Annotated in this window: 85 protein-coding genes and 3 tRNA genes (1 of these 88 running past the window's edge); 45 read left to right on the top strand and 43 right to left on the bottom strand. The window is 67.6% G+C overall.

Features of this window, described 5'->3' with window-relative positions:
• From A3M1_RS0100445 to A3M1_RS0100430, 4 genes are all read left to right on the top strand, one after another.
• Window positions 1–917 carry the 3' portion of a tripartite tricarboxylate transporter permease gene (locus A3M1_RS0100445; RefSeq protein ID WP_018386975.1) on the top strand. It extends 583 nt beyond the left edge of the window, so 917 of the gene's 1,500 nt are visible here — the last part of the coding sequence; its start codon lies off the left edge, out of view; its stop codon occupies window positions 915–917.
• A 120-nt stretch (window positions 918–1,037) separates the two neighbouring features.
• Window positions 1,038–1,113: transfer RNA gene (locus A3M1_RS0100440), tRNA-Lys, on the top strand.
• 227 nt (window positions 1,114–1,340) lie between these two features.
• Complete coding sequence (locus tag A3M1_RS0100435; protein ID WP_018386974.1) at window positions 1,341–1,553, top strand: hypothetical protein; 213 nt, start codon at window positions 1,341–1,343, stop codon at window positions 1,551–1,553.
• A gap of 417 nt (window positions 1,554–1,970) precedes the next feature.
• The gene (locus A3M1_RS0100430; protein ID WP_026221063.1) at window positions 1,971–2,867 is read left to right on the top strand and encodes a transglutaminase family protein; all 897 of its coding nucleotides are present in this window, start codon (window positions 1,971–1,973) and stop codon (window positions 2,865–2,867) included.
• A gap of 69 nt (window positions 2,868–2,936) precedes the next feature.
• Here A3M1_RS0100430 and A3M1_RS0100425 read toward each other — a convergent pair whose 3' ends face one another.
• On the bottom strand, window positions 2,937–4,034 hold the full coding sequence (locus tag A3M1_RS0100425) for an alkene reductase (protein ID WP_018386972.1): 1,098 nt from the start codon (window positions 4,032–4,034) through the stop codon (window positions 2,937–2,939).
• A gap of 199 nt (window positions 4,035–4,233) precedes the next feature.
• On the opposite strand from A3M1_RS0100425, the gene pncB reads away from it, so the two are divergent.
• The 7 genes from pncB (at window position 4,234) to A3M1_RS0100390 (ending at window position 15,663) form a co-directional block, all read left to right on the top strand.
• A complete protein-coding gene (gene pncB, locus A3M1_RS0100420) occupies window positions 4,234–5,526 on the top strand; it encodes a nicotinate phosphoribosyltransferase (RefSeq protein WP_018386971.1) in 1,293 nt (430 codons plus the stop codon).
• Between the two features lie 379 nt (window positions 5,527–5,905).
• Window positions 5,906–7,138, top strand: a complete 1,233-nt coding sequence (locus tag A3M1_RS0100415; protein ID WP_018386970.1) for an SH3 domain-containing protein — start codon at window positions 5,906–5,908, stop codon at window positions 7,136–7,138.
• Between the two features lie 132 nt (window positions 7,139–7,270).
• On the top strand, window positions 7,271–8,278 hold the full coding sequence (locus A3M1_RS0100410) for a Gfo/Idh/MocA family protein (protein WP_018386969.1): 1,008 nt from the start codon (window positions 7,271–7,273) through the stop codon (window positions 8,276–8,278).
• Between the two features lie 11 nt (window positions 8,279–8,289).
• Entirely contained in the window at window positions 8,290–9,444 is a 1,155-nt protein-coding gene (locus tag A3M1_RS0100405) for a DegT/DnrJ/EryC1/StrS aminotransferase family protein (RefSeq protein WP_018386968.1), read from the top strand.
• A 97-nt stretch (window positions 9,445–9,541) separates the two neighbouring features.
• A complete protein-coding gene (murJ, locus tag A3M1_RS0100400; protein WP_018386967.1) occupies window positions 9,542–11,092 on the top strand; it encodes a murein biosynthesis integral membrane protein MurJ in 1,551 nt (516 codons plus the stop codon).
• A 136-nt stretch (window positions 11,093–11,228) separates the two neighbouring features.
• The gene (locus A3M1_RS0100395; protein ID WP_018386966.1) at window positions 11,229–12,473 is read left to right on the top strand and encodes an efflux RND transporter periplasmic adaptor subunit; all 1,245 of its coding nucleotides are present in this window, start codon (window positions 11,229–11,231) and stop codon (window positions 12,471–12,473) included.
• Window positions 12,474–12,489: 16 nt separating this feature from the next.
• Entirely contained in the window at window positions 12,490–15,663 is a 3,174-nt protein-coding gene (locus tag A3M1_RS0100390; RefSeq protein ID WP_018386965.1) for an efflux RND transporter permease subunit, read from the top strand.
• A gap of 505 nt (window positions 15,664–16,168) precedes the next feature.
• On the opposite strand, the gene A3M1_RS0100385 is transcribed toward A3M1_RS0100390, so the two are convergent.
• A complete protein-coding gene (locus A3M1_RS0100385) occupies window positions 16,169–21,916 on the bottom strand; it encodes a hypothetical protein (protein ID WP_018386964.1) in 5,748 nt (1,915 codons plus the stop codon).
• A 400-nt stretch (window positions 21,917–22,316) separates the two neighbouring features.
• Between A3M1_RS0100385 and A3M1_RS0100380 the strand changes: the two genes are divergently transcribed.
• Window positions 22,317–22,637, top strand: a complete 321-nt coding sequence (locus A3M1_RS0100380) for a 2Fe-2S iron-sulfur cluster-binding protein (RefSeq protein WP_018386963.1) — start codon at window positions 22,317–22,319, stop codon at window positions 22,635–22,637.
• On the opposite strand, the gene A3M1_RS0100375 is transcribed toward A3M1_RS0100380, so the two are convergent.
• Genes A3M1_RS0100375 through A3M1_RS0100365 form a run of 3 tightly spaced genes read right to left on the bottom strand, consistent with a single transcriptional unit; the run spans window position 22,628 to window position 25,683 of the window.
• Window positions 22,628–23,677: a YcjF family protein gene (locus A3M1_RS0100375; RefSeq protein ID WP_018386962.1), complete on the bottom strand. Its 1,050-nt coding sequence runs from the start codon at window positions 23,675–23,677 to the stop codon at window positions 22,628–22,630. The two genes, A3M1_RS0100380 and A3M1_RS0100375, sit on opposite strands and share 10 nt — an antisense overlap.
• Window positions 23,678–23,698: 21 nt before the next feature.
• Window positions 23,699–25,162, bottom strand: a complete 1,464-nt coding sequence (locus A3M1_RS0100370; protein ID WP_018386961.1) for a YcjX family protein — start codon at window positions 25,160–25,162, stop codon at window positions 23,699–23,701.
• 2 nt (window positions 25,163–25,164) lie between these two features.
• Window positions 25,165–25,683, bottom strand: a complete 519-nt coding sequence (locus tag A3M1_RS0100365; RefSeq protein WP_018386960.1) for a histidine phosphatase family protein — start codon at window positions 25,681–25,683, stop codon at window positions 25,165–25,167.
• A gap of 180 nt (window positions 25,684–25,863) precedes the next feature.
• On the opposite strand from A3M1_RS0100365, the gene A3M1_RS0100360 reads away from it, so the two are divergent.
• Window positions 25,864–26,730 carry a MipA/OmpV family protein gene (locus A3M1_RS0100360; protein ID WP_018386959.1) on the top strand — a complete coding sequence of 289 codons (867 nt, stop codon included), beginning with the start codon at window positions 25,864–25,866 and terminating at the stop codon, window positions 26,728–26,730.
• Window positions 26,731–26,951: 221 nt separating this feature from the next.
• On the top strand, window positions 26,952–27,368 hold the full coding sequence (dksA, locus tag A3M1_RS0100355) for an RNA polymerase-binding protein DksA (protein WP_018386958.1): 417 nt from the start codon (window positions 26,952–26,954) through the stop codon (window positions 27,366–27,368).
• Window positions 27,369–27,539: 171 nt separating this feature from the next.
• Here the strand turns inward: dksA and A3M1_RS25590 are convergent, their stop codons facing one another.
• Complete coding sequence (locus A3M1_RS25590; RefSeq protein ID WP_198291117.1) at window positions 27,540–28,937, bottom strand: flagellar biosynthetic protein FliO; 1,398 nt, start codon at window positions 28,935–28,937, stop codon at window positions 27,540–27,542.
• Window positions 28,938–29,197: 260 nt separating this feature from the next.
• On the opposite strand from A3M1_RS25590, the gene cckA reads away from it, so the two are divergent.
• The 3 genes from cckA (at window position 29,198) to A3M1_RS0100330 (ending at window position 35,148) form a co-directional block, all read left to right on the top strand.
• Complete coding sequence (gene cckA / locus A3M1_RS0100340) at window positions 29,198–31,726, top strand: cell cycle histidine kinase CckA (protein ID WP_018386955.1); 2,529 nt, start codon at window positions 29,198–29,200, stop codon at window positions 31,724–31,726.
• 31 nt (window positions 31,727–31,757) lie between these two features.
• Window positions 31,758–33,401 carry a glucose-6-phosphate isomerase gene (pgi, locus tag A3M1_RS0100335; RefSeq protein WP_018386954.1) on the top strand — a complete coding sequence of 548 codons (1,644 nt, stop codon included), beginning with the start codon at window positions 31,758–31,760 and terminating at the stop codon, window positions 33,399–33,401.
• Window positions 33,402–33,519: 118 nt separating this feature from the next.
• On the top strand, window positions 33,520–35,148 hold the full coding sequence (locus A3M1_RS0100330; RefSeq protein ID WP_018386953.1) for an alpha-D-glucose phosphate-specific phosphoglucomutase: 1,629 nt from the start codon (window positions 33,520–33,522) through the stop codon (window positions 35,146–35,148).
• A 65-nt stretch (window positions 35,149–35,213) separates the two neighbouring features.
• Here the strand turns inward: A3M1_RS0100330 and A3M1_RS0100325 are convergent, their stop codons facing one another.
• The 7 genes from A3M1_RS0100325 to A3M1_RS0100295 form a co-directional block, all read right to left on the bottom strand.
• Window positions 35,214–35,696 (bottom strand): MarR family winged helix-turn-helix transcriptional regulator, encoded by a 483-nt coding sequence (locus A3M1_RS0100325; RefSeq protein ID WP_018386952.1) that lies wholly within the window; start codon window positions 35,694–35,696, stop codon window positions 35,214–35,216.
• A 317-nt stretch (window positions 35,697–36,013) separates the two neighbouring features.
• Window positions 36,014–36,517 (bottom strand): DNA starvation/stationary phase protection protein Dps, encoded by a 504-nt coding sequence (gene dps / locus A3M1_RS0100320; protein ID WP_256379647.1) that lies wholly within the window; start codon window positions 36,515–36,517, stop codon window positions 36,014–36,016.
• Between the two features lie 78 nt (window positions 36,518–36,595).
• On the bottom strand, window positions 36,596–37,552 hold the full coding sequence (speB, locus tag A3M1_RS0100315; RefSeq protein ID WP_018386950.1) for an agmatinase: 957 nt from the start codon (window positions 37,550–37,552) through the stop codon (window positions 36,596–36,598).
• Window positions 37,552–38,508 (bottom strand): agmatinase, encoded by a 957-nt coding sequence (speB, locus tag A3M1_RS0100310; protein ID WP_018386949.1) that lies wholly within the window; start codon window positions 38,506–38,508, stop codon window positions 37,552–37,554. Before speB (A3M1_RS0100310) ends, speB (A3M1_RS0100315) begins: the two co-directional genes overlap by 1 nt.
• Window positions 38,509–38,713: 205 nt before the next feature.
• Window positions 38,714–39,490 carry a creatininase gene (locus A3M1_RS0100305; protein WP_018386948.1) on the bottom strand — a complete coding sequence of 259 codons (777 nt, stop codon included), beginning with the start codon at window positions 39,488–39,490 and terminating at the stop codon, window positions 38,714–38,716.
• A 32-nt stretch (window positions 39,491–39,522) separates the two neighbouring features.
• Entirely contained in the window at window positions 39,523–40,263 is a 741-nt protein-coding gene (locus tag A3M1_RS0100300; RefSeq protein WP_018386947.1) for an SDR family NAD(P)-dependent oxidoreductase, read from the bottom strand.
• Entirely contained in the window at window positions 40,257–41,015 is a 759-nt protein-coding gene (locus A3M1_RS0100295; protein ID WP_018386946.1) for an SDR family NAD(P)-dependent oxidoreductase, read from the bottom strand. Before A3M1_RS0100295 ends, A3M1_RS0100300 begins: the two co-directional genes overlap by 7 nt.
• Before the next feature lie 198 nt (window positions 41,016–41,213).
• Between A3M1_RS0100295 and A3M1_RS0100290 the strand changes: the two genes are divergently transcribed.
• Window positions 41,214–42,134, top strand: coding sequence for a LysR family transcriptional regulator (locus A3M1_RS0100290; RefSeq protein ID WP_018386945.1), 921 nt, complete (start codon window positions 41,214–41,216; stop codon window positions 42,132–42,134).
• Here the strand turns inward: A3M1_RS0100290 and A3M1_RS0100285 are convergent.
• From A3M1_RS0100285 to A3M1_RS0100265, 5 genes are all read right to left on the bottom strand, one after another.
• The gene (locus A3M1_RS0100285; RefSeq protein WP_018386944.1) at window positions 42,131–43,204 is read right to left on the bottom strand and encodes a serine/threonine protein kinase; all 1,074 of its coding nucleotides are present in this window, start codon (window positions 43,202–43,204) and stop codon (window positions 42,131–42,133) included. The two genes, A3M1_RS0100290 and A3M1_RS0100285, sit on opposite strands and share 4 nt — an antisense overlap.
• Window positions 43,201–44,634, bottom strand: a complete 1,434-nt coding sequence (gene trmFO, locus A3M1_RS0100280; protein WP_018386943.1) for a methylenetetrahydrofolate--tRNA-(uracil(54)-C(5))-methyltransferase (FADH(2)-oxidizing) TrmFO — start codon at window positions 44,632–44,634, stop codon at window positions 43,201–43,203. The genes A3M1_RS0100285 and trmFO overlap by 4 nt, the downstream gene beginning before the upstream one ends.
• 150 nt (window positions 44,635–44,784) lie before the next feature.
• A complete protein-coding gene (locus A3M1_RS25585; RefSeq protein WP_018386942.1) occupies window positions 44,785–44,946 on the bottom strand; it encodes a DUF1127 domain-containing protein in 162 nt (53 codons plus the stop codon).
• Between the two features lie 205 nt (window positions 44,947–45,151).
• Window positions 45,152–46,444 (bottom strand): O-acetylhomoserine aminocarboxypropyltransferase, encoded by a 1,293-nt coding sequence (locus A3M1_RS0100270; protein ID WP_018386941.1) that lies wholly within the window; start codon window positions 46,442–46,444, stop codon window positions 45,152–45,154.
• Between the two features lie 294 nt (window positions 46,445–46,738).
• Window positions 46,739–47,638 (bottom strand): LytTR family DNA-binding domain-containing protein, encoded by a 900-nt coding sequence (locus A3M1_RS0100265; RefSeq protein ID WP_018386940.1) that lies wholly within the window; start codon window positions 47,636–47,638, stop codon window positions 46,739–46,741.
• 156 nt (window positions 47,639–47,794) lie between these two features.
• On the opposite strand from A3M1_RS0100265, the gene A3M1_RS0100260 reads away from it, so the two are divergent.
• Complete coding sequence (locus A3M1_RS0100260; protein WP_018386939.1) at window positions 47,795–48,637, top strand: MipA/OmpV family protein; 843 nt, start codon at window positions 47,795–47,797, stop codon at window positions 48,635–48,637.
• On the opposite strand, the gene A3M1_RS0100255 is transcribed toward A3M1_RS0100260, so the two are convergent.
• Window positions 48,625–49,077, bottom strand: coding sequence for a CoA-binding protein (locus tag A3M1_RS0100255; RefSeq protein ID WP_018386938.1), 453 nt, complete (start codon window positions 49,075–49,077; stop codon window positions 48,625–48,627). The two genes, A3M1_RS0100260 and A3M1_RS0100255, sit on opposite strands and share 13 nt — an antisense overlap.
• A gap of 289 nt (window positions 49,078–49,366) precedes the next feature.
• On the opposite strand from A3M1_RS0100255, the gene rplM reads away from it, so the two are divergent.
• On the top strand, window positions 49,367–49,828 hold the full coding sequence (gene rplM / locus A3M1_RS0100250) for a 50S ribosomal protein L13 (RefSeq protein WP_018963936.1): 462 nt from the start codon (window positions 49,367–49,369) through the stop codon (window positions 49,826–49,828).
• A gap of 2 nt (window positions 49,829–49,830) precedes the next feature.
• Window positions 49,831–50,307, top strand: coding sequence for a 30S ribosomal protein S9 (gene rpsI / locus A3M1_RS0100245; RefSeq protein ID WP_018386936.1), 477 nt, complete (start codon window positions 49,831–49,833; stop codon window positions 50,305–50,307).
• Window positions 50,308–50,507: 200 nt separating this feature from the next.
• On the opposite strand, the gene A3M1_RS0100240 is transcribed toward rpsI, so the two are convergent.
• From A3M1_RS0100240 to A3M1_RS0100230, 3 genes are all read right to left on the bottom strand, one after another.
• On the bottom strand, window positions 50,508–52,118 hold the full coding sequence (locus A3M1_RS0100240; RefSeq protein WP_018386935.1) for an autotransporter outer membrane beta-barrel domain-containing protein: 1,611 nt from the start codon (window positions 52,116–52,118) through the stop codon (window positions 50,508–50,510).
• A 164-nt stretch (window positions 52,119–52,282) separates the two neighbouring features.
• Window positions 52,283–53,692, bottom strand: a complete 1,410-nt coding sequence (gene glnA, locus A3M1_RS0100235; protein WP_018386934.1) for a type I glutamate--ammonia ligase — start codon at window positions 53,690–53,692, stop codon at window positions 52,283–52,285.
• Window positions 53,693–53,824: 132 nt separating this feature from the next.
• Window positions 53,825–54,163 carry a P-II family nitrogen regulator gene (locus tag A3M1_RS0100230; protein ID WP_018386933.1) on the bottom strand — a complete coding sequence of 113 codons (339 nt, stop codon included), beginning with the start codon at window positions 54,161–54,163 and terminating at the stop codon, window positions 53,825–53,827.
• Window positions 54,164–54,515: 352 nt separating this feature from the next.
• On the opposite strand from A3M1_RS0100230, the gene A3M1_RS0100225 reads away from it, so the two are divergent.
• The 7 genes from A3M1_RS0100225 to A3M1_RS0100195 all read left to right on the top strand — a co-directional run bounded on the left by A3M1_RS0100225 (window position 54,516) and on the right by A3M1_RS0100195 (window position 63,566).
• Window positions 54,516–56,003 carry a bifunctional ADP-dependent NAD(P)H-hydrate dehydratase/NAD(P)H-hydrate epimerase gene (locus tag A3M1_RS0100225; protein ID WP_018386932.1) on the top strand — a complete coding sequence of 496 codons (1,488 nt, stop codon included), beginning with the start codon at window positions 54,516–54,518 and terminating at the stop codon, window positions 56,001–56,003.
• 146 nt (window positions 56,004–56,149) lie between these two features.
• Window positions 56,150–56,234, top strand: a tRNA-Leu gene (locus A3M1_RS0100220).
• Window positions 56,235–56,364: 130 nt separating this feature from the next.
• Window positions 56,365–57,720: a trigger factor gene (tig, locus tag A3M1_RS0100215; protein WP_018386931.1), complete on the top strand. Its 1,356-nt coding sequence runs from the start codon at window positions 56,365–56,367 to the stop codon at window positions 57,718–57,720.
• Between the two features lie 152 nt (window positions 57,721–57,872).
• Window positions 57,873–58,505, top strand: coding sequence for an ATP-dependent Clp protease proteolytic subunit (locus A3M1_RS0100210; protein WP_018386930.1), 633 nt, complete (start codon window positions 57,873–57,875; stop codon window positions 58,503–58,505).
• Between the two features lie 376 nt (window positions 58,506–58,881).
• Window positions 58,882–60,153 carry an ATP-dependent Clp protease ATP-binding subunit ClpX gene (clpX, locus tag A3M1_RS0100205; RefSeq protein WP_018386929.1) on the top strand — a complete coding sequence of 424 codons (1,272 nt, stop codon included), beginning with the start codon at window positions 58,882–58,884 and terminating at the stop codon, window positions 60,151–60,153.
• Window positions 60,154–60,405: 252 nt separating this feature from the next.
• Window positions 60,406–62,844 carry an endopeptidase La gene (lon, locus tag A3M1_RS0100200; protein ID WP_018386928.1) on the top strand — a complete coding sequence of 813 codons (2,439 nt, stop codon included), beginning with the start codon at window positions 60,406–60,408 and terminating at the stop codon, window positions 62,842–62,844.
• 443 nt (window positions 62,845–63,287) lie between these two features.
• Window positions 63,288–63,566 carry an HU family DNA-binding protein gene (locus A3M1_RS0100195; protein ID WP_018386927.1) on the top strand — a complete coding sequence of 93 codons (279 nt, stop codon included), beginning with the start codon at window positions 63,288–63,290 and terminating at the stop codon, window positions 63,564–63,566.
• 499 nt (window positions 63,567–64,065) lie between these two features.
• Here the strand turns inward: A3M1_RS0100195 and A3M1_RS0100190 are convergent, their stop codons facing one another.
• Together A3M1_RS0100190 and A3M1_RS0100185 are read right to left on the bottom strand one after the other, a co-directional pair.
• Window positions 64,066–64,998 carry a sugar kinase gene (locus A3M1_RS0100190; RefSeq protein ID WP_018386926.1) on the bottom strand — a complete coding sequence of 311 codons (933 nt, stop codon included), beginning with the start codon at window positions 64,996–64,998 and terminating at the stop codon, window positions 64,066–64,068.
• Window positions 64,995–65,918, bottom strand: coding sequence for a GntR family transcriptional regulator (locus A3M1_RS0100185; RefSeq protein ID WP_018386925.1), 924 nt, complete (start codon window positions 65,916–65,918; stop codon window positions 64,995–64,997). Before A3M1_RS0100185 ends, A3M1_RS0100190 begins: the two co-directional genes overlap by 4 nt.
• A gap of 146 nt (window positions 65,919–66,064) precedes the next feature.
• Between A3M1_RS0100185 and A3M1_RS0100180 the strand changes: the two genes are divergently transcribed.
• On the top strand, window positions 66,065–67,192 hold the full coding sequence (locus tag A3M1_RS0100180) for a hypothetical protein (protein ID WP_018386924.1): 1,128 nt from the start codon (window positions 66,065–66,067) through the stop codon (window positions 67,190–67,192).
• A 75-nt stretch (window positions 67,193–67,267) separates the two neighbouring features.
• On the opposite strand, the gene A3M1_RS0100175 is transcribed toward A3M1_RS0100180, so the two are convergent.
• The 10 genes from A3M1_RS0100175 to A3M1_RS0100130 form a co-directional block, all read right to left on the bottom strand.
• Window positions 67,268–68,560 (bottom strand): L-fuconate dehydratase, encoded by a 1,293-nt coding sequence (locus A3M1_RS0100175; RefSeq protein ID WP_018386923.1) that lies wholly within the window; start codon window positions 68,558–68,560, stop codon window positions 67,268–67,270.
• A 27-nt stretch (window positions 68,561–68,587) separates the two neighbouring features.
• Window positions 68,588–69,433, bottom strand: a complete 846-nt coding sequence (locus A3M1_RS0100170) for a fumarylacetoacetate hydrolase family protein (RefSeq protein WP_018386922.1) — start codon at window positions 69,431–69,433, stop codon at window positions 68,588–68,590.
• Between the two features lie 21 nt (window positions 69,434–69,454).
• A complete protein-coding gene (locus tag A3M1_RS0100165) occupies window positions 69,455–70,186 on the bottom strand; it encodes an SDR family oxidoreductase (protein ID WP_018386921.1) in 732 nt (243 codons plus the stop codon).
• A gap of 24 nt (window positions 70,187–70,210) precedes the next feature.
• On the bottom strand, window positions 70,211–70,540 hold the full coding sequence (locus A3M1_RS0100160) for an L-rhamnose mutarotase (RefSeq protein WP_018386920.1): 330 nt from the start codon (window positions 70,538–70,540) through the stop codon (window positions 70,211–70,213).
• Window positions 70,541–70,571: 31 nt separating this feature from the next.
• Window positions 70,572–71,582, bottom strand: coding sequence for a zinc-binding alcohol dehydrogenase family protein (locus tag A3M1_RS0100155; RefSeq protein WP_018386919.1), 1,011 nt, complete (start codon window positions 71,580–71,582; stop codon window positions 70,572–70,574).
• Between the two features lie 9 nt (window positions 71,583–71,591).
• Window positions 71,592–72,431, bottom strand: a complete 840-nt coding sequence (locus A3M1_RS0100150; protein WP_018386918.1) for an amidohydrolase — start codon at window positions 72,429–72,431, stop codon at window positions 71,592–71,594.
• A gap of 13 nt (window positions 72,432–72,444) precedes the next feature.
• A complete protein-coding gene (locus A3M1_RS0100145; RefSeq protein ID WP_018386917.1) occupies window positions 72,445–73,449 on the bottom strand; it encodes an aldo/keto reductase in 1,005 nt (334 codons plus the stop codon).
• 75 nt (window positions 73,450–73,524) lie between these two features.
• Window positions 73,525–74,478: an ABC transporter substrate-binding protein gene (locus A3M1_RS0100140; protein WP_018386916.1), complete on the bottom strand. Its 954-nt coding sequence runs from the start codon at window positions 74,476–74,478 to the stop codon at window positions 73,525–73,527.
• A gap of 41 nt (window positions 74,479–74,519) precedes the next feature.
• Window positions 74,520–75,551: an ABC transporter permease gene (locus tag A3M1_RS0100135; RefSeq protein ID WP_018386915.1), complete on the bottom strand. Its 1,032-nt coding sequence runs from the start codon at window positions 75,549–75,551 to the stop codon at window positions 74,520–74,522.
• Window positions 75,552–75,562: 11 nt separating this feature from the next.
• Window positions 75,563–77,128, bottom strand: a complete 1,566-nt coding sequence (locus A3M1_RS0100130) for a sugar ABC transporter ATP-binding protein (RefSeq protein ID WP_018386914.1) — start codon at window positions 77,126–77,128, stop codon at window positions 75,563–75,565.
• Between the two features lie 233 nt (window positions 77,129–77,361).
• On the opposite strand from A3M1_RS0100130, the gene A3M1_RS0100125 reads away from it, so the two are divergent.
• The 6 genes from A3M1_RS0100125 (at window position 77,362) to A3M1_RS0100100 (ending at window position 83,505) form a co-directional block, all read left to right on the top strand.
• Window positions 77,362–78,057, top strand: coding sequence for a FadR/GntR family transcriptional regulator (locus A3M1_RS0100125; protein WP_018386913.1), 696 nt, complete (start codon window positions 77,362–77,364; stop codon window positions 78,055–78,057).
• A gap of 143 nt (window positions 78,058–78,200) precedes the next feature.
• Window positions 78,201–79,724 carry a UxaA family hydrolase gene (locus A3M1_RS0100120; RefSeq protein ID WP_018386912.1) on the top strand — a complete coding sequence of 508 codons (1,524 nt, stop codon included), beginning with the start codon at window positions 78,201–78,203 and terminating at the stop codon, window positions 79,722–79,724.
• Window positions 79,725–79,943: 219 nt separating this feature from the next.
• Window positions 79,944–80,019, top strand: a tRNA-Val gene (locus tag A3M1_RS0100115).
• Between the two features lie 171 nt (window positions 80,020–80,190).
• Window positions 80,191–81,891 carry a methyl-accepting chemotaxis protein gene (locus A3M1_RS0100110; protein ID WP_018386911.1) on the top strand — a complete coding sequence of 567 codons (1,701 nt, stop codon included), beginning with the start codon at window positions 80,191–80,193 and terminating at the stop codon, window positions 81,889–81,891.
• A 181-nt stretch (window positions 81,892–82,072) separates the two neighbouring features.
• A complete protein-coding gene (locus A3M1_RS0100105) occupies window positions 82,073–82,744 on the top strand; it encodes an HAD-IA family hydrolase (RefSeq protein ID WP_018386910.1) in 672 nt (223 codons plus the stop codon).
• A complete protein-coding gene (locus A3M1_RS0100100; protein WP_018386909.1) occupies window positions 82,741–83,505 on the top strand; it encodes an ATP12 family protein in 765 nt (254 codons plus the stop codon). The genes A3M1_RS0100105 and A3M1_RS0100100 overlap by 4 nt, the downstream gene beginning before the upstream one ends.
• A 111-nt stretch (window positions 83,506–83,616) precedes the next feature.
• On the opposite strand, the gene A3M1_RS0100095 is transcribed toward A3M1_RS0100100, so the two are convergent.
• The 3 genes from A3M1_RS0100095 to A3M1_RS0100085 all read right to left on the bottom strand — a co-directional run bounded on the left by A3M1_RS0100095 (window position 83,617) and on the right by A3M1_RS0100085 (window position 86,310).
• Entirely contained in the window at window positions 83,617–84,804 is a 1,188-nt protein-coding gene (locus A3M1_RS0100095) for an acetate/propionate family kinase (protein WP_026221058.1), read from the bottom strand.
• Between the two features lie 4 nt (window positions 84,805–84,808).
• On the bottom strand, window positions 84,809–85,777 hold the full coding sequence (locus tag A3M1_RS0100090) for a phosphate acetyltransferase (RefSeq protein WP_018386907.1): 969 nt from the start codon (window positions 85,775–85,777) through the stop codon (window positions 84,809–84,811).
• A 155-nt stretch (window positions 85,778–85,932) separates the two neighbouring features.
• Window positions 85,933–86,310 carry a RidA family protein gene (locus A3M1_RS0100085; protein WP_018386906.1) on the bottom strand — a complete coding sequence of 126 codons (378 nt, stop codon included), beginning with the start codon at window positions 86,308–86,310 and terminating at the stop codon, window positions 85,933–85,935.
• A 189-nt stretch (window positions 86,311–86,499) separates the two neighbouring features.
• Here A3M1_RS0100085 and A3M1_RS0100080 point away from each other — a divergent pair, with 189 nt between their 5' ends.
• On the top strand, window positions 86,500–87,582 hold the full coding sequence (locus A3M1_RS0100080; RefSeq protein ID WP_018386905.1) for an aldose epimerase family protein: 1,083 nt from the start codon (window positions 86,500–86,502) through the stop codon (window positions 87,580–87,582).
• 14 nt (window positions 87,583–87,596) lie between these two features.
• Here the strand turns inward: A3M1_RS0100080 and A3M1_RS0100075 are convergent, their stop codons facing one another.
• Window positions 87,597–89,087, bottom strand: coding sequence for a carboxypeptidase M32 (locus A3M1_RS0100075; RefSeq protein ID WP_018386904.1), 1,491 nt, complete (start codon window positions 89,085–89,087; stop codon window positions 87,597–87,599).
• 160 nt (window positions 89,088–89,247) lie between these two features.
• Window positions 89,248–90,186, bottom strand: coding sequence for a hydrogen peroxide-inducible genes activator (locus A3M1_RS0100070; RefSeq protein WP_018386903.1), 939 nt, complete (start codon window positions 90,184–90,186; stop codon window positions 89,248–89,250).
• Between the two features lie 160 nt (window positions 90,187–90,346).
• Here A3M1_RS0100070 and katG point away from each other — a divergent pair, with 160 nt between their 5' ends.
• The 4 genes from katG to A3M1_RS0100050 all read left to right on the top strand — a co-directional run bounded on the left by katG (window position 90,347) and on the right by A3M1_RS0100050 (window position 96,916).
• Window positions 90,347–92,524, top strand: coding sequence for a catalase/peroxidase HPI (gene katG, locus A3M1_RS0100065; protein ID WP_018386902.1), 2,178 nt, complete (start codon window positions 90,347–90,349; stop codon window positions 92,522–92,524).
• A gap of 139 nt (window positions 92,525–92,663) precedes the next feature.
• Complete coding sequence (locus A3M1_RS0100060; protein ID WP_018386901.1) at window positions 92,664–94,163, top strand: FAD-dependent monooxygenase; 1,500 nt, start codon at window positions 92,664–92,666, stop codon at window positions 94,161–94,163.
• 17 nt (window positions 94,164–94,180) lie between these two features.
• Window positions 94,181–94,660 carry a cupin domain-containing protein gene (locus A3M1_RS0100055; protein ID WP_018386900.1) on the top strand — a complete coding sequence of 160 codons (480 nt, stop codon included), beginning with the start codon at window positions 94,181–94,183 and terminating at the stop codon, window positions 94,658–94,660.
• Between the two features lie 363 nt (window positions 94,661–95,023).
• Complete coding sequence (locus A3M1_RS0100050) at window positions 95,024–96,916, top strand: asparagine synthetase B family protein (protein WP_018386899.1); 1,893 nt, start codon at window positions 95,024–95,026, stop codon at window positions 96,914–96,916.
• A 27-nt stretch (window positions 96,917–96,943) separates the two neighbouring features.
• Here A3M1_RS0100050 and A3M1_RS0100045 read toward each other — a convergent pair whose 3' ends face one another.
• Window positions 96,944–97,750: a sulfotransferase family protein gene (locus A3M1_RS0100045; protein ID WP_018386898.1), complete on the bottom strand. Its 807-nt coding sequence runs from the start codon at window positions 97,748–97,750 to the stop codon at window positions 96,944–96,946.
• Between the two features lie 297 nt (window positions 97,751–98,047).
• Here A3M1_RS0100045 and A3M1_RS0100040 point away from each other — a divergent pair, with 297 nt between their 5' ends.
• From A3M1_RS0100040 to A3M1_RS0100020, 5 genes are all read left to right on the top strand, one after another.
• Window positions 98,048–101,767 (top strand): IPT/TIG domain-containing protein, encoded by a 3,720-nt coding sequence (locus A3M1_RS0100040; RefSeq protein WP_018386897.1) that lies wholly within the window; start codon window positions 98,048–98,050, stop codon window positions 101,765–101,767.
• 99 nt (window positions 101,768–101,866) lie between these two features.
• A complete protein-coding gene (locus A3M1_RS0100035) occupies window positions 101,867–102,481 on the top strand; it encodes a phage tail protein (protein ID WP_018386896.1) in 615 nt (204 codons plus the stop codon).
• Window positions 102,482–102,591: 110 nt separating this feature from the next.
• Window positions 102,592–103,671 carry a recombinase RecA gene (gene recA, locus A3M1_RS0100030; RefSeq protein WP_026221056.1) on the top strand — a complete coding sequence of 360 codons (1,080 nt, stop codon included), beginning with the start codon at window positions 102,592–102,594 and terminating at the stop codon, window positions 103,669–103,671.
• A gap of 365 nt (window positions 103,672–104,036) precedes the next feature.
• Window positions 104,037–106,688 (top strand): alanine--tRNA ligase, encoded by a 2,652-nt coding sequence (alaS, locus tag A3M1_RS0100025; protein WP_018386894.1) that lies wholly within the window; start codon window positions 104,037–104,039, stop codon window positions 106,686–106,688.
• Window positions 106,689–106,719: 31 nt separating this feature from the next.
• On the top strand, window positions 106,720–107,976 hold the full coding sequence (locus tag A3M1_RS0100020) for a cyclic nucleotide-gated ion channel (protein WP_018386893.1): 1,257 nt from the start codon (window positions 106,720–106,722) through the stop codon (window positions 107,974–107,976).
• A 431-nt stretch (window positions 107,977–108,407) separates the two neighbouring features.
• On the opposite strand, the gene A3M1_RS0100015 is transcribed toward A3M1_RS0100020, so the two are convergent.
• The 3 genes from A3M1_RS0100015 to A3M1_RS24835 form a co-directional block, all read right to left on the bottom strand.
• Window positions 108,408–109,160: a SapC family protein gene (locus A3M1_RS0100015; protein ID WP_018386892.1), complete on the bottom strand. Its 753-nt coding sequence runs from the start codon at window positions 109,158–109,160 to the stop codon at window positions 108,408–108,410.
• A gap of 74 nt (window positions 109,161–109,234) precedes the next feature.
• Window positions 109,235–109,837, bottom strand: a complete 603-nt coding sequence (locus A3M1_RS0100010) for an invasion associated locus B family protein (RefSeq protein ID WP_018386891.1) — start codon at window positions 109,835–109,837, stop codon at window positions 109,235–109,237.
• Between the two features lie 130 nt (window positions 109,838–109,967).
• Window positions 109,968–115,343, bottom strand: a 5,376-nt coding sequence (locus A3M1_RS24835) for an autotransporter-associated beta strand repeat-containing protein (RefSeq protein WP_018386890.1), incomplete at its 5' end; no start/stop codon positions are given.

Below are 115,343 nucleotides of genomic sequence, written 5' to 3'. Positions count from 1 at the left end.
TCGACATGCTGGAGCTGGCGGATGGCATCGAGTTCGTGGCGCTGGCCATGGGCGTGTTCGGCATTGGCGAGATCGTGCGCAACCTGGAGGATGAGCACACCCGCACCGTCATGGTGCAGAAGGTGAAGGGCCTGCTGCTCTCGAAGGACGATATCAAGCGCATCATCGGCCCGATCCTGCGCGGCACCTTTCTAGGTTCGTTCCTGGGCATCCTGCCGGGCGGCGGTGCGATTCTCTCCTCCTTCGCCGCCTATTCGATCGAGAAGAAGATTTCCCGCCACCCTGAGAAGTTCGGCAAGGGCGCCATTGAGGGCGTTGCGGGGCCGGAGGCGGCCAACAATGCCGGCGCTCAGACCTCCTTCATCCCCATGCTAACGCTGGGTATTCCGTCCAACCCCGTCATGGCGCTGATGATTGGCGCGCTTATCATCCAGGGAATCGTGCCGGGTCCGAATGTGGTGAACGAGCAGCCGAGCCTGTTCTGGGGCATCATCGCGTCGATGTGGATCGGCAATCTGATGCTGGTGGTGCTGAACCTGCCGCTGATCGGGATCTGGGTCCGGCTGCTCACCGTGCCCTACCACATCCTGTTCCCGCTGATCGTCGGCTTCTGCTGCATCGGCGTCTACAGCGTGAACAACAACGCCATCGACGTGTTCACCATGGCCGTGTTCGGAGTGGTCGGCTACGTGCTGGTCAAGCTGGACTGCGAGCCCGCGCCGCTGCTGCTCGGCTTCATCATCGGGCCGATGCTGGAGGAATATCTGCGCCGCGCCATGCTGATCTCGCGCGGCGATCCCACGGTATTCTTCACCCGACCGATCTCCGCCACTATGCTTGGGCTGGCGATTCTCGCGCTGGTCGTCGTGTTGCTGCCCTCGGTGCGCAAGAAGCGCGAGGAGGCGTTCCAGGAGTAGCGGGCAGGTCGCCTCTCGGGCTGGCCTGTGGAAAGATCGGGAAGCCGGGCTGTCCCTATGGACACACCCATAGGCCTCTGCTACACGACCCCCCGTCCGCAAGGCCACGGTCTGCGGCGGGGGCGCATAGCTCAGTTGGTAGAGCAGCTGACTCTTAATCAGCGGGTCCTAGGTTCGAGCCCTAGTGCGCCCACCAAACTCCGATCCTTCGGAGTTTTGGCGGAAACCGAGACGAAGCCAACTTCGTCCATCCCCTGTCTTCATCCGTGTCCGGCGGCGCGTCGCATCTTAAAGCGGCGTGGGGCCAGCGGGTTATCCGGCCAGGATAGTCTCCACCCAAGCGCCCGAGGGCGTGGCCGGGCAGGGGGGCTGCACGGCGGACGGGGTCCCGGCGATCCCGGCCGTTCCGCTCGGGAGGGCGACATGATCGACCAATCTTCCATGCTCTGTGCCCATTGCCAGCGTTGCGGGCGGCGTTCTGTGCTGGGCCGCGTCGATGCGGCCTCGCTGGCGCCCCCGGCTGAGGGGGAGGCGCCGCCGCGTCTGCGCTGCGACATGTGCGGGGGGCGGCAGGTGAAGCTGTTCAACGCCAATGGGCCGGTGGAAATGCTCGCCTTTCTTAACGGGCGCATCTGAGCGCAGCGAGGCGCCCCGTCCCTCGAACGAAAGTGCGGCTTGCGCGTTAGGCCTTCAAACAGGCGAACAGGCGAGAGCACACGATGGCTAATCCCACTAATGACTACGGCTCCTCCAATCGCGGACCGTTCAGCGAAGGCGGTTCCTCCGGCCAGGGCACGTCGGGCGGGCCGGGTGGCCAGTCCTCCAGCGGCGTCGGCGGATCGCACGCATCCGCCTCGGCGCAGGGCGAGCGCATAGGGTCACGCGCTTCCGACAGCGTCGCCCGAGCGACGGTCGGGCAGGAGCCAATTCAGCGCTACTCATTTCGCGCATTGGTTGCAATGGGCCTGATCGGCTTTGCCGTCGGCCGCCTTTGCTCCCGCTGATACCCCGCGCCTGCCATGGCCAAGCCAGCGGACCATTTCGGAACTCAACATGCAGACCCTGACCGTCCGACACGTCACACAATACACTTACGCGAACCCAGTCACTTTCCAGCCGCACCGGCTGATGCTGCGCCCGCGCGACAGCCATGACCTGAGGTTGGTGGGTGCTAACATCTCGCTGTTTCCGCACGGAAATATTCGCTGGATGCACGACGTGTTCGGCAATTCCGTCGCGGTGGTCGACTTTGTCGAACCATCGGATGAATTGAAGATTGAGAGTCTGCTCACGCTGGAGCGCTATGGCCTTGGCGGGCTCGACTTCGAGATTGAGGAGAGCGCGACTTCCTACCCGTTCGTCTATTCCCCGGATGACCGCATTGATCTCGGCCGCATGCTGGATCCGCATCATCCCGACCCGCAGGGCGAACTGGAAGCCTGGGCGAAGGGGTTCATCGCCGCGCGGCCGACCGACACCATGGCCCTGCTGACGGATATCAATAACAGCATCCACAAGGGTTTCAGCTATAATCTCCGCTTCGAGGAAGGTACCCAGCCGCCGCTGGAGACGCTGCGGCTGGGCACGGGCTCCTGCCGTGACTTCGCGCTGCTGCTGATCGAGACGGCGCGGGCTCTCGGCTTCGGAGCGCGCTTCGTCACCGGCTATCTCTATGATCCCGCCCTCGACGGCGGCGACTCCGCTCTAGTTGGCGCTGGCGCCACTCATGCGTGGGCGGACATCTACCTGCCCGGCGCCGGATGGGTCGAGTTCGATCCCACCAACGGCACGATTGCTGCCGATAACCTCATCCGCGTCGCGGTGACCCGCGATCCGAGCCAGGCGGTGCCTGTGGCGGGTGGGTTCACCGGACTGACGGGTGATTATCTCGGCATGAGTGTCGACGTGTCCGTGCGCTGCGTGCGGCCGGAAGAGCCGCTGGCGGCGTAGCGGCAACGCTTCCCATAAAAAGGCCCGCCAGTTGGCGGGCCTTTTGTTGCTTTGAGAGGGGAAGAACGCTCAGGCGCCCGCATTCTCCAGCGTCGGATAATCCGTGTACCCCTTGGCACCGCCGCCGTAGAGGTGGTCGCGGTCCAGCTCATTGAAGGCGACGCCACGGCGCAGGCGTTCCACGGCGTCCGGCGACGAAATAAAGGCCTTGCCGAAGGCGACGAGGTCGGCCTTGCCGGTCGCGACCACCTCTTCCGCCATCGCCTTGTCGTAGCCGTTGTTCACCATCCACGCGCCGCTGTAGCGGGCGCGCAGGGCCGCGAAGTCGAAATCCGGAACAATGTCGCGCGGGCCGCCGGTGGCGCCTTCGATCATGTGGACATAGACCGGGTGCAGACTTTCGACGACGTCCATCACATGACTGAACAACGCCTGCGGATCACTGTCCGCGAGATCATTGGCCGGCGTAACGGGGGATAGCCGCAAACCGGTTCGCGCGGCGCCAATCTCGCCGATCACGGCCGCCAGTACTTCCTTCAGGAACCGGGTGCGGTTCTCGATCGAGCCGCCATAGGCGTCCGTGCGCTTGTTGGCGCCGTCACGCAGGAACTGGTCGATCAGATAGCCATTGGCGCCGTGGATCTCGACACCATCGAAGCCGGCGAGGATGGCGTTGGCCGCCGCCTGGCGGAAGTCTTCGACGATGCCGGGGATTTCGTCCAGCGTCAGCGCGCGCGGCTCGTCGACCTCGGCGAAGCCATTATTCGCATAGGTCTTGGTGTTGGCGCGAAGCGCGGAAGGAGCGAGAGGGGCGGCACCGTCCGGCTGCAGCGAACGGAGCGAGACGCGTCCGACATGCCACAGCTGCACGAAGATGTGCCCGCCGGCAGAATGCACGGCGTCGGTGATTTTCTTCCAACCTTCGATCTGCGCCTGCGTGAACAGGCCGGGCGTATCCTGGTAGCCCTGCGCGGTCGCGGAGATCTGCGTCGCCTCGGTGATGATGAGGCCGGCGGTGGCACGCTGGCGATAATACTCAACCGCGAGCGGCGAGGGGACGAGGCCGGCGCCGGCGCGGTTGCGCGTCAGCGGGGCCATGACGATACGGTTGGCGAGGATGATGTCGCCGAGGCGATACGTGTCGAAAAGGGATTTCGTGACAGCCAAGATGCGCTCCTGTCGAAGAAGGGCCCGTAGGTGAGTAAGGGCGTTGGAGCGCACTTAAGCATCGGATCGGCCGTTCCAAGTGCCGGAACGCACGATGGCGCTGAATGTGCGAGCGGTCCGGCGGCGCGGTTCTGGGCGTGGCCTGCAATTTTGGGCGGCATGCTCTAGAAGGGGAGGCCGGGCAAACGGGGCCTACCGCATGATCGACATCGCCACTCGCGTTTACAATCACACATGGAAGATCGACCCGATCGTCCGCTCCGTGCTCGACACGGATTTTTACAAGCTCCTGATGGCGCAGACGATCTACCGTCGGCATTTCCACACCCGCGTCACCTTCGGCATCATCAACCGGACGAAGAGCGTGCGAATCGCCGACTTCGTCGACGAGGGCGAACTCCGCGAGCAGCTCGACCATGTGCGGACATTGTCGCTGACGCGCGGGGAATCGACCTGGCTGCGTGGCAACATGTTCTACGGCAAGCGGCAGATGTTCTCGCCGGACTTCATCGCCTGGCTGGAGACGTTTCGTTTCCCCGCCTATCACCTCGAAAAGCGCGACGGGCAGTATGAGCTGACCTTCGAGGGACCGTGGATCGAGACCACGATGTGGGAGATCCCGGCGCTCGCCATCATCAATGAGCTGCGCTCGCGCGCGGTGCTGCGCAGCATGGGCCGTTTCGAGCTGCAGGTGCTGTATGCCCGCGCGATGACCCGCGTGTGGGAGAAGGTCGAGCGGCTGAAGGCGCTGGGCGGCGCGGGCGTCGCCGATTTTGGCACCCGCCGGCGGCACGGCTTCCTCTGGCAGGACTGGTGCGTGCAGGCGATGATGGAAGGGCTGGGCGAGCGCTTCCTCGGCACTTCGAACTGCCTGATTGCGCTGCGGCGCGAGGTGGAGGCCACCGGCACCAACGCGCATGAACTTCCCATGGTCTATGCCGCCCTCGCGGAAACCGACGCCGAACTCGCGCAGGCTCCCTACAGGGTGCTCGCCGACTGGCAGCAGGACTATGAGGGCAATCTGCTGGTGATCCTGCCCGACACGTTCGGCACCAGCCATTTCCTGGCGCTGGCGCCGGACTGGGTGGCCGGCTGGACCGGTATCCGCATCGACAGCAAGGACCCGATCGAGGGCGGCGAGGAGGCGCTGCGCTGGTGGCGGGCACGGGGGCAGGACCCGACGCAGAAGCTGGCTATCTTCTCGGACGCCCTCGATATTGGCGACATTGAACGAATCTACCGCCACTTCCAGGGCCGCCTGCGGATGGGCTTCGGCTGGGGCACGCTGCTGACCAATGATTTTCGCGGCTTCGCGCCTGAGGGCCGACTCGACCCGATTTCCATTGTCTGCAAGGTCATCTCGGCCGATGGGCGCCCGACCGTGAAGCTCTCCGACAACCCTACCAAGGCAATGGGACCGCCCGAGGAACTGGCGCGCTACCAGCGAATTTTCGGCGCGCAGAACGCGCCAGCGCGGGCGGTGCTGGTGTAGGGGCGTAAACCCAGCACCCACAACTTATTGCATCCATTGGGCTAATTTGATGAGGAGCTCGCCGGGCGAGGCCAAGAGTTGCCGCAATCTTTGTTCATAAGGAAATTTCCGGCATGTGACATTCTTGCATCAAGGTGCAAAGTGCCGGTAAGTTGTCACCCGTCGCATACGAAGGCGGTTTACGGAACTCGGTCGCGGGCCTTCGGGCGCCGGCCCGAATGGACTGGAAGAACGCATGCGAAGTGGTCAGCGCCGCACTCTTGAGCTGGCTGTCAGTGCCCCCGGGCACTGCCGGCGCGTGCACCGTGCCGACGCTTCCGCCCCTACGGTTTCTTCCGTTCTTTCCCGCCTTTTCCCCGTAGCGTAGAGTTCCCGCGTCATGCCAACGTCATCGCAGCAGCCGCGCGGAACCGGGCTCTCCTCCTCTCTGATTTCCGATTTCCGGACCATCGTCAGCTCCCTCGAGCAGGAAAAAGCCGAACGGCATGGTGCTGACGCCGAGGCGCCGCCCGCCGCGCGCCCGGACAAGGGCAGCGAACCGCGCTCAATGGGCGATGTGCGCAGCCGCCTCGCGGCTCTGGGCGATATGAGCGATCTGATTTCCGCCCGCCCGGCGGTGGCGCGGCCGGAAACCGGGGGGGGCTCCAGTTCCGATTCGGCCCAGGCGGCCCGCCGGCGCAGCTTCGGAAGCTCGGCGCGCCAGCCGGGAGAGGCTGAGACGCGGCGAAAGCGCAACGCTTCCAAGGATGTCATCACATGGCAACGGCTTGGTGTGCTTGCCGTCTTCATGGCGGTGGTTGGCGGCGGCGCCGTCCTGCTGCAATCTTTGGCCGCCCGCGAGGAGGCGAAGGTGGCCCCCGAGGTGATTGGCAACGCCGCCGTGGCCAGTGTCGCGCCCTCGGCCGTCCCGCCTGAATTGGGCGTTGGCCCGGCCACCGCCGTTGCGCTGGTCGAAGTGGCGCCCGCCGCACCGACGCCCGCAGCCTCCTCCGCCCTCGTCAATGCCTTGCCGGGCAACAGCATCCCGCCCGTCTTGCGCAATGCGGCGACGCCGCTCGACGCGGCTGACGACTCTCTGCCCGTTACTGCCTTCGCAGCGCCCGAGGCGGGCGTCGGGCCGCTATCGGCCCCGGTGGTTCCGGAGGCGGTGGAGGCCGAGCCGGCCGTCGCTTCGATCGAGCTTACGGCGGCTCCCGCGCCGGCGGCGCTGCCGAAAGAGGTGCCCCTGCCGCCTTCGCGCGCGCGCGAACGTCAGGTCGCGGCCCTTGCAGCACCGCCCGCGGAGGCCCAGCCCGCAGCCCCGGCGGAGACCGCCGAGGAAGGCGATACGCCCGCAGGGTTCGGAGGTGAGCCGATTGGCATGGCCGTGACGCGCCGTCCCGTCACTATGCGTGCCGCGCCGAAACGCGGTGCGGCAGCCATCGGTAATCTGCCGGCGGGCCAGAAGGTGGAACTCGTCGTCTGCCAGCAATGGTGCGAGATCATCGTCGAGGGCAAGCGTGTCTTTGTCTATAAGAGCTTCATTGATACGGGCGGTACGGCGGGTTCCGCCGCCGCTGCGGAAGGCGCCGGCGCAGCCGCCGGGGCCGACGAGGCCGCTGCTGCCGAGTGAGCGCCGTCGGTAACAGGTTGAAGCAATTAGTGAAGCCTTTGGCGCGGCTTTGCGATTCGGCCTCTCTCGCCACGCTTGGGGGCGCGTGTTAGACCCCCGACGACGAATTCAGTAGAGAAAGGATATGCGCGCATGGTTCAGGACCCGGGCGGGGCTGCGATGCCCGTTCGCGTCGGCGTCGTCGGCGTCGGCATCATGGGTTACAACCACGCCCGCGTGCTCACCGACCTGCCGGGCGCCGAGCTAGTCGGCATTGCCGATCCGGATGCCGGCCAGCGCGAGAAGGTAGCGGCGCTCCTTGGGTGCCGGGCCTTTGCCAGCCTTGACGAGTTGGTGGCGGAAGGGGCCGACGCGCTGGTCATCGCTGCTCCCACGCATCTGCACCACGATGTCGCGCTCGCCGCCATCCATGCCGGCATGCATGTGCTGGTCGAAAAGCCGATTGCGCCCAGTGTCGCCGAGGCGGAAGCAATCGTCGCCGCTGCCAAGGCCAAGGGCGTGGCGCTGGTGGTCGGACATGTCGAGCGGTTCAATCCGGCGGTCGAAGCCGTGAAGAACGCCATTCGCGACGAGGAGATACTCTCCATCGCCATCACCCGCGTCGGACCGTTTCCGCCGCGCATGTCGAATGTCGGCGTGGTGATCGATCTCGCGGTACACGACATCGACCTCATCTGCCATTTCACCGGCTCGTACATCACCGAGGTGCAGCCGCAGGTGAAGGCGGCGGTGGCCGCGCGCGAGGATATCGCGCTGCTGCAGTTCCGTACCGCCAATGGCGTGCTGGCGCATATCAACACCAACTGGCTGACGCCGTTCAAGGCACGCACCGTGCATGTCGCCACCCGCAAGAAATACGTGATCGGCGATCTGCTCACGCGGCAGGTGACCGAGTATTTCGACTACAAGCCGGATGGAAGCTATTCGATGCGCCACCTTCCGGTGGCCTATGCCGAGCCGCTTCGCCTTGAGTTGCTGCGGTTCCTGGATGCCGTGCGCGGCGGCTCAGCCCCGGCCGTGACGGGCGAGGACGGCGTGGCCGCCATCGCCACGGCGATGCGCTGCCTCGAAGCGCTGGAGCCAACACCGACAGAGCCGATGCCCGCCGAGCCGATGCCTTTGCGCGCCAGCGTGGCTTGAGAGGAAAAGTGATGAATTCGCATGTGAAGACCGAGCTGGCGCCGATTCCGTTCGTCGATATCGCTGCCCAGCGGGCACGGCTGGGCAGCCGGATCGATGATGCGGTGGCGAAGGTGCTCACCCATTGCCGGTTCATCAACGGGCCAGAGGTGACGGAGTTCGAGCATCAGCTCGCCGCCTTCGCCGGTGCGAAGCACGCCATCGCCTGCTCCAGTGGCACGGACGCCTTGGCCATGATCCTCATGGCTTGGGGCGTGAAGGCGGGCGATGCCGTGTTCTGCCCCGCCTTCACCTTCTGCGCGACGGCCGAGGTGGTGCCGTGGGTGGGCGCAACTCCGATCTTCGTGGATATTCTCGAAGACACCTTCAACATGGACCCGGCGAGCCTGGAGGCTGCCATCGCGGTGGCTAAGCGCGAGGGCCTGACGCCGAAGGTTGTGGTGCCGGTCGATCTGTTCGGTCAGCCCGCCGACATGGACGCCATCGAGGCCATCGCCAAGGCGAATGGCCTCAAGGTGCTGTGCGACACGGCGCAGGGCTTTGGCGCCACTTGGAACGGCCGGCGAACCGGCTCCCTCGGCGATGCCACCGCCACCAGCTTCTTCCCCGCCAAGCCGCTCGGCTGCTATGGCGATGGCGGTGCGGTGCTGACCGATGACGACGTGCTGCTGCCGATCTTGAAGAGCGTGCGCGAGCATGGCCAGGGCGTCGACAAATACGAGAATGTGCGCCTCGGCATGACCGGCCGGCTCGATACCATCCAGGCGGCGGTGCTGATCGAAAAGCTGGCGATCTTCGAGGACGAGATCGCCGCCCGCCAGCGCGTCGCCGAGCGCTACAGCGCGGCGCTGGGCGATATCTGCACAGTGCCGGCCGTCGATCCGCGCGCCACATCGGTCTGGGCCCAGTATACGATCCGGCTGCCGCACGGCGTGCGCGACGGGCTGGCTGCGGCGCTGCAGAAGGACGGCGTGCCGACTGCCGTCTATTATCGCCTTCCGATGCACCGCCAGCCGGCCTATGCGCAGTTCCCCATTGCAGGCAACGGCCTGCCGGTGTGCGAGCGCCTGGCGGGCGAGGTGATCAGCCTGCCCATGCATCCCTATCTCGACGACGCCGCCCAGGAGCGCGTCATCGCGGCGGTGCGGCGCGCGCTCAGCGCCTGATATCCGGCGGGACTGGCGAGGTGCGGGCGGGGAGGCTAGCTTTCCGCCCGCACTTGCTTCCGGCTTCCGGCAGCCACAACCCCTCCGTCGGCATCCCATGATTCGCAGCATCTTCACGGTCGGCGGCTGGACGCTTCTCTCGCGGCTGACGGGCTTTGTACGCGATATCGTCATGGCCGCCGTCATCGGCGCCGGACCGCTGGCAGATGCGTTCTACATCGCCTTCCGCCTGCCCAACCATTTCCGCTCCATCTTCGCCGAGGGCGCGTTCAACACCGCCTTCATCCCCGCCTATGCGCGCGTGAAGACGGTGGAGGGCGAGGCGAAGGCCCGGACCTTCGCCGACGGCATCCTCACCGGCGTGGTGCTCGTGCAACTGGCGATCCTTGCGGTCGCGCTGCTGGCGACCGATTGGGTGGTGGCGACGCTGGCGCCGGGGCTTTCGGACGATCCCGAGCGCTTCGCCCTGACGGTCGATTTCACCCGCATCACCTTCCCCTATCTCGGGCTGATCGCGGTGGTGACGCTGGTCGGCGGGGTGCTCAACGCCAATGACCGCTTCTGGGCCGCGGCCGCCGCCTCGATCCTGCTCAACGTCGCCATGGTCGCCACTCTCAGCCTGGCCGGGCTATTTCCCACGGCTGGCCATGCGGCGGCGTGGGGCGTGCTGATTTCCGGCTTCCTGCAGCTTGGGCTCCTCGTATTCGACGCCGAGCGACATGGGCTGGGCCTGCGGTTTGGTCGGCCAAGGCTCGACCCCGAGACTCGTGCCTTCCTGATCGCCCTGGGTCCGGCGATCATCGGTTCGGCCGGCGTCCAGCTGGCGATCTTCGCCGATACGATCATTGCCTCCTTTCTGCCGCAGGGAGCGGTAGCGGCGCTGTTCTATGCCGACCGGATCAACCAGCTGCCGATCGGCGTCGTGGGCATTGCGGCGGGCATCGTGCTGCTGCCGGAAATGTCGCGGCGGATCGCTGCCAATGACATTGATGGAGCGCGCTTTTCCCAGTCGCGGGCGATCGAGCTGACGCTGCTGCTGGTGCTGCCCTTCCTGGCCGCCGCCCTGACGATCCCCGAGATCATCATGCGCGGCCTGTTCATGCGTGGCGCCTTCACCGCCGAGGCTGCGGCGTCGGCCGGGGCGACGCTGGCGGCCTATGGAATCGGCCTCGCCCCCTTCGTGGTGGTGCGCGCCTTCATGGCGCCCTTCTACGCGCGCGGCGACACGCGAACACCGGTGCTGGCGACGCTGGGGGCCGCAGTAGTCAATATCGGCCTGAAGATCCTGCTGATGGATACCCTCGCGCAGGTCGGCCTTGCCTTCGCGACCTCGATGGGCGGCTGGATCACGGTGCTGGTGCTGGCCTTCCTTGCGCACCGTCGCGGTTATGAATGCGGCGACGCGCAGTTGTGGCGCAGCCTGCCGCGCCTCGCGCTGATTGGCGCCGCCATCGCCGTGGCTCTTTTCGCTGCCGCGCGGTTCGCCGGGTCCTCCTTTGTCGCCTTCGTCCACGGCCGCGACGAGGCGTTGCTGGCATTGTGCGTTGCAGCAGGAGGCGCGGTCTATGTGGCCCTGGTGCTGGCGCTGTTCGGGCGGCGCTACCTCAGAGGCCTGTTGCGCGGGCGGCCGCCGGCGGTGCCGAGCTGACGATTTATTGCTTACGCGGTGCAGCATAACTGTGGTAGTTCGCAGCTGCGTCTTGGGCTCCGGGCGGGGGGCGCCCATGAAACGCGACATCGGGACAGGGGCCCGAAATGCCCGAAGAGCCTTCTCGGAGACGGATATGATGACCGCGCTGCCGCGCCTTTCCCTCGCTGCCCTTTCTCTCACTTTGGCGCTGGCAGGCTGCTCCGAGCCGAATCAGGGACAGCAGGGGGCGCCGCCTCCGCCGACCGTGACCGTCGCTCAACCGACCACGCGCACCATCACCGATTACGACGAATATGTCGGGCGCTTTGCCGCCGTCGATCTGGTGAACGTCTATGCCCGCGTCTCTGGCTATCTCGAAAAGGTGTCTTTCACCGACGGTCAGGTGGTGAAGCAGGGCGACCTGCTGTTCACCATCGACAAGCGACCCTTCCAGGTGGCGCATGATCAGGCGCAGGCCAATCTGGAGCGGGCCCAGGCCCAGCTCGATTTCGCCCAGTCGGACCTGCAGCGCGCCCAGACCCTGATCGACGACAAGACCTCCAACGCCATCTCCAAGCAGGCGTATGACCAGCGGTTGCAGAGCGAGCGCACGGCGCGTGCCGACGTAGCGGCGGCGCAGGCGGCGATGCAGGCGGCGCAGCTCGATCTCGATTTCACCGACCTCAAGGCGCCTGTGACGGGCCGGATCGGCGATCGCAAGGTCTCGGTCGGCAACCTTGTCACCGGCGGTTCGGGTGGCACCAATACCAATACGCTGCTGGCCACCATCGTCTCGCTCGATCCGATCTATTTCGAGTTCACCTATGACGAGGCCTCCTATCTGCGCTACCAGCGCATGTCGAAAGACATGGGTGACAAGGGGCTGTCGATCCCGGTCAAGCTGGGGCTGATCGACGAGAAGGGCTTCACCCACGAAGGCAAGCTCGACTTCGTCGATAACCGCATCAGCGAGGACACCGGTACGATCCGCGGTCGCGCCACCTTCGCCAATCCCGACGCCACGTTCACGCCCGGCATGTTCGGCCGGATCGAGGTGCCGTCCTCGGCCCCGCATGAAGCACTTCTGGTGCCGGATGTCGCCATCGGCACCGAACAGACCCGCAAATTCGTCTATGTGCTGCAGCCGGGCGACCAGCCGCAGGCGCCGCAGATGAAATATGTCACGCTCGGCCGCGCCTATGACGGCCAGCGGGTCATCACCGGCGGGCTCGGCAAGGACGACCTTGTCGTTGTCAACGGACTGATGCGTATCCGCCCCGGCGCGAAGGTGGTCGGCAAGCTGGACACGCCGCCGGCAACCCCGGCCGCTGGTGATGGAACCGCCGCGGGCGCTGGCGAGGCGCCTGCCAAGGCCTCCGCCACCCCGCCCGCGAACTGAGCGCGGAGGCGGTCCCATGCGGTTCTCTCACTTCTTCATCGATCGCCCGATCTTCGCCTCGGTGGTTTCCATCGTGGTGATGATCCTGGGCGCCGTCGCCTTCGTCGCCCTGCCGGTCGCGCAGTATCCCGACATCGCGCCGCCCGTGGTCAATGTCAGCGGCCAGTATCCGGGCGCCAGCGCGGAAACCGTGGCGGATACAGTGGTCGCGCCGATCGAGCAGCAGATCAACGGCGTTGAGGGGATGCTCTACATCTCCTCCAACTCAACGGCGGACGGACGCTTTTCCATCGCCGTGACCTTCGATATCGGCACCGATCTCGATATCGCGCAGGTGCAGGTCCAGAACCGTGTCGCCACCGCGACGCCGCGCCTGCCGCAGGACGTGCAACAGATCGGCGTTACCGTCGCCAAGTCCTCGCCCGACATCCTGATGGTGGTCAGCCTGTTCTCGCCGGACGATTCCCGCGACTCGCTGTTCATCTCGAACTACGCCAACCTTCAGATCAAGGACCAGCTCCAGCGCGTGCCAGGCGTTGGCTCGATCACCGTGTTCGGCTCGCGCGACTACGCGATGCAGGTCTGGCTCGATCCGCTAAAGCTGCAGGCGCTGAATCTGACGGCAGGCGACGTCACAGCCGCCCTTCAGGCACAGAACCTTCAGGTCGCCTCGGGTGTGCTGAACGCGCCGCCCGTGCCGAACCAGATGGGCTTCCAGGTGGCGGTGCGAACCCTCGGACGGCTTTCGACGCCGGAAGAGTTCGGCAATATCGTTGTGCGCGAAACCGGCACCGCCGTGGTGCGGCTGCGCGATGTGGCGCGGATCGGCATCGAGGCGCAGGACAATTCCTCGATCTCCTATTTCGACTCCAAGCCGTCGGTCGCGCTCGGCATCTTCCAGCTGCCCGGCTCCAATGCGCTGGCTACCGGCGAGGCGATCGAGGCCGCGATCAAGGAGATTGCCAAGGGCTTCCCGCCTGGCGTGACCTATTCCACCGCCTACAACCCGACGCAGTTCATCGCTGAATCGGTCCGCGCGGTGGAGCACACCATCATTGAGGCCATCGTACTGGTGGTGATCGTGGTGGTGCTGTTCCTGCAGAGCTGGCGGGCGGCGATCATCCCGATCCTGGCCATTCCGGTCTCGCTGATCGGCACCTTCTTCATCATGAGCCTGTTCGGCTTTTCGTTGAACAACCTCTCGCTGTTCGGCCTCGTTCTGGCGATCGGCATCGTGGTGGACGACGCGATCGTGGTGGTGGAAAGCGTGGAGCACAACATCTCCACCGGACTCAGCCCGCGCGATGCCGCCTACAAGACCATGGAAGAAGTCGGCGGGGCGCTGGTGGCGATTTCGCTGGTGCTGGCCTCGGTGTTCATCCCGTCGGCCTTCATCACCGGCATTTCCGGCGAGTTCTACCGCCAGTTCGCCCTGACCATCGCCGGCTCGACGCTAATCTCGCTGCTGGTGTCGCTGACCCTCTCGCCAGCCATGTGCGCGCTGCTGCTGAAGCCGCACAAGGGGGCCGACCACAAGCCGGCCTGGTATGCGCGGCCGTTCACCGGCTTCTTCCACTATTTCAACAAGGGCTTTGACGGCGTCTCGCGCGGCTATGGCTGGCTGACCAGCAAGCTGGTGCGGATCGCCGTCGTGGTACTGCTGGTCTATGTCGCCATTCTGGCCGGCGGCTTCCAGCTGTTCCGCACCACGCCGCAAGGCTTCATCCCGGCGCAGGACCGCGGCTATCTCATCGTCGCGGCGCAGCTGCCCGGCGGCGCGGCGCTTTCGCGCACCAACGAGGTGATGACCAAGGCGGCGCAGGAAGTTCTGGCGACGCCCGGCGTGGCGCATGTGGTGAATATCGTCGGTTTCTCCGGCGCGACCTTCACCAACGCCCCCAATGCCGGCGCCATGTTCGTCATCCTCGGTCCTGCGGCCGAGCGCGCCGAGCATCCCGGGCAATCCGCCGCCGCCATCCAGGGAACGCTGTTCGGCAAGCTGGCCTCGGTGGAAGAAGCGCAGATGATCGTCGTCATGCCGCCGCCTGTCGCGGGCATCGGCAATGCCGGCGGCTACCGCATGATGATCGAGGATCGCGGCGGTCGCGGCTATGCGGCGTTGCAAGGGGCGGTCTATGCCATGATGGGTGCGGCCAACCAGACGCCGGGGCTCAAGCAGGTCTATTCGCTGTTCGAGACGTCGACCCCGCAGCTCTTCCTCGATATCGACCGCACCAAGGCGCAGCTGCTCGGCGTCAACATCGCCGATGTGTTCTCGACACTGCAGACCTATATCGGCTCATCCTATGTCAACGACTTCAACCTGTTCGGCCGTACCTACCGTGTTCAGGCGCAGGCCGATGCGCCCTACCGACTGACCCCGGACGACCTGCTGCGGCTGCGGGTGAAGAACGCGGCGGGGCAGCTTGTGCCGCTTGGCTCCTTCACCACGGTGAACGACATCTCCGGACCCTACCGCGTGCCGCGCTACAATCTATACCCGGCGGCGGAACTCGACGGCGACACCATGCCGGGGACCTCGCAGGGGCAAGCGATCCAGAAGATGCAGGAGATCGCCGCACAGACGCTGCCGGACGGCTTCGCCTATGAGTGGACGACGCTGGCCTATCAGCAGGTGCGGGCGGGCAATACCGCGATCTTCGCCTTTGCGCTTGGCGTTGTGTTCGTCTTCCTCGTGCTGGCGGCGCAGTATGAGAGCCTGACCCTGCCACTCGCGGTCATCCTCATTGTCCCGATGTGCCTGATCGCCGCCGTGGTCGGCATCCAGCTACGCGGACAGGACAACAACATCCTCAGTCAGGTCGGCTTCATCGTCCTGATCGGTCTGGCGGCGAAGAACGCGATTCTGATCGTCGAGTTCGCCAAGCAGCTGGAAGATCGCGGGGAAAATCGCTTCGTCGCGGCGACCGAGGCCGCGAAGCTGCGTCTGCGGCCGATCATCATGACCTCACTGGCCTTCATCTTCGGCGTGGTGCCGCTGGTGATCGCCACCGGCGCCGGTGCCGAGCTGAGGCAGGCGCTGGGCACGGCGGTGTTCTCCGGCATGATCGGCGTGACCATTTTCGGCCTGCTGTTCACGCCGACCTTCTATGTCACCGCCCGCTGGATCGCCGGTTTCGGCGAGCGCCGCCGCGCCCGCAAGCAGGAAGCTGCGCCCGAGCCGCATTGATGCAGGCTTAGCCCGCGCCGCCGCACTGGCCAAGATTGCCCCGCCGCTCTTCCTGAGCGGCGGGGTTTTTTTTGCCCGCAACACTGGCCCCGCCGAGCCGGAACGGGACAGGCCGGGCCAGTTGGGCCTCTGACGGACCGGTACGTTTTGTGGCCGGCATAGTGGGTTTACGACGGCAGTTCCGCCACTCCCGCAGCCGGCGAAGCGCAGATCGTCGCCGGGCCCTCGCATGCGCGTGCAGGCGGCGGGGCTGAGGGGCGTTTGGGGGAGTGGCCTGGTGGTTTTGTCGAGCCCCGAAGCACTTTGCGTATCGAAGGCGGGCCGGGTTCGCGCGACCTGACTGGCAATCGGGATCGGCACGGGCTGCGGTCCCAGGCAGGCAGCGTCGGAGAGGGGGCCTGATAGAGGCGCCTGTTCCTGTTGGTCGGGACGGGGACAGCTTTCCCAAAGAAAAGCCCCCGCACAGGGCGGGGGCCTCATCAGGCGACGTCGGCCCAGGGGTGCGTCAGTCGAAACGGCCGGCGGCGTGGGCGAGCAGCGTGTAGACCTTACCCGTATCCGAAGTGAGATAGGTCTTGGTCAGTTCCTGCCCGCGCTCGTCGCGCGAGACCTGCTCAAGCAGCCGCTCGAACTCGCCGATATAGCGGTCGACCGTGTCACGGAATTCGAGGTCGCGCCGGTATTTGCGGCGAATTTCCTCGAAGGTCTGCTGCCCCTGCATGGTGTAGAGCCGGCGGGTGAAGACGTTGCGCTCACCCTTCTTGTAGCGCTCCCACAGATCGACCGCGGCCTCGTGGTCGATCATCCGAGCGATATCCACCGACAGCGAGTCGAGCGACTCGATGGTGTGGTGCACCGGCCGTTCCGGCTGCCCCTGGCGCGGATCAAAATTGCGCGGGGGCGTGACAGGAACACTACGGGGAACGGTGCCGGTCGGTGCCGGGCCTTCGCCATCGGACGCCCGGGCCAACAGCTCGGAGAGCCAGCCGCCCTTGTCGGGTCCGCCACGCTCCGGGGCCGGCGCGGCGATGTTGGCGCGGCGCTGCGGCAGGGCGCCGCCATTGCCGTTGCCACGTGGCGGATCGAAATAGGAGGGCGCTTCCGAGCGGGCCGGTTCGGGACGCGGCGCGGCCGGCTGGGCACGCGAGACCGGCGCGCGGGGAGCGGATGCCAGCGGCGCGGCCGGGAGCGGCGCCGGGCCAACCAGCGGGCCGGCGAGGCGCGGGCGCGGCCCGGCATCGACGTCGAGGGTACGGCCGTGTCGCGAGACGATCTCGTTCAGCTCAGCCAAGGCCTTGATTTGCTCGGCCACCGTACGGCGCATGGCGGAAGCGTTGGCCTCGGTTTCCTCCGGCAGTTCCAGGATGCCGCGCTTGAGTTCCTCGCGGGTCGTCTCCAGCAGGCGCTGGATGTCGAGAACGGAGGCACGCAGCGCCTGGGCGGCGCCGGAGAAGCCTTGATTGGCCTGGCGCATCAGCGTGTCGACCTCGCGCACGGCCTGCTCATAGGTTTCATGCAGGGAGGCGACAGTGCGCTCGCGCTCGGCTTCCGTCGTCTCTCGCACTTCCTTCTGCTGGCGCACGATAGCGTCAGTCGAGGTGCTGGCCGCGGCGAGGATGGACTGGGAGATGGCGCCCACGCGCTCCTCAGCGCGGCCGAAGGTGGTTTCCAGCGTGCTGGTGTAGTGCGACAGCCGCGCGTCCAGCTCAGCCGTGCGCCCGGAAACCTGCTCGGCAAGGGCAAGAAGCGCCTCGTGCCGGCCGCCGAGCGTGTCGTCGAGGTTCTCATGCGCGTTGCCAAGGGCGTTGGCGACGTTGGTGATGAGGTTCGCCTGCTCGCCGAAGGAGTGGCTGAGCCGGGCGACATCCTTGAGGACGTCGGTGGAGACGGCACGCAGATCGCGGATCTGCTCATCCATGCGAGAGGAGGCGAGCGTGCTGGCTTCCTCGACATTGGTGACGGTGCTGCGGAAGGCTTCCAGTCGCTCGGTGATGGTCTTCTCGGTTTCGGCGAGGTTGTTGACCGAGCTGGCGAGCACGTCCTGAAGCTGGACGTTTACATCGCCAAGTCGTTCCAGCAGGCCGGTGACGTCTCCCTGCAGCGCCTCGTTGGTGGCGGCGATTTCCGCCACCGCAGACCTGCCGCTGGCCGCGATCGCCTCGATCAGGCCGCTGCCGCGGCCTTCGAGCGACGCCGCGAATTCCTCGGCAAGCCGGGCGAACTCCTCGGAGGCGACACTGGTCGCCTGGCGGGCGCTGTCGACGAACTGGACACCGTGGCCGCCGAACTCGTCGACGAAGCGGGCGAACTCCTCGGAAACCCCGCCGGTCGCCTGGCGTACGCTTTCGACCAGCTGGGCGCCGCGACCGTCGAATTCGTCGACGAGGCGGGAGAACTCGCCGGAGGCGATGCCGGTCGCCTGACGGGCGCTGTCCACCAGCTGGGCGCCGCGCCCGTCGAACTCGTCGACGAGGCGGGAGAACTCGCTGGAGGCGATTTCGGTCGCCTGGCGGGCGCTTTCCACCAACTGGGCGCCGCGTCCATCGAACTCGCTGAGCAGCGTGTCGCCAGCGCGGGCAATCTCCTGCGTGACCTGGCCGCCGATCTGCTTCAACGAGGTCGACACCTCGCCGGTGGCAAGCCTGAGCGAGGAATTGACGTCGCTGCCGACCGACTGCAGCGAGGCGGTGACTTCGCCGCCGGCCGCCTGGAGCGAGGCCGCGACATCGCCGGTGATCTGCTGGAGCGAGGAAACGACATCGCCGCTGATCTGCATCAACTGGTCGGCGCGGCCGGTCGTCGCCGTCTCGAAGGCCGAGATGATGGCGTCTGAACGGGTTTCCAACGTGTTCAGCAGGTCGTCGCTGGCGCGCATGATGTCGGAGACAGCACCGTTGCGGGTGGTGTCGAGCGCCGTCACCAGGTTCTGGCGGTGATCGTCGATGGCCGAGAGCAGTTCGGTGCTGGCGCGGGCGATCTCGCTGGTGATGGAGATGCTGCGGTCTTCCAGCGCCGTGAGAAGGCCGTTGCCGCGCTCTTCGACGATGCGCGCGATCTCGTCGGTGCGGGAATCGAACAGCGTCGTCACTTCGCCGGCGCGATCGACCAGCGTGCGGCTGACATTGTCGGCGAGCGAGGTCAGGCTGCTTTCGATCTCGGCGGCTTCGGTGCGAAGCTGGCCGGCGACCGCACCGATGCGCTGGCCGAGAAGGTCGGCCATGGCAGCGCCGCGGACCTCTACCGAAGTGGCGACATTGTCGATGCGGCTGACGACGGTCGCCTCGAAGCGGCCGACCCGATCGTCCAGAGACGTCGCGATGTCCTGAGCCCGGGCGGCGAGGGTGCGGTCGGCCTGGTCGATGTGCTGCGACAGCTGGTCGGTGATGGTGCCGGCGCGCTCGTCGAAGAAGCTGCTCAGCATTTCCAGCGACTGGCTCATCGCGTCATTCGCCTGGCGCGCGCCTTCCGACAGCGTGTGGGCGAATTCGACGGTGCGGTTGCCGAGCGTCTCGTTGAGGCCGTCGACGCCCCGATCCAGCACGCCTTCGATATTGGCGATACGCATGTCGAGCGCGGCGGCGACCTGCTCGGCCTTGTTGGAGACCTGGTCGTCGAAGCCGGAGAGGTTGGTGTCGATGGCGCGGGTGACGGCCTCGACGCGGTCCGAAATCCGCTGAACGAGCTCGCCGCCATGGCTGTGAAGGACGGTATCGAAGTCGCGCAGACCGTCGACGATCTGGCGGCCGAGCGTCGAGGTGTCGGTCGAGATGCGGTCGGCGATCTCGCCGCCGCGGACGCTGACAAGATCCTCGATGTTGCGGAACTGCTGCTCCAGATGGTCGCGCATATTCTCGCTGCGCGTGGTCAGGTCGGAGGCGAGATAGTCGGCCGCCTCGCGGAACTGCTCGGTTACGCGGGCACCATTGTCGGCAAGGGTCTGCGCCGCCTCGGCGCCGACATGGGCGAGCTGCTGGGTCAGGGCCTGGCCGCGATAGTCGATATCCTGCGAGACGCGGCCCGCCGCCTCGGCAAGGGCGTCGTGAATGCCGGTGCCGGCCTGCGAGAGCTGGTGGACGACGCGCTGGCCGGTTTCGCCCAAGAGGCGCTCAAGCTCGGCGCCGCGCACGGCGACAGCGTCGTAGATGCGGTTGCCAGTGTCGGCAATGCGGTCGGCAAGGTCATCGCCGCGCACGGTGATGGTGTCGGCCACCCGGTTGCCGGTTTCCTCCAGCTTGCGGACGACTTCGCCGCCGCGCACCGAGAGGTCGAGCACGAGCGCGTCGCCGGTGCTCTTGAGCGTCTGATTGACCTGACTGGCCCGAATGGCGATCTCATCGGCCAGCCGCGTGCCGGTGCTCACCAGCGCGTCGGTGATCTCGTCGGAACGGGCGGTGAGGGTGCTGGTGAGGTTGATGGTGGTGGCGGAAAGCTTGTCGCCCATCTCTTCGGTGCGCAAATTCACCACATGCGACAGCTCGGCGGCGGTACGGAGCAGGCGATCGCCGATCTCGTCCGTGCGTGCGGCCAGGGTGTCGCTCAGATTCTCGGTGACACCAGACAGCTGACGGCTGATCTCGTCCGTCCGGGTGGCGAGGGTGTCGGACAGGTTCTCGGTGACGCCGGAGAGCTGGCGGCTGATCGCATCCGTGCGCGAGGCCAGGGTGTCGGTGAGGTTCTCGGCGATGCCGGCAAGGCGCAGGCCGATTTCGTCCGACCGTGCGGTGAGCGTCTTTGACAGGGTGTCGGTGGCGCCGGACAGCTGGCGGCTGATGTCGTCGGTCCGGGAGGACAGCGTGTCGGTCAGCTGGGTGGTGACACCAGAGAGGCGGTCGCCGATCTGCTCGCTCTGCGCCGACAGGGTGGAGATGAGGTGGTCGCTGGCGTCGGAGAGGTTGGTGTTGACCTCCGAGCCCGTTGCCTGCAGCCGGTCGATGAGGTCGCCGCCCTTGTCGGACAGGGCCTCAATGATGGTGTCGCCGACGCGGCCGAGCGCGAGGGTGATGTGCTCGCCACGGTCGGAAAGCGTATGGGCCACCCGGTCGGCGGCCAGCATGACGGTCTCGTTGATGCGCTCGCTGACGTTGCCGACTTCCTCGGCAAAGGTGTAGTGCGAGGAGGCAATTGTCTCGCGCACATGCTCCGTCTGGGTCAGTATGGCATCGCGTTCGAGCTGCAGGCGCTCGATCAGCTGATGCATCTTGCGATTGTTGTCGTCATAGGCCTGGGCGAGAGCCGCGACTTCGCCCCGCACGAATGCTTCCGCCTCGCTGGCGCGGGTGACGGCCTGCTCCAGGCCGGCATATTGGGCGAGGGTGTCCGGCGAGACGCCCGCGGGCATCTGGATCGCGGGAAGCGCGGCGCCCGTCGCGGCAGCAGCTGGCGCGGGGACCGGGGCGGGCGCCGGGGACGGAGTCCGGGCCGGCTCGGCCAGGCGGATGGCGACCTGCGCCATCGAATAGGCCACGATCCGCATCTCCTGCATGCGCCGCACCATGGCGGCGAGCACGAGGAAGAAGATCGGCGGGATGATGATCGCCGCGACGCCGGCGAGGAAGCCGGGGGCGTTCACCATCGCGGCGAGGTTGCCGGTCAAGCCGCCAAACTGGGCCTGCAGCAGCACCCCGCCGGCGACGAGCCAGGCGAGCGAGGCGACGGTCGCGAGAACATAGGGGCCCGAGGACGGCCGGCGCTGGAGCGAGGACAGCAGCTGGCCGATGCTCTCGCGGTCGTCATTGGCCGCACGTCGCCCCTTGGGGCCAGACCGCGACGTATCCGACGACTCGTTTTCCGCACGGGTCTCGCCGCGCGTCAGGGCGGCCGCGGCACCGGAGGCCGCCGCGCTCGCTGCAAGGGCGGGGGCGACCGGGGCAAGGTCCGCTTCGCTGGCGGAGGTGGCAAAGTCAAAATTCGGCTCGCTGCTCCGATCGAGCTCCGAGGCTTCGGCAAGATCGGCTTCCGTCAGGGTGAAACCGTCATCGTCGAGCGAAGAGGCTTCCAGGTCCTGCGGGTCCGTCGTGTCGCCGAACAGGTCGATGTCATCGAGAAAGCGCGAGGAACCAGCCTCGCCGCCAGCGCCAGCCCGGGTTTCGATGCGCGGGCCCTCCGGCTCGCGGGCCGGGGGAAGCTCGAAGTCGTCCTGCGCCGATGGGGCGAAGCCGTCATCGGGCGAGTGGTCGAGACTCAGAGCCTCCTCGATAGCCGACAAGGCGGCCTCGGCGGGATCCTGCTGAACCTTCTTCGTATTCGTCGACATCGGCGCCTGCCTCCGGTCCGTACTCTACTCCGACCGGCTTTCGCCGTCGGGCCGGGGTTTCGCGGAGTTGTGGTATTCCCGTCAGCGGGAGAAGGTCCGCACTTGACGAGAGGAACGCCAGTTCCCCGCACCTTTATCCTACGCTCTTGACCATGAAAAATGGAACGGGGGTTAACACGGCGATTTCAGTTATCGTTAACGCCCTGTTTACCACATTCCGAAACCTCTGATTCACCCTCCCGGCAGGAACACCCAAAAGCACTCTGTCCGGTCGAATCGTACCGGACGGTACCAGTTTGGTGGCGCCGTTCCTGCGCGACCCCGCTGGCATTCCAGGCGTCCGGCAGCTATCTAGGGCGAACCTTCCTGTAGTCATTCAAAATCACTGAAGCTCCGCCCCATGCCCAAGATCACCTTCATCGACGCCACCGGCACCGAGCGCACCGTGGAAGCCCAGCTTGGCGCCACCGTGATGGAAGCGGCGATCCGCAACGGCGTCCCGGGAATCGACGCCGAATGTGGCGGCGCCTGCGCCTGTGCCACATGTCATGTCTATGTGGACGAAGCATGGCAGGCCGCCACCGGAGAGCCCGGCCCGATGGAGGAGGACATGCTCGATTTTGCCTCCGATGTGCGGCCAACCTCGCGGCTGTCCTGCCAGATCAAGATCACCGAGCCGCTTGACGGCCTCGTTGTCCGCACGCCCGAAAATCAGGGCTGAGCGCGATCCGAGGTGGGCTTCTGGGCCTCTTTGAGCTCGCCTCGGCTGATCAGACCGGATGCAACGTCACCGAGCGCCGGCGCAGGCAGTGCAACGAAGGGCAGAGGCCGCGTGACCTCGATCGCGGCGATGCCGAGTCGGGCGGTGAGCAGGCCGTTAACGACTCCCTCGCCGAGCCGAGCCGAGAGTTTGGCGGCGATGCCGTGGCCAACCACTTGCTGAATCAGCGAATCGCCTGCCGCCATGCCGCCGGTGACGGCGAGGTGGGTGACGACCTGCCGGAACAGCCGCACCATTCCGAGCGCGCCGGGCCGCCCCCCATAGAGCAGCGCCAGCCGACGCACGAGCCCGATGGCCGTCACCAGCACGAAAATGAGGTCCACCGCAGCGCGCGGCGAGACGGCGGTGACGACCGAGACACGTTTGGAGGCGTTCGACACCAACTGTGTCGCCTCGGCGTCAAGCGGCCCCATCAGCTGGCGCTCGGTGAGCCGGATGAGATCGGCGCCGTCGATAATCGCCCCGAGATGGCTTGAGAGTTCCGTGCGGGCGCGGAACAGGCGTGGCGAGGTGGCGGCGATGGCTAACAGTTCCGTCGTCACCGTTTCAGCCAGCCGCCGGTCGTCCTTCGCCAGCGCCTCGGCGGCCTGTTCGCGCAGATGATTGAGCGTGCGCAGCCGCATCAGCCCGAAGGCTTCTCGCGCCAGAATGGCCAGACTCGCCAGCGCCAGCGCGAGCGCGAAGGCGAGGCCGACATAGCCGAGCCAGTCAGCGCGGGCGAACAGATCCTCGACGAGTTTCGTCACCGCCAGGCCGACGCCAAGGCTCACAAGCCCGCCCAGCCCGGTCCAGAATAGCTGGCCCCAGCGCGAGGTCTTGGGTGGGGGTAGTGGAAGGGGGGCGAGGTCGTCCGCGCTTTCCGTCGGGGTCGGGGTGACGACGACAGCGCCGCGCGGGGCGGCGTGGCCTTCTTCGGCCAGCACGACGCCGGGATCGTCGAGACGAAAGGCCTGTGGGCGGCGAGGGGTGCGGTCGCTCATGCGATTCTGTTTCTGCGGGTTCTATTTGAGCCGATCGCCGAGCAGGAATTCCAGCGCGCGATCGAGACGAATATGGGGGAGCGGCAAAGCGAGCCCATCGGCGTTGCGCTCCACCTGCGGCGGACGGAAGCGCAGAAACCGGAAATCGCCCCCTGCCGCGTCCGATAGCCCGCTGAAGCCGTGGGCAGGATCGAACAGGGCGGATGGGTTTTCAGGCAGGTCGCCGGGAAAGACGGCGGCCTCGGCCAGACCGTCAAAGGCGTCGGCGCCGTGCTGGCCGGCCTCCGGCACGCCGACGATGGCCGGCAGATGCGCCCTGCCGCGCTTGACCATCGCCTCGCGCGTCGCCCGGACGGCAGCAATGGCCACCATATCGATATCGGCGCCCGCGCCTTCCGCTCGCGCCAGCGCACGCTCGACCAGGCGGCGCAAGATCGCCTCCAGCGGGTCATGACTGGTGTGGTGAAGGTGATCGGCCTTGGTGGCGGCGAACAGCACCTTGCCGATGCGATGGCGGAACAGGGCTGAAAGCCACGAGTTTCGGCCGATGCGGAACGCGGCGAGGATGCCGTCCAGCGCCGATTCGAGGTCGGCCAGCGCTGCCGGCCCGGCATTGAGCGCGGACAAAACGTCGATCAGCACGATCTGCCGGTCGAGCCGGGCGAAATGGTCGCGGAAGAATGGGCGGACGATGCGCTCCTTGTAGGCCTCAAACCGCCGCTCCATCATTGCGTGCAGCGACCCGGTGGGAGCAGCCGCTCCGTCGGCGAGATCCAGCGGGGCGAAGGTGAGTGCAGGCGAGCCTTCGAGGTCGCCTGGCATGAGGAAGCGGCCGGGCGGCAGCAGGCTCATCGACACAGTCTCGGATCGGCAGGCGGCGAGATAGTCGGTGAATAGCGCGGCCAGCCGGCGTGCCTCGGTCTCGTCGGCCGGGGCGCTGACATCGGTCGCGTCCAGAGCGGCGAGAAACGGGCCGGCCAGCGGGCGGCGGGCCGCCGCGCGGGCGAGCGCCAGACTGTTGGTGCAGAAATCGGCGAAGGACTGGTCGAGCAGGGGCAGATCGAGCAGCCACTCGCCGGGATAGTCGACGATGTCGAGGGTCAGCGTGCGCTGTCCGCCGCGCGCGGGCGCGTAATCAATGGCAAGGCGCAACTCGCTGATCCGGCGGGTCGATTCCGGCCAGCGACGGTCATCCACCAGCGTCGCCAGATGGCCCTCATAGTCGAAGCGCGGCACGCCGTCATCGGGCTGCGGCTCCAGCCGCGCAGTGGCGATTCGTCCCTCATGCATGGCGCGGAAGACCGGCATCCGTCCGCCACGCATCAGCGCATGAATCAGTGCCGTGGTGAAAACGGTCTTGCCCGCCCGCGACAGGCCGGTAATGCCGAGCCGCAGCGTCGGGCTTGCGAGGTCCTCGGCCCGGTCGATGAGGGTCTGCGCCGTCAGGCGCGCCTCGTCCAGCAGCCAGTCGAAGCGCGACAGCACGGCTAGTCCTTCTCCTTCTGCACGCCGAGCGCGCGCGGCGTAACAAAGCGCTCCAGCGTGCCAATGCCCGGTTCGAGGTCGGACCAGTTCGTGACCGGTACGTCGATGACGACGAGGGCCCCGGTAGGGAATTTCGGCAGCACCTTGGCCCGCTGCTCGCGCCGCAACAGAAGAGTCGTAAAGTCCTCCATCCCCGGATTGTGCCCGACGAGCATCAGCGGCGAGACTTCGTCCTGCGCCTTGACTAGGCGCATCAGATTGGCGGCAGGCGCCTCGTAGATACTGCGCTCGTAGGCGGGCAGGGGATGTGAAGGCCAGTCGCGGGTGGCGATTTCCCAGGTTTCGATGGTGCGGCGCGCCGGCGAGACGAAGATGCGCGCCGGGAGCAGTTCTTCCTGCGCCATATAGGCGCCGACGGCGGCCGCAGCGCGCTCGCCCCGCCCGGCGAGAGGGCGGTCAATGTCGGCGACACCGTCCGGCCAAGCGGACTTGGCGTGACGCAGGAGAATGAGGCGCAGCATGAGGTTCGCGTAAGGCCCGATGGAGAAGAACAATCAACATATAGGCACGACCGCGGCGGGTGCGAGCGTGAGCGCCGCTTAACGTCCAAATGATTGACGCGCGTTAAGTGACTTTTCGGCAACCACTTGGATGCTAGGTTGCTGTAAGGAATACGCTCTGGGTTTCACAGGATGGTTGCAATGCGGTCAGTCGGCTTCGCTGGTGTGATGGTTGTCGCGGGGGCGCTCGGCGTGACGGCCTCGATGGCCCAGGCCGCTGACATGGCTTACAAAGGTGATCCGACCTACGCCAAGGCGGAGGCGACGGATCGTCAGTGGACGGTAACGGTCGGCGGCTATGTCATGGCGGTGCCGAACTGGATGGGCTCGGAAGACTACGAGTTTGGCTTCAAGCCGATCATCAGCATCACCCGCGCCGACAGGCTCAGCCGCTTCAGCAGCTTCAACGATAATCCCAGCATCGCCCTGTTCGATAACGGCACGTTCGAAGCCGGCATCACCGGCACGATGGACATGAAGCGCGATGCGTCCAATGCCGCCGCGCTCCGCGGTACGTCGGACATTGATTACGCCTTCCAGATCGGCGGCTACGCCCAGTGGTTCCCGATGGACTGGCTGCGCTTGCGCGGTGACGTTCGCTACGGCTTCGGCGGGTTCGAGGGCGTGGTGGCGGACTTCGCGGTCGACGCGATCCATTTCAGCCCGGAACTCTGGGGTGTCACCCTTTCGGCCGGCCCGCGCATGACGCTGGCGAGCTCGGGCTACATCGACACCTATTATGGAATCACGCCGACGGAGGCGGCCTTCGCCCAGGCGCTCGGCAACCCGCTGACGCCCTATCAGGCGGGTGGCGGCATCTATTCGGTCGGCTTCGGCGGTCAGGTGGTGAAGCGTTTCACCGAGAACATCACCGGTTCGGTGTTCGCCGAATACAAATATCTGATGGACGATGCGGCCGACAGCCCGCTCGTTGTGCAGCACGGCGACCGCAACCAGTTTCAGGCGGGCGTTTCGCTCTCCTACACCTTCTTCCTCGGTTTCGAATAGGCGCGCGGGTTCCATTACCGGCCTCGCGGCTGGCGGCGGCGTGGACTATTACCGCGGCAGGCAGAAAAGCCTGCCCTCTGCCTCGTTTTGGCGCTCAAGCTGCTGAAAAATCCGGCATTTTGTGTCACCCGCATGACGCTGTGAGGTGTTGTGCGGGGCGGGGCGGGGCGATATAAGCTCCGCCCGATAGGGGTGCCCCCGGAAAACGAGGACCAAGGCCGATGTCGGTTGAGATCGACCAAGAGTATCGCCCCCGCGAGGACGAGCCTTTCATGAACGAGCGGCAGCGGGAGTATTTCCGCCAGAAGCTGCTGCAGTGGAAGGAAGACATCCTGCGCGAGGCGAAAGAGACGCTTCAGCACCTTCAGGACGAGAATCAGAACCACCCTGACATTGCCGATCGCGCATCGTCGGAAACCGACCGCGCCATTGAGCTCAGGGCGCGAGACCGTCAGCGCAAGCTGATCGCCAAGATCGAATCGGCGCTTGAGCGGATTGACGACGGATCCTACGGCTATTGCGAGGAGACCGGCGAGCCGATCTCGCTCAAACGGCTTGAGGCTCGGCCTATTGCCACGCTTTCAATCGAAGCGCAGGAGCGCCATGAGCGTCGCGAGCGTGTCTACCGCGACGACTAAGGGCGGTCGATGAGCGCCCGTTTTCGGGAAGCTCGGCGTTAAAGGCGCGTTAACGTCTCGACCGTTCGGGCGTCTCATAGAGAAGCGGCGGCAAAGGGATATGAAAAAGGGCGGCCCGCATGACGGGTCGCCCTTTTTCGTTGCAACGCCTTAGGTTCGGCCGCCTTGCGCTCAGGGGCGGCGGTTTCGGCCCAGAAGATTGGCCATTTCTTCCTCGAACAGGTCGGTCGGCTCGGTCGGCGGCATTGCGCCGGCGGCGGCTGGAAGGTCGATCTCCGGCGCGAACATGTCGATGGCGCGGATCGGCGGCGCCGACGGCCCCGTCGGGGGTGCCTCCGGAGGGCTCACCTCCAGGCGAATTTCGGGCGCGGACGGGGTGGGGACGGGTGCCTCGGGCTGTGCAACCACGGGCGGCCCCGCATGAGTGACAGGCGCGGTCGCAACGGGCGCCGCTACGGCCGCTGCCGGGGCGGGGATAACCGGGGTCGGGGCAACGGCGGAAGGTCCGGCCGGACGCCTCGGTTCTTCCAGTCTCTGCATTTCGGGCCCGCGCACAGCCGCGGTCGGACGGTCGATCGCCCGCTCAAGGGCGCGCTCGAAGGCCGGCGAGGTGATCGCCGTGGGCTGCAGAATCTGTCCCGGCTGGCGGCTGGCCTCGCCATCGTTGGGAAGTGTCGGGCGTCGCAGCGCCTCCTCGAGATGGTCGGCCATGTCAGCGAAAAGCGGATCGACCTTGACCGTCAGCCGTGCGCCTGTCTCCGGCTCGGAGGGCGGCGCGATCACCGTTTCCGGGCGGTGAGCCATCGGTGCCGGCTGGGGGGGATGCGGCGCATGAAATGCCGGCGCTGGCCCCCGCAGTTCGTCGGGGCCCTGGATGCGAGGCTCCGCCGACCGTCGGGCAAAGGGCGGCGCCGCGACGATGGGCGCCGGTGCCATGGGGGCAGGAGCAAGGGCAGCCGTCTCGAGTGGGATATCGCGTGCCGGGCCACGCGACACCATCGTCGGACGTGGCTCGACAAGTGCGCGCGCCTCAGGCGGCAGAGGAGTGGGGCGAGGCGGCCGCGGTGCGGCTGCGGGAAGTGGCGGCGGCACGTCGCGCGGACTGCGGGGCGGTTCGCGCAATGGCTCGGTGCGTAGCGGGCTCGCGCGCTGGGGCTCCGCCGCGCGCAATGGTTCGGCCGCCCGTAGTGGGTCGTGCGGGACAGGCGGCTCGTGCGGCCGCATCGGCTCGGGGCCCCGTGCCGGTTCGGGGCCGCGGGGGGGCACGTTCGGATGCTGAGGTGCACGGGCATGGATGGCGCCGATGCCGCTTTCCACCAGAAAGTCGCTGCCTCCGCCGAGCACGACGAGGTGCTGGACATCATCGCGCTGGATGAGCACGAGGCGTCGGGTGTCGTCGATCTGTATATGGTCGATCACCGCTAGCCGGTGGCCAGCAACCAGGCCGTGGCTTCGGTTGCGCCGGGCCCGGCGCCCGAGCCACACGACAACGCCCGCCAGCACGATCAGCCCGACAAGGGCGAGGATCGGCACGGCGAGCGATCCGAGATCGGCCAGTACATCCATCATGAGCCACATCTCCTGCAAGGCCGAAGGCCTGCGCAGGCGTCGCACAGGCCGATCACAAGCGCCCTTTGTGTCGCGTAAGGGCGCGCCGGGCAAGCCCCGCGCCCCTTTCCGGCCATTCGCCGGCTCGGAACTCGATGCTGGCGGCGGATAAACCTAATCGGGCCTTGCCCCCGGGGAGCGTGTCAGGCACCAAGAAGGAAAGGTTGAATCGCCTCGCTGCGCTGCGTCGGTGGCGGCAGCGAAAGGCTTCTGGCTTGGATATGGCGAACGGCGGACGCGACGATCCCACCATCGACCGAAGCGAGATCGGCGGCAGCATAAGGCTGGTGCTTCTGGTGGCACTTGCGCTTGTCGGCGCCGTGGTCTCGCTGCTGCTGCTGGGGCGGGACCGCGCCGACCCGTGGATCATCGGGCTGCTGACCGTTCTGGCCGTCATCGGCGTCTTTGCACTTTTCGCCTACGCCGCTGGCCTACTGCGCTTCGGCGCGCCGGACCTGCGCGATGAACTCGCCCGCCGAATCGTCGACAGCGCACCCGAGGGGGTGAGTATCGTCGACACGCTGGGGCGTGTGCTCTACGCCAATCCACGCTATTGCGAGATCACCGGCGCCGCCGCGCCTGCGGATGCGCGGCCGGTTGAACGCTTGTTCACCAGCGACCCAGATGCCTCCGAGGCGGTTTATCGCTTGGTGCAAGGGGTTCGCGAGGGCCGTGCAACTGTCGAAGAGGTGCGCCTCGCCGGCCCCGGTCAGCCGGTGCGCTGGCTCCGGCTCGGCGCGCGGCGTGCGGCCAATTCCGGCAAGGGCGTGCGTGCCACCGTGTGGACGGTGAGCGACCTGACCCGCGAGCGCGAGCGGCAAGAGACGGCCTTCCTCGAACTGCAGCACGCCATCGACTATCTCGATCACGCGCCGGCCGGGTTCTTTTCGGCGGCTGGCGGGGCGATCCATTACATTAACGCCACGCTGGTGGACTGGCTCGGCTACGATCTCGCCGAGTTCGGCCCCGGCGGCCTTTCTGTCGGCGACATCGTGCCCGGTCCTGCGGCGGCTCTGTTGACCGGCATGGCGCCGCTGCCCGGTGGGGTCCGTACTGAGGTGCTCGACCTCGACCTCCGGCGCAAGAACGGCCAGCCGCTGCCGGCCCGTCTCTGGCATCGGGTTGCCTACGCCTCAGACGGAACCCCCGGCGCGTCGCGCACCCTGGTGGTCAACCGCTCGCGTGAGGACAATGCCGCCGATCCGGCGCGCGCGGCCGAGGTGCGCTTTGCGCGTTTCTTCCACAATTCGCCGATCGCCATCGCCGAGGTCGATGTGGAAGGTCGCATCGTCCGCGCCAATGCCATGTTCGCCCGGCTGTTCGGCGGCCGCGAGGACGAGCGTCGGCGCATCGTCGACATCGTGCCGGAGGCGGCGCGCAACGCATTGGAGCTAGCACTGGCGGCAGCGGTGCACGGGCAAGCACCCGCCGCGCCGCTGGACATCGTGCTGGAGCGCGAGGGTGGGCGCTCGGCGCGCCTCTATTTCGCCTCGGTCGAGGATGGCGCCGGCGCCCGCGAGGCGGCGATCGTCTATGTGATCGAGACGACCGAGCAGAGGGCCCTGGAGGCCCAGTTTGCCCAGTCGCAGAAGATGCAGGCCGTCGGTCAGCTCGCCGGCGGCGTCGCGCACGACTTCAACAATGTGCTGACCGCCATCATCGGCTATTCCGACCTCCTGCTGGCCAATGCCCGGCCCACTGACCCGTCCTTCCAGGACGTGATGCAGATCAAGCAGAATGCCAACCGCGCGGCGGGCCTGGTTCGCCAACTGCTGGCCTTCTCGCGCCGGCAGACCCTGCGCCCGCAGGTGCTGCGCCTCGGCGACGTGATGAGCGACCTCACCATGCTGCTGCGCCGCCTGCTGGGCGAGACGATCAAGCTGGAGGTCAAGGAGGAGCGCGACCTCTGGCCGGTGAAGGCGGATCTCAATCAGTTCGAGCAGGTCATCGTCAATCTCGCCGTCAATGCCCGCGACGCCATGCCCAAGGGGGGCACGCTCACCATTCGCACCGCCAATGTCAGCGCCGTACAAAGCGTGTCCTATGCCGAGGCCGGGCTGCCGGAGGCCGACCATGTGCTGGTCGAGGTGGCGGACACCGGCACCGGCATCCCGCCTGACATTCTCGATAAGATCTTCGAGCCCTTCTTTTCCACCAAGGAGGTCGGCAAGGGCACCGGCCTCGGGCTCTCGACCGTCTACGGCATCGTCAAACAGACGGGCGGCACGCTGCAGGTCGACAGCGAGATGGGGCAGGGCTCTGTTTTCCGGGTCTTCCTGCCGCGCCATGTGCCCGATGCTGCCGAATTGGCGCCGCGCGCGCCGGAGCCCGAGCTTCCGGCCAAGGCCACTGACCTCACCGGACGGGGAACGCTGCTGCTGGTGGAGGATGAGGAAGCGGTGCGCGCCTTCGCCGCCCGTGCGCTGATGTCGCGTGGTTATCACGTGCTGGAGGCGGGTTCCGGAGTCGAGGCGCTGGAGGTGATGGCGCAGCACCCCGGCGAGGTCGAACTGATCCTTTCCGATGTGGTGATGCCGGAAATGGACGGCCCGACGCTGCTGAAAGAGTTGCGCCCCACCCATCCCGACATCAAGGTGATATTTATGTCGGGTTATGCCGAGGAAGCCTTCGCCAAGAACCTGCCGGAGGGCGCGGATTTCGGCTTCCTGCCGAAGCCGTTCACCCTCAAGCAACTGATCGAGGCGGTGAAGGCGAGCATGGGCCGGAGCGAGCCGGGCCGAACCGAGTAATGTCCCGCGAGGGGACCGTCTGGAGGATGAGATGAGCGCAGCGACCGAGGACGTTTTCAAGGCTCTGGCCGCCGACCATGCTTCCCGGGCCGAGGAAAAGGTGGCGAGCCTATTCGCCGCCGATCCCGACCGTTTCGCCAGCTTCTCCGTCTCTTTCGAGGACATGCTGCTCGATTTCTCTAAATGTTCGCTGACCGCGCGCACGCTCGACCTGCTGCTTGACCTGGTCCGCGCGGCCGGCGTCGAGGCCAAGCGCGAGGCGATGTGTTCGGGCGAGCACATCAACCTCACCGAGGATCGGGCTGTGCTGCATACGGCGCTGCGCGATCCGGGCGAGACGCCGCTCGTCGTCGACGGGCAGGATGTGCGTGCCGACGTGGCGTCCGTTCTCGCCGCCATGGCGGCCTTTTCCGAGGGCATCCGCTCGGGCGCGCTGAAGGGCTGGACGGGCAAGCCGATCACCGATGTGGTGAATATTGGCATTGGCGGCTCCGACCTCGGACCTGTTATGGCGACCATCGCGCTGACGCCCTATCACGACGGTCCGCGCGCTCATTACGTGTCCAATGTCGACGGCGCCCATCTCTACGACACGGTGAAGGACCTCGATCCGGCCTCCACTCTGTTCATCGTCGCCTCCAAGACCTTCACTACCCAGGAGACCATGTCGAACGCCGCGAGTGCCCGGCACTGGATCGTCGAGGCGCTGGGCGAGGCGGCGGTGGCGAACCACTTCGCCGCTGTTTCTACGGCGCTCGACAAGGTTGCCGCCTTCGGCATCGCGCCAGACCGGGTGTTCGGCTTCTGGGACTGGGTCGGCGGGCGCTACTCGGTGTGGTCGGCGATCGGCCTGCCTGTCATGATCGCCGTGGGTGAAGCGCATTTCCGCCGCTTCCTTGCCGGTGGCCATGCGATGGATGAGCACTTCCGCACCGCGCCGCTTGAGACGAACCTCCCGGTCCTCCTCGCCCTTGTCGGTCTCTGGCACCGCGACGTGTGCGGCTATGCCACGCGCGCAGTCATCCCCTATGACCAGCATCTGGCGCGGCTGCCGGCCTATCTCCAGCAACTCGACATGGAGAGCAACGGCAAGCATGTGACGCTTGACGGCAAGACCGTGGCCCATGACACCGGGCCGGTGGTCTGGGGCGAGCCCGGCACCAATGGCCAACACGCCTTTTTCCAGCTTATCCACCAGGGCACCAGTCCGATTCCGGTCGAGTTCCTGATCGCCGCCCGTGGGCATGCGGAAGAAGCCGAGCCGGGCCTCAAGCGCCAGCATGCCATGCTGATCGCCAATTGCCTTGCGCAGTCCGAGGCGCTGATGCGTGGGCGCTCGCTGGAAGAAGCGAAGGCGCAGCTTCTCGCCGCCGGCCGCGACGAGGCCACCGCCGACAAGATCGCCCCGCACCGCGTCTTCACCGGCAGCCGCCCCTCCGTGACCCTCGCCTATGAGACGCTCGATGCCTACACGCTCGGGCGCATCATTGCGCTCTATGAGCACCGCGTGTTCGTCGAGGGCGCCGTGTGGAACATCAACAGCTTCGACCAGTGGGGCGTCGAACTCGGCAAGGAACTCGCCAGCACGCTGCTGCCGGCGGTTGAAAGCGGCGTCGCCCCCGACAGCGTCTCGACCTCGGCGGCCGGTCTGCTCCGCCATCTCGTGGCCAAATAAAGTCAGGCGCGGTCCCGGACCCGCCCTTGGCGGGAACCGGGACCGCCCGCCAAACGTCTAATGATCCCGGCTCGGCTGCGGCCGCCGGGGATGAGTCGAGCATAGCCCGGGAGCGAGCATGATCCGCGTCGTCGCCACTACGCCGTTTGAAGGCCAGAAGCCCGGCACCTCCGGCCTGCGCAAGAAGGTCACGGTCTTCCGGCAGCCGCACTACATCGAGAACTTTGTGCAGGGCCTGTTCGACAGTCTTGATGCCTTCGAGGGCGAAACGCTGGTGATCGGCGGCGACGGGCGCTTTTATAATCGCGAGGCGATCCAGATCGTCATCAAGATGGCGGCCGCGGCCGGATTTGGCCGGGTACTGGTCGGCAAGGGCGGCATCCTGTCGACGCCGGCGGCCTCCTGCGTCATCCGCAAGCACGAGGCGTTCGGCGGCATCATTCTTTCCGCCAGCCATAATCCAGGCGGCGAGCACGGCGATTTCGGCATCAAGTACAATATCGGCAATGGCGGCCCGGCCCCCGAGCATGTCACCGATGCCATCTTCGAGCGGACGAAGACGATCCGTGAATACCAGATCATGGACGCCGACGATGTCGATCTCGACGCGCTCGGCATCACCCGCATCGGCGACATGGTGGTCGACGTTATCGACCCGGTCGAGGACTATGCCGAGTTGATGGGCGAGCTGTTCGATTTCGACGCCATCCGCGACCTGTTCGCCTCCGGCTTCACCATGCGCTTCGACGCGATGAGCGCTGTAACGGGCCCCTATGCGGCAGCGATCCTGGAGGAAACTCTGGGCGCTCGGTCGGGCACGGTGATGCATGGAGAGCCGCTGCCGGATTTCGGCGGCCACCATCCCGACCCGAATCTCGTCCACGCCAAGGAATTGAACGATCTCCTGATGTCGGAAGACGGGCCCGATCTCGGCGCCGCTTCGGATGGCGACGGCGACCGCAACATGATCATCGGCCGCGGGCGTTTCGTGACGCCGTCGGATTCGCTCGCGATCATCGCGGCCAATGCCCATCTGGCGCCGGGCTACAAGGATGGCATCGCCGGCATCGCCCGTTCCATGCCGACCAGCGGCGCGGCGGACCGGGTGGCCGAGAAGCTCGGCGTGAAATGCTACGAGACGCCGACGGGCTGGAAGTTCTTCGGCAATCTACTCGATGCCGGTCTCGCCACCGTGTGCGGCGAGGAGAGCTTCGGCACCGGCTCGAATCATGTGCGCGAGAAGGACGGGCTCTGGGCCGTGCTGATGTGGCTCAACATTCTCGCCGCGCGCCGGCAGAGTCTGGCAGAGATCGTGGCCGAGCACTGGGAAGCCTATGGGCGCAACTATTACACCCGCCATGACTATGAGGAGGTCGACAGCGCGGCCGCTGATGCGCTGATGGCGGATCTTCGGGCGCGGCTTGATACGTTGCCCGGTACTGTCATCAACGGGCTGACGGTCGAGCGCGCGGATGATTTCGCCTATCACGACCCGATCGATGGTTCGATGACGACCAAGCAGGGCATCCGGGTGTTCTTCACCGATGGCTCGCGCCTCGTCTATCGCCTCTCCGGAACCGGCACGGCGGGGGCGACGTTGCGGCTCTATCTTGAGCGCTTTGAACCGGATCCGACCCGCCATGACCTTGACACCCAGGACGCGCTAGCCGGCCTGGTGCAGATCGCCCGTGACTTGGCGGACATAGAAGGCCGCACCGGCCGGAGCGCCCCAACCGTCATCACCTGAGCAACTTCCCAAGAGACGCACTCGGCCTCCGGTCACGGCGGTTGGCCGGGGGAAATGCCGGCGCCTCAACGCAGGGCGCCGGTCCAGTGCAGTTCCAGCCGGCGCAGCACGCCATAGGCGATGCCAAGCTCGCCGGTCGGGTCGCCGTCCAGGCCGATCTGCCGGCTGTCATGGGTCGTGCGGATAGCGTCACATAGGCTCTGCGCCTTGGCGCTCAGGCGCAGGCGGGCCGATCGCCTGTCCCGCTGCGACGCGGTGCGATGGATATAGTGGGCATCCACCAACTGCTTGAGATTGTAGGAGGCATTTGAACCGAGATAGTGGCCGCGCTCCAACAGGTCGCGGACGGAAAGCTCGTCAGTGCCAATCGTGAACAGCAGCATGACCTGAGATGGGCTGATGTCGTCGACCCCGAGACGTGTCAACTCGGCGCGCAGCACGTCCAGGAAACGACGATGGGCGCGTTCGATCAGTCGTCCGATCTCCCAATGGGTAACGGGCGTCGCGCCTGCCGGTGGGTCGGCAAAGGCCGTTGCCGGAAACGCCACTTGCGGCGCGTCGGAGGTTTCGGCCGTTTCAACTGCCGGGGAAGCTCTTCGTGCGGTTGACCTCATGCCTGACGTTTCCCGTCCCAGTATCGCCCGCGGTCAATGTGCCCGCCAATGCTTCTGTTCGTGACGGGGGCCGTCACGAACAGAATGGCGATGATGTTGGCCAGTAGATTATTGAGAAATTGGGGCAGTCGCCAACGTAATTATGAGAGGGGCGCTTCGGTCCACGGAAAATCACCGACCGGCAGGCTGCAACATTGCAAGCTCTGCCAGCCGCAAGGGTTCGGACTGAGAAAGTCGGAACTCAGATCCAGTTAGCGCGGGACTTCGAGATGCGATTCGAGAAACCAGAGCGCCTTATCGAGGGAGCGTGAAGCCGCGGTGAAGATGTCGGCCGTCGTCGGGTCGCCCGCGTCGTCGGAATCGTTAATCGCCTTGCGCACATTGTTGGCCACCGCGCCAAAACGTTCGGCCAGCGCCTTAAGGTGCTCGGGGATGGCATAGATGTCCGTGGGATACGGCTTCAGCGGGCTTCCTTCGGCAACAGCCTGCGTGGTGCCAAGCGCTGTCCCACCCAGCTGAACGACGCGCTCGGCCATGGTGTCGGTATGGCCGTCCATTTCGGCGCGGAAGCCGTCGAGCATTTCATGCACGGCGATAAACTGCGGCCCCTTCAGGTTCCAATGTGCCTGCTTGATCGCCAGTGAGAGGTCAATGCCTGCGGCGAGGTTGGCGTTGAGCAGCTCGATGGCAACGTTCTTGGCGTTGGAGGGGACGTCGTTGGCGGTGTCGTGGACGGGCATGGGAGTCCTCTTCATGTGACTGCCCCGCATTGGGCGGTCGGGCGGTGCGGAATATGCACCGTCAGGGAGAAGATTGGACCGATCGAACGGTATTCAAGAGCCCCGGCGGTGAAGAATCCGTCCGATGAAGTTGAGCAACACCTGGGCAGCCAGAATGGCGGTGACGCCGGAGGGATCATATTCGCGGGCCACCTCGACAAGGTCGACGCCGACGACATTGCCGCGTCTGGTCAGCCCGTCAAGCAGTTCCAGCACTTCATAATAGGTGAACCCGCCATGGCTCGGCGTACCGGTTCCTGGGGCGATGGAGGGGTCAAAGCCGTCAATGTCGATGGTGACATAGTAGCGCCTCCCTGCGGGAATGCGCGCCAGCACCGCTTCCGTTCCCAGCTGGCGGATCTGGCGCACCGACAGGATGTCCGACCCCATGCTCCGGGCAGCTTCATAGCCCTCGCGCGCGGTGGAGGAGACGTTGCGGATGCCCAGTTGGGTAAGGCCGGTGACATAAGGCTTCTCAGCCGCCCGGCGCAGCGGGTTGCCATGGCCGCGGCGCACGCCGTGGCGCTCGTCGACGAAGTCGAGATGGGCGTCGAACTGGACGATATGGATCGGCTCCTGCTCGGAGAAGGCTTCGATGCAGGGAATGTTGACGGAATGATCGCCGCCGAGCACCACGGGCAGCGCGCCGGCCGCGAGGATCTTGCGCACGGCATACTCGATATTGGCGTGGCTGCCCTCGGTATCGGTGTGAATCATGTCGGCGTCGCCGACATCGACGATGCGTGTGGTCTCCGCCGCCAGATAGGTGACGTCGTCCTCATGGTCATAGGCCCCGGCGTGGCCGAAGGAGAACAGCGTCGACGCCTCGCGGATGGCGCGCGGACCGGAGCGCGCCCCTGAGCGCCATTGCGTGCCGAGATCGAACGGCGCGCCGAGGATGGCGACATCGGCGTCGATCCTGTCCCAGTCGAGCTGGAGCGGGTACTTGCCGAACGTGCAGATGCCGACGAAAGGAAGGTCGAGCCGGCCGCCCTCATAGCCATGAGCCATCAGCGTGCCCCCTTCGTCGCAACTACGCCTGCGAGCACGCAGAGCAATTCGAACATGATCGTCGCGCCCGTGAGCGCTGTGAGGCCGGACGGGTCGAAGGGAGGTGCGACCTCCACGAGATCGGCGCCGATGATGTTCAGTCCGTCGAGCAGGCGCACCATCGCCTGCGCTTCACGGGTCGAGAAGCCGCCGATCTCCGGCGTGCCGGTTCCCGGTGCCTGAGAGGGGTCGATGCCGTCAATGTCGAAGGTGACATAGGTCGGCGCGTCGCCGACAATGGCGCGTGCTTCCGCCATCACATCGGCGACGCCACGCTCCATGAACTCCTCGATGAAGATGATGCGCACGCCCATGTCGCGGGCGTAATCATAATTGCCGGCGTCGGAGATGGCGCCGCGCAGGCCGATCTGGACGAAGCGCTTCGGGTCGACGAGCCCTTCCTCGATGGCGCGGCGGAACGGCGTGCCGTGGGTGTATTTCGAGCCGTTGAAGAAGGTGTCGTAGGTGTCGGAATGGGCGTCGAACTGGATGAGCCCGACGGGGCCGTTCTTCGCCAGACCGCGCAGGATCGGCAGGCTGATGAGATGGTCGCCGCCGGCGGTGAGCGGCAGCGCACCCGCCGCGCGTACGTCTTCATAATGGGCGGTGATGATGTCGAGCGAGCGCATCAGGTCGAAGGGATCGATGATGACATCGCCGCAATCGGCGACGCGGGCGCGGTCATAGGGCGAGAGGCCGGTGACGTGGTGCACGCGCCGCATCAGGCTCGACTGGTTGCGCAATTCGCGCGGGCCGTGGCGGGTGCCGGCGCGGTTGGTGGTGCCGAGGTCGAAGGGCACGCCGATGATGGCGACGTCGACCTCGGAAGGCTGTGCCACCGGCAGCCGCATGAAGGTGGGGAGGCCGGCGAAGCGGGGAACGGTGCCGGAATCGAGCGGCTCGAAAATGTCGGGCATGGTGAACCTGGATGATGTGAAGGTGCTCGGGTCATCTTCTGTCGGGCTTGTGCCCGGCTAAGGAGCCTGCGTGCTTCGAGACGCGGGGCAAGCCCCGCTCCTCAGCATGACGGACGTCAGGTAGCGTATGGCGGTCGTCATCCTGAGGCGCCCGGCGCAGCCGGGCCTCGAAGGACGCAGAAGAGTGCCGCCCTCACATCCGTGCTCACAGCCCGAATTCCTTGCGGATGGCGGCGCTGATATGGGTGACGTAGTCGGCCATCAACGCCTCGCCCTTTTCCACGGTCGAGCCAGTGGCCACCGCCAGCACGCCCGAGGGCGGCAGGCCGAAATCGCCGGGAACCGGGAAGCGGTCATAGGGTGGGAAAGTCGCGGGTCCATCGGACGGCACCTTCTCCATTTCGACCAGATCCGGCCGCAGCACCATCATCAGCGATGTCTCCATCAGGCTGGCATGTTCCAACTCGATGCCGGGGAAGCCGGCGGGGAATATGCTCTCCAGCGTCGCGCGCTGGGCGAAGTCCCAGTATTCCAGCCGCATCACGGTAAAGTCGGAAATGCCGTCGCGGGCGATCTCGCGGCGGGCGAGGTCGAGGCCTTCTACCGAGGGCCACAGGTTCTCGTAATGGCCGTTTACAACCACCAGCCGGCGCACACCCTGCCGGGCAAGGTTGCGGATCACGTCGCGCAGCACCAGCGCGAAGGTATGGGCGTCGACGCTGAGCGTGCCGGGGAACTGCTCGCCGCCGCCCGAGCGCGGCATCGACTTGCAACCATAAGCGACTGTCGGGGCGACGAGGCCACCGACCTCGCGGGCGATACGCTCACACACGCCGGTGGGCAGCACCACGTCGACATTGAGCGGCAGGTGCGGCCCGTGCTGCTCGGTGGAGCCGAGCGGCAGCAGCACCGGTGCGCCGGCCGCGATCTTCGCCGCGAATTCCGGCCAGCTGAGTTCGTCGAGACGCACGCTGTCAACCATCCGGTCCCCCTGAGTGCTAATCGCTGATCGGTTCAGTGCATCGCCGCGCCGCCATCGACGCTGAGGCACTGGCCGGTGATGAAAGTGGTGGTGCGGCTTGCTAGGAACAGCACGGCCTGCGCGACTTCCTCAGGCCGGCCGACGCGGCCGGCCGGGTTGCCCGTCTCCAACCGCTTCAGTTCCTCGCTGAGATTATCGAAATCGAGCAGCGGCGTATCCACCGGCCCCGGCGCGATGGCATTGACCAGAATATCGGGACCCAGTTCGCGCGCCCAGGAGCGGGTAAGGGTGAGGATGGCACCCTTGGTGCCGGCATAGCCAGAAAAGCCCGCACGGCCGAGATAGGCGAGTTCCGAGGCAATGTTGATGATGCGCCCGCGCACCGGCCCCTCGCCGCTGAAGCGCTTCAGCGCCTCGCGCGCCATCAGGATCGGCCCGCGCATATTCACCGCTGCCATACGTTCAAAAGCGGCGATGTCGAAGCTCGCCAGCGGCGTCTCCACGCAGATGCCGGCGCAGTTGACGATGACATCGAGGCCGCGCAATTCTCTCGTCGCCGCCTCCATGCCGCCGATGACCGAAGTCTCGTCGGCCACATTGACCAGGATGGTCGGCCAGTGCGTCTCGTCCGGCGGCGGATGGAGGTCGAAGCCGATGACCCGGGCACCGGCGGCACTGAGTGCATCGGCGGCGGCGCGGCCGATGCCGCTGGCTGCGCCGGTAACGATGACCCGCGCATCCCGGTGTGGGTGGTCCTTGTGGGGGGCTACCATGGAAATTCTCCTCGATCGACGCCCAGGCTCTGGCCGGTGATGTTGCCGGCAAGGTCGGAGGCGAGGAAGAGATAAGTTCCCGCGACATCCTCAGGGTCCATGAAACCCGGCAGGATCTGCGCCGCCACGATCTCCTGCAGCAGAGATTCCGGTGCGATGCCGGTGCGGGCTGCCATGGCGTGAAGCGAGCGCAGCGAGGCCTCCGTGCGCACCCAACCGGGGCAGACAGCGTTAACGGTGATGCCACGCGGGCCGAGTTCCTTCGCCCAGGTCTTGGTGAGGCCGATCACCGCGTGCTTAGAGGCGACATAGGCGCCGAACAGCGATTCGGCGCTGCGCGACCAGATCGAGGCGGTGTTGATGATGCGTCCGCCATGCGTGAGTCGTGGCAGCAGGGCACGGGTGACGAGGAAGGTGCCGACGACGTTGGTTTCCACCACCCGGCGGAAGACGGCCTCGTTCTCGCGGGTGGGATCGTCCAACGGTGTGACACGCTCCAGCCCGGCATTGTTCACCAGCACGTCGAGATGGGGAAGGGCGTCGGCCACCTGCGCCACGTCCCCGGCCGAGGTGATGTCGGCGCGGTGGCCGCGTGCGCCAAGTCGTTCGGCCGCCTCGAAGATCGTCTCATCCTCGGCGAGCATGTGCAGCTCCGCGCCGGCAGCGGCGAAGGCGCGGGCAATGCCGAGGCCGATGCCGCGGCTGGCGCCGGTGACGAGCACGGCGCGGCCGGAAATGCCGTCGAGTGTCATGGGAGGAATCGGAAGTCAGAGCGGCGGGACACGGCGAATTCCTTGAGGACGTGCCAGCGTCCTCCATATTCAGTTCGAGAGGAATAGGATTTAGTGGAAGTATGTATCGATAAATGTCGATGCGAAAGATCGAGGTGACCTGGCGGTTGTCGTCCCGGATGGGGGCCGGCGCACCGCCCGGACGGATTGGGAGCGCGCATGCGGCGTCTCGACAATATCGACCTCCGGCTGCTGCGCGTCTTCGTCACGCTGGCTCAGGAGGGTGGCTTCCAGGATGCGCAGATCGCGCTGAACCTATCGCAATCCACCCTCTCGACTCATCTGGCGGCGCTGGAGCGCAAGCTCGGTGGGCAGCTCTGCGAGCGGGGGCGGGCAGGGTTCCGGCTGACGCCTTTCGGCGAATCGACGCTCATTGCTGCCAAGCGGCTGTTCGAGGATATCGACGCCTTCCATGGCCGAATCGGCCGTGATCAGCAGCGACTTGTCGGGCGGCTACGGGTCGGCATTGTCGATGGCGTCGTCACCAATCCGCAGCTCGGGCTGCAGACGGTGCTGTCCCGCTATATGACCTATGCGTCGGAAGTTTTCGTCGATCTGGAGCTCGGCACGCCGCTGGTGCTGGAACGGGCCCTGATGGACGGGGAGCGGGACATCGTGGTCGGGCCGTTCTCGCAGAAGGTGCCGGGCATCACCTATGTCCCGCTCAACCGCGAAGCGCAGGCGCTCTATTGCGGGCGCGGCCATGGGCTGTTCGAGGTGCCGGGCACCGAGGTCAACCACGCCCGCATTGAGGAGGCGCTGTTCTCGGTGCGGCGCTATCGCCACCTCGACGATCTCTACCGGGTCAACCACCCGCGCGCGAGCGGCGCCATCGTGCAGATGGAGGCGCAGGTGATGATGATCCTCTCCGGCCGGTTCATCGGCTATCTCCCGCGCCATATCGGCGAGGACTGGGTGGCGCGCGGCCAGATGCGCGTTCTGAGGCCGGAGGCCTATGGCTTCGAGACCACCCATTTCGCCGCCTCAAGGCGACTGAAGGGCGAGCAGCCGCTGGTCGACGCCTTCGTGCGGGAACTGAGGGCGCAGGCCGGTGCGGATGCCGCCGCAGCGCCGGGCTAGATGCCGCCGCGCACACGGTCGCTGAGATTACGGCGGTCGCGGATGATGGCTGCCAGCGCCGCCTCTTCCTGTGGGCCGCGCGGCAGCTGGGAGAGCTGATCGAGCTGGTTGAGTGCGACGAGACGAACGAGGTCGTCGCGCACAGCGCCGGTGGCGTCGCGCGGCAAGGCGGGGACGACCTGGAGATGCTCGGGCGGCAGCAGGTCCGGCAGGCGGGCGGCGAGATGCGCGCGCAAAGCTTCCTCAGTTGCGCCCTCCGCCTCGACGAAAGCGTAGAGGCCGAAGGAGTGCCCGGCGGTGGGGAAGTCGCAGATATGCACGGCGCGCACGCCCGCGACCTCGGCGAGGGTGCTGGCGATGCGCGGGCCCTGTTCCATGGCGCGCGGGCCGCGCCCTTCAGTGTCGTGATAATTGAGCAGGCGGCGGGTGACGAAATTGTAGAGCTTCTTGCCGGTCTGCATCCACACGCGGGTGAACAGGCTCTTGCGGGCGAGGATCTTCTTTTCCCGCGCGGTCAGCGCCTCCGGGCAGTAGCTGCGCTTCTGCTTGAGGAAATGGCGGATGTCCTCATAGGCCGCGACGCGGAACGCCTTGCTGCGCCGGGAAAAAACCATGGCCAGCTGAAAGTCCATCAGCACCGCGCGGCCATCGGCGGCGTAAAGCCAGTTCTGCGGCTTGGCGAGGTCGTTATGGGCGATGTTGCGGCGATGCACTTCGCGCAAGCCCTTGCGGGCGGAGGCAAAATAGGCGCGATCGCCGCGCGGCCTGGCGATCTGCAGCGGGATGCCGTCGACGAAGCCGCGTATCAGATAGCCCTCTTCCAGCGCATAAACCGGAACGGTGTGGCCGCTGCCCTCGGCGCGGATGAGCGCGCGCGCCTCGCGGGCGGCGAAGTGGCGGGCGAGCGGCTTCACCCACCATTTCACCTCAGCATAGTTGCGCCGGACCGCCGGAAAGACATGGCCGGTGGGGTCGCGCCAGAGGCCGCGCTCGATAGTGGAGAATGTGTCTCGCTTGAGCACCGTGTCGAGCTCGAACACGCCGCCCTTGGAGGGGACCGTGAAGCTCACGCGGCAGCCTCGCCCGGTTCGTCGGCATGGCTCTTGGCCCAGGCGTCGAGATCGGCGAGGGCGCGGGCGGCGAGCACCTGCTTCTTGGCCACCGTCTTCTGCGCGCCGCGCAGGCGGTTGCCTTCCGTGTCGCGGGTGGGATTGGCATCAAGCGGCGGGAACAGGCCGAAATTGATGTTCATCGGCTGGAAGGAGCGCGGGCCCGCTTCCACCGTCTCGATATGGCCGCCGGTGATGTGGTTGAGAAGGGCGCCATGCGCGGTGGTGGCGGGCGGCAGGGCAGGGGCCTCGCCGCGCCGCTCGGCCGCCGCGAACAGGCCGGCCATCAGCCCCATGGCGGAGCTCTCCACATAGCCCTCGCAGCCGGTGATCTGGCCGGCAAAGCGCAGGCACGGCAAGGCTTTGAGCCGCAGAGAGCCGTCCAGAAGGCGGGGGGAATTGAGGTAGGTGTTGCGGTGCAGCCCGCCCAGCCGGGCGAATTCCGCCTTCTCCAGCCCGGGGATCATGCGGAACAGGCGCACCTGTTCAGAATGGCGGGTCTTGGTCTGAAAGCCGACCATATTGTAGAGCGTTCCCAAGGCGTTGTCCTGGCGCAGCTGCACCACGGCATAGGCCTTCACGGTCGGATTATGGGCATTGGTCAGGCCCATCGGCTTCATCGGGCCGTGGCGCAGGGTCTCGGGGCCGCGCGCGGCCATCACCTCGATCGGCAGGCAGCCGTCGAAATAGGGGGTGTTGGCCTCGAACTCGCGGAAGGGGACGGTGTCGGAGGCGACCAGCGCGGCGACGAAGGCCTCGTACTGCTCCTTGTCCATCGGGCAGTTAATGTAGTCGGCACCGGTGCCGCCCGGTCCCATCTTGTCGTAGCGGGACTGGAACCAGCACACGTCCATGTCTATGGAATCAAAGTGAATTATCGGCGCGATCGCGTCGAAGAAGGCAAGCGCCTGCTCGTCCGCACGGGCGCGGATGGCGTCCGCCAGGGCCGGGGAGGTGAGGGGGCCGGTGGCGATAATCACCGAGTCCCACTCCTCCGGCGGCAGGCCGGCAACCTCGCCGCGCTCCACCGTGATCAGCGGATGGGCGGTTATGGCGGCGGTGACGGCCTCGGCGAAGCCCTCGCGATCCACCGCCAGCGCACCGCCGGCGGGGATCTGGTGGCTGTCGGCGCAGGCCATGATGAGCGAGCCGAGGCGGCGCATCTCGGCGTGCAGAACGCCGACGGCATTATTGGAAGAATCGTCTGATCTGAAGGAGTTAGAGCACACAAGCTCCGCCAGGCTGTCGGTCTTGTGGGCGTCGGTGGAGCGGGTTGGGCGCATCTCGTGCAGCACCACCGCAATGCCGCGCCGGGCGAGCTGCCAGGCGGCTTCGCAGCCGGCGAGGCCGCCGCCGATAATGTGAACCGGGCGCTTTTCGGTGATGCTCATATCCTGCCGCTGCTCAACAAATCCGTGCGCGGCTTAGCACGGAACGGGGGCAAAAAAGAACGGCCCCGGAAAATTCCGGGGCCGTACAATGAGTGCAGTGAGGTGGACGATCAGTGCAGTGAGACTTGTTCGTCCAGCCTCAAACCCGCATCACGCCGCAGCGGCGGCGCGACGGGCAACGCTGGTGATTTCGCCACGCGACACGTTGATGTCGGCGAGGGTACGGTCGTCGAGCTGGGAGAGCTCGATCAGAGTGCGGCGATACGCCTGGTAGCGGCGGATCTGCTTGGCAACGAGGCCCCAAAGCAGCATGTCAGTCTCCATCGGTTGTCGGTTAACCGGATCGCGGCCTCCGGGCATCCCCGGCAGCTGCACGTCCGTTAATCATTCCGATGCCTATATATTTGACACCCTGCTCATTTGGTAGGAAATATACCGCATCCCAGCCCTGCGGGCCGCGCATGACACGCTCACAATTCGTTCACGATCTGCAAGGCTGGCGAAAGCATGGCGTGAATCAGGCGCCCGCCAACGCCTGATCGAGATCGGCGATGATGTCGGCCACGTCCTCGATTCCGACCGACAGCCGCACCACATCCGGGCCCGCACCGGCCAGAACCTTCTGCTCGTCAGCGAGCTGGCGATGGGTGGTGGAGGCGGGGTGGATGATGAGCGAGCGGGTGTCGCCGATATTGGCGAGGTGCGAGAACAGCTTCACCCCCGACACCAGCGCGACGCCGGCCTCGAAGCCGCCCTTGAGCCCGAAGGTGAACACCGCGCCTGCGCCCTTCGGCGTGTATTGCTGGGCGAGGTTGTAATAGCGGTCGCCCGGCAGGCCGGGATAGCTCACCCAAGACACTTTGGGGTGGTCGGCGAGATGCTTGGCCACCGCCAGCGCATTGTCGCAATGGCGCTGGATGCGCAGCGGCAGGGTCTCGATGCCGGTGAGCAGCAGGAAGGCGTTGAAGGGCGACAGCGCCGGGCCGAGATCGCGCAGGCCCAGCACCCGGGCGGCGATGGCGAAGGCGAAATTGCCGAAGGCCTCGCCAATGACGATGCCCTCATATTCCGGCCGCGGCTGCGAGAGGAAGGGGTAGCGCCCCTCGCGCATCCAGTCGAACGAGCCGCCATCGACCAGCACGCCGCCGATCGAATTGCCATGACCGCCGAGAAACTTGGTGGCGGAATGGATGATGATGTCGGCGCCATGCTCGAACGGGCGGATGAGATAGGGGGTGGCCAGCGTGTTGTCGACGATCAGCGGCACGCCGGCGCGCTTGGCGATTTTCGATATGGCGGCGATGTCGGTGACGATGCCGCCGGGATTGGCGATCGATTCGATGAAGATGGCCTTGGTGCGCGGCGAGATGGCGCGCTCGAAGGAGGCGACATCGTCGGAATCGGCCCACACCACGTTCCAGCCGAAGCTCTTGAAGGCGTGGTTGAACTGGTTGATCGACCCGCCATAGAGCTTGCGGGCGGCGATGAACTCGTCGCCGGGGGTCAGCAGCGTCTGGAAGGCAAGCAGCTGCGCGGCATGGCCGGAGGCCACGGCGAGGGCGGCGGTGCCGCCTTCCAGCGCCGCCACGCGCTCTTCCAGCACCGCATTGGTCGGGTTGCCGATGCGGGTATAGATATTGCCGAACGCCTTCAGCCCGAACAGCGAGGCGGCGTGGTCGACATCGTCGAACACGAAGGAGGTGGTCTGGTAGATCGGCGTGGCGCGGGCCTTGGTGGTCGGGTCGGGCGCGGCGCCGGCATGGACGGCGAGGGTGGCGAAGCCCGGAGCGGGCGAGGTGACGTCGGTCATTGGCGTTCTCCTGTCGACGGGCCGGCGATCCGCGCGAGGGCGCGGGACGCTGCGGGCGTCTTGGCCGGCAGTGTCGCGCCTCCGCTAAAAAACGCAACAGGATTGGAGAAAGAATTAAACAGCGTAATATTGCTGTTGATATCGGGCGTGGCCGTTCTCCCGGCCGTGGTGGGAGGACAGCAGCGCGCACGGCCCGCCGAAGGCCGCGCCGATGCCGGAGAGGCCTGCGCCTATTGCGGGAACCGGCCTGCGCTTCTTCCGGAGGATGAAACGGGAGGAGGGGTTGAGCGGCCCTCAGCCCGGAAGCCGAGGGGAGGTCGCCTCTTCCGCTGCCGCCGGCCCGAACGCTGCTTCGACCTCGCGCGCATAGCGCTGCGACACCGGCACACGCAGCCCGTTGGAGAGCCGCAGCCGGCCGGTGCGGCCCTGTTTCTCGAAGCCTTCCACCGCCTCGTCAGACACCCACCAGGAGCGGTGGACCTGCCGGCCGGCGGTGGCGCCGGTCTGGGCGATGGCGTCGCTCAGGCGCAGCAGTGCCAGCGCGGAACCCTTGGCCGTGTGGATGCGGACATAATGGTCCTCCATCTGCAGGCAGAGCAGGGGACCGCGCAGGGCGGGCGGCAGTCGGGCCAGCAGGCCGGTGGCGGGCAGGGCGGCGGCGGGCCGGGCAAAGGCAGGCCGGGCAAAGGTCGGCAGCGATGCCGCGGGCTGGCCCGCCTCGGGCGTCGCCATCGCCGGGGCAGGACGCGCCGCGCCCGGACGGGCGAGGCTGATGGCCTGCCACAGCAGCGTCACCAGCGCGCCGATCAGCAGCACCTGGACATACGTTTCCACCACTTCCCACGGGCTGGCCTGCCAGCCCTCCATCGCGCTGGCGGCGAGGCCGGTGATGACGATCATCGGCAGGGCCGCGAGGGCCACTACCACCGCCATCCGCGCCGCCGGCGACAGGGCGGCGAGCCGGGGCAGGCGCTGCGCCCGCGCCTGCGTGATCGACAGCACCAGGAACCACGCGGCCAGCAGCCCGCCCCAGAAGGCCAGCCGCTCCAGCACGCTGCCCTCGGTGGTGTCGAACGGTGCCATCCAGGCGAAGACCGGGCTGAGCGCGAGGGCGAAGCTGACTTCGGGGGCGCGGGCCTGCAGCCAGTTCGCCAACGGTGCGTTCGCCAGAAATCCGTTCGCGAATTCGCGCATGTTCAGCTTTCCCTGGCGTGCTGCACTGCACGATAGCGAAGAGTTTGGCGCAATTACGAAGCGGCACTGGCCCCGGTGGGCCCGCTCGCGGAAGGGGTGGGCATCCCGCAGAACGTTTCTGCGGGACGTGCCCTCCGGCCCTCGCAGAGACCGCGCATGAAATACCGCTTCCTCGCCCATCTCGGCCTGCCGCTCGCCGGCTGCGCCCTGCTGTTGCCATCCGCCTTCGCCGCCGACCCGAGCGCGGCCGAGGCCCTCTCCCCGCGCCCCACGGGGGTCGCCTCCGCCGCCGATGGCTGGCTCTTCGTCGCCGAGAAGCTGGCCGGCTGGAATGTCGTGCTGGGCGGCGGCGTGCTGATCGCGCCGACATATGAGGGATCGGACGAGTTCGACGTTCAGCCCGTTCCCTTCGTCACCGCCACGCTGGGCGAGCATGTGACAATCGACCCGCGCGGTGTGTCGGTGAATGTGTACAGCCTCGGCGATCTCACTTTGAGCGGGCAGCTTGGCTATGACACCGGCCGCAAGCAGAGTGATTCCGACCATCTCAGGGGGCTTGGCGACATCGACATGGGCGGCGTGGTCGGCGCCACCCTCACCTATGAGTGGGGCGCGGCCGAAATCTACGGCTCGCTCGAGCGGATCGTCGGCGGCAGCGACGGCACGCAGGCGACGCTCGGATTCAAACTCGCCCATGATGCCGGGCAGTTCCGCGTCTCCGCCGGCGTTTCCACCACCTGGGCCGACGAGGACTACATGCAGGCCTATTTCGGCGTGACGGCGGCGCAGTCCGCCCTGTCGGGACTGCCGCGCTACGAGATCGGCGCCGGCTTCAAGCGCGTCGATCTCGAACTGGCAGCGACCTATGCGTTCACCGAGCATTGGCTGGTGCGCGGCGAGGTGGGCCTCGGCTATCTCCTTGGCGACGCCGCCGACAGCCCCGTGGTGCAGGAGGCGTTCCAGCCCTCGGTGATGCTGCTGGTCGGCTATCGCTTCTGAGCGTCCGGCCGGGCGAGGCGCAGGCGGGGAATCTCGATCGCCGGGCAGCGGTTCATGATCACCGCGATGCCGCCGGCCTCTGCCCGCGCCGCCGCCGCATCGTCGCGCACGCCGAGCTGACCCCAGATCAGCTTGGGCCGGGGCGAGAGCGCCAGCGCTTCCCCGACCACGGATTCGAGATGCTCGGGCGCGCGGAACACGTCGACCATGTCGATCGGCTCGGGCACGTCGGCGAGGTGGGCATAGGTCGGCAGGCCGGCAATGGCGCGCCCGGCCTGGCCGGGATTGATCGCGAACACCTTGTAGCCGCGCTGGGCGAGATAGAGCGCGACGCCATGGCTGGGGCGATCGGGCTTCGGGCTGGCGCCGACGACCGCAATGGTCCGCACGCCGGCAAGCCAGTCGGCGATGAAGGCGTCGTCATAGGAATCGTGATTCATCGCAGGACCTGAAGGCTGGAGGCGGGGCGCGTCCCGCCATATGGGACCGGGCGGCGGGCGAGGCGAGCTTTTTCGCAGGAGCGGTGCGTCGGTGCGCGCACGGCCCTTCGCGGGTGGCGGAGGTCTATTTCAAGGGGTTAGCGCGTGGTATTAAAATACCTAAATTGCAACTCGTTGATTAGTAACATGAATTCGGCGTATGGCGACATTGACGTTGCGCGTGGGCTCGTCTAGAAACCCGCCACGAGAGAGGTGCGGGCATTCCGCGCCCTTGCATATGGATTTTCCCATGAAGACGTTTTCGGCAAAACCCGCCGATATTCAGAAGAAATGGGTCGTGATCGACGCGTCCGGCCTCGTGGTCGGCCGTCTCGCGACCATCATCGCCACCCGCCTCAAGGGCAAGCACAAGCCGATCTACACCCCGCATGTCGATTGCGGCGACAACATCGTCGTCATCAATGCCGACAAGGTGGTGCTGACCGGCCGCAAGCGCGACGACAAGGTCTATTACCACCACACCGGTTTCCCCGGCGGCATCAAGGAGCGGACGGCTAAGTTCATCCTCGAAGGTCGTTTCCCCGAGCGCGTGGTCGAGAAGGCCGTGGAGCGCATGCTGGCGCGCGGCCCGCTCGGCCGCAAGCTGATGGGCAATCTGCGCGTCTACAAGGGTGCCACCCATCCGCATGAAGCCCAGCAGCCGGAGACGCTCGATGTCGCCGCGCTCAACCGCAAGAATGTGGGGAACTGATCATGGCTGAGCTCATCCAGTCGCTCGACGGGCTCGAAGCCCTCAAGTCCCAGGCCCCCGAGGCCCCCAAGCATGTCCAGAAGCTGGACCGCCAGGGCCGCTCCTACGCCACCGGCAAGCGCAAGAACGCGGTCGCCCGCGTGTGGATCCGCCCCGGCACCGGCAAGATCCTGGTCAATGAGCGCGAGATCGAGGTGTATTTCGCCCGTCCCGTGCTGCGCCTCATCATCCAGCAGCCCTTCACCACGGCGGCCCGTACCGGCCAGTATGACGTGGTGTGCACCGTTTCCGGCGGCGGCCTCTCCGGCCAGGCCGGCGCGCTGCGCCACGGCATTTCGCGCGCGCTCACCTATTACGAGCCCGAGCTGCGCGGCCCGCTGAAGAAGGGCGGCTTCCTGACCCGCGATTCGCGTGTCGTCGAGCGTAAGAAGTACGGCAAGGCCAAGGCCCGCCGCAGCTTCCAGTTCTCGAAGCGCTGATCGGCGTTTCCCTACAATACGAAAGGGCGGGTCCTTGGACCCGCCCTTTTTGTTTGTCCGCTCGATATGTTTGCCTGCTCGTTATATTGGCCGGGCGCTTCTGTGGAGGCCCTACGGCGAAGTCTTCACGGCGCAGCGGCACGGCGAAGGCGGGAAGGCGAAGGTGGCTTTGGCCGCCCCCGCCGTCCGTGTGACGAGGCTCAGAACGGCACGGTCAGCCGGGCGGTGCCGGTCCACACGCTGTAATCCGCGCCGATGCCGCCATATTCGCCGCCGAGCGACAGCGATCCGGCCGTTAGAACACGCATGCTGAAACCGCCCGTCACCCGCGCCGACCAGCCGTCGCCAATGCCGGTGTCGGGCACATCCGCCACCACGGCATCGTCCGAGGCAAAGCGCCAGTCGGCGTAAAGGCCGAGATAGGGCATCACGCCCTCGATCCAGTGCGGCGCCGTCACCTTGCCGCCCAGCGCGACGCGCCCGGTGGAGAAATCGCGCGAATCGTGGAGCCCGCCCAGCGTGTCGATATAGTTGCCCTGGCTTTCCCAGAGGGCGAACACATCGGCGGAGGGTTCGACGGTATAGCCGCCGACATCATAGGTGCCATTGATCCCGGTCGAGAGCAGCCAGCGCGAGCCGTCGAAGCTGCCGGCCGCCAGACCGGCGGAGGCGTCGTAGCTGAGCCCGGTCCAGCCAACCATGCCCTTCCAGCGCAGCGTCGGCGTGATCTGCCAGCCGGCATAGGTGCCGACCGTGGCGCCGTCGCCATTCAGGTTGCCGGTGAGCCAGGCGAAATCGTAATCGAAATTCTCATAGCCGCCGAACACGCCGACCACGACGGCGGGGGCGAGACGATAGGTGAGGCCAACCGTGGCGTTGATCTGCGTGCCCTTCAGCAGGTCGGAATCCGACTGCTGGAATCCGCTGCCGCGCACATCGACCCAGGCGCTCCAGTTCTGCTCGATCATCGGTGTGGCGAGCGAGAGCGACTTGTTGACGTTCGCATAGCTGAGGGCCGAGAAGGCATCGCCCGCGGTTTCCGAAACGCCGGTGCGGTCGCCTGAAGGAGCGAATTGCGACGAGGTGCCAGCCGTCACCGAAGATGCGCTCACCCACTCGACGCCATCTTCGGTCCTCACGGGCACGAAGCCCTTCAAATACTGGCGTCCATAGTTAATGAGCGCATAAGTGTAGGTCGTGTCGGCTAAACTCTTGGGTAATGTTCGCCCCTTGGATTCCACCTGGACCATATAATCGGCATATTCCTCGCGGGTCATGGCCGTGATCGTCGGTGTCGAGGGACTGGAGCTACCCCCACCCAGCGCGGAATCGATGGCGGTGGACACCGAGGTGCTGATGGCGGCGCCTGATGTGTTGGCTACGACCGTCGAGCCGATCGCCTGGACGCTGGCCAGTTTCTGGCTGTCGGTGGCGCCGCCATTCGCGCCGCCGCCGGCCGTGCAGCTCCACGCGAAATTCGAGCCTGAGTTGGACTGCGTGCCGCTGATGATGAGTTCGTCCGAGGTCGCCTCCGGCACGACATAGGTCTGCGAGCCGACCGTGTCGAAGCTCAGGATCGCCGGGTTGTGCGTCGTCGCGTTGTAGAGGCCCAGCCGGTCGGAGCCCCCGACGGCGGTGACGGTCAGCTTGATCGTGTCGCCGGCATCGAACCCGGTGCCGGACGTGCTGCCGGAGATCGAACCGCCGGAGAAAGTCCCGTTCAGGGCGGAGCAGCCGGCCGACGCGAGCGCGCCGCTGCTGGTGCCCATCAGAAGCACGGACGCGACGGCGCCCAACACGGTATGACGCATAGAAAAGCCCCCTTGAGATACCCCAGCAAAATTCCTACACGATTCACGCGCGCGTGAAAGGGCTGGATTGAGATACCTCTGGGTATGCGCAGGAGATCGAGGGGTGGGCGCACAAAAAGGGGCGCCCTGCGGCGCCCCTTTCCGTTGGTCAGCCGGCGTGCCGGTCAGACCGAATAGTACATCTCGAACTCGACCGGGTGCGGGGTCATCTCGAACCGCATCACCTCGACCATCTTCAGCTCGATATAGGCGTTGATGAAGTCGTCCTCGAACACGCCGCCCTTCTTGAGGAAGTCGCGGTCCTTGTCGAGCGAGGACAGCGCCTCGCGCAGCGAACCGCAGACGGTCGGGATCTTCTTCAGCTCCTTCGGCGGCAGATCGTACAGGTCCTTGTCCATGGCCGGACCGGGATCGATCTTGTTCAGAATGCCGTCAAGGCCGGCCATCAGCAGCGCGGCGAAGGCGAGATAGGGGTTCGCACCCGGGTCCGGGAAGCGGGTCTCGACGCGCTTGGCCTTGGGCGAGGTGGTGTAGGGGATGCGGCAGGAGGCCGAGCGGTTGCGCGCGGAATAGGCGAGCAGCACGGGGGCCTCGTAGCCGGGGACCAGCCGCTTATAGGAGTTGGTCAGCGGGTTGGTGAAGGCGTTCAGTGCCTTGGCGTGCTTGATGATGCCGCCAATGTACCACAGGCATTCCTGGCTGAGGTCGGCATATTTGTTGCCGGCGAACAGCGGCTTGCCGTCCTTCCAGATCGACTGGTGCACATGCATGCCCGAGCCGTTGTCGCCGAAGATCGGCTTCGGCATGAAGGTGGCCGTCTTGCCATAGACGTTGGCGACCTGGTGGATGCAGTACTTATAGATCTGCAGCTGGTCGGCCATCGTCACCAGCGTGTCGAACTTCAGCCCCAGCTCATGCTGGGCGGAGGCGACTTCGTGGTGGTGCTTCTCGACCTTGGCGCCCATGCGGGCCATGGCGGCGAGCATCTCGCCGCGCAGGTCCTGGCAGCTGTCGACCGGCGGAACCGGGAAATAGCCGCCCTTGGTGCGGACGCGGTGGCCGAGATTGCCGCCTTCATATTCGGTGCCGCCATTGGTGGGCAGTTCGACCGAATCGAGCTTGAAGCCGGTGTTGTAGGGGTCGGCGGTGAAGCGCACGTCGTCGAAAATGAAGAACTCGGCTTCCGGCCCGATATAGATGGTGTCGCCGATGCCGGTGGACTTCAGATAGGCCTCGGCCTTCTTGGAAATGCCGCGCGGGTCGCGGCCATAGGGCTCGCCCGTGGTCGGCTCCAGCACGTCGCAGACCACGACCATGGTGGTCTCGGCGAAGAACGGGTCGATGCTGACGGAATCGAGATCGGGCTGCAGGTGCATGTCCGATTCGTTGATGGCCTTCCAGCCCGCAATGGAGGAACCATCGAAAGCCTGACCTTCGGCGAAGAAATCTTCGTCGACCATCGTGATGTCGAAGGTCACATGCTGCCACTTGCCGCGCGGATCGGTGAAGCGCAGGTCGACGTATTTAACGTCGTTGTCCTTTATTAGCTTCAGTACATCCTTGGCCGTCGTCATATTGTTCGTACCTCTTCTGATACTGCCGTCTTTTGAGGGGCAGCTGGTCCCAAGCGGATGGTCAACGACGATACGCGCCGCACCCTGTCAGGATGCGGCGCGCTCATATGCGCGACCATACTACGCTGGCTCTCAGATGGCGTCGACGCCCGACTCGCCGGTACGAATGCGAATGGCCTCTTCGATGTTGGAAACGAAGATCTTGCCATCGCCGATGCGGCCGGTCTGGGCGGCGCGGCGGATGGCGTCGATCGCGGTTTCCACCGTTTCGTCGGCGACCACGATCTCGATCTTCACCTTGGGCAGGAAATCGACGACGTATTCCGCGCCGCGATACAGTTCCGTATGCCCCTTCTGCCGGCCGAAGCCCTTGGCTTCCGTGACGGTGATGCCCTGCAGGCCGATTTCCTGCAGCGCCTCCTTCACCTCGTCGAGCTTGAAGGGCTTAATGATGGCCTCAATCTTCTTCATCTGACCTCGTCTCCCTGACTCGTCGATCCGCGACGCCCGGCCGAGTCGGGTCGCGAAGAAGCAGAACCCATGCCAAGCACCCCAGTGTCGCCGGAAACCGTTAATAGCCCATCATCGCACGGCGCCACGCGGCGGGCCAAACAGCTTCGTTTTCAGCGAACGATGAAGTTTTGGGCGGAATGATTAAGAACTGGGCGACTCCGGCCGCGATCGGTGCCTGAAGGCTGCGCGAAACATGGGCATTTGCCGCCGTTTGCTGCGGCGCTGGCGCGGCTCGCCTGAGAAGGCCGGTTTCGGCTAAGCTTGGCTACACCCAAGCAGCCCCTTCCGGACCGTGCAGGAACAAGGTTTCATGGAGCTTTTCACCCCCAGCGAGATGGCGCGCGCCGACGCCTTCACCATCGATGCCGGCGTGCCCGGCGCCGTGCTTATGGAACGGGCGGGAGAAGCGGTCGCCCGGCTCGCGGCGCGGGTGACGGTGGCCGGCGGGCGGGTTCTGGTGCTGTGCGGGCCGGGCAATAATGGCGGCGACGGATTCGTCGCGGCGCGGCTTCTGGTCGCTTGCGGCTATCGGGTGCGCCTCGCGCTGCTGGGCGAGCGCGCCGCGCTGTGCGGCGATGCGGCGCTGATGGCGGCGCGATGGACCGGGCCGGTCGAGCCGGCGGAAGGCGCGGCGCTGGAGGGGATCGACCTCGTCATCGACGCCCTGTTCGGCGCCGGGCTGGCGCGCGATCTCGACGGCGTGGCGCGGGATTTGGTCGAGCGCGTCAACGCCAGCGGCCTGCCGGTGCTGGCGGTCGACCTGCCCTCCGGCATCGACGGCGCCACCGGCGCGGTGCGCGGGGCGGCGATAAAGGCGCGCTGGAGCGTCACCTTCTTCCGGCCCAAGCCCGGCCATGTGCTGCTGCCGGGCCGCCTGCATGCGGGCGAACTGACCGTGGCCGCTATCGGAATCCGGCCCGACGCGCTGGACGCGATCGCGCCCCGCGCCTTCGAGAACGTGCCGGAGCTGTGGGCGGATCGTTTCCCGGTGCCGGCGGCGGAAGGGCATAAATATAGTCGCGGCCATCTCGTCGCCGTCTCCGGCCCGGCGCAGGCGACCGGGGCGACGCGACTGGCCGCCCGCGCGGCGCTGCGGGCCGGGGCGGGGCTGGTGACGGTGGCCTGCCCGGCGGAGGCGCTGGCGATCCACGCGGCCAATCTCTCCGCCGTCATGGTGCGGCCGGTGGAGGACGCCACCGGGCTGGCGCAGCTTTTGGCCGATGCCCGGCTGACGACGGTGGTGCTGGGGCCGGGCCTCGGCGTCGGGCCGGGGGCGCGCGAGCGACTGGCGGCCTGCGGCGACCGGCGGCTGGTGATCGACGCCGATCTCCTCACCTCCTTCAAGGGCGAGGCGGACGCGCTCGCCCGCGCGCTCGCGGCCGCGCCAGCGGCGGTCGCCACCCCGCATGAGGGCGAGTTCGCCCGGCTGTTCGAGGGCTGCCCGGAGGTGCTGGAGGCGCCCTCGCGGCTGGAGCGGGCGCGCGCCGGGGCGGCCCGGCTCGGGGCGACCCTGCTGCTCAAGGGGCCCGACACGGTGGTGGCGAGCCCGGACGGGCGCGCCTCGATCGCTGCCAACGCGCCGCCCTATCTCGCGACAGCGGGGGCGGGCGATGTGCTGGCGGGAATCGTCGGCGGGCTGCTGGCGCAGGGCATGGCGCCCTTCGAGGCGGCGAGCGCTGGCGTGTGGCTGCATGGCGAGGCGGCGCGCGAGGCCGGGCCGGGGCTGGTGGCCGATGATCTGATCGAGGCGCTGCGCCCGGTCTATGTCAGGCTGTTCGGCTTTCTCGGGGCTGTGTAGCGGCGAGCGGGGGCGCGCATTTTGCGCTGGCGCAGCGTCATGACCGTGTTATAAGCCCGCACCCGGCTGGCGGTACCTTCTCGGGTGCGCGCACATGCGCCCATGCGCGTCCCTCGCGGACGATGTGGCGGGCGACAGGCGCAACCGCGGGCGTGGCGGAACTGGTAGACGCGCTGGATTTAGGTTCCAGTGGCGAGAGTCGTGGGGGTTCGAGTCCCTCCGCCCGCACCAGTGCCTGCCCTTGTCCGGTGCCGCCCTCCGACCCATTTGCACCGAGCGGGGCCAACGGCGTTCACGCGGCCTCGCACACAGACATTCGAGAGCTCGCGCAAGCGGCAAACAAGACGAAGGCCGATTGAAAATGCAGGTCACCGAACTCCTCGCCGAAGGTCTCAAGCGCGAATATCGCGTGGTGCTGCCGGCCGCCGAACTTGACGCCAAGGCCAATGCGCGCCTCAGCGAGCTCAAGGACAAGGTCCGCCTCAACGGCTTCCGCCCCGGCAAGGTGCCGGTCGCCCATCTCAAGCGCATGTACGGCAAGTCCGTGCTGGCCGAGGTGATCGACCAGGCGGTGAACGAGGCCAATACCAAGATCATCGAGGATAACGGCTTCAAGCTCGCCATGCAGCCCAAGGTCGAGCTGCCGCAGGACGAGGCGGCGGTCAACGAGGTGATCGAGGGCAAGGCCGACCTGTCCTTCACCGTGAATCTCGAAGTGCTGCCGGCGATCACGCTCGGCGACTTCAAGAGCATCAGCCTCGACAAGCCGGTGCTGGCCGTGTCCGAGGAAGAGGTCGAGGAGACCGTCAAGCGGATCGCCGAGGCCAACCGCCCCTATGCCGCCAAGCCTGACGGCACCGCCGAGAATGGCGACCGCGTCACCCTGTCCTTCGTCGGCTCGATCGACGGCGAAGTGTTCGAGGGCGGTTCGGGCGAGGACGTGCCGCTGGTGCTCGGCTCCAACAGCTTCATCCCCGGCTTCGAGGAGCAGCTCGTCGGCATCAAGGAAGACGAGACCCGCACCGTCAATGTGACCTTCCCCGAGGCCTACCAGGCGGCCCATCTGGCCGGCAAGGCGGCCGCGTTCGAGGTGACGGCGAAGATGATCGAATCGCCGACCGAGATGGAAATCGGCGACGAGTTCGCCAAGACGCTCGGCATGGACAGCCTTGAGGCGCTCAAGGAGCAGGTGAAGAGCCGCATCGCCCAGGAGCACAACGCGCAGAGCCGCAACAAGGCCAAGCGCCGCCTGCTCGACGCGCTGGACGGGCTGCACCAGTTCGACGTTCCCCCGACGCTGGCCCAGCAGGAATTCGACGGCATCTGGGGCTCGGTGACGGCCGAGATGGCCACCCAGAACAAGACCTTCGCCGACGAGGACACGACCGAGGAAGCCGCCCGCGCCGACTACCAGAAGATCGCCGAGCGCCGCGTGCGCCTCGGGCTGGTGCTTGCGGAAATCGGTGAGAAGAACAACATTCAGGTGACGGACGACGAAGTGACCCGCGCCGTCGTCGAGCGTGCCCGCCAGTTCCCCGGGCAGGAGCAGCAGGTGTGGGAGTTCTACCGCAAGAACGCCCAGGCTCTGGCCAGCCTGCGCGCGCCGATTTTCGAGGAGAAGGTGGTCGACTATCTGCTCGAACTCGCCACGGTCAATGAAGTCCCCGTCTCGCGCGAGGAACTCTACGCCGAGGACGAGGACACCAAGGCGGCCTGAGGCCGACGGAACTCGCGGAGTCGTGCGCTGTGCCCGGCTCCGCTGTCCGCCACTTCATCGCCGGCGGGCTGGTAGGGACGCGCTTTCCCTTTAGTGTAGGGTGGTTGGATTCGCGGGCGGCGCAGGCGCGCCGGACCGCCGAGGATCGAAATATGCGTGACCCGATTGATACCTTGAACAACTACCTGGTCCCGATGGTTGTCGAACAGACCAACCGGGGCGAGCGTTCCTACGACATTTATTCCCGGCTCCTGAAGGAGCGCATCATTTTCCTGACCGGCCCGGTCGAGGACGGCATGGCGACCCTCATGGTCGCCCAGCTGCTGTTCCTCGAAGCGGAGAATCCGAAGAAGGAAATCTCGATGTACATCAACTCCCCGGGCGGGGTGGTGACGTCGGGGCTGGCGATCTACGACACGATGCAGTTCATCAAGCCGGCGGTGTCGACGCTGTGCATCGGCCAGGCGGCCTCGATGGGCTCGCTGCTGCTGACCGCCGGCGAGAAGGACATGCGCTTCGCCCTGCCCAACGCGCGAATCATGGTGCACCAGCCCTCGGGCGGCTTCCAGGGCCAGGTGACGGACATCATGCTGCACGCCAAGGAGATCATGAGCCTCAAGCAGCGGCTCAATGAGATCTACGTGAAGCACACGGGCCAGGACATCAAGGCGGTGGAGGACGCGCTGGAGCGCGACAACTTCATGACCGCCGAGGTCGCCAAGTCCTTTGGGCTTATCGACAAAGTGATCGACAAGCGCCCGGAAGAGGCACCGGCGAAGCCCTGACGGGCGTTTGCGCCGTGTTTCCGAAGCCGGGTCGGCTTCCTATATTAAGATCGAAGCCCGCGCCGAATTGAAGCGCGGGCTTGCATGCTTCGCGGTATCGCGCTTGCATGACTTCAGAATGAAGTGTCGCCCGGAGGTGTGACGGGGGTACGACGAGGCCAGCGCCCATCCGCGAAGTCGGGGATGGTTCGATTGCCCGCTTGATCGTGTCGCTGCTAGCGTGCTTGGCTGTGACACCGAACAAGGACCCTTAAGTCGCTTCCTTTTGACGGCGTTTTCGAGCCGTCGCGTTTCTCCCCCCTTGGAGGCCCGCGGCGGCCGCGGGACTGGGGCGGTTCCGGGCAATGCCTGGACCGCCGAGCGGACGGAGAGACGCATGAGCAAGGTTGGCGGCGGCGACAGCAAGAATACTCTTTACTGCTCGTTCTGCGGCAAGAGCCAGCACGAGGTCCGCAAACTCATTGCGGGACCGACCGTGTTCATCTGCGATGAATGCGTCGAGCTGTGCATGGACATCATCCGCGAGGAGAACAAATCCTCGCTGGTGAAGTCGCGCGACGGCATCCCGACCCCGAAGGAAATCTGCAAGGTCCTGGACGATTATGTGATCGGCCAGTTCCATGCCAAGCGCGTCCTCTCGGTGGCGGTGCATAACCACTACAAGCGCCTGAACCACGCGACCAAGCACGCCGGCGACGTCGAGCTGGCCAAGTCCAACATCATGCTGATCGGGCCGACCGGCTCGGGCAAGACGCTGCTCGCGCAGACGCTGGCCCGCATCCTCGACGTGCCCTTCACCATGGCGGACGCGACCACGCTGACCGAGGCGGGCTATGTCGGCGAGGATGTCGAGAACATCATCCTCAAGCTGCTGCAGTCGGCCGACTACAATGTCGAGCGGGCGCAGCGCGGCATCGTCTATATCGACGAGATCGACAAGATCAGCCGCAAATCCGACAACCCCTCGATCACCCGCGACGTTTCGGGCGAGGGCGTGCAGCAGGCGCTGCTGAAGATCATGGAAGGCACCGTCGCCTCCGTGCCGCCGCAGGGCGGGCGCAAGCATCCCCAGCAGGAATTCCTGCAGGTGGACACGACCAACATCCTGTTCATCTGCGGCGGCGCCTTCGCCGGCCTCGACAAGATCATCTCCTCGCGTGGCAAGGGCACTTCGATCGGCTTCGGCGCCGTCGTCTCCGCCCCCGAGGACCGCAAGCCGGGCGAGGTGTTCCGCGAGGTCGAGCCGGAAGACCTGCTGAAATACGGGCTGATCCCGGAATTCATCGGCCGCCTTCCCGTCATCGCCACGCTGGGCGATCTCGACGAGGCGGCGTTGAAGAAGATCCTCTCCGAGCCGAAGAACGCGCTGGTGAAGCAGTATCAGCGCCTGTTCGAGATGGAGAATGTCGAGCTGACCATCCATGAGGAAGCGCTTGGTGCCATCGCCCGCAAGGCGATCGAGCGCAAGACCGGCGCGCGCGGCCTGCGCTCGATCATGGAAGGCATCCTGCTCGACACGATGTTCGACCTGCCGGGCCTCGAAGGGGTGGAGGAGGTCGTCATCAGCAAAGAGGTCGTCGATCAGAATGCGCGTCCGCTCTACATCTATGCGGACCGCGCAGCCGGCGATGCGGGCGCGAGTGCCTGAGGAACCGGCGGTGGGCAGGGCCGGGCAGCCACGCCCGGCCAGCGACGCGGCCCGCTCCCTTGACGGGGGGCGGGGGCATCGCCATCTGAGCCTCAACCCCCGGTCCTCGACCGCATCGACGTGCCCAGCGCGCCTCACGCAGCCCCCGCACAGAGATCAACGTTCGCGTTCCGGCCGCATTGCGGCACGGTGCCGCCCGACGACGCCTGTCGTCAGGACACGTCGCCCGCCGCCAACAGAAAGGAAAGAGCCATGACGAGCCCCAAGCCTCGCACCGCGCTCACCCCGGGAGTCCCTCAGACCTTCCCGGTCCTGCCGCTGCGCGACATCGTCGTTTTCCCGCACATGATCGTGCCCCTGTTCGTCGGCCGTGAGAAATCCATCCGCGCCCTCGAAGAAGTGATGCGCAACGACACCTTCATCCTGCTGGCGACGCAGGAGAACGCCTCCGACGACGACCCGGAGACCTCGTCCATCTACAAGATCGGCACGCTCGCCTCGGTGCTGCAGCTGCTGAAGCTGCCGGATGGCACGGTGAAGGTGCTGGTCGAGGGCATTTCGCGCGCCAAGGTCCGGCACTACACCGACCGCACCGACCTCTATGAGGCCGAGGCGGAGGCGCTGGAGGAGGAGCTTGGCGCCAAGGTCGAGGCCGAGGCGCTCGGCCGCTCGGTGCTGGCCGAATTCGACAGCTATGTGAAGCTGAACAAGAAGGTCTCGCCCGAAGTCGTCGGCGTCGTCACCCAGATCGAGGAGCACTCGAAGCTGGCCGACACCGTGGCCTCGCATCTCGCGGTGAAGATCCCCGAGAAGCAGGCGGTGCTGGAAATCCTCAAGGTCACCACCCGCCTTGAGAAGGTGCTCTCGCTGATGGAGAGCGAAATCTCGGTCCTTCAGGTCGAGAAGCGCATCCGCACGCGCGTCAAGCGCCAGATGGAGAAGACCCAGCGCGAGTACTATCTCAACGAGCAGATGAAGGCGATCCAGAAGGAGCTGGGCGACGGCGAGGACGGCCGCGACGAGCTGGCCGAGCTGGAAGAGCGCATCAAGACCGTCAAGCTCTCCAAGGAGGCGCGCGAGAAGGCCACGCACGAGCTGAAGAAGCTGCGGCAGATGTCGCCCATGTCGGCGGAAGCCACCGTGGTGCGCAACTATCTCGACTGGATGCTGTCGATCCCGTGGAGCAACCGCAGCAAGGTCAAGAAGGACCTGCCCTTCGCCCAGAACGTGCTGGATACCGACCATTTCGGCCTCGACAAGGTCAAGGACCGCATCGTCGAATATCTCGCCGTGCAGAGCCGGCAGAACAAGCTGACCGGCCCGATCCTGTGCCTGGTCGGCCCGCCCGGCGTCGGCAAGACCTCGCTTGCCAAGTCCATCGCCAAGGCGACGGGCCGCGAATATGTGCGCGTGGCCCTTGGCGGCGTGCGCGACGAGGCGGAGATCCGCGGGCATCGCCGGACCTATATCGGCTCCATGCCCGGCAAGATCATCCAGTCGATGCGCAAGGCCAAGAAGTCCAACCCGCTGTTCCTGCTGGACGAGATCGACAAGATGGGCGCCGATTTCCGCGGCGACCCGTCCTCGGCCCTGCTTGAGGTGCTGGACCCCGAGCAGAACCACACCTTCGCCGACCACTATCTGGAGGTGGACTATGACCTCTCCAGCGTGATGTTCGTCACCACGGCCAACACGCTGAACATCCCGCCGGCTCTGCTGGACCGGATGGAAGTGATCCGCATCGCCGGCTACACCGAGGACGAGAAGGTCGAGATCGCCCGCCGCCATCTCATTCCGCAGGCGCTGACCAAGCACGGTCTGCAGCTGAAGGAATGGTCGATCGACGATGAGGCGCTGCTGATGCTGGTGCGCCGCTATACGCGGGAAGCCGGCGTGCGCAACCTTGAGCGCGAGATTTCCAATCTCGCCCGCAAGGCGGTGAAGGACCTGATGCTGACCAAGAAGAAGACGGTCAAGGTCACGGTCCAGCAGCTGGAGGACTATCTCGGCGCGCCGAAATACCGCTATGGCGAGGCCGAGACCGAGGACCAGGTCGGCGTGGTCACAGGCCTGGCCTGGACCGAGGTCGGTGGCGAGATCCTCACCATCGAAGGCGTGATGATGCCCGGCAAGGGCAAGATGACCGTCACCGGCAATCTGCGCGACGTGATGAAGGAATCGATCTCGGCGGCGGCCTCCTATGTCCGCTCGCGCGCCCTCGATTTCGGCATCGAGCCGCCGCTGTTCGACCGGCGCGACATCCATGTCCACGTTCCCGAAGGGGCGACCCCGAAGGACGGGCCGTCGGCCGGCGTCGCCATGGCGACCGTGCTGACCTCGGTGCTGACCGGCATCCCGATCCGCCGCGACATCGCCATGACCGGCGAAATCACGCTGCGCGGCCGGGTGCTGCCGATCGGCGGCCTCAAGGAGAAGCTGCTGGCGGCCCTGCGGGCCGGCATCAAGAAGGTTCTGATCCCCGAGGAGAACGCCAAGGATCTGGCGGAAATCCCCGACAATGTGAAGAACGCGCTGGAGATCGTGCCGGTGTCGCGGATGGATGAGGTGCTGCAGCACGCGCTCATCCGCCAGCCGGAGGCGATCGTCTGGGAAGAGAAGGTGCTGGCGCCGACCACCGAGGTCGAGCCGGTGATCGCCCGCGACGAAATCGGCGGCCTCGCCGCCCACTGAGCGGACGTTTCGACGCTGGAAAAGAAGCGGCGGTGCCCAAGCGGGCGCCGCCGTTTTTGCGTCTCGGGGCCGTCGCCGCGCTCTCGCCCGGGCCGGCTTTCCGGGCTGATGGAACGCGGTTTTGGCGCCAGGGGCGGGCGCCGGCGCGGGCCGTGCGAGTCAGTTTTGCGCCGATCGGGCGCCTCCAGCCCCCAAGGCGGCGCTCTCGCCCGGCCCGCCGCCCGGCGCCGGTGGTAAAAGGGTCGCATCCGCCTAAATTGCGGGCGTGCCGCATTGTCATAAAATGCGGTATCGAAATACACTCAAACCCCCTGAAGTCGTGTATTTGTGCGGGTTTCTAGCGGGGGGCGCTTGCAATCGCCGCATTTTGGGGAAAGTGTGCCCGCCCGTCGTCGGTGCATGCGATCGACGATTCTTGTGCAATCAAGGGAAGGACCGGTCAAATGACCACGAAGAACGAACTCGTCGCCGCCGTGGCCGAGCAGGCCAAGCTGACGAAGGCCGCTGCTGCGGCCGCGGTCGACGCGACCTTCGACGCTATTGCCGCCTCGCTGAAGGCCGGCGAAGAAGTCAAGCTGATCGGCTTCGGCAGCTTCTCCGTCGTGACCCGCGCCGCGCGCGAGGGCCGCAACCCGCGTACCGGCAACCCGGTCAAGATCGAGGCCTCCAAGGCCCCGAAGTTCACGCCCGGCAAGGGCCTGAAGGAAACCGTCAACGGTTGATCCTGACGCTGGGGCCGCGCCCCCCGTGCCGGAAGGTGCGGGGTGCGGCGCGGTGCCATCGGGGCAGGTTCGCCGGTAGCGTTACCGGCGGACCAGCGCCCTGACCAACAGAAGCCATGCAGGCCGGCGGGGGCGCTGCGTGGTTTCGCGGCGGCCGATGCGCCGCGGCTTCAGCCCCCCTCGCGCCCGCCGCCCCGGCGCTGTCGCAGCCCAAATGGCCGGTGCCCGCCCTGCGGCGCTGCGGCCCGCGCGGCATGAAGACCTCCCCACACTGAACATCTTCGCTATCGCAGGCGCTTCTCGCCTTACGCCGCCACAGAGCGCGCCGTGGGCCGCCGGAGGCGTGCCCGGGGTGCCGCCCATCCCGAAGACGCCGCACGCTCCCACGGGGGCTGAGGGCGCCCCTGCGGTCGCTTCGCGGCGGGGATGTCCCGACCCGGTCCTTCGTGACTGACCCGAGGACCCGCCGTCGTGGCAGCGTCGGCGCGGGCGGATCTCGTCAGCGCGGCGTCAGGGTGAGTTCGCGCAGCTCCGCCATGTCGATGAGCGCCCCGCGACGGCCGATCACCCGCGCGGCCACGCGATGGGCGAAGCGGGCGGCGTCGGCCGGCGCCGCGCCGTCGCGACGCGCGGCGATGTAGCCCGCATTGAAGCTGTCGCCCGCGCCTGTTGTATCCAGCGGATTGGCGACGGCGAGCGGCGCGATGGTCTCGATCCGGTCGCCCACCAGCAGTGTGCAGGGATCGGCGCCGTTCTTGACCACGATCTCCTCGGCGCCACAGGCGGCCAGCCGGCGCGCCGTCGCTTCCGGCGCGGTGTCGCCGAACAGTTCGGCCTCGTCGGGGAAGGTCGGCAAGGCGAGGGTCGCGACGCGATAGCCCGCATCGAGCGCGGCGCGGGCGGCGGCGCGATCCGGCCATAGGTTCAGGCGGATATTGGCGTCGAACGCGATCATGGCGCCCCGGGCGCGCGCGTCGGCCAGCTGGTCCAGCAGCGTCTGGCGATGCGGCGGCGACAGGATCGCCAAGGTGATGCCGGAAAAATAGATGCTGTCGGCATCCGCCAGCGCCTGCCGCAGCACGCCGGCGTCGGCGGCGAGCAGCCGCGCCGCCGAGCTGTCGCGCCAATAGGAGAAGGAGCGCTCGCCATTCTGCAGGGCGATCATGTAGAGGCCGACCGGACGGTCGGGCTCGCGCGCGATGTGCGCCGTGTCGATGCTGGCATCGGCGATGAAGCGCAGCATTTCGTCCGAGGAGGCGTCCGCGCCGACCCGCGTCACATAGCGCACGCCGACCCGCGCCGGATCGGTCAGCCCGCGCACACCCCAGGCGGTGTTGAGCGTGTCGCCGGCGAAGCCGCGTCGGTAGAGCCCCTTGGCGGTGAGGGACATCTCGATCATGCATTCGCCGATGCTGGCAAATATCCGGGTCACATTACGGCTCCGGCCAGTGAGGGGGTGGTCGCGCGGGCTTCCAGCGAGCGGATCAGCGTGGCGCACGCGGTGCGCAGATGCTTGCGGCAGCTGGCGTCGATGGCGCGCGGGTCGCGGCTGCGCAGCGCGGCGATATAGTCGAGGTGCTCCACCAGCGCGGTGGCGCTGCGCGGCTTGGCGTCGGCGCGGTTCCAGCGATAGGTGTGGTGAAACAGCGTCGCGACGACATTGTAGAAGTCCAGCACGAAGCGGTTGCGCGTGGTCTCATGGATGATGCGGTGCAGGCGCTCGTCGAGCTGGGGAAACAGCGCATGGTCCCGGTCGAGATGGGCGAGGATGTCGCGGTGCTCCTGCTCGATCGCCGCCAGTTCGCGCCAGGGGGGCGCGCTGTCGGGCAGTTCCAGCAAGCTGCGCGTGGCCCGCAGCTCGAACATTTCCCGCACCTCGTACATCTCCCGCACGAAGTCGCCGGTGACGCCGCCGAACAGCCAGGAGCTGTTCGGCCGGCGCTCCAGCAGGCCGAAATGCTGGAAGCGGGCGAGACATTCGCGGATGGTGGTGGTGGAGGTGCCGAACTGGCGCGCTAGCTCGGCCGCGTTCAGCAGCTGGCCGGGACTGAGATCGCCGGTGAGGATCCACTCCATGAAGCGGCGCTCGAACGTCGCGCCCGCCGACAGGGTCTGCGCGTCGGGGAAGTGATCGGCCGGGGTCGGTGCGCGGGTGAGCCGGCGCTGCCCGTCCTGGCGCTCGGTGATGCCGTGCTCCTGCAGCATGGCCAGTATCGCGCGGACCGTGGTGCGGCTGACCTCCAGCGATTGGGCGAGGTCGCTCTCCGAGGGCAGGGCGGCGCCGGGTGACAGGGCACCGAGGCGCTGAAGGCTGCGATTATAGCCGCTCTTGAAGACGGCATTGCCCTTCATGATGCCCCGCCCCGCTCTTGCACCCCCGGGTGAGCGGGCGGCCTGTTCTTTCTGTATTAAAAACACATTGACAGCCTGTGTCCAGCGTGGACAGCTGTGCCCGGCATTTCTTCCAATAAGTTGTTCGCACAAGGGATTCAGGCGGCGTGAGCGTTCGTATCATCCAGTTCGGCACCAGCCGGTTCCTGCAGGCGCATGCGGACCTTTTCGTGCATGAGGCGCGCGAGGCGGGGCAGGATATCGGCCCCATCGCCATCGTGCAGGCCTCCGGCTCGGCGGACCGCGCCGGCCGGGTCGCGGCGTTCGGCCGGCCGGAGGGTTTTCCCGTGCGCCTTCGCGGCATGGTCGACGGCGCGCCATGCGAGCGCGAGGTGCAGGTGCGCTCGGTCGACCGGGGCCTGTCAGCGGGCACGGACTGGGAGGCGATCAAGGCGCTGTTCGCGGCCGAGGCCCGGCTGGTGATCTCCAATATGGGCGATTCCGGCTATCGGGTGGCGCCGGAGGAGGCGTCGCCCGCGCTGCTCGCCGGCGCCGTGCCAGCCTCCTTTCCGGGAAAGCTCACCGCGCTGCTGCACCATCGCTGGAGCGCCGGCGGCGGGCCGCTGACCGTGCTGCCCTGCGAACTGATCAACCGCAATGGCGAGGTGCTGGCGGCGGAGGTGGGCCGGCTCGCGGCCGCCAGCGGGGCGCCGGCCGCCTTCGCCGGCTGGATCGACCGCTCGGTGGTCTTCGCCAATACGCTGGTCGATCGCATCGTCTCCGAGCCGATCGAGCCCATCGGGGCGGTCGCCGAGCCCTATGCGCTGTGGGCGATCGAGCGCCGGCCGGGGCTGGAACTGCCCTTCAGCCACCCGAGCGTGGTGCTGACCGACGATCTCGAACCGTTCGAGCGGCTGAAGCTGCATATTCTCAATCTCGGCCACACCGTGCTGGCCGAGATCTGGTCCCGGGAGGGGCGCCCGGCCGGCGAGACCGTGCGGGAAATTCTCGCCGACCCGGCCGTCTCCGCCCGGCTCACCGCGCTTTATGCCGGGGAGGTGGTGCCGGGTTTTTGCGCGCGCGGTATGGAGGGAGAGGCCCGCGCCTATGTCGGCGTCACGCTCGACCGTTTCCGCAACCCGTTCCTCGACCACCGCATCGCCGACATCGCGCAGAACCATGGCGTGAAGATCGAGCGCCGCATCGGCGCGTTTCTCGACTGGATCGCCGGCCGGCCCGGCGCGCCGGCGACGCCTGTGCTCGCGGCCATCCTCGCCCGCCACGCGGCCGGCTGAGGCGGAAACGGCAACGGGCGGCGCTCGCGCGGCCGCCCGTGTCTTGTGGTAGGGCGCCGGGTTTGGGCGCGAGGCTCAGGCGGGGGAGGCCGCCGGCACATAGGCGAAGGCGGAAAGCGTTTCCGGCTTCATCTCGATGGAAAAGCCCGGCTGGCGCGGCGGCATGTAGGCGGCATTCTCGATCACGCAGGGGTCGAGGAAATGCTCGTGCAGATGGTCGACATATTCGATCACCCGGCCTTCCTTGGTGCCGGAGACGGCGACATAGTCGATCATCGACAAATGCTGCACATATTCGCACAGGCCGACGCCGCCGGCATGCGGCCAGACCGGCAGGTCGTATTTCGCCGCCACCAGCAGCACCGCCAGCACCTCGTTCAGCCCGCCCATGCGGCAGGAATCGATCTGCACCACATCGATGGCGCCCTCGGCGATGAACTGCTTGAACATGATGCGGTTCTGGCACATCTCGCCGGTCGCCACCTTTACCGGCGCGATGGCTGCGCGGATCTTGCGGTGCCCGGCGATGTCGTCGGGGCTGGTCGGCTCCTCGATGAAGAAGGGCTTGGCGAAGGCGAGCTGGCGCACCCAGTCGATTGCCTGGCCCACCTCCCACACCTGGTTGGCGTCGATCATCAGATAGCGGTCCGGCCCGATCACCTCGCGGGCGATGGTGAGGCGGCGGATGTCGTCGTCGAGATCGCGCCCGACCTTCATCTTCACATGGTTGAAGCCGGCCTCGATCGCCTCCTGGCAGAGGCGCCGCAGCTTGGCGTCGTCATAGCCGAGCCAGCCGGCCGAGGTGGTGTAGCAGGCATAGCCTTCGCGTTCGAGACGCGCGATGCGCTCGGCCTTGCCGGCCTCCGCCCGGCGCAGGATCGCGAGCGCCTCGCCGCGGTCGAGCACGTCGGTGAGGTAGCGGTAATCGACAATGTCGGCGATCGCATCGGGTGGGAGATCAGCGACGAGGCGCCAGACCGGCTTGCCGGCCTGCTTGGCGAGCAGGTCCCAGACGGCGTTGACCACCGCGCCGGTGGCGAGGTGCATCGCGCCCTTTTCCGGGCCGATCCAGCGCAGCTGGCTGTCGCTGGTGAGGTGCCGCCAGAAGGCCCCGGGGGCGGCGCGCACCACGTCGAGATCCGCGCCCACCACGAGGTGGCGCATGGCGAGGATCGCCATGCAGCAAATGTCGTTGCCGCGCCCGATGGTGAAGGTGAGCCCGTGCCCCTTCAGCGCCGGCTCGTCGGTGTCGAGGATGACATAGGCGGCCGAATAGTCCGGATCGGGGTTCATAGCGTCCGATCCGTCGAGCGCGTGCGAGGTGGGAAAGCGCAGGTCGATGACCCGCATATCGGTGATCTTCACCATGTTAGGCCTCCCGGCGCGGAGCCGCGATCAGATGTCGGAAACGAAGGTCTGCTTCTGCGTGCCCAGCCCCTCAATGCCGAGTTCGACCACGTCGCCGGCCTTGAGGTAGCGCGGCGGCTTGAAGCCGAGGCCGACGCCGGGCGGGGTGCCAGTGGAGATGATGTCGCCGGGGTAGAGGCTCATGAACTGGCTGAGATAGGAGACGAGATAGGCGGCGCCGAACACCATGGTCCGGGTCGAACCGTTCTGCAGCGTCTCGCCATTCACCGTCAGCCACATGGCGAGGTTCTGCGGATCGGGAATCTCGTCCCGCGTCGCCAGCCACGGGCCGATCGGGCCGAAGCCGTCGCAGGACTTGCCCTTGGTCCACTGGCCGGCGCGCTCCAGCTGAAACTCACGCTCCGACACGTCGTTGCAGACGCAGTAGCCGGCGACATAGTCGAGCGCTTCGGCTTCGCTGACATATTTCGCCGTCCGGCCGATGATGATGGCGAGCTCGACTTCCCAGTCGGTCTTGCTGGCGCCGCGCGGGATCGGCACGTCGTCATGCGGGCCTGAGATCGCCGAGGTGGCTTTCATGAACACCACCGGCTCGGGCGGCACCGCCATGCCGGATTCGGCGGCATGGTCGGAGAAATTGAGGCCGATGCAGACGAACTTGCCGGTTCCGCTAACGCAGGGGCCGAGGCGGGTACCTTCCGCGACCAGCGGCAGTGTCGCCGGGTCGAGCGCGGCGAGGCCGGCCAGCGCGGCGGGCGCGAGCGCGGCGCCGGCGATGTCAGCGACATGGGCCGAGAGATCGCGGATGTGGCCCTGCGCGTCGATCAGGCCGGGTTGTTCCCGGCCGGCAAGGCCGTGGCGTACCAGTTTCATTCTGTCGTCCTCACATGCGGATCAGAGCGACCAGCCGCCATCGATGGCGAAGGCCTGGCCGGTGGTGTAGGTGGCGCCGGCCAGATGCACGGCGAGATCGGCGATTTCCTCCGGCGTGCCGATGCGCCCGATCGGCTGGCGGGCGATGAAGGCCGCGCGTGCCGCCTCATAGTCCCCCTGCGCCCGCAGCCGGTCCTGCAGCGAGGGGCTTTCCACCGTGCCGGGGCAGATGGCGTTGCAGCGTATGTTGTGGCCGACATAATCGGCCGCCACCGATTTGGTGAGCCCGATCACCGCCGCCTTGGTGACGCTGTAGGCGAAGCGGTTGGGCACGCCCTTCAGCGATGACGCCACCGACGACATGTTGATGATCGCGCCGTCGCGCCGGTCGATCATGCCGGGCAGGACGGCGCGGATGGTGCGCACCATCGATTTCACGTTGAGGTCGAAGGCAAAGTCGAGATCGCCCTCCTTCATGTCGAGAATGCTGCCGGGATGCACCACGCCGGCGCAGTTGAACAGCACGTCGACCGGGCCGATGCCGGCGATGAAATCGGCGACGGCGGCCGCGTCAAGCACGTCCAGCCGGGCGGTGGTGAGAAGCGGCGAAGGCGGCAGTTCCGCCAGCAGCGCGGCGTTGATGTCGGTGGCGATGACCCGTGCGCCGGCGGCGAGAAAGCCGAGCGCGCTGGCGCGGCCGATGCCCTGCGCGCTCGCGGTGACGAGGACGGTCTTGCCCTCAAGAGTGGCCATGGCCAGGTTTCCTTTGCTGATGGTTCAGTCGAGGTGGAACACTTCTTCCATCGAGGCCCACCATTCACCCTCCTTGCGGGTGGCGAGCGGGCGCTGGCAGGGGATGGTCAGGCTCCACCATTCCTGATTGACCGGGTCGGCGGCGATCTTCGCCATGTCGGCGGCGAAGTCGTTGCCGTGATATTCCCAGGTGCCGAACAGGATGTTCTCCGGCTCGCGCAGGAAGATGGTGTAGTTGCGGATGTTGCTGGCGGTGAGGAGGGCCAGCACCTGCGGCCACACCGCCGCGTGCAATTCCTTGTAGCGCTCCACCCTATCCGGCTCGACGCCGATCATCATTCCCATGCGCTGCATGCCTATCCTCCCGCTCACGCCGACCTCCCGCTCACGCCACGTCGATCAGTGCCTTGACCACGCCCGCGCTGGGTTCGGCGAGGGCGGCGAACTTCTCCGGCACCTCGGACAGGCGCAGGCGGTGGGTGATCAGCGCGTCCGGCACCTCGCCGGCGCGGATCGCCGCCATCACCCGCTCGAAATCGGCCACGGTGGCGTTGCGGCTGCCGAGCAGCGAGGTCTCGCGCTTATGGAATTCCGGATCGGAAAAGGTGATGTCGCTGGCGACGATCGACACCAGCACATAGGTGCCGCCATGGCCGACAAAGCCGAAGCCGCGCTCGATCGCCTTCGGGTTGCCGGTGGCGTCGAACACGCCGTCGAAGAAGTCGCCGCCGGTGAGCCGTGCGAGTTCGTCCACGTCGCCGGGCCCGAGAAGTACGGTCGCCGCGACGCCGAGATGGCGGCGGGCGAAGGCGAGCCGGTCCTCGCGCCCGTCGATGAGCGTGACCTTTGCCCCCGCGCTGCGGGCGAAGAGGGCGACGGCGGCGCCGATCGGCCCGGCGCCGGCGACCAGCACGCTGTCGCCCGGGCCGGTGCCCGCCCGCGCCACCGCATGGGCGCCGATGGCGAGGAATTCCACCATCGCCGCCTGATCGAGGCTCAGACCTTCCGCCTTCAGCACGAATTGTTCCGGCAGGCAGATGAACTCGGCCATGCCGCCGTCGCGGTGCACGCCGAGCACGCCGAGGTTGCGGCAGCAATTGGTCCTGCCCTTGCGGCAGGCGCTGCACTGGCCGCAGGAGATATAGGGGATCACCGAGACGACATCGCCGGGCGCCAGCCGACTTCCCGGGGGCACTTCTTCCACCGTCGCGGCCAGTTCATGCCCCATCACACGGGGATAGGAGAGATAGGGCTGCTTGCCGGCGAAGATGTGCAGGTCGGTGCCGCAGACGCCGATGCGGCGCAGCCGGAGAAGGACCTCGCCCTCGCCGCGCACCGGTTTCTCGCGTTCGATGGCCGACAGCGTGCCGGGCGCGTCGCAGATGATGGTGAGCATGATCGTCTCTCAGTTCGCGGCGGCGAGAGCGTCGCCGTCCAGGCGGTAGAAGCGGGCCGCATTGGCGCCGAACACGGCGTCGTGGTGGGCGGCCGGCACGATGTCGCGGCACAGCGCGAGCCAGCCGGCATAGTCACCGGCGAGGCGCAGCACCGGCCAGTCGCTGCCGAAGATCAGCCGCGCGGGGCCGAACAGGTCGAGCAGCGTCTCGGCATAGGGGCGCACCGCAGCCGGGCCGCGCCCGTCCGCCTCGGTGAGCAGGCCGGACAGCTTGCACCAGACATTGGGCAGGGCGGCGAGGGCGGCGAGATCGGCCCGCCAGCGCGAGATCCGCCCCTCGCCGATCAGCGGCTTGGCGCCATGGTCGATGACGATGCGCAACGCGGGATGGCGCGCGGCGAAGGCGAAGAGCGGGCGCAGATGGCGCGGCAGCACCAGCGCGTCGAAGGCGAGATCGTGCGCGATCATCGCGCCAACGGCCGGCGCCAGCGCCGGATCGGTGATCCAGTCGTCCTCGGCGATGTCCTGCAGCATGGGGCGCAGGCCCTTCAGCCGGGGATGGGTGGCGAGCCGGGCGATGGCGCCTTCGGCATCGGGCGCCTTCATGTCGGTCCAGCCCACCACCGCCCTGATGAAGGGATGGCGCGCGGCAAGGTCGAGCATGTAGGCGGTGTCGGCCTCGCGCTCCATGGTCTGGACGAGGACCGTGCCCTCGATACCCGCGGCGGCGAGCAGCGGCGCGAGGTCCTCCGGGCCGAAGTCACGATAGATCGGCGCCAGATCGGGCGGGGGCCACTGCCCGGCCCGGTCGGCGATGCGCCAGAAATGCTGATGGGCGTCGATACGCATAATCGCTCCCCGTTCAGGCGGGCACCGGAGCGCTGTCGGCGATGAGGCCGCGCTCCTTCAGCCGGGTCCAGAAGGCGGAGGGCACCGGCGCCTCGAACCGCTCGACATTGTCGCGCACCTGCGCCGCGTTGCGGGCGCCGGAAACAACGGTGAGCGCGGCGGGGTGGGCGAGGGGAAAGTGCAGCGCGGCGGTCTGGAGGTTCACGCCCTCGCCCGCGCAGGCCGCACGCAGCGCCTCGACGCGGGCGACGATGTCGGCCGGGGCGTCGCCATAGTTGAACTTGGCGCTGCCGGCGAGAATGCCGGAATTGTAAGGTCCGGCGATGACGATGCCGATGCCGCGCGCCGCGCAGGAATCCATGAAGGCGAGGCTCTGCTGCTCCAGCAGCGTGTAGCGGCCGGCCAGCATGCAGATGTCGAGATCGGCGACCTCGATCGCCGCCGCGATGACCTCGAACTCGTTGACGCCGAGGCCGAAGGCCCTGATAGCGCCTTGCTCGCGCAGCCGGGTCAGCGCGCGGAAACCGCCGCCCTCGGTGAGCTGGGCCCAATACTGCGCGTGGCGCTCGCCATGGGTGAAGCGGCCGATGTCGTGCACATAGAGAATGTCGGGCGAAAGAAGGCCGAGGCGGGACTGGCTGGCCTCGAAAGAGCGCATTATGCCGTCATGGCTGTAGTCGTAGACCGGGCGGAAGGGCAGGGGCTCGGCGAAGCCGTCCTCCTCCGCGCCGACGCTCGCATCCGGGGTCATCACCCGGCCGACCTTGGTGGAGACGGTGTAGTCCGCGCGCTTCCGTTCGGTCAGCATCGTGCCGAGGCGCAGTTCGGACCGGGTGTAGCCATAGAAGGGGGCGGTGTCGAAGGTGCGGATGCCGGCGTCCCAGGCGGCGTGGAACGCGCCGGCGGCCTCGGCATAGGGGGTGACGCGGTAGAGGTTGCCCATCTGCGCGCAGCCAAGGCCCATCCCTGTCAGGGACACGCCGCTGCGGGCATGAATGCGCCGATCGCCGACCTTCATGATGATGCGGATCCGTTCTGGGGAAAGGCGGGACGCGGCACGGATGCCGCGTCCCGTGAGGCGGGGAGGAAGGGCTCAGTAGAGGACGTTCTTGGCTTCCGGCTGGTCGATATTGGCCTTGGTCACCACCACGGCGCCGGTGTCGACGAACTTCTCGACCTTCTCCTTCTTGATCAGCTTGGAGACGGTCTGCACGCCGAGCTCGCCCATCTGGAACGAGCCCTGCACGATGATCGCGGCCAGCGTGCCGTCCTTGACGAATTCCTGCAGGTCCTGATTGCCGTCGAAGCCGACGGCGACGATCTTGCCTGATTTGCCGGCCTGCTTGATGGCGCGGGCCATGCCGATCGCGGTCGGCTCATTGGCGCCGAAAATGCCCTTGAGGTCGGGATTGGCGGCGAGCACGTCGGTGGTCTGGTTCAGCGCCGTCGCCATCTGCGACTGCGAGTAGAACGGGCCGACGATTTCCAGCTTGGAATGCGCCTTGATGTAGTCGGTGAAGCCGCCCACGCGGCCGATCTCGGAGCCGGCGCCGGCGACATAGGACATGACGGCGATCTTGCCCTCGGTGCCGACCTTGGCGATCAGCGCCTGCGCCGCCAGCTCGCCGGCCTTGCGGTTATCGGTGGCGAGGTAGGACTGGTAATATTGTTCGGCGCCCTTCGCGAGCAGGGAGTCGATGATGACTACCGGAATGCGGGCTTCCCACGCCTTCTTGACGGCGGGGACCAGCGCGTCCGGATCGGACGGGGCGAGCACGATGCCGGCGACGCCGCGATTGACGGCGTTCTCCACCATGTTCACCTCGTCGGCGATGGCGGATTCCGAGGCCGGGCCCTGGAAGGTCAGCGTGTTGCCGCCGCCCGCCTGCTTGAGCGCGGCGTCGGCGCCCTTCTGCACATTCTGCCAGAAGGTGGAGTTGACGGTCTTGACGATGACGGCGATCTCGCCGGCCTGCGCGGTGGACTGGGCGGCGACGCCGCCGAACAGGACCGCCGAGGCGAGCAGGGCTGTGACGATTTTCTTCATGGTTTCCTCCTTGTCGTTGGCGCCGCCTCGCGGTCGCCGGCTTATTTTCGGTTGCGTAGCTGGTCGATCCACACCGTGAGCAGGATCACCAGGCCGATGATGATCTGCTGGGTGAAGGCGGAGACGCCGTTCATGTTCAGCCCGTTGCGCAGGATGCCGATCACGAAGGAGCCGATGAACGTGCCGGAAATGGTGCCCACGCCGCCGATCAGCGACGTGCCGCCGATGACGGCGCTGGCGATGGCGTCGAGCTCGTACATCACGCCCTCATTGGGCTGGGCGGTGACGAGGCGGGACATCAGCACGCAGCCGGTGAGGCCGGCGAGCGCGCCCGAGAGCACATAGGTGAAGCGGGTGACGCCGGCGACATCGACGCCCGACAGGCGCGCGGCCTCGCTGTTGGAGCCGACCGCGTAGATGTGGCGGCCGAGCACCGAGCGGTTCAGCATCAGCGAGACGGCGACGGCGATCACCGCCATCAGGATCACCGGGTAGGGGATGCCGGGGAAGACCACGGTGGGAAAGCCGTCATCGGCAATAGTGACGACGCGGAACAGTGCGCCATTGCCGAGCACGCCGAAGGATTCGCCCAGCCCCGAAATCGCCCGCGCCCCGGTGATCTGCAGCGCCACGCCGCGCGCGATCAGCATCATGCCGAGCGTGGCGATGAAGGGCGGCAGCCGCAGGCGGGTGACGAGTATGCCGTTGACGAGGCCGCAAAAGGCGCCGGTGAGGATGCCGAACATCATCGCGAAGGGCACCGGCATGCCGAGCTCCTTCACCGCCAGCGCGGCGATGACGCCCGAGAGCGCCAGCACCGAACCGACCGAGAGATCGATGCCGCCGGTGATGATGACGCAGGTCGCGCCGATGCCGAGCAGGGCGATGGACGTCACCTGCAGGGCGATGGTCATGCCGTTATTGACGGTGAAGAAGGCGCCGCTGCTCAGCGAAAACACCACGATCAGCACGAGAAGGCTGCCGAGCGCGGCGAATTTCTGGACAATGTCCTTCTGCCGGTCGGTCAGGCCGCCACGGGCGGGCGCGGGTGGGGTGGTCACGGTCATCGTCATTCCCTGCTCCGTCAGCCGTGGCCGGCCGGTCGTCCGTAACCGGACGCGAAGTGCATGATTTCCTCCTGGGAGGTGGCGGCGGTTTCCAGCACGCCGGCGATGCGGCCGTGGTGGAACACGGCGACCCGGTCGGTCATTCCCAGTATTTCCGGCAGCTCGGAGCTGATGAGGATGACCCCGATCCCCTTCGCCGCCAGTTCGTCCATGATCTGGTAGATCGCGAACTTGGCGCCGACATCGATGCCGCGCGTCGGCTCGTCGAAGATCAGCACCCGCGACTGCCGGAACAGCCATTTGCCGATGATGATCTTCTGCTGGTTGCCGCCCGACAGCAGGCGCACCGGCTGGTCGGGGGAGGGGGTCTTGATGCTGAGCAGGTCGATATATTCCTTCGCGACCTCTGCATGCCGGGTGAAGTCGATCACGCCGAAGCGGTTCGACACCGCCTCCATGTTCGCCAGCGTCATATTGGCGTCGACCGGCATCTTGACGGCGAGGCCCTGCGCCTTGCGGTCCTCGGAGAGATAGGCGAGGCCGGCTTTGATCGCGTCGCGCGGCGAGCGGATGTCGAGCACCCGCCCCTCCAGCGACACCGTGCCGGCGTCGAGCGCGTCGGCGCCGAAGATGGCGCGCGCCACCTCGGTGCGGCCCGCGCCCATCAGCCCGGCGAAGCCGAGGATTTCGCCGCGAAAGAGATCGAAGTCGATGTCCTGGAACACGCGGTGGCGGGTCAGGCCGCGCGCCGAGAGGATGACGTCGGTGGTGGGGCGGGAATTGCGCTCGGGGAATTTCTCCTCCAGCGAGCGGCCGACCATGCGGGCGACGATGGCGTCGACATTCGTGGCGGCGAAATCGTCGGTGGCGATGTAGCGCCCGTCGCGCAGCACGGTGACGCGGTCGACGATCTCCGCCATCTCGTCGAGACGGTGCGAGATGTAGACGATGCCGACGCCCGACGCCCGCAGATCGTGGATGACCTTGAACAGCAGGCGCGTCTCCTGCTCGGTGAGCGAGGAGGTCGGCTCGTCCATGATGAGGACCTGCGCGTCGAGCGACAGCGCCTTGGCGATTTCCACCATCTGGCATTGCGCGACCGAGAGTTCGCGTACCAGCCGGTCCGGATCGATGGCGACGCCGAGCCGGTCGAGGCAGGCCTTGGCGTTCGCCCGCAGTGCCTTGCGATCGACGAAGAAGCCGCGCCGGGGCTCGCGGGCGAGATAGATGTTCTCCGCCACCGACAGGTGGGGGATGAGGTTGAGTTCCTGGTGGATGATGGCGATGCCGACCGCTTCCGCCTCCAGCGGCGAGGCGAAGCTGCAGGGCTGGCCCTTGTAGACGAGGCGTCCCGAGGTCGGGGCGTAGACGCCGCTGATGATCTTCATCAGGGTCGACTTGCCGGCGCCGTTCTCGCCGCAGACCGCGTGAACCTCGCCCCGGCGCAGATTGAAATGAACCCCCTGCAGCGCCTTAACGCCCGGGAATTCCTTGCAGATATTCTCCAGCGACAGCAGCGTCTCGCCCGCCGCCCGTGCGGGGCGCGCGTCGATCCGGCCGTCGGCGATCGTGCCGCTCGGCATGGCATTCCTCCCTGCCGCCTGAGGCGACATGCGTCCGCTGTGCGGATCTCATTGTCCGTTGGTTGCTACCTGTCTTTATGGTGCCATTCCGGCCAAGGTGGTCAAGCCAATTTTTCAGATTGAGCCGCCAAATTACACAACCTAAAGAAATATTGTTGTTTATCAATTGGATATGGACTCTTGGCCAAAAGGCGTATCCGGGATATGGTAAGGCCAAATCAAGAGTGTGACGGATGAACATCAATCGGACCTCGGAGCGGCGGCTTTACCAGCAGGTCGCCGACCAGATTCGTGGCCTGATCCAGAAGGGCCATTTCGAGGTGGGCAGCCGCCTGCCGGCAGAGCGCGACCTGGCGCAGCAGTTGGGCGTGTCGCGCCCCTCTCTGCGCGAGGCGCTGATCGCGCTCGAAATCGACGGCACGGTCGAGATCCGCATGGGGTCCGGCATCTATGTCGCCGCCGCTGTCGAGCGGCGCACGCTCTCGCAGGCGGCGACGGGCGAGAGCGCCGTGGAGCTGATGGAGGCGCGGGCGACGGTGGAGGCGGCGGTGATTGGCCTGGCCGGCGCCCGCTTCACGCCGGCGACTCTGCGGGGCCTGCGGATGACGCTGGAGGCGATGCGGGCCGATATCGAGGAGGGGCGCAAGCCGCTGGGGCATGACCGGCAGTTCCACCTCGCCATCGCCGCGCAGTCCGGCAACAGCGTGATCGTCCGGCTGGTGGGCGAGCTGTTCGACGAACGCCACAGCCCAATCTCGTCACAGTTCCGCGCGCGCTTCGACACGCCGGCCACCTGGCGCCATGCGCTGGCCGAGCATGAGGCCATTCTCGCGGCGCTGGAGGCGCGCGACGTGCCGCTCGCCCAGATGCGGATGCATGCCCATCTCGAAGAATCGAAGCGCCGCTGGATCGAGAGCGAGCCGCGCTGAGGCGCGCGGGCGTCCGGCCGGCACGAACACCGTTGACAGCGCCGGCCTTGCGCTGTCGTTTATACATAAAAGACATTCGCCGTCGGCCCGCCTTCATTCCAGGCGTTGCGTGCGCCGGGCGGCGGGCTTGAGGTTCGGACCCGATGACCACACCGCGCACGCTGCGTCTCAACGCGACCGACAACATCCTTGTCGCCCTCGACAGCCTGCCCACCGGCACGGCGCTCGCCGAGGGAATCGTGGCGACGCGCCATGTACCGAAGGGGCACAAGATCGCCACCCGCCCGATCGCCGCCGGCGAGGCGATCCGCAAATTCGGCCAGGTGATCGGCTTCGCCGCCAGCGACATCGCGCCCGGCGACTGGGTGCATGAACACAATGTGCGGCTGCAGGATTTCGAGCGCGACTATGCTTTCGCCTCCGAGGCGACGCCGCAGGAAGGGCTGCGGCCCGGCGAGGCGCCCGCCAGCTTCGAGGGCTTCCGCCGCGCCGACGGGCGGGTCGGCACCCGCAACTATATCGGCATCCTCTCCTCGGTGAACTGCTCGGCGACAGTGGCCGATTTCATCGCCGAGGCGGTGACGCGCTCAGGGATGCTGGACGACTACCCCAATGTCGACGGCGTGGTCGCCTTCACTCATGGCACCGGCTGCGGCATGGGCGCCAAGGGCGAGGAGTTCGACATTCTCGCCCGCACCCAATGGGGCTATGCCAGCCATCCCAATTTCGCCGCCGTGCTGCTGATCGGCCTCGGCTGCGAGGTGTTCCAGATCCCGCGCCTCAAGCGGGACTACGGCCTGGTCGAAGGCCCGCATTTCCAGAGCCTGACCATCCAGGACAGCGGCGGCACCCGTAAGTCGATCGAGGCCGGCGTCGAGAAGATCCGCGCCATGCTGCCCGCAGCCAGCGCGGTCACCCGCGAGAGCGTGCCGGCGAGCGAACTGGTGCTGGCGCTGCAGTGCGGCGGCTCGGACGGCTATTCCGGCCTCACCGCCAATCCGGCGCTCGGGGCGGCGGTGGATCTGCTCGTCCGTCATGGCGGCACCGCGATCCTGTCGGAAACGCCGGAGATTTTCGGCGCCGAACACCTGCTCACCCGCCGCGCCGAGAGCGAGGCGGTGGGGCGTCGGATCGTCGATCTGATCGACTGGTGGACCGACTATGCCGCCCGCTCGGGGGGCGAACTCAACAATAATCCCTCGCCGGGCAACAAGGCGGGCGGACTGACCACCATTCTGGAGAAGTCGCTCGGCGCGGTCGCCAAGGGCGGCACCTCGACCCTGCGCGGGGTCTATCGCTATGCCGAGCGAATCGACCGCCGTGGCTTCGTCTATATGGACACGCCCGGCTATGACCCCGTCGCCGCCACCGGGCAGGTGGCGGGCGGGGCGAACATGCTGTGCTTCACCACCGGGCGCGGCTCGGCCTATGGCTGCAAGCCGACGCCCTCGATCAAGCTCGCCACCAATTCCGAGCTGTTCGCCCGGATGGAAGAGGACATGGACCTTAATTGCGGCGACGTGCTTGAGGGCGTGAGTATCGAGGAGAAGGGCCGGGAGATTTTCCAGCTGGTGCTCGACATCGCCTCGGGCCGGCGCTCCAAGTCGGAACTGCTGGGCTATGGCCGCAACGAGTTCGTGCCCTGGCAGATCGGCGCGGTGATGTGAACGCCGGAGACCGGATGGGGCCGCACGCGGCGGCGCCAGCGCCGGGGGCGGCATTCCCCGGTCCTCACAGGCCGGGATATTCGATCACGGAGGTTTACGCTGCCGCCGAGCCGCTTTATATGGCGGCACGTCGCGAGGCTTTGGGACATCGGGCCGGCGTCCTTTGCCGGACACCGCCTGATGACACAGACGCGGCACGGTTGCCGGCCTGAACAGGTCGGGCGGTTAGCTCAGTTGGTAGAGCATCTCGTTTACACCGAGAGGGTCGGCGGTTCGAGCCCGTCACCGCCCACCACTACCTGGCCGGTCCCACGGCGCGGCACGGACGGCCCGGCCTGATCGTCATCCGAGTGATCCGAACAGCTTCGCGCAAGGCCGCCATTCCATGGTGCGCCGTCATGTCTCCGTAGCGACCACGCATGGGCGGGTTTTCACCGGGGCATGTTGGCCAGTCCGTGGAGCTCCCATGTCATTCAAGAATATGCCGCTGATCGGCAAAATCTCTGCCCTGCTGCTGCTGCTTGCCGTGTTCTCGGCCGGCGGCATCCTTCTCGCTGGCATGAAAATGCAGGAGATCAGCTCGGAATACCGCGCCGCCCTGACCGGGCCGGCCAAGGCGACCGTGATGATGGCGCGGGCGAACCGCTTCGTCGTCAATTTCAACCAGGGCGTCTATCAATCGCTGTCGTCGCTGACGAGTGAGGCGAACGAGGCCGCCATCAAGGTGCAGAAGGACTCCGTTACCGGCTTTCGCGACCGCATGGCGGAAGCGGCCACGGTCGACCCCGAAATCGCCGATGACGTGAAAAAGCTGGTCGGCGACTTCGACCGCTTCGTTGGCGAGCAGTGCGGCGATGTCGTCGCCCGTGCCAATGCCTCGACCTCGGTCGAGGAAAACAACAAGATGGTGGCGGAATGGAACGCGCGCTGCATGCCGCTTTCCGGCGCGGTCGTCACCGCTATCGGGGCCGAGGTGAACGCCCGTACCGCTGCTCTCGCCACGCTCGCCGCCACGCTGAGTGACGCGGCCGATTCCACCGTGACTATGGTCTATAGCGCCATGGCCGGCGGCCTGGTCCTGGTGTTCCTCCTCGCCTTCCTGGCGACCCGCTACGGGATCGTGGCACCGCTGGAGCGGCTGCGGGCGGTCTTCGACAACCTCGCCCAGGGCGTGCTCGCCGTCACCGTCGAGGGCACCGAGCGCAAGGACGAGATCGGCGGCATGGCCCGCTCGGCGGATATGCTGCGCGGCGCGCTTGTCGACGCGGAGAAGGCCCGCGAGGAGGCCCGGCTGGCGGAGATTCGCGGCGCCGAGCGGGTCACCGCCCAGCGCCATGCGATCGCCGATGAGTTCGAATCGAAGATGGGCGCTCTCTCCAATGCGCTGGCCAACTCCTCCGGCGAAGTCTCCGAGGCGGCGCGCAATCTCGCCGCCAGCGCCGAGGAAACCTCCCGGCAGGCGGCCGCGGTGGGCAGTGCCGCGGCCGATGCCTCGGGCAGCGTGCAGACCGTGGCGGCCGCGACCGAGGAAATGACGTCCTCGATCCGCGAGATCGGCATTCAGGTCAGCGGCGCCGCCGCGAGGGCAGTGACGGGGGCGGATGCGGTGAACCGCACCGCCGACGAGATCCGCGAGCTTTCCCAGGCGGCGAGCAAGATCGGCGAGGTCGTCAACCTGATCACCGACATCGCCGCCCAGACCAACCTTCTCGCGCTCAACGCCACCATCGAGGCGGCGCGCGCCGGCGATGCGGGCCGGGGCTTCGCCGTGGTCGCGCAGGAGGTCAAGCAGCTCGCCGAGCAGACCGCCGGCGCCACCAAGGAGATCGGCCTCAAGGTCGCCGATATCCAGCAGGCGACCGGCCGCACCGTGGGCTCGATCGAGCACATCGTCGCCACCATCGCCCAGATCCGCGACGCGACGACGATGATCGCCGGCTCGGTGGAGGAGCAGAGCGCCGCCACCCAGGAGATCGCGGTCAACACCAACCAGGCCGCGACCGGCACGGGCCTTGTGAGCGAGAACATCGTCGGTGTCGGCCGCGCGGCCGAAATGACCGGCGCCGCCTCCGCCCAGCTGACCTCGCTCTCCGGTTCGCTGGCGCATCAGGCCGGCGACCTGAAGCAGCAGGTGGCGGAACTCGTGCGCAGCCTGCGCGCGGCCTGATCCGCCGCACCCGACTAAACGTGCCGCGCGCCGCACCCCTGCGGCGCGCGGTTCGCGTTGCAAAGGGCGCATGCGGCCGGCGGGGTTGACATCGCCGGCCGCATCCTCGACTTCGACGGCTCATCCGCGCCGCCGTGCCCTCCCGCGCGCCGCGCGCCTTCCGCCGCGCCAGGGTGTGCCGATGAAACTGGTTCTGTTCGATTGCGACGGCACGCTGGTGGACAGCCAGCACGTCATCGTCGCCGCCATGGGCCGCGCCTTCGCCCGCGCCGAACTGCCCGTGCCGCCGCGCGAGGCGGTGCTCGGCATTGTCGGCCTGTCGCTGGTGGAGGCGATGCAGCGGCTCGGCGAGGACGATCCGCGCTTTCCCGCCGAGCGGCTGGCCGATCTCTACCGCGAGGCCTTCCGCGAATTGCGCACCGAGCCGGATTTCAGCGAGCCGATGTTCCCGGGCATGCGCGGGCTGATCGACACGCTGTCGGCCCGCGACGACCTGCTGCTCGGCATCGCCACCGGCAAGTCGCAGCGCGGCGTGGCGGCGGTGCTGGCCCATCACGGGCTGGAAGGCCGCTTCGTCACCATTCAGACGGCGGATGACGCCCCCTCCAAGCCGCACCCGGCCATGGTGCACCAGGCGATGGCGGCGACCGGGGTGGCGGCGCTCGACACCGTGCTGATCGGCGACACCAGCTTCGACATGGTGATGGCCCGCGCCGCAGGTGCCGGCGCCATCGGCGTCAGCTGGGGCTACCATGCGCCGGAACTGTTGCGGCAGTCCGGCGCGCAAGGGCTGGTCAATGATGCCGACGAGCTGCTGCGGGCGATCGACACTCTCTGGGAGACGGTGGCGTGAGCGAGATGACCCCCGACGCCCCGCCGGCCCCCGCGCGGCCGGGCTTCACCGAGCGCACGCCGCTGCCCAAGCGCTTCTACAAGGAGGCGCGCGCGGCGGCGACCGAAGGCGGGCTGTTCCGCATCGAGCTGGACGGGCGCCCGGTGCGCACCCCGGGGCGCAACCTCGTCGCGGTGGCCAGCGCGCCTCTGGCGCAGGCGCTGGCGCAGGAATGGGACGCGCAGCGCGCATTCATCGACCCCGTGACCATGCCGATCACCCGGCTGGCCAATTCCGCCATTGACGGCGTCGCCTCGGCGATGACGGAGGTCGGCGACGAAATCGTGCGCTATGCCGGCAGCGACCTGCTCTGCTACCGGGTCGACACGCCGGCGGCGCTGGTGGCGCTGCACGCGGAGCTGTGGGACCCGGTGCTGGCCTGGGCGCGCGAGCGCTTCGGCGCCATTTTCATGCTGAGCGAGGGCGTGGTGCATGTCGTCCAGCCGCCGCGCACGCTGGAACTCCTCGCGGGCGCGCTGCCGGACGATCCGCTGCGTCTGGCGGCGCTGAACCTGATGACGACGCTCAGCGGCTCGGCGCTTCTCGCGCTTGCCGTGGCGCATGGCCGCCTCTCCCCGGAGGAGGCGTGGCGCGCCGCCCATGCCGATGAAGAGGTGCAGGAACAGCTCTGGGGCACCGATGCCGAGGCGCTGGTGCGCCGCGCCGCGCGCTATCGCGACTTCGAGGCGGCGGCGCGGGCCTACGCGCTGCTGGAGAGCTGAGGCGCCGCTTTGAGCACATCCGGTGAAAGCCGGTTCACCGGATGTGCTCTAGGTTTTTGTTTTTACGCATTTTCTTCACGCGAACCGGAATCCACTTCGCTCGAAAATGCTCTAACCCGCCGGGCGCAGCAGGTGCAGCGTGTGCAGGGCGATCATCCGCTCCTCGTCGGTGGGGATAACCAGTACATGCGGGCCGGGCCCGTCGGCGTCGATCCAGGTCTCGCTGGCGTTGTTGGCCACCGCGTCGAGCGCGACGCCGAGCAGGCCGAGCCGGGCGCAGATGCGGGCGCGGATCTCGGGCGCGTGCTCGCCAATGCCGGCGGTGAAGACCAGCGCGTCGAGCCCGCCGAGCGTGACGGCCAGCTGCGCCACCGCCTGCGCGACGTGCAGCGTGAAATAATCCACCGCCAGCGCCGCGGCGGGCGCCTCGCTGGCCAGCAATTCGCGCATGTCGCTGGAGAGGCCGGACAGCCCCTTCAGCCCGCTGTCGTGATAGAGCATGTGGCCGACTTCGGCCGCGCTCATGCCCTTCTGCTCGATGAGATGCAGCACCACGCCGGGGTCGAGCGACCCGCAGCGCGTGCCCATCGGCAGCCCGTCAAGCGCGGTGAAGCCCATGGTGGATTCCTGGCTCCGCCCGTCGATGAGGCCGCAGGCCGAGGCGCCCGAGCCGAGATGGCAGATGACGACGCGCCCGCGCGCCAGTTCCGGCGCCAGCTCGCGCAGGGCGCCGGAGACATATTCATAGGACAGGCCGTGAAAGCCATAGCGGCGCACGCCGGCCTCATAGAGCTCGTCCGGCAGGGCGAAGCGGTCGGCGATCTCCGGATGGCCGCGGTGGAAGGCGGTATCGAAGCAGGCGACCTGCGGCAGGTCCGGCCGGCGCTCGGCGATGACGCGGATCGGGTCCAGATTGGTTAGCTGGTGCAGCGGCGCCAGCGGGATGAAGCTCTCCAGCGTGCGCAGCACCTCCGCGTTCACCCGCTCCGGGTGGGAGTAATGCGGCCCGCCATGCACCACGCGATGGCCGACGCCGATCAACTCGACATCGTCCAGATGCGGCAGCACCCATTCGCTGATGGCGTGCTGGGCCTGCGGGGCGCTGGCGATCTCATCAGGCGTGAAGCGGCGATCGACCAGCACCGTGCCGGCCTCGTCCTTCGCTTGCAGGCGCGGGCGGGTGCCGATGCCATCCAGCGCGCCGCCGAGCAGCAGGGCGACGTCGCGCCCGGTGACGCGGTAGAGCTTGAACTTGATGCTGGACGAGCCGGCATTGACGACGAAGATGGCCTCGTTCACCCGATCAACCTCCCAGTCCCGGCTGGCGCAGCCGCGCCTGCGCATAGAGCACCGCCACCGCGCAGGAGGCGAGGCGGGTCTTCAACGTGTCGGCGCGGCTGGTCAGGATGATCGGCACCCGCGCGCCGAGCACGAGGCCGGCGGCGTCGGCCCCGGCCATGAAGGTGAGGTTCTTTGCCAGCATGTTGCCGGCTTCAAGATCCGGCACGACGAGGATCTGCGCCCGGCCGGCGACCGGGGAGACGATGCCCTTGATCCGCGCCGCTTCCGGCGAGATGGCGTTGTCGAGCGCCAGCGGCCCGTCGAGATCGCCGCCGGTGATCTGGCCGCGATCGGCCATCTTGCACAAAGCGGCGGCCTCGATGGTGCTGGGAATCGCGGTGGTGACGGTTTCCACCGCCGAGAGGATGGCGACGCGGGGGCGCCCGAGGCCAAGGCCGACATGCAGGTCGATGGCGTTCTGCACGATGTCGCGCTTGGCATCGAGGTCGGGGAAGATGTTCACCGCCGCATCGGTGATGAACAGCGGCTCGGCATAGCTCGGCACGTCCATGATGAAGACATGGCTGATGCGCCGGCCGGTGCGCAGGCCGGTGTCGCGGGCGGTGACGGCGGCGAGCAGTTCGTCGCTGTGCAGGCTGCCCTTCATCAACAGGCTGACGCGCCCCTCGCGCACCAGTTCCACCGCCCGTGCCGCCGAGGCGGCGCTGTGCGGGGTGTCGATGATCTCGATGCCGGCAAGGTCCAGCCCCTCGGCTTGCGCCACCGCCCGGATGCGGGCGGCGGGGCCGACGAGAATGGGGAGGATGAAGCCGGCCGTGGCGGCATCGAGCGCTCCCCGCAGCGAGGCGGCGTCGCAGGGATGGGCGATGGCGGTGGCCATCGCCTCCACCTCGCCGGCGCGGGCGACCAGGCGCTCATAATTGCCATGGTCGATGAGGGGGACGGTGCCGGGCCGTGTGGCCGTGTCCATGTGCTCGCCTCCGTGCCGCCGGCGCCGTGCCGATCGTGTCGCTTGCAATGTGGTCGCTTGCAGTGTCGCCGCTTCTACTGACGACGGGACGACACAGACCGGCCCCCGGCGCCAGCGTCCATGATCTGACGCAAACGCCTGGAGCGAAGGGTCGTTCAGCCCGGGCGGCGGGCGACGAGGTCGATTTCCACCAGCGCGTCGCGGGCGAGGCCGGTGACGCCGACGCAGGTGCGGGCCGGGCGGCGGTCGCCGGGGAAATAGGAGGCGTAGGCCGCGTTCATGGCGGGGTAGTCGCCCTTGAAATCGGTGAGGTACACCCGCGCCTGCAGCACATGCGACAGATCCAGCCCGATGCCGCCGAGAACCAGAATGAGATTGTCCATCACGCGGCGGGTCTGCGCCTCGACCCCCTCGGGAAGCGGGCGGGAATCATCGTCCGGCCAGGTCGGCATCTGGCCGGTGATGAACACCCAGCCATCGGCCTCCACCGCATGGCTGAACGGGGCGACCGGCGTGGGGGCGCCGGCGATCATGTGAAACTGCGCCAAGATCTCGTCTCCTGATGGGCATAGCGGTTGCGGACCTTCCCCCGGCGGCGCCCGGCCCGTCAATGCGGGGGGGCGGATGGCGCGCGCCGGGGGCTGGCAATCGCGGCGGGACCGGAGGACAATGGGGCGTCGAACGCCGAGCCGGGCACGCCCGGAATTTCCTGAGTAGCGAGCATGAACCAGCCTGTCGGCGCCCGCATCCGGCGCGAGCCTTTCGGCACCCTGCCGGACGGAACCGAAATCCAGCGTTTCCGCCTTTTCGGCGCGGGCGGATTTGAGGTCGCGGTGCTCGATCTCGGCGGCATCGTGCAGGCGCTGCACGTGCCCGACCGCGAGGGCCGGCTGGCCGATATCGTGCTCGGCCATGACGCGCCGGGCGCCTATCTCGACGAGCCGCGCTTCTTCGGCGCGGCGGTGGGGCGCTATGCCAACCGCATCGCCGGCGGGCGTTTCGCGCTGGACGGGGTGGGGTATCGCGTGCCCGCCAATGATGGCGACCACGCCTTGCATGGCGGGCCGCAGGGCTTCGACAAGCGGGTGTGGAAGTTGGCCGAGCTGTATGAGGGGGAGGCGCCCTCGCTGCGCCTCAGCCTTACCAGCCCGGATGGCGACCAGGGCTTTCCCGGCACGCTGAAAGCGAGCGTGACCTATACGCTCAGCGGGGCGGGCGAGCTGACCATCGCCTTCGAGGCGACGACGGACGCGCCCACACTCGTCAACCTCACCCATCACGGCTATTTCAACCTTGGCGGGGTGGAGGCGGGCGGCGATGTGCTCGACCACATCCTGACCATCCATGCCGATGATTATCTGCCGGTTGATGCCGCGGCGATTCCGCTGGGGCGGCCCGAGCATGTGCAGGGCACGCCGTTCGATTTCTGCACGCCCCGCGCCATCGGCGCCCGCATCCGCGAGGGCCACCCGCAGCTGCATCGCGGGCGCGGCTACGACCACAATTACTGCCTCGACGCCCGGGCCGCGCCAGCGCCGCGCCTTGCCGCACGGGTCGAGCACCCCGGTTCCGGCCGGGTGATGGAGCTTTTGACCGACCAGCCGGGGCTGCAATTCTATTCCGGCAATTTCCTCGACGGCACGGCGCTGGGCAAACAGGGCCGGCTCTACCGCCAGTCCGACGGCTTCTGTCTCGAACCGCAGACCTGGCCCGACGCGCCGAACCGGGCGGATTATCCCTCCGCCCGGCTCGACCCCGGCGAAACCTACCGGCACGTCTCGGTCTACCGCTTCTCCGCCGCCTGAGGCGCCGGCCGCGTTCAGCTGGCGAGATAGCGCCGGGCGAGGTGGGCCTTGAACACGCCGGCATCGAGCGGGTGGCCGGTGGCGCGGGTCAGTAGCTCGTCGGTGTCGAGCAGCGCGCCCTGCCCATGCACATGGGTGCGCAGCCAGGCGACCAGCGGGGCGAAATCGCCGCGCGCAATGCCCGGCAGCGCGTCCGGCTTGGCCCGGCAGGCGGCGTCGAACAGCTGGGCGGCGGCGATGGCGCCGAGCGTGTAGGTGGGGAAATAGCCCCAGCCGCCGCTCGGCCAGTGAATGTCCTGCAGGCAGCCGAGCCGGTCGTTTGGCGGCGTGGTGCCGAGCAGTTCCTGCATGCCGGCATTCCACGCCGCCGGCAGTTCGGCCAGCGGCATCGCGTCGGCGATCAGCGCCTTCTCCAGCCGGTAGCGCAGGATGACATGGGCGGGATAGGTGACCTCATCCGCATCGACGCGGATGAAGCCGCGCTCGACGCGGGTGTAGCGGCGCCAGAGCGAGTCCGCCTCCCAGTCCGGGCCGGAGGCCTTGAACGCTTCCCGCATCAGCGGCGCGGCGAAGCCGAGGAATTCGGGCGAGCGGCAGGCCTGCATCTCCATCAGCAGCGACTGGCTCTCATGCAGCACCATGCCGCGCGCCTGCCCCACGGGCTGGCTCATGAAGGCGGCGGGGCGGCCCTGCTCATAGAGCGCGTGGCCGGTCTCGTGGATCACCCCCATCAGCGCCTTGGAAAAATCCGCCTCGTCATAACGGGTGGTGATGCGCACGTCGTTATCGGCGCCGCCGCAGAAGGGGTGGGTGGAGACATCGAGCCGCCCGCGGTCGAAATCATAGCCGAGCGCCGTCATCATCCGTTGCCCGAGCCCGCGCTGGGCCTCGATGGCGAAGGGGCCGGCAAGCGGGGCGGGGGTGGGCCGGCGGGCCTGCGCCGCCAGCGCCTCTTGCGTGAAGCCCGGCAGGAAGGCCGCGAGGTCGTCGAACAGCGCGTCGATCTTTTCCGAGCGGCCGCCCGGCTCATAATCGTTCAGCAGCGCGTCATAGGCCGAGAGGCCGAGCTTTTCGCCCTTGGCGACGCCGGCTTCGCGCTGCAGGCGCAGCACCTCGGCGAGGGTGGGCAGCAGCGCGGGGAAGTCCGCATCGGCCCGCGCCTGCCGCCACGCCATCTCGCAGGCGGAAATCGCCTTGCTGGAGGCCTCGACGAGATCGGCGGGGAGGGCGGTCTGCGCGGTGAAGACGCGGCGCATCTCGCGCAGATTTGCCCGCTCCCACGTCCCGAGGGTGGCGTCCTCGCCGGCCGCCTCCAGCCAGTCACTGAGGCGCGGGTCGACCGCCATCTCGTGCTGCATCACCCGCAGCAGAGCGAGGCTTTCCGCCCGGCTGGCGGCGGCGCCCTTCGGCATCATCGTGTCACTGTCCCATTGCAGGATGCCGATGGCGTTCGACATCGCGCTGATGCGGCCGAAATGGACGGTGAGGGAGGCATAGGCGGACATGGAGGCTCTCCGGCGGATGGCGGCGCGGGCCGCCCTGCGGCTTGTTCTAGAGCCCTTTCCGATCAGGTGAAATTACCTGATCGATAAGAAAGCGCTCTCTAATCAATAAGCTGGAGCATTTTCTCGTCGCGAAAGTCTGTCAGCTTTCGCGGAAAATGCTCTAGCTGAGGTGCCAATCGGGCGGAACAGCGCTGGCGCCGGCCACGGCGCCCGCAAGCCCCACCGTGCCCACGATGATCGCCATCTGCTCGAAGGAGCCGGCGAGCGGGTTGGTCCGGCGCCAGACCATGCCGATGGTGCGCGAGGGGCGCGGCGCCGCCAGCCGCGCCACCGAGACGGCGGCGGAGCGGGTCTCGATCGCCACCGCCATTTGCGGGATGAGCGTGACGCCGATGCCGGCGCCGACCATCTGCACCAGCGTGGTCAACGAGCTGCCCTCCATCAGGTCGCGCGGCAGCTGCGAGGAGAGGTTGCAGAAGGACAGCGCCTGTTCGCGGAAGCAGTGGCCTTCCTGCAGCAGCAGCAGCCGCATGGTGCGCAGCGTCTCGGGATTGGGCACCGGCAGCGCCGCCTCGTGCAACGGACGCACCAGGACGAATTCCTCCTCGAACAGGGCATGCTCGGTCAGCGAGGGCTCGGAAACCGGCAGGGCGACGATGGCGGCATCGAGCCGACCCTCGACCAGGTCGTCCACCAGCCGCTGCGTCACCGCTTCGCGGGGCCGCAGGTCGAGATCGGGGAAGCGTTCGCCCAGACGCTGCATCACGGCGGGCAGCAGATAGGGGGCGACGGTGGGAATGACGCCGATGCGCAGCCGGCCCGCGAGCGGGCTGTGCGACGCGCGGGCGAGGTCCTCCAGCTCATCGACCGCCTGCAAAATGCTGCGCGCCCGTGTGGCGAATTCCTCGCCGAGCCGGGTGAGCCGGATCTGCCGCATGCCGCGCTCGACCAGCGGCGCGCCGAGGATCTCCTCCAGCTCCTTGATCTGAAGCGACAAAGCGGGCTGGGAAATCGAACAGGCTTCGGCGGCCCGGCCGAAATGCCGGTGATGAGCGAGCGCCTCGAAATAGCGCAGATGCCGCATGGAAATGCTTATCATAAGAATTTCATATCGGACCAATTAGAAAATGCAAATTTTCATTATGCTTAGCCTACGATAAGACCTCTTCCAATTCCAAACGCCTCTCGTGCCGGCCAGTGCCCGGGGGGAGCGCCGGCGAATCTTCGCTGCCGGCATGCCATCACGATTGGAGACTGCAATGGACGACATCACGAACAGGCCGGCCGGCAAATGCCCGGTCATGCACGGCGCCATCACCGAAGTCGGGACGTCGAACATGGATTGGTGGCCCAAGGCCCTCAATCTCGACATTCTCCATCAGCACGACAGCAAGACCAACCCGCTCGGCAAGGACTTCAGTTACCGCGAGCAGGTGAAGACGCTCGACTTCGACGCGCTCAAGGCCGATATGCGCGCGCTGATGACCGAGAGCCAGGAGTGGTGGCCGGCGGACTGGGGCCATTATGGCGGGCTGATGATCCGCCTGTCCTGGCACGCGGCCGGCTCCTACCGCCTGGCCGACGGGCGCGGCGGTGGCGGCACCGGCGACCAGCGCTTCGCCCCGCTCAATTCCTGGCCGGACAATGTGAGCCTCGACAAGGCCCGCCGCCTGCTGTGGCCGATCAAGAAGAAGTACGGCAACAAGGTGAGCTGGGCCGATCTGATCGTGCTCGCCGGCACCATCGCCTATGAGACGATGGGGCTGAAGACCTTCGGCTTCGGCTTCGGCCGCGAGGATGTGTGGCACCCCTCCAAGGACACTTATTGGGGTTCCGAGCGCGAGTGGCTGGCGCCGAGCGACAACCGCTATGGCGACGTCAACGTGCCCTCCACCATGGAGAACCCGCTCGCCGCCGTGCAGATGGGCCTCATCTACGTCAACCCGGAAGGCGTGAACGGCCAGCCGGACCCGATGAAGACCGCCGCGCAGGTGCGCGAGACCTTCGCCCGCATGGCGATGAACGACGAGGAAACCGCGGCGCTGACCGCCGGCGGCCACACCGTCGGCAAGACCCATGGCAATGGCGACGCCAAGGCGCTCGGCCCCAACCCGGAAGCCGCCGCGCTCGAAGAGCAGGGCATGGGCTGGTCCAACCCGAACCAGAACGGCCTCGCCAGCCGCGCCGTGACCTCCGGTCTGGAAGGCGCCTGGACCACCCATCCGACGCAGTTCGACATGGGCTTCTTCGACATGCTGTTCGGCCATGAATGGGAGCTGCGCAAGAGCCCGGCCGGCGCCTGGCAGTGGGAGCCGATCAACATTCGGGAAGAGGACAAGCCGGTCGACGCCAGCGACCCCTCGATCCGCCACAACCCGATGATGACCGACGCCGACATGGCGATGAAGGTCGATCCCGTTTACAACGCGATCTGCCAGAAGTTCATGGCCGATCCGGAGTATTTCAAGGACACCTTCGCCCGCGCCTGGTTCAAGCTGACCCACCGCGACATGGGCCCGAAGGTTCGCTATATCGGCCCGGACGTGCCGGCCGAGGACCTGATCTGGCAGGACCCCGTTCCTGTCGGCCCTGCCGACTATGACGTGACGGCGGTCAAGGCGAAGATCATCAATGCCGGCCTCACCATTGGCGAGCTGGTCAGCACCGCCTGGGACAGCGCCCGCACCTATCGCGGCTCCGACATGCGCGGCGGCGCCAATGGCGCGCGCATCCGCCTCGCTCCGCAGAAGGACTGGGAAGGCAATGAGCCCGCCCGTCTCGCCAAGGTGCTCGGCGTGCTGGAAGGCATCGCCGCGGAGACCGGCGCCAGCCTTGCCGACGTGATCGTGCTCGGCGGCAATGTCGGCATCGAGCTGGCGGCCAAGGCGGCCGGCCATGATGTCACCGTGCCCTTCTCCCCCGGCCGGGGCGATGCCACCGACGCCCAGACCGACGCCGCCTCGTTCAGCGTGCTGGAGCCGCTGCATGACGGCTACCGCAACTGGGTGAAGAAGGACTATGTCGTCACCCCCGAGGAGATGCTGCTCGACCGCACCCAGCTGATGGGGCTGACCGCGCCTGAGATGACCGTGCTGGTCGGCGGCCTGCGCATGCTCGGCACCAATTACGGTGGCAGCAAGCACGGCGTGTTCACCGCCCGCGAGGGTGCGCTGACCAACGACTTCTTCGTCAACCTCACCGATATGGGCAATAGCTGGAAGGCGGTGGGCGAGGGGGTCTATGAGCTGCGCGACCGCAAGACCGGCGCTCCCAAGTGGACCGCCACCCGCGTCGACCTCGTCTTCGGCTCCAACGCCATCCTGCGCGCCTATGCCGAGGTCTATGCCCAGGACGACGCGCAGGAGAAGTTCCTCCGCGACTTCGTCGCCGCCTGGACCAAGGTGATGAACGCCGACCGCTTCGACCTGGTGAACTGAGGCCGAAGAAGCCAAACACTCCCCCGCACCCTGCGGGGGAGCTGAAGGCCAAAGGGCCCGTTGCGCAAAGCGTGGCGGGCCTTTACCTCTTGTGGGTGTGGCGGCGCGCGGCGCCGTCCTGCCCGGGGGGAGCAGGTGCATGACGGATCCGGTCCTCATCGTCGGGGCCGGCCCGGTCGGGCTGGCGATGGCGCTCGAACTGGCGCGCTACCAGGTGCCGGTGCGCATCGTCGACGCCATGACCGAGCGTGCCACCACCTCGCGCGCGGTGGCGATCTGGCCGCGCACGCTGGAACTTCTGGAGCGCGCCGGCGACGGGCTGTCCGCCGAGCTGGTCGGGCTCGGCAACAAGGTGACGGTGGCCAACATATTGGCCGACGGCAAGGCGCTGGCCCGGGTGCCGCTCGGCGACATCGAAACGCCCTATCCCTTTGTGCTGATGCTGCCGCAGAGCGAGACCGAGCGGGTGCTGCTGGCGCATCTGGAGGGGCGCGGCGTGCGGCCGGAACTCGGCATCTCGCTCGCCGACTTCACCCAGGAGGGGGAGACCGTCACCGCCACGCTGCACCATGCGGACGGGCGCGAGGAAACGGCGCGCTATGCCGCGCTGGTGGCCTGTGACGGCGCCCACAGCCCGGTGCGCCATCATCTGGGTCTTTCCTTCGCCGGCGACACGCTGGGCAGCGACTGGGCGCAGGGCGATTTCCACCTCTCCGGCATGCCCTATCCGGTGAACGAGTTCGCCACCTGCCTGAATGCGGAGGGGCCGGCGGTGCTGTTTCCGCTGGCGCCCGGCCGCTACCGCGTCATTGTCGGGCTTGGTTCTCCCGAGGGTACTGGGTCTTCCGAAGGCGAGGCGCCCCCGCCGCCGCCCGACATGGCCGGCTTCCAGGCGCTGCTGGACCGGCGCGGGCCCGGCGGCATCGTGCTGCACGACACGCTCTGGTCGACCTCGTTCCGCATCAATGAGCGGCAGGTGGAAAACTACCGGGTCGGCCGCGTCTTCCTCGCCGGCGATGCCGCCCATGTCCACAGCCCCGCCGGCGGGCAGGGCATGAACACCGGCATGCAGGATGCGGTGAACCTCGCCTGGAAGCTGGCTTTGGTGCTGCGCGGCCTCGCCACCGCGCCGGCGCTGCTGGGTAGCTACGACCCCGAGCGCCGGGCGGTGGGGGCGGAGGTGATCGCCACTTCCGGCCGGCTGACCCGGATGGCGACGCTGCAAAACCCGGTGGCCCGCCACATCCGCAACGCGGTGATGCACGTCATGCTCGGGCTGGCGCCGGTGCAGCACGCTCTGGAGGGCGAACTGACCGAGACCGCGATTCATTACCGCGACAGCCCGCTCAACGGCATCTCCTGGGGCGCCGGGCCGCGCGCCGGCGATCGCGTGCTGCCGGCCGAGGGCGAGCCGCCCTATGGTGCCGGCGACATGCCCCGCTTCACCCTGCGCGCCGGGCCCGAGGTGGGGCCACCGCCCGGCGCTCTGCCCGCCGCGCTGGTCGACCCGGCGGTGCGGCCGCACGAGGTGGCCGGCGGCATCCAGCTGATACGCCCGGACGGCTATCTCGCCATGGCGGTGGCGGAAGGGGAATGGGAGCCGATTGTCGCCTATCTCAGCCGGCTTGGACCGGCCTGATCCTGAGGGGAGAGCGAATGAGCGTGTCCTTCCTGTATTCGCGCGGCGACGAGCCGCCGATCAAGATCCCGGCCATCGGTCTCGACCTGTTCGTCCGCATGGCGCCGGCGATGAGCGGCGGCGAGTTCTGCTTCATCGAGACCATCAACGCCCCCGGCGCCGGCCCGCCGCGCCACCGCCACCGCGAGGCGGAGATTTTTCGCGTGCTCGAAGGGCGTTATCTCTACGAGGTCGACGGCCGGCGCTTCTTCGCCGATGCGGGCGACGTGGTGAGCATTCCCGGCGGCGCGGCGCATGGCTTCGTCAATGTCACCGACGCGCCGGCCCGCCAGTACATCCTCATGGCCCCGGCGCTGGACGCGGTCGCCTTCTTCACCGAGCTTGCCGGCGTGATGCATGACGGCCTGCCCGACACCGCCGCGCTGAACGCTTTCGGGGCGAAATGGCAGGTGGAGTTCCTCGGGCCGCCGGTGCGCGCCAGCGACGGGGCGACGTGACCGGGCGCCGCGGCCTGCGCTTGGCGCAATTGTGATGGCCGGGATTGCATGGTACTGTAGAACCATCGAAATTTCATGGGGCCGGCGATGCCGTCAAAAGGTGGGCGTGACCACATTCGACCCGCCGATTTGGCCGGTTCCGAGACGAGGCGGGCTGGCGCGCCTGAAGCATCTTTCGCCGCCCGTAAGAAGTGGTCGCTGCCTGTCCTGCAGGTCGAACCTCTGGCCCGGCTGACCGTGGCCGGCAGCTCGGCGGACCCGGGCGACGAGAATTGGTCAGGGGCGAGCTGACGGGCCTTACCAGGGGCACGGTGCTGGGCCGTCCGGCGCACGAACCGATGGCGGGAGCGAGCGCGACACGCCATGAGGTTCCGCGGTTTCCTCGGTCTCGTCGAGTGCCAGGCTGGATGGCTGGCCCATCATGCCGGCGTGATCTCCGGCCTGCGGCGCTGGCGATTGGCGCAGACGCCCGGCGATTCACGGGGCGTGCTTCTGGCGCCGGGCGACGACGGCGCCCTTGCCCGCTCCGGTTCCTGGCTCATGGTGTGGCGAGGGCGGCTCCACAATCGGCGCGAGCTGGCCGATGACCTTGACCTTGACCCCGGCGCAAGCGCGGCGGCCGTTGCCGCCGCCGCCTTCCGGCGCTGGCGCGCGGAGGCGCCGGAGCGGCTTGTCGGGGAGTTCGCCCTGGCGGGATACGACAGGGGTGAGCGGGAACTGGTGCTGGCCCGCGATCACATCGGCAGTATCGGCCTGTTTTTCCACCAGAGTTCCGGCGCGTGTGCCTTCTCCACCCATATGGGGGCGCTGCTGGACCTGCCCTTCGTCGAGCGTCGGCTGGATGAAAACCGCCTCGCCGACGATCTGCTGGGCAATGGCGCCGCCATGGATGGCACGCTGTGGCAGGGCATCGACCGAGTCCCTTCCGGCGGGCTGGTGGTCATTCGTCCGGGAGCGGCCCGGCGCCGCGCCAAATACTGGCAGCCCGCGGCCTTGCCGCCGATACGCTTCTCCCGCGACGAGGACTATGTCGAGGCGGCGCGCGCGTTGCTCGACCAGGCGGTGGGAGACAACCTGCCCGCCGCCGGGCCGGTGGTTTGCGACGTCTCGGGTGGGCTCGATTCGTCCGCCGTGGCGGCGACGGCGGCGCGGCTGCGGCCCAACGAGGTGATCCACACGCTGACCCTGGTGCCAGCGGCGGGGCTGGCGCTGCCGACAAGGCCAGGCTGGTATGCCGACGAGCGCCCCTTCGTCGTCGCCCTCGCGGCCTGCTACCCAAGCATGCAGGCCGAATTCGTCGGAGACCGAGGCCCCGCGCTCATTGAGCGAGACCCGGACCGGCTATTCCAGCAGCTCGGCGCGCCGATGCGCAACACCAATAACGCCGCGTGGTTCGAACCCTCCTTTCATGCCGCCGCCGAGAGGGGCGCACAGATGTTGCTGACCGGCGGCCAAGGCAACTACTCCCTGAGCTGGAGCGGCATGGGGCGGTTGGCCGAGGAAGCGGCCGCCGCGCGCTGGCGCGTGCTGTGGCACGAGTTGCGCGCAATCGCCGCAAAAGCAGGGGGCACGCCGCTCGGCCTCCTCATGAATGACGTGGCGCGCTATCGTCATCCCCGGCTGCATCGGCTTTACGAGGCGATGCGCGGGCGCGGCGGCGAGGCTTCTCCCGCCTCGCCCATCGCGCCGGATTTCGCGCGCGACACCGGCGCGATGGCGCGTCTTCAGGCCCGCGCCGCCGCCGCGAGGCATCTTTACGCGCAGGGTGACAGGTCACGCCGGCTCGACGTGTTCCAGGCCGCGGAGCGGGACCGGGACCACGCGCTGGCCTATCAGGATGCGCTGGGTTCGCGCCGGATTTCCCCGCTCTTCGATCGTCGCCTCATCGAGTTCTGTCTCGGTTTGCCGGCGGACCAGTTCCTGCGCAACGGACAGACCCGCTCCTTCGCGCGCCGCGTGCTGGCCGACCGGCTGCCGCGCGAGGTGCTGGAGAACCAGCTCCGGGGCGCCCAGTGCCCGGAATGGTTCTACCGGCTCGATGCCCGGCGCCATGACCTCGCCGAAACGGTCAGCCGGCTCGAAGCCTCCGCGCTCGCCCGGCACTGCCTGGACGTGCCGAGGCTGCGCAAGCTCCTCGACGCCTGGCCGGCCGATGCCGCTGCGGCGCAGGCCCGCTGGTCGGACTACCACACCGTCTTCGGCCGTGGCCTGCATGTCGGGCAATTCCTGATGGCGGTGGAGGCCGGCCGGCTCTGACGCGGCGAAGGCGAGGAGGTCCGCCGCTCACGGCCGGTCCGCCTCGGGGGCCGCCATGTCGGGCAATTCCTGGCGGCTGGGCGGGGCGAGCGCCGGCAGCGGAAGGGCGAGAAGCGCCTCCCAGGGATCGGCCTGCGTGCTGACGATCTCATAGGCGCGCCGCACCGGCATCTGGTCGTAAAGGGCGTGGTATCCCTCCGGCACGGCCTCGCGACGGACCCGGTAGAGCGCGTCGCTGACATTGGCGATGGCCAGCGCCCGGCGCGCCTCGTCACCGGGGAGGCCGGCATGGTCGCGAAGGCGGTCCACCGCCGCGCCGGCATCGGAGAAGTAGAGCGCGTGCGGAACGAGAAGGGTGCGGGCACGCAGTTCCGGCACCTCGTGGACGAGCAACTGCGCCAGGGCGCGGTACTGGTAGGGAAAGCGATACAGGAAGCGCAAAACCCGCGCCGGCTGACTTTGCGCCTCCAGCCCGGGAGCGTCGAAGACCAGCAGTGACTGGGCGATCTCCAGCGGATGCCGGTAGGGTATGAAGAGGCGGGCGCCCTCGTCGCGCATGCGCCGCCACTGGCCGGATCGATCCGCCGCCAGCATTCCGCTCAGGCTGAGCTTGGCGGCCCGCCCGTCCAGGGAGCCCAGCCGCTCCAGCACGTCGGGTTCAAATCCCCGTGCCAGCAATGGGGGATCTTCGAGATATCCCCTGGGATTGGCGGCGATGGGAAGGGAAGGGCGCTCGCGTCGGCCCACCCAGGCCATGCCAAGAATATCCAGCGTCTGCATCAGCAGTGACGATCCCGTTCGGGGATGGGCGAGAACGAGGCAGGCATCCTTCATCAGGGCGGGCTTTCATCTTCGGTGGCCTTGATCGCGCTTTCGCGTATCCCCGGCACGGCACGCACAGGTTGAACTCTGGCTTGACGCCCGCACGGGCGAAGGTAATATAAAACGGCCCTGATGTCGTGGGCCGGTGAGTGCCGGCCGTCTCATCGTCTGTCTTCCGCCTCCGCCCCTCCGCCCCTCCGCCCCTCCGCCCCTCCGCCCCTCCGCCCCTCCGCCCCTCCGCCCCTCCGCCCCTCCGCCCCTCCGCCCCTCCGCCCTCCGTCAGCGGGCGAGCGTTTGGATCAGTGAGCCATGGCTGAAGCCTATATCGGCGAGATCCGCATGTTCTGCGTGCCGCCGGATCCGTCGGGCTGGCTCCCCTGTGACGGGCGGGCGCTGCCTGTGGCAAATCTGTACCTGGCGCTGTTCTCCTTGATCAGCACGACCTATGGCGGGGACGGGAAGAACTCTTTCAATCTTCCCGATCTGCGCGGACGGGCGGCGCTGGGGCGGGGCATCGCTTCGACCACCGTGCTCGGCTATGCCGGCGGCACGGAATTCGTCACCCTGGCCGCCGACCAGCTGCCGCAGCATACCCACCAGCTTCGCTTCGCCGACGGCGCCGGAACCTCGCCCGTGCCGACCGGATGCCTGCCCGCGCGCGCGACGGCTGCGCCGGATGGCGACCAGCCCCTGCTCTATGACCTCCCACAGGACAATTCGCCGACCACCACCCTCGATCCGGAAACCGTCGGCGTCACGGGTGGGGGGGCCGCCCACAGCAATCTCCAGCCGTCCTTCGTCATCGGCTACTTCATCGCGATCGCCGGTGCCTATCCGCCGAGGCCAGGGGAGATCGAGGCGGCACCGGCGCCGGCTGCCGTCATTGTGGCGCCGAAGCCGGCGGCTGGTGGCTTTGTCGGCGAGGTCCGGCTCTACGCCGGATTGCACGCCCCCGTTCCGCAGGGCTGGGCGCTCTGCGACGGGACCGAACTGAAGGTGTCCGACTACACGGCGCTCTTCAGCGTGATAGGCACGATCTTCGGCGGCAACGGCTATTCGACCTTCAATCTGCCGGACATGCGCGACCGCACGGCGGTGGGGCTCGGCAACGGTCCCGGATTGACGCCCCGGCCGACAATTGGCGCGACCTTCGGCGAGACGAACGTGCAGCTCACATACGGACAGATGCCGCCGCACACGCATGCCTTCAACGTGCTCACCTCTGCCGCCACGATGGAATGGCCGACCCAGGGCGTCATGTACGCGCAGGCGCAGAGGTTCCTGTTCTACCAGGGGCCATCGACCCAGGCGTTCCGCCGGCTCGCCATGGCCCCCCGCGCGCTCAGCCAGGGCGACACGCAGAGCGGCCTCCACAACAACATGATGCCGTCGCTGGCGCTGTACTACATCGTCTGCCTCAACGGGATCTATCCCACTCCGGGCGTGGCGCCGCGCGTCTCCAGCGTTTCGCCGCCCGGCGGGCCGCCGGTGCCGCCCGCCGGGCCGGATGCCGGGGAGGAACCGGGGGGCGGGCTCCAGGTGACGATAAGCGGCACCGACCTGTCGATTGCGGGCGCGGCGCCGTCCGTCACTTTCGGCGGCACGCCGGCACATCTCGACAGCTACAGCGCGAGCGCCGTCGTCGTGCAATGCCCGCCCGGAAACGGCACGGTGATGGTGGAGGTCACGACCGCCAACGGGTCGAGCCAGCCCAATGCGGGCTGCCAGTTCAGCTACCTGCCCTCGGTCACGGGCCTCTTCCCCGCCAGCGGCTCGCCCTCCGGCGGCGCCAACGTTACCGTCAAGGGCGTCGGCTTCAACAGCGCCACCGCCGTGACCTTCGGCAGCATCGCGGCGGCCGGGTTCCAGGTTCTCGACGGCCATACGCTGCTGGCCACCACGCCGCCGCAGCTTGCGGCGGGATCGAGCGTGCCGGTCACCGTGACGGCGGGCGGCGCGACCTCGGCGGTGACACCGGCGTGCCGCTACGCGCTCACCTCGCTGTTCATCAGCGTATCGCCGGGATTCGGCCCGGCCGCCGGCGGCAACATGGTGACGATAACGGGGACCAATTTCGACCCGAACCTCGACAGTTTCGAGGTCTGGTTCGGCACGTCGAAGGCCACGGACGTCACCATCGTCAGCCCTACCGAGATCACTGCGGTGGTGCCGCGCGGCGTCGGTGTGGTGGAGGTCGCGGTGGGCAGCGCGGCTTCCGCCAGCACGGGCGTTGTCGCGCGCTACAGCTATGCGGCGATCCTCTCGGATTTCAGCCCGAAACACGGCAACTTCGCCGGCGGAACCAGCGTGACCCTTACGGGCGAGAACTTCGACCCGGCCTCTACCGTGCTGTTTGGCAGCGTGAAGGCGACGCCCGCTCAGGTCACACCGACCCGCATCGTCGTGACGGCTCCGGCGGGGACCGTGACGGCGCGGCTCAACGTGTCCGGTCCGGGCGGGGCGAGCACCGATGCCCACGAGCTTCCGCCCTTCAGCTACCTGCCGCAGCTCGACAGCCTCTCCCCCAGCGTCGGCACGCCGGTGGACGACCCCGCCGTAACGCTGAGCGGCAGCAACTTCACGCCCGATGCGACGGTGAGCTTCGGCGGGGTGGCGGCGAGCCTTTCCTCGATCTCCGCCACCCGTATCCTCGCTGTGCCGCCCAATGGTACGGCCGGCGCGACGGTGGACGTCACCGTCACCACGGGTGGCGGGCGCAGCGCGGCGCGCGGCTACACCTACGCCCAGCTGGCCGTGACGGGCCTGCAGCCGGCGGCCGGGCCGCCGGGAACGGTCGTCACCATCGCCGGCATCGGCTTCGGCAGCAGCCCCGCCGTGCTGTTCGGGACGGAGGCGGCGAAACAGGTGACCGTGAATGCCGCGGGCACCGAAATCGTCTGCGTCGCACCGGGCGGCATCGACGACGTGAATGTCTCGGTGACGGCCGGAGGCAACATCAGCCCGACGGTCAAGGCCAGCCGCTACAGCTACGCGCCGATCCTCCACGCCATCTCGCCAGACGCCGGGATGCCGCCGGCGGAGATTGTCCTCACGGGCGAGGGCTTCATGGTCTTGCGGCCTTACGGACAGCCCGACATGGTCGTGAAGTTCGGCGCGACCCAGGCCTCGATCCTGACCTCCACCACGACCTCCGCGACCGTCGCCGTGCCCTCCGGCGCCGGCCGGGTGCCGGTGCGCGTGGGCACCGCGGGAGGGAAAAGCAATCAGGTCAGCTTCACCTATGTGCCGGCCGTGCTCTCGGTTTCCGCGCCCTACGGGACGGAGGGGAGCGTCGTCCGGATTGCCGGCGCCGGGCTCGGAAGTCCCCTCATCGTCAAGAATGTGCGATTTGGGAGCGTTGCCGCCGCACAGGCGTGGACCGAAGGAGACGAAACCGTCTTCGCGCAGGTGCCCGCCGGCACCGGCGTGGTGCCGGTCATCGTCACCACATCGGCCGGCACCACCGCGGCGTGGAGCGGCGCCATGTTCGCCTATGCCCCGGTGGTGGACGCGGTTTCGCCGGCTGGCGGGCCGCCCGCCGGAGGCACGGTGGTGACCCTCACCGGCAGCGCCTTCACTGGCGCCACCTCCGTCACCTTTGGCGGCACGCCGGGCCTCCGCCTGAAGGTCGTGAATGACGGGCAGCTCACCGTCACCACGACGCCCGGGGTCGGCGAGGTCGATGTCACCGTGCATCTGCCGAAGGCCCGGAGCGGGTTGAGCGAAGGCAGCACCTTCACCTTTGGCCCGGAGATCCGGGCTCTCTCGCCCGCCAGCCTTTCCATCCAGGAAACCGGGCGGGTGGTCATCACCGGCGAGGGGTTCCAGCGGATCCGGTCGATTAATTTCTGCGGCATCGAATATGACTGGGCCTCGCAGGGGGACCTGTGGGCGCCGGCGGCGACGGACCCGTCGCGGCAGATCTATATCGCTGTCAGGCCGCCATCGGGCGGGCCCGGCACCTATTCCGTCACCGTCACCACCGCCTATGGCACAAGCGCGCCGGCCAGTTTCGTCTGGACGAGCTGAGGCGCCGACGAACACCTTTCGCGTCAGCGAGGCGAGGCGCTTGACCTCGCCTGCGCCTCGCGGCGGCGACCGCCCGGGGCCGGATCAGGAGAGAAGACCATGGACGCCTATGTCGGCGAAATCCGCGCCTTCGCCTTCGGTTTCGCTCTGGACGGCGAGGCCTGCACCTGGCTTCCCTGCAATGGCGCTGTCCTGTCGGCGAGACAATATCCCGTTCTCTACGCCGTCATCGGCATCGCCTTCGGCACGCAGGGGACAGACACATTTTGCCTTCCGGATCTGACCGGCAGGGTGGCGATCGGTGCGCGGAACAACATGAACGACGCCGGCTATGTCGTCGGCCAACGGGTCGGCGAGGATGACGTCACGGTGCACTCCGTTCCCGCCCATCGCCACACGGTGGAGGGAAAGGTGGTTATCTCCGCGCCCTATGCCGGGCTCAGCGACGAGCCTTCCCCCACCCGCTGGCTCTCGCGGCCGACCCGGCTGAATGCCCAGAACAGCCTCAGCGCCGGCACCATTTCGCGGGCCTATGGCCCCCCCGGCGCGGCGCCGGAGCGCAACACCTTCGACAACCGCACCCTGACGCCGGTGGGCGGGACGGCGCAGCCGCATGAGAACAGGCAGCCCTATCTCGCGATCAATTACTGCATTTGCGCGAAGGGCCTGCTGCCGTACCACACAAGCGGGGCCGCGGCACCGGAGGCGGTTTAATCGGCGCAGAAGCTGGGAGAACATATTGCGAACATCGAACAAACAGAGTACATGTGAAGCAGCAACCCGCCCGCCCGCCTTTTCCCTTGCGCCCAGCCCGGAGCCCGGCAATGACTCAGTCCTCTCTGCGACTCGTTGAAGGATCTTCCATGGACAAGTCCAAGGCGCTCGACGCCGCCCTGACCCAGATTGAGCGCCATTTCGGCAAGGGCTCGATCATGCGGCTGGGCAAGAACGACAAGATCATGGAGATCGAGACGGTCTCCACCGGTTCGCTCGGGCTCGACATCGCGCTCGGCATTGGCGGCCTGCCGCGCGGGCGGGTGGTGGAAATCTTCGGGCCGGAATCCTCCGGCAAGACCACGCTGGCCCTGCACACCATCGCCGAGGCGCAGAAGAAGGGCGGCGTGTGCGCCTTTATCGACGCCGAGCATGCGCTCGACCCGATCTATGCCCGCAAGCTGGGCGTCGACCTCGACAATCTGCTGATCTCCCAGCCCGATGCCGGCGAGCAGGCGCTTGAAATCGCCGACACGCTGGTGCGTTCGGGAGCGGTGGATGTGCTGGTGGTGGATTCGGTGGCGGCGCTGACCCCGCGGGCCGAGCTGGACGGCGAGATGGGCGACAGCCAGCCGGGCATGCAGGCGCGGCTGATGAGCCAGGCGCTGCGCAAGCTGACCGCCTCGATCAACCGCTCGCACACCATGGTCATCTTCATCAACCAGATCCGCATGAAGATCGGCGTCATGTATGGCAGCCCGGAGACCACCACGGGCGGCAACGCGCTGAAATTCTATGCCTCGGTACGCCTCGACATCCGCCGCATCGGCGCGATCAAGGAGCGCGAGGAGGTCGTGGGCAACCAGACCCGCGTCAAGGTGGTGAAGAATAAGCTGGCCCCGCCCTTCAAGCAGGTCGAGTTCGACATCATGTATGGCGAGGGCGTCTCCAAGATGGGCGAGCTCATCGACCTCGGCGTCAAGGCCGGCGTGGTGGAGAAGTCGGGCGCCTGGTTCTCCTATGACAGCCAGCGGCTCGGCCAGGGGCGCGAGAACGCCAAGTCGTTCCTGCGCCAGCACCCGGAAGTCGCCGGCCGCATCGAGGCGACGATCCGGCAGAATGCCGGTCTCATCGCCGAGCAGATTCTCGCCGGCGCCAGCGAGAATGAGGACGGCGACGACGCCGAGTGATTCTGGCGGCGGGGCCGCTCGGGGGGCGCTCCACGCGGAGCGGGCCCGCGTCTCGCCGGGCGCTTGAGGGTGCCGGGCGGGTCGGGCCAGCCGGCGGCTTTGACGCCAAGCCTTGACGCCAGGCCTTGGCACTCGTCTTGCCACTAGCCTTGTCCCAAAGTGGCGCTGCTTGTCCGTGCCGTCCGCTCGTGCCGTAAGCCCTCGGCGGCAGCGCCTGCCGGCGGACAGGCGGCGGGGCGGGGGACGACGTTCTTCTGCTTTCTGGACAAGGTGTTGATGCGTCGTTAGAACCGTTGCGCCCGCGCCCGATGGTGCGGGTCGGCGCTTCTGCGGCGTCGGTATCTGGCATCGGCGGACCCGGGTTCATGAGCGGCGTTAACGAGATTCGCGCGACCTTCCTCGACTATTTTGCCCGCAACGGGCACCAGGTGGTCGATTCCTCCCCGCTCGTGCCGCGCAACGACCCGACATTGATGTTCACCAATGCCGGCATGGTGCAGTTCAAGAACGTCTTCACCGGCATCGAGAAGCGGCCTTATCAGCGGGCCGTCACCTCGCAGAAATGCGTGCGGGCCGGCGGCAAGCACAACGACCTCGACAATGTCGGCTACACTGCCCGGCACCACACCTTCTTCGAGATGCTCGGCAATTTCTCCTTTGGCGACTATTTCAAGGAGAACGCCATCGAGTTCGCGTGGAACCTGATCACCCGCGAATTCGAGCTGCCGGTCGAGAAGCTGCTCGTCACCGTCTACCATGAGGACGACGAGGCGTTCGGGCTGTGGAAGCGCATCGCCGGCCTGCCCGATTCCCGCATCATCCGCATCGCCACCTCCGACAATTTCTGGCAGATGGGCGATACCGGCCCCTGCGGCCCGTGCTCGGAGATCTTCTTCGATCATGGCCCCCATATCGCCGGTGGCCCGCCCGGCTCGGCGGACGCTGATGGCGACCGCTTCATCGAGATCTGGAATCTCGTCTTCATGCAGTTCGAGCAGTTGCCCGGCGGCGAACGGGTGCGCCTGCCGCGCCCGGCCATCGACACCGGCATGGGGCTGGAGCGCATTTCCGCCGTGCTGCAGGGCACGCACGACAATTACGAGATCGACCTGATGCGGGCGCTGACCGGCGCCGTGGAGGAACTCACCGACGTGCCCGCCAATGGCCCGCAGAAGGCGAGCCACCGGGTGATCGCCGACCATCTGCGCGCCGCCACCTTCCTGGTGTCCGACGGCGTGCTGCCCTCCAATGAAGGGCGCGGCTATGTGCTGCGCCGGATCATGCGCCGCGCCATGCGTCATGCCCAGCTGCTCGGCGCCCGCGACCCGCTGATGCACCGCCTCGTGCCGGTGCTGGTGCGCGAAATGGGTCGGGCCTTCCCGGAAATCGTGCGCGCCGAGACGCTGGTGGCGGAGACGCTGCGGCTGGAGGAAACCCGTTTCCGCAAGACGCTGGAGCGCGGCCTGTCGATTCTGGAGACCGAGAGCGAAGGGCTTGGCGCTGGAGCCAAATTCTCCGGCGAGACCGCCTTCAAGCTCTATGACACGTTCGGCTTCCCGCTCGATCTCACCGAGGACGCGCTGCGGGCGCGCGGCGTGGGCGTCGATGTCGAGGCCTTCAACACCGCGATGGAGCGCCAGCGGGCCGAGGCGCGCGCCTCCTGGTCCGGTTCCGGCGAGGCGGCGACGGATGCGGTTTGGTTTTCGGTGCGCGAGGATGCCGGCGCGACCGAGTTCCTCGGCTATGACACGTTGAGCGCCGAGGGCACGGTCACGGCGCTGGTGTCGGATGGCCGGCGGATGGCGGAACTTCCCGCCGGCGCCACCGGGCTGGCGGTGCTGAACCAGACGCCGTTCTATGGCGAGTCCGGCGGCCAGGCCGGCGATACCGGGGTGCTGACCGGCGAGGACGGCCTGCGGGCCCTCGTCATCGGCACCCAGAAGAAGCTGGGCGACATCTTCGCCCATGAGGTCGAGGTCGAGAGCGGCACGCTCAAGGTCGGCAGCGCGCTGGCGCTGGCCGTCGATGCCGAGCGTCGTGAGGCGATCCGCGCCAACCATTCGGCAACCCATCTGCTGCACGAGGCGCTGCGCCGTGTGCTGGGCGACCATGTCGCGCAGAAGGGCTCGCTGGTGGCCCCCGACCGCCTGCGCTTCGACTTCTCCCACCCCAAGCCGGTGGAGGAGGCCGAACTGCGGCAGGTGGAGGACCTGGCCAACCGCATCGTGCTGCGCAACGAGCCGGTGGTCACCCGGCTGATGGCGGTGGATGACGCCATCGCCTCGGGCGCGCGGGCGCTGTTCGGCGAGAAATATGGCGAGGAGGTCCGCGTTGTCAGCATGGGCACTGATCCTGGCAATGGCGCGCCCTATTCGATCGAACTGTGCGGCGGCACCCATGTCGGGCGCACCGGCGATATCGGCCTGATCAGCCTGGTCGGCGAAAGCGCCGTCGGCGCCGGCGTGCGCCGGCTTGAGGCGATGACCGGCGATGCCGCCCGCCACGCGCTGACGGCGGACCGCCAGGCGCTGCAGGGCGCGGCCGGCCTGCTCAAGGCGCCGGTCGGCGAGGTGGAGGCGCGCCTCGCCCTTCTGGTCGAGGAGCGGCGTAAGCTGGAGCGCGAGCTCGGCGAGGCGCGGCGCAAGCTCGCCATGGGCGGCGGTGCCGGCGCGGAGGAGCCGGTGCGCAGCGTGGGCGACGTGAAGCTGCTGGCGCGCGAGGTCACCGGCATCGAGCCGAAGGACCTCAAGAGCCTGGTCGACGAAGGCAAGAAGCGCATCGGCTCGGGCGTGGTTGCGATTGTCGGCATCACTGAAGAAGGCCGGGCCGGCCTTGTGGTCGGCGTCACCGAGGATCTGACGGGGCGCTTCGACGCGGTGGCGCTGGTGCGGCGCGGCGCCGAGATACTGGGCGGCAAGGGTGGCGGCGGCCGGCCCGATCTCGCCCAGGCTGGCGGACCCGACGGCGCCCGCGCCGGCGAGGCGCTGGCAGCCATCGAGAGCGCGCTGGCAGACTGATCGCTCCAAGGGAGCGGGGGAGTGGCCGTTGATGACGGCGCACAGGCGCGAGGGCAGTTGGTTCACCGCGTCCGGCTGGCGGGCGCGGCGCCGGCGCTGCTACGAGATCTTGGAGCGCGACGCGGCGCATGATCGCACGGCGCATCGGGTCGAGGTCGGCCTGATCGTCTTGATCGTGCTGAACGTCGTCGTTGCCGTGCTGGAGACGGTGCCGAGCCTGTTTCTGCGCGACTATGCCGCCTTCCTCGCTTTTGAGCGGCTGTCGCTTCTGGTCTTTGCCGGCGAATACGCCCTGCGCATATGGGTAGCGCCGGAAAATCCACGCTATCGCGGCGTCTCGCCGCTGCGGGCGCGGCTGCGCTATGCGCGCACGGCGGTTGCGATCGTCGATTTGATCGCCTGGCTTCCCTTCGTGGTTTCGGCGCTGTTCGGGGTCAACCTCGTGACCCTGGCGATTTTCCGCCTGCTGCGCTTCATCAAGCTGGTGCGGTATTCGCCGGGCATGCAGTCGCTGCTCGAAGTGCTGCACCGCGAGAGCCAGTCGCTGATGGCGTGTTTCTGGTTGCTTTCCGCAGCGGTGCTGATCGCCGCCTCGGCCATGTATGTCGCGGAAGGGCATATCCAGCCCGAGCACCTCGGCTCGATACCGGCGGCGATGTGGTGGGCGATGGCGACGGTGACGACGGTCGGCTATGGCGATGTCTACCCGCTCACCGTGCCGGGTCGGATCATCGCCAGCCTCACCATGGTGACCGGCATCGTGATGATCGCGCTGCCGGTGGGCATCATCGCCACCTCCTTCGTCGATGTGATCAAGCGGCGCGACTTCGTCATCACCTGGGGGATGGTGGCGCGGGTGCCGCTTTTCGCCGATCTCGACGCGGCCGGCATCGGCGAGATCCACAAGATGCTCTCCGCCCATACCGCCCAGCCTGGCGAGGTGATCGCCCGCCGCGGCGAGGTGGCGCGCTCGATGTATTTCATCGCCTCGGGCGAGGTGGAACTGGAATTCGATGATGGGCTGCATCTGCTGGGCGAGGGCCAGTTCTTCGGCGAGATGGCGCTGCTCCATTCCGCCCGGCGCGCGGCGAATGCGCGGGCCCGCACGCGCTGCATGCTGCTGATGCTTGAGGCGGACGCGCTGGCCGATGTGATCCGGCGGCATCCCGAAATCGGCAGGCGCATCCGCGCCCTGGCCAAGGACGAGGAAGGCCCGCATGCGGTGAAGCGCAGCGCCGATATCGCCGATGACGAATTGACCAAGCCGCCGGCGCCGGAAGGGGCGTAGAGCATCTTCGCGCGAAGCGGGTTTGGGCTCGCGCGACGAAAACGCGGAAAGACAAAAGCCTACCGCGCAGGCCCGTCCGCGCGTGACGCAGGCGGATTGGATAACCTCAACTGTCGAATTCGAGCGGTATCCGGCCCGATCGGTTCAATCGGGCGGATCGGATCGCGCTCTCGTGCCGGCGCGGGAAGTTCTGGCCAGGGTTCTTCGCAGCAATGCCGAGGTTCGGCCTCGTCGGGCGCGGTAGCTGGCGTCTTCCTGTGGAGGGCGAGTAGCGGCGGCCGCGTTCAGGTCTTCGGCGTGTGGGGCGTTGGCGGGAGCGTGGGGCGCCATCTCTGCCGCGTCGCGTTCGGCAGCGGCTTTGGCGGACGGCGCGGCGCCAGAGCAGGGGTGAAGACGGCGCGCGAACGCGCCGCCCGTGTGCCGCAGTCGCGTCAGGCGGCCGGGAAGGCGCGGCCAACCAGGGCGCGCCAGGCGTGCTGCGAGGCGAGGTGGAGGACGATGAGGTCGCTCCAGCCCTTGGCGTGGAACGTCTCCAGCGTCGCGCCGGAGAGGGCGCGGAACGCGGCCTCGTCGACCAGGCGGAAGCCCTGGATCAGCTTTTCCGTCCCATCGGGCAGGGTGACGCGGGCCTCGCGGGCGGTGAGCAGATTCGCGGCTTCGAGCGCCGCGCCGAATTCCCGCGAACGCTCATGCTCAATGGCATAGGCCTCGCAGAAGGCGATAGCGGCCTTGCCGGTCTCGGTCGCGGTGCCATCCTCGGCGAAGAGCGGGCGGGCGCCATCGCGGGCCGCGTCCGTGGTCACCTGGGCGGCGGAAAGGTCGAGCCCGAGCAGGATCGCTTCGCCCTCGCCTTGCGTCATGCCGATGAAGGGGTAGCGGCGCACATAGCTCGGCACATAGTCGCCGGCGGTCCAGGCCCCCTCCGGGCCAACGAACAGGTTCTCTCCGGTGGTGAGCCCGGTGACGGCCAGCGGCGCGGCGCCCTCATCCGTCGAGAAAACGAGGGGGTAGCTGCGCTGGGCGTGGACGAACTCGCTCGTCACCAGCGGAATCGCCGCTGCCGCCCGGGCGAAGCCATAGTCGACGCCGTCGCGCAGGCCGATCAGCCGGTGATCGGGAAAGCGCAGCAACGCGGGGGAGCCATAGAAGGGCGGAAGCCCGGGGGCGGGAGTGCCGGCAGTCATTGGAACGAGCTTTCGTGGAGAGGACATCAGGCCGCGGCCGAAAGGCCGGCCGCGGCTGCGCGAGCGTCGGAAAATCAGGGCTTGAGGCTGGCGTCGAGGGCGGGAGCGAAGCCCTTGAACGATACCGGCAGGGTGACGGGACGCTGGGCGCCGTCCTGGAAGGTGAAGCTGCCGGCCTCGGCGGACGACTTCATGCTCTGCACGGTGGCCGCGTCGAGCTGGGCCTCGGCAATGCAGACCTGGGCGCAGCGCTTGTATTCAAGTTCCACCAGCTTGCCGTTCTCGCCGATCTGAAGCGTCATCCCGGCCGGCAGCCACACACCCTGCGGCACCTGGATGAGGATGATCATCGGCGATTTCGGGTCGGCCCGGCCGACCGCGATAGTGGCCACCAGGCCTTGTCCCTGAATCTGCAGCTTCTGGAGCACTTCGCAGGCGCGGACCTTCTCGTCCGAGGTCACGCACCGCATCTGCCAGTCCTGATAGGTCGCCGTGGTCTCGGCTGGCTGCGAGGGATCGGCGGCGGTCGCTGCCGGGGCGGCGGGACGGGCGGTGGCCGGCGCCGCCGGGCGAGGCTGCGCCGCCTGGGCCGGAGCGGCCGGGGTCAGTTGAGCCTGCGCGGGGCCGGCGAGTATCAGGCCGGCCAGAAAGGCGGCGCCGACCAGCTTCGAGCTCATAGTCATGTCTCTGTCTTCCTTGAACGGGTGGGGTGCGTCTGGCGCCGGCGCAGCAGGATCGCGCCGAACGGCCGTGATGGAAAGAGGGGGGGGCCGGCGGGTGCCTGCCGGGCCGGCGCGGAGCATGCTGTCAGAACCTCAGGGAGAACTGGGCGGTGAAGGCGTTCTGGCTCGCCTGCGCCGCGATCTGGCCGGCATAGTTCACCTGGAGGGTGACGGTGTCCGACAGGCCATAGGCGAGGCCGGCGCCGACGATCAGCGTGTCTTCAGCGATCGGCACGCCCTGGATCTCGAACGGCGTGGTGCCGGTCAGGAACCGCATGGTGGCGGTCGAGTCGGTGTCGCCGAAGGCGTGCTGCCAGCCGAGCGTGGCGCTCGGCGTCAGCGTCCGGCCGCCCAGCTCGAAGGAGGTCGCTACCCGCGCGCCCAGCGTGGAGTAGAACGTGTCCTGCCCGGCCACATCGACCGCGAGGCCCGCCGCCCCGAGCCAGCTCTCGCTGGCCGACCCGCCGGCGACGCTGACATAGGCGAGACCGGCGAACGGCTCCAGCTCATAGCCGGCGAAGGCCATGCGGTAGCCGGCTTCGCCGAAGATCTGCGTGGTGCCGACCATGTAGCTCGCGCTTTCCTGCTCGGCAAAGCCGGGGAAGGCGACGGTGCGCTCCACATCGATGTCGTGCCAGCTATACGAGGCGCCGCCGCGCAGGCCGAGCGCGCCGAACTGCGCGCCGAGATAGACGCCGAGATCGACATTATCCATCGAGCCGGAGGAGGAGCGGCCGTCGACATCGAAGGTCGAGCGGCTGTAGCCCGCGACAACGCCGGCGCGCACATTGTCGGCGATAGCCGCGTCGACGCCGCCGAGGAAGCCGCCGATCGAGGAGGAGATGGTCGCCGCATTGCCGTTGCCGAAGGCGTCGCCCCAGGCACCGTAGCCCTGCGCCCACAATGTGGGGGCGAGTTCGCGGCTGAGCGCCGCCGTCGCCGGCCCGGCCGCCTTCGCGGCATAGGAAAGGGCGCTGGTGCCCGCGCTCAGATCCGCCTGCCGCAGCCGGGCGCCGACCGCGTCTCGCAGATAGATGCTCTCCTGCTGAATGACGGTGTTGACCGAGGGGTAGATCTCGCCGGTGAGCTGGTTCAGCGCCGGCGCCACGGCGTCGTCCGGCAGCGTCAGGAGAGACTCGAACACCTCATTGCCTTCGCCCAACGCCTGTGCCGCCACCGCGACCTCCGTCTGGTTCGGCGTGTTGGCAAAGGCGACGAATTCGGCACCGGTATAGACCAGGCTCAGATAGACATTGTGCAGGTCGTAGGTCAGCGTCGGCCGCAGGAAGGCGAAGTTCGAGCTGACAGAGCCGAATGTCCCGGTCACGGTGCCGGATGTGTTCAGGATGGTGAGCGTGCTCTGGCGGTCATAGGTGCCCGCCGTCGCCACCACCTTGACGCTCGCCCCCGAGGAGAGCGTGACATTGCCGGAGGCGACGATCAGGTCGTGCCCGCCCTGCGGCGTCACGTCGACCGAATAGATCGCGCCGGTGTTGAACGCGACCGGACCGTCGACGGTGAGCGTGCCGGGGGAATAGCCCGGCGCCACCGTGCCGCCGCTGTTGACGGTCAGCCCGCCGATCGTCCCCGTGCCACCCAGCACGCCGCCGGTGCCGACCACGAAATCCGCCTCGGTGGTGGAGTCGAGGGCCAGCACGGTCGTGGAGTCCGTGAGCTCCACCGTGCCGGAATAGGAGGAGGCGAATACGGCCGTGCCGCCGCCGGTAAGGGTCAGCGTGCCGTCGCCGGTGATCTCCCCGCTGATGGTGTAGCTATCCGAGCGGTCGAACACCAGATTGGCGTTGTTGACGATCTCGCCGCTGATCATGCCGGTGGTGCCGCCATCGCCGATCTGCAGCGTGCCCGCCGTGATGGTGGTGGTGCCGGTGAAGCTGTTGTTGCCGGTCAGGATCAGCGTGCCGGTGCCGGTCTTCTCCAGGTCGCCGCTGCCGGATATCACGCCGGAGACGGTCAGCGTCTTGCTGGCATCCACCTCGATCGCCGCGTCCGAGGGCGAGCTGACCGCCGTCGACAGCACAACGCCGCCGCCGAAGGTGAAGCTGTCGCTGGCCTGCAGCGTCGCGCCGCGCTCAATGGTGAGCCCGCCCGTGCCCAGAGCCTGCGCCGCCAGCACCCGCAGCGTGCCGGAGCCGATGGTCGTGCCGCCGGAATAGCTGTTGGCGCCGGTGAGGGTCAGCGTGCCCGTGCCCATCTGCGCCAGCGTGCCGCTGCCGGAGATCGCCCCGGCGAAGCTGGTGTCAGCGGAGAGAGCGAAGACCAGCGCGGCATTGTTGGTCACATCGCCGAGGATCGAGCCGGTGGTGCCACCATCGCCGATCTGCAGCGTGCCGGCGGAGAGGGTGGTGCCTCCCTCATAGGTGCTGGCGCCGGTGAGGATCAGAGTGCCGAGATCGGTCTTCTCCAGGCCCACCGTGCCGGTGAGGGCGCTGGCGATCGTCGCCACTGTCGACGCCCCGGCCTCGGTGCCGTCGCCGACGCGGATCGTCGCCTTGTCGGTGCCGGTCAGTTCGATCGACCCGCCGCTCACCAGATAGCCGCTGGTGACGAACTGCATGCCGGTGACGCTGACCTGGCCGGAGCCATTGTCCACCGTCACCGTCCCGTCCGTGCCCTGGAACACGGCGAAGCCGCCATTCCACGCCTGCGCGATGGTGCCCGAGGCGTTGGTCCAGTTGGTGGCCACGCCCGCCGTCCAGGTGCCGCTGCCACCGTCGACCGACTGCGAGGGCGTGGTGGTGGAGCCGTTCCAGAACTGGATCGGCGCGCCCGCCCCCTCGACGATGAGGTTCACCTCGCCCGCGACCGAGGTCTGCACCCCGCCCGCGAACCCGCCCGTGAGCGGCGCCACGTCCATGCCATTGTCGGTGAGGCTGCCGGTATAGCTGATGAAGCGGTACACGCCGGCGCCGAAGCCCGCCTCCTCGGTCACGTTCAGCGTGCCGTCCAGTGTCACGTCGCCATTCACCGTGAACACGTCCCCGGCCGTGGTCTGGCCGAGCGCGACATTCATGTTGGCGCCGGCCTTCAGGTCGAGCCCGCCCATGGTGAGGGCGTCCGCCTGCGCCCCGGCCAGCGTGCCGCCGGCGAGAACCTGCACCGTGCCCGCCACCGTGCCGTCGCCCGAGAGCGTCGCGCCGTTCTCCACCGTCGCGCCGCCGGCCACGCTGCCGGTCAGGGCCAGCGTGCCCCCGGCGACGGTGGTGGCGCCGGTATAGGTGTTGGCGCCGCTCAGGGTCAGCGTGCCGGTGCCGGTCTTGCCGAAGCCGCCGGCGCCGGAGAGGACGCCGGAGAAGCTGGTCGAGCTGTTGTCGCTGCCCGCCGTGAGGCTGGCGGCATTCATCTGCACGGCGCCGGCGCCGCTCAGCGCCTCGAGCGCCTTGGTGCCGCTCATCTGCAGATCGAGGGTCGCGCCTGCCGCCACCGTCACGGCGCTGCCATCGGCCAGCGCCCCGGTGCCGTCCGCGACCAGCGTGCCGGCGTCGACCGTGAGCGTGCCCGCGCCATTGCTGCCGCTCAGGGTGAGCGTGCCCGCGCCTGATTTGGTGAGGCCGCCAGTGCCGGTGAGCGCGCCCGAGAAGGTGCTCGTCGTGCCGTCGCCGCCGGCGGTGAGGGTGTGGCTGCCGAGCGCGAGCGTGCCCGCCCCGGCGAGCGAGCCCACCGTCTCGTCGGCGTCGCCGAGCGAGAGGGTCGCGCCCGTCTCGATGCTGAGGCGCGCGCCATCGGCCAGCGAGGCGCCGCCCAACAGCGCCAGCGTGCCGGCCGCCACCGTCGTCGTCCCGGCGAAGCTGTTGGTGCCGGAGAGGGTGAGCGTGCCGGCGCCTGATTTGGTGAGCGAGCCCAAACCCGAGATCGCCCCGGCGAAGGTGAGGTCGTCCGAGCGGTCGAAGGCGAGGGCGGCGTTGTTGGTGATCGTGCCGGCAAGGCTGCCGGTGGCGCCGCCCGCGCCGATCTGCAGCGTGCCGGCGGCGATGGTGGTGCCGCCGGAATAGCTGTTGGCGCCGGTGAGGATCAGCGTGCCGCTGCCCTTCTGCGTCAGCGCGCCTGCCCCGGATATGTCGCCGGCAAAGGTCACGAGATCGGTGCGGTTGAAGGAAAGGGTTGCCCCGGTGGCTACCGCGACATCACCACCGATGCTGCCGCTCGTGCCGCCGCTGCCGATTTGCAGCGTGCCGGCGGAGATGGTGGTGCCGCCCTCATAAATGTTGGTGCCGGTGAGGATGAGCGTGCCGAGATCGGTCTTCTCCAGCCCGGTGGTGCCGGCGAGAACCGCGCCGATCGTCGCGGTGTAGCCGGCGCCGTCGGCGGTTCCGTCACCGACGCGCACCGGCGTCTTGCCGGAGACTGCGGCCAAGGTGAGGGTGCCGCCGGAGACGGTGTAGCCATCCACCATGAACTGCAGGCCGATGGCGGACACCGTGCCGTCGATGGTGACCTCGCCCGCCGTGCCGGCGAACGCCGCGAAGCCGCTGTTCCAGGCCCGCGACTGGTTCAGTGACGAGGTGAGCCAGTTGGTTTCGGCCGCGCTCGCCGTCCAGGTGCCATCGCCACCCTGGATCGTGCCGTCCGCCGAGGTGGTGGTGCCGTTCCAGTACAGCATCTCGCCGCTGAGCACGGCGAGGTTCACCTGGCCGGGCGCCAGCTGGATCTCATAGGCGTAGTCGTCCGGGGTGATGCCGAGCACGAGCCCGTTATTCGCCGCCAGCGTGGTGTAGTCGATGATGCGGTAGACGCCCTGCGCCATCGACCCGCCATTGGCGACGTTCAGCACGCCGTCCAGTGTCAGGGTCTCGGCGGAGATGACGCCGCCGCCCGTGGCCGCGCCGAGCACGACATCGACATTGGCGCTGCTAGAGAGCACCAGCGTGGCCATGGAGAGGGCGTGGGTTCCGGCGGTCGAGGGCGCCCCCCGCAGCGTGCCGCCATCGGCGATGGTGACCGTGCCGGCGATCGTCCCGCCCGCCGTGCCGTCGGTCGCGCCCTGCAGCGTGGCGCCGGACTTCACCTCGACATTGCTGGCCAGCGTCACGCCGCCGAGCACAGCGAGCGTGCCGGCGGAGACGGTGGTGCCGGCACCGGCGCTGTTGGCGCCAGTGAGGGTCAGCGTGCCGGCCCCGCGCTTCTCCAGCGCGCCAGTGCCGGTGATGGCCCCGCCCGCGGTCAGGTCGTCGGAGCGGTCGAACACGACCGTGCCACTATTGGCGATGGCGCCAGACACGGAGCCCGTGGTGCCGCCATTGCCGATTTGCAGCGTGCCGGCGGTGACGGTGGTGCCGCCCGTATAGGTGTTGGTGCCGGACAGGATGAGGGTGCCGGCGCCGGATTTGGTGAGGGCGCCGGTGCTGGAGAGCACGCCGCTCAGGGTGAGCGTGGTGCTTTCCGCCGTGCTGACCGTGCCGGTGCCGGTGAGGGTGATCGCGCGGGCGGAGGTGAAGGTGTCGGT

This window comes from Ancylobacter sp. FA202 (genome assembly GCF_000380205.1).
Taxonomy (GTDB): Bacteria; Pseudomonadota; Alphaproteobacteria; order Rhizobiales; family Xanthobacteraceae; genus Ancylobacter.
The sequence above is the reverse complement of the archived record's forward strand: the minus strand, read 5'-3'. Positions and strand labels throughout refer to the sequence as shown.

Coding starts and splice junctions, on each gene's coding strand:
- cckA (WP_018386955.1), top strand. CDS start 29,198: ATGGCGAACGGCGGACGCGACGATCCCACCATCGACCGAAGCGAGATC.
- A3M1_RS0100435 (WP_018386974.1), top strand. CDS start 1,341: ATGATCGACCAATCTTCCATGCTCTGTGCCCATTGCCAGCGTTGCGGG.
- glnA (WP_018386934.1), bottom strand. CDS start 53,692: ATGACGACGGCCAAGGATGTACTGAAGCTAATAAAGGACAACGACGTT.
- A3M1_RS0100270 (WP_018386941.1), bottom strand. CDS start 46,444: ATGACCGACGTCACCTCGCCCGCTCCGGGCTTCGCCACCCTCGCCGTC.
- lon (WP_018386928.1), top strand. CDS start 60,406: ATGACGAGCCCCAAGCCTCGCACCGCGCTCACCCCGGGAGTCCCTCAG.
- A3M1_RS0100390 (WP_018386965.1), top strand. CDS start 12,490: ATGCGGTTCTCTCACTTCTTCATCGATCGCCCGATCTTCGCCTCGGTG.
- tig (WP_018386931.1), top strand. CDS start 56,365: ATGCAGGTCACCGAACTCCTCGCCGAAGGTCTCAAGCGCGAATATCGC.
- clpX (WP_018386929.1), top strand. CDS start 58,882: ATGAGCAAGGTTGGCGGCGGCGACAGCAAGAATACTCTTTACTGCTCG.
- rpsI (WP_018386936.1), top strand. CDS start 49,831: ATGGCTGAGCTCATCCAGTCGCTCGACGGGCTCGAAGCCCTCAAGTCC.
- pgi (WP_018386954.1), top strand. CDS start 31,758: ATGAGCGCAGCGACCGAGGACGTTTTCAAGGCTCTGGCCGCCGACCAT.
- A3M1_RS0100170 (WP_018386922.1), bottom strand. CDS start 69,433: ATGAAACTGGTACGCCACGGCCTTGCCGGCCGGGAACAACCCGGCCTG.
- rplM (WP_018963936.1), top strand. CDS start 49,367: ATGAAGACGTTTTCGGCAAAACCCGCCGATATTCAGAAGAAATGGGTC.
- A3M1_RS0100385 (WP_018386964.1), bottom strand. CDS start 21,916: ATGTCGACGAATACGAAGAAGGTTCAGCAGGATCCCGCCGAGGCCGCC.
- A3M1_RS0100365 (WP_018386960.1), bottom strand. CDS start 25,683: ATGCTGCGCCTCATTCTCCTGCGTCACGCCAAGTCCGCTTGGCCGGAC.
- A3M1_RS0100050 (WP_018386899.1), top strand. CDS start 95,024: ATGAGGTTCCGCGGTTTCCTCGGTCTCGTCGAGTGCCAGGCTGGATGG.
- A3M1_RS0100165 (WP_018386921.1), bottom strand. CDS start 70,186: ATGGCCACTCTTGAGGGCAAGACCGTCCTCGTCACCGCGAGCGCGCAG.
- A3M1_RS0100380 (WP_018386963.1), top strand. CDS start 22,317: ATGCCCAAGATCACCTTCATCGACGCCACCGGCACCGAGCGCACCGTG.
- A3M1_RS0100090 (WP_018386907.1), bottom strand. CDS start 85,777: ATGGACACGGCCACACGGCCCGGCACCGTCCCCCTCATCGACCATGGC.
- A3M1_RS0100110 (WP_018386911.1), top strand. CDS start 80,191: ATGTCATTCAAGAATATGCCGCTGATCGGCAAAATCTCTGCCCTGCTG.
- A3M1_RS0100155 (WP_018386919.1), bottom strand. CDS start 71,582: ATGCTCACCATCATCTGCGACGCGCCCGGCACGCTGTCGGCCATCGAA.
- A3M1_RS0100145 (WP_018386917.1), bottom strand. CDS start 73,449: ATGAAGGTCGGCGATCGGCGCATTCATGCCCGCAGCGGCGTGTCCCTG.
- A3M1_RS0100140 (WP_018386916.1), bottom strand. CDS start 74,478: ATGAAGAAAATCGTCACAGCCCTGCTCGCCTCGGCGGTCCTGTTCGGC.
- katG (WP_018386902.1), top strand. CDS start 90,347: ATGGACGACATCACGAACAGGCCGGCCGGCAAATGCCCGGTCATGCAC.
- A3M1_RS0100045 (WP_018386898.1), bottom strand. CDS start 97,750: ATGAAGGATGCCTGCCTCGTTCTCGCCCATCCCCGAACGGGATCGTCA.
- A3M1_RS0100150 (WP_018386918.1), bottom strand. CDS start 72,431: ATGCGTATCGACGCCCATCAGCATTTCTGGCGCATCGCCGACCGGGCC.
- A3M1_RS0100230 (WP_018386933.1), bottom strand. CDS start 54,163: ATGAAGAAGATTGAGGCCATCATTAAGCCCTTCAAGCTCGACGAGGTG.
- A3M1_RS0100085 (WP_018386906.1), bottom strand. CDS start 86,310: ATGATCGCCGGCGCCCCCACGCCGGTCGCCCCGTTCAGCCATGCGGTG.
- recA (WP_026221056.1), top strand. CDS start 102,592: ATGACTCAGTCCTCTCTGCGACTCGTTGAAGGATCTTCCATGGACAAG.
- A3M1_RS0100120 (WP_018386912.1), top strand. CDS start 78,201: ATGACCACACCGCGCACGCTGCGTCTCAACGCGACCGACAACATCCTT.
- A3M1_RS0100375 (WP_018386962.1), bottom strand. CDS start 23,677: ATGAGCGACCGCACCCCTCGCCGCCCACAGGCCTTTCGTCTCGACGAT.
- A3M1_RS0100075 (WP_018386904.1), bottom strand. CDS start 89,087: ATGTCCGCCTATGCCTCCCTCACCGTCCATTTCGGCCGCATCAGCGCG.
- A3M1_RS0100105 (WP_018386910.1), top strand. CDS start 82,073: ATGAAACTGGTTCTGTTCGATTGCGACGGCACGCTGGTGGACAGCCAG.
- A3M1_RS25590 (WP_198291117.1), bottom strand. CDS start 28,937: ATGATGGATGTACTGGCCGATCTCGGATCGCTCGCCGTGCCGATCCTC.
- dksA (WP_018386958.1), top strand. CDS start 26,952: ATGTCGGTTGAGATCGACCAAGAGTATCGCCCCCGCGAGGACGAGCCT.
- A3M1_RS0100080 (WP_018386905.1), top strand. CDS start 86,500: ATGAACCAGCCTGTCGGCGCCCGCATCCGGCGCGAGCCTTTCGGCACC.
- A3M1_RS0100295 (WP_018386946.1), bottom strand. CDS start 41,015: ATGACACTCGACGGCATTTCCGGCCGCGCCGTGCTCGTCACCGGCGCC.
- A3M1_RS0100260 (WP_018386939.1), top strand. CDS start 47,795: ATGAAATACCGCTTCCTCGCCCATCTCGGCCTGCCGCTCGCCGGCTGC.
- A3M1_RS0100330 (WP_018386953.1), top strand. CDS start 33,520: ATGATCCGCGTCGTCGCCACTACGCCGTTTGAAGGCCAGAAGCCCGGC.
- alaS (WP_018386894.1), top strand. CDS start 104,037: ATGAGCGGCGTTAACGAGATTCGCGCGACCTTCCTCGACTATTTTGCC.
- A3M1_RS0100020 (WP_018386893.1), top strand. CDS start 106,720: ATGACGGCGCACAGGCGCGAGGGCAGTTGGTTCACCGCGTCCGGCTGG.
- A3M1_RS0100290 (WP_018386945.1), top strand. CDS start 41,214: ATGCGGCGTCTCGACAATATCGACCTCCGGCTGCTGCGCGTCTTCGTC.
- A3M1_RS0100360 (WP_018386959.1), top strand. CDS start 25,864: ATGCGGTCAGTCGGCTTCGCTGGTGTGATGGTTGTCGCGGGGGCGCTC.
- A3M1_RS0100135 (WP_018386915.1), bottom strand. CDS start 75,551: ATGACGATGACCGTGACCACCCCACCCGCGCCCGCCCGTGGCGGCCTG.
- A3M1_RS0100300 (WP_018386947.1), bottom strand. CDS start 40,263: ATGGTAGCCCCCCACAAGGACCACCCACACCGGGATGCGCGGGTCATC.
- A3M1_RS0100210 (WP_018386930.1), top strand. CDS start 57,873: ATGCGTGACCCGATTGATACCTTGAACAACTACCTGGTCCCGATGGTT.
- A3M1_RS0100255 (WP_018386938.1), bottom strand. CDS start 49,077: ATGAATCACGATTCCTATGACGACGCCTTCATCGCCGACTGGCTTGCC.
- A3M1_RS0100185 (WP_018386925.1), bottom strand. CDS start 65,918: ATGAAGGGCAATGCCGTCTTCAAGAGCGGCTATAATCGCAGCCTTCAG.
- A3M1_RS0100265 (WP_018386940.1), bottom strand. CDS start 47,638: ATGCGCGAATTCGCGAACGGATTTCTGGCGAACGCACCGTTGGCGAAC.
- murJ (WP_018386967.1), top strand. CDS start 9,542: ATGATTCGCAGCATCTTCACGGTCGGCGGCTGGACGCTTCTCTCGCGG.
- dps (WP_256379647.1), bottom strand. CDS start 36,517: ATGAAGAGGACTCCCATGCCCGTCCACGACACCGCCAACGACGTCCCC.
- A3M1_RS0100160 (WP_018386920.1), bottom strand. CDS start 70,540: ATGCAGCGCATGGGAATGATGATCGGCGTCGAGCCGGATAGGGTGGAG.
- A3M1_RS0100305 (WP_018386948.1), bottom strand. CDS start 39,490: ATGGTTGACAGCGTGCGTCTCGACGAACTCAGCTGGCCGGAATTCGCG.
- A3M1_RS0100240 (WP_018386935.1), bottom strand. CDS start 52,118: ATGCGTCATACCGTGTTGGGCGCCGTCGCGTCCGTGCTTCTGATGGGC.
- A3M1_RS0100395 (WP_018386966.1), top strand. CDS start 11,229: ATGATGACCGCGCTGCCGCGCCTTTCCCTCGCTGCCCTTTCTCTCACT.
- pncB (WP_018386971.1), top strand. CDS start 4,234: ATGATCGACATCGCCACTCGCGTTTACAATCACACATGGAAGATCGAC.
- A3M1_RS25585 (WP_018386942.1), bottom strand. CDS start 44,946: ATGCTGCTTTGGGGCCTCGTTGCCAAGCAGATCCGCCGCTACCAGGCG.
- A3M1_RS0100415 (WP_018386970.1), top strand. CDS start 5,906: ATGCCAACGTCATCGCAGCAGCCGCGCGGAACCGGGCTCTCCTCCTCT.
- A3M1_RS0100055 (WP_018386900.1), top strand. CDS start 94,181: ATGAGCGTGTCCTTCCTGTATTCGCGCGGCGACGAGCCGCCGATCAAG.
- A3M1_RS0100195 (WP_018386927.1), top strand. CDS start 63,288: ATGACCACGAAGAACGAACTCGTCGCCGCCGTGGCCGAGCAGGCCAAG.
- A3M1_RS0100060 (WP_018386901.1), top strand. CDS start 92,664: ATGACGGATCCGGTCCTCATCGTCGGGGCCGGCCCGGTCGGGCTGGCG.
- A3M1_RS0100040 (WP_018386897.1), top strand. CDS start 98,048: ATGGCTGAAGCCTATATCGGCGAGATCCGCATGTTCTGCGTGCCGCCG.
- speB (WP_018386950.1), bottom strand. CDS start 37,552: ATGGCTCATGGCTATGAGGGCGGCCGGCTCGACCTTCCTTTCGTCGGC.
- A3M1_RS0100175 (WP_018386923.1), bottom strand. CDS start 68,560: ATGGTGAAGATCACCGATATGCGGGTCATCGACCTGCGCTTTCCCACC.
- A3M1_RS0100130 (WP_018386914.1), bottom strand. CDS start 77,128: ATGCCGAGCGGCACGATCGCCGACGGCCGGATCGACGCGCGCCCCGCA.
- A3M1_RS0100405 (WP_018386968.1), top strand. CDS start 8,290: ATGAATTCGCATGTGAAGACCGAGCTGGCGCCGATTCCGTTCGTCGAT.
- A3M1_RS0100225 (WP_018386932.1), top strand. CDS start 54,516: ATGGAGCTTTTCACCCCCAGCGAGATGGCGCGCGCCGACGCCTTCACC.
- A3M1_RS0100015 (WP_018386892.1), bottom strand. CDS start 109,160: ATGACTGCCGGCACTCCCGCCCCCGGGCTTCCGCCCTTCTATGGCTCC.
- A3M1_RS0100035 (WP_018386896.1), top strand. CDS start 101,867: ATGGACGCCTATGTCGGCGAAATCCGCGCCTTCGCCTTCGGTTTCGCT.
- trmFO (WP_018386943.1), bottom strand. CDS start 44,634: ATGAGCATCACCGAAAAGCGCCCGGTTCACATTATCGGCGGCGGCCTC.
- A3M1_RS0100430 (WP_026221063.1), top strand. CDS start 1,971: ATGCAGACCCTGACCGTCCGACACGTCACACAATACACTTACGCGAAC.
- A3M1_RS0100010 (WP_018386891.1), bottom strand. CDS start 109,837: ATGAGCTCGAAGCTGGTCGGCGCCGCCTTTCTGGCCGGCCTGATACTC.
- speB (WP_018386949.1), bottom strand. CDS start 38,508: ATGCCCGACATTTTCGAGCCGCTCGATTCCGGCACCGTTCCCCGCTTC.
- A3M1_RS0100070 (WP_018386903.1), bottom strand. CDS start 90,186: ATGATAAGCATTTCCATGCGGCATCTGCGCTATTTCGAGGCGCTCGCT.
- A3M1_RS0100125 (WP_018386913.1), top strand. CDS start 77,362: ATGAACATCAATCGGACCTCGGAGCGGCGGCTTTACCAGCAGGTCGCC.
- A3M1_RS0100410 (WP_018386969.1), top strand. CDS start 7,271: ATGGTTCAGGACCCGGGCGGGGCTGCGATGCCCGTTCGCGTCGGCGTC.